The sequence below is a fragment of the Tsuneonella sp. HG249 genome (genome assembly GCF_053819205.1).
Window position 1 is genome coordinate 1,884,534 of the sequence record NZ_JBSOQY010000001.1, and the last position, 114,791, is coordinate 1,999,324.

At 64.1% G+C, this 114,791-nt stretch carries 104 protein-coding genes and 3 tRNA genes (1 of these 107 only partly in view); 55 read left to right on the forward strand and 52 right to left on the reverse strand.

Annotated features, from left to right (window positions below):
- The 5 genes from mtgA to ACWPM1_RS09550 form a co-directional block, all read left to right on the forward strand.
- Positions 1–270: the 3' portion of a monofunctional biosynthetic peptidoglycan transglycosylase gene (gene mtgA, locus ACWPM1_RS09530; protein WP_455694595.1), read on the forward strand. Its footprint begins 399 nt before the window's first position; the window shows 270 of its 669 coding nt (coding positions 400–669); its start codon lies beyond the left edge, outside the window; it ends in the stop codon at positions 268–270.
- Positions 271–274: 4 nt separating this feature from the next.
- Positions 275–1,195, forward strand: coding sequence for a cation diffusion facilitator family transporter (locus tag ACWPM1_RS09535; RefSeq protein ID WP_455694596.1), 921 nt, complete (start codon positions 275–277; stop codon positions 1,193–1,195).
- A gap of 7 nt (positions 1,196–1,202) precedes the next feature.
- Positions 1,203–1,769: a sigma-70 family RNA polymerase sigma factor gene (locus ACWPM1_RS09540; protein WP_455694597.1), complete on the forward strand. Its 567-nt coding sequence runs from the start codon at positions 1,203–1,205 to the stop codon at positions 1,767–1,769.
- Positions 1,766–2,461, forward strand: coding sequence for an anti-sigma factor (locus tag ACWPM1_RS09545; protein ID WP_455694598.1), 696 nt, complete (start codon positions 1,766–1,768; stop codon positions 2,459–2,461). The genes ACWPM1_RS09540 and ACWPM1_RS09545 overlap by 4 nt, the downstream gene beginning before the upstream one ends.
- Before the next feature lie 94 nt (positions 2,462–2,555).
- Complete coding sequence (locus ACWPM1_RS09550; RefSeq protein ID WP_455694599.1) at positions 2,556–3,125, forward strand: fasciclin domain-containing protein; 570 nt, start codon at positions 2,556–2,558, stop codon at positions 3,123–3,125.
- A gap of 123 nt (positions 3,126–3,248) precedes the next feature.
- On the opposite strand, the gene ACWPM1_RS09555 is transcribed toward ACWPM1_RS09550, so the two are convergent.
- The 3 genes from ACWPM1_RS09555 to ACWPM1_RS09565 all read right to left on the reverse strand — a co-directional run bounded on the left by ACWPM1_RS09555 (position 3,249) and on the right by ACWPM1_RS09565 (position 5,603).
- Positions 3,249–3,500: a hypothetical protein gene (locus ACWPM1_RS09555; RefSeq protein ID WP_455694600.1), complete on the reverse strand. Its 252-nt coding sequence runs from the start codon at positions 3,498–3,500 to the stop codon at positions 3,249–3,251.
- A 3-nt stretch (positions 3,501–3,503) separates the two neighbouring features.
- Positions 3,504–4,769: an ATP-dependent Clp protease ATP-binding subunit ClpX gene (clpX, locus tag ACWPM1_RS09560; RefSeq protein WP_455694601.1), complete on the reverse strand. Its 1,266-nt coding sequence runs from the start codon at positions 4,767–4,769 to the stop codon at positions 3,504–3,506.
- Between the two features lie 129 nt (positions 4,770–4,898).
- Positions 4,899–5,603 carry an ATP-dependent Clp protease proteolytic subunit gene (locus tag ACWPM1_RS09565; protein ID WP_455694602.1) on the reverse strand — a complete coding sequence of 235 codons (705 nt, stop codon included), beginning with the start codon at positions 5,601–5,603 and terminating at the stop codon, positions 4,899–4,901.
- A gap of 135 nt (positions 5,604–5,738) precedes the next feature.
- Here ACWPM1_RS09565 and ACWPM1_RS09570 point away from each other — a divergent pair, with 135 nt between their 5' ends.
- Positions 5,739–7,241, forward strand: a complete 1,503-nt coding sequence (locus tag ACWPM1_RS09570) for an amidase (RefSeq protein WP_455694603.1) — start codon at positions 5,739–5,741, stop codon at positions 7,239–7,241.
- A gap of 4 nt (positions 7,242–7,245) precedes the next feature.
- Here the strand turns inward: ACWPM1_RS09570 and tig are convergent, their stop codons facing one another.
- Positions 7,246–8,805 carry a trigger factor gene (tig, locus tag ACWPM1_RS09575; protein WP_455694604.1) on the reverse strand — a complete coding sequence of 520 codons (1,560 nt, stop codon included), beginning with the start codon at positions 8,803–8,805 and terminating at the stop codon, positions 7,246–7,248.
- 62 nt (positions 8,806–8,867) lie between these two features.
- Positions 8,868–8,952: transfer RNA gene (locus ACWPM1_RS09580), tRNA-Leu, on the reverse strand.
- A 140-nt stretch (positions 8,953–9,092) separates the two neighbouring features.
- On the opposite strand from ACWPM1_RS09580, the gene ACWPM1_RS09585 reads away from it, so the two are divergent.
- From ACWPM1_RS09585 to ACWPM1_RS09595, 3 genes are read left to right on the forward strand one after another with little or no spacing between them, the layout of a single operon-like run.
- The gene (locus tag ACWPM1_RS09585) at positions 9,093–9,281 is read left to right on the forward strand and encodes a hypothetical protein (RefSeq protein ID WP_455694605.1); all 189 of its coding nucleotides are present in this window, start codon (positions 9,093–9,095) and stop codon (positions 9,279–9,281) included.
- Between the two features lie 5 nt (positions 9,282–9,286).
- Entirely contained in the window at positions 9,287–9,469 is a 183-nt protein-coding gene (locus tag ACWPM1_RS09590) for a hypothetical protein (protein ID WP_455694606.1), read from the forward strand.
- A gap of 40 nt (positions 9,470–9,509) precedes the next feature.
- Positions 9,510–9,788 (forward strand): DUF3297 family protein, encoded by a 279-nt coding sequence (locus ACWPM1_RS09595; protein WP_455694607.1) that lies wholly within the window; start codon positions 9,510–9,512, stop codon positions 9,786–9,788.
- A 2-nt stretch (positions 9,789–9,790) separates the two neighbouring features.
- Here ACWPM1_RS09595 and ACWPM1_RS09600 read toward each other — a convergent pair whose 3' ends face one another.
- The gene (locus tag ACWPM1_RS09600; protein ID WP_455694608.1) at positions 9,791–10,519 is read right to left on the reverse strand and encodes a CHAP domain-containing protein; all 729 of its coding nucleotides are present in this window, start codon (positions 10,517–10,519) and stop codon (positions 9,791–9,793) included.
- Between the two features lie 85 nt (positions 10,520–10,604).
- Between ACWPM1_RS09600 and der the strand changes: the two genes are divergently transcribed.
- The gene (gene der, locus ACWPM1_RS09605; RefSeq protein WP_455694609.1) at positions 10,605–11,987 is read left to right on the forward strand and encodes a ribosome biogenesis GTPase Der; all 1,383 of its coding nucleotides are present in this window, start codon (positions 10,605–10,607) and stop codon (positions 11,985–11,987) included.
- A gap of 7 nt (positions 11,988–11,994) precedes the next feature.
- On the opposite strand, the gene ACWPM1_RS09610 is transcribed toward der, so the two are convergent.
- The 5 genes from ACWPM1_RS09610 to ACWPM1_RS09630 all read right to left on the reverse strand — a co-directional run bounded on the left by ACWPM1_RS09610 (position 11,995) and on the right by ACWPM1_RS09630 (position 16,208).
- Positions 11,995–12,969: a sensor histidine kinase gene (locus tag ACWPM1_RS09610; protein WP_455694610.1), complete on the reverse strand. Its 975-nt coding sequence runs from the start codon at positions 12,967–12,969 to the stop codon at positions 11,995–11,997.
- Positions 12,970–13,050: 81 nt separating this feature from the next.
- Entirely contained in the window at positions 13,051–13,533 is a 483-nt protein-coding gene (gene bfr / locus ACWPM1_RS09615; protein ID WP_455694611.1) for a bacterioferritin, read from the reverse strand.
- A 63-nt stretch (positions 13,534–13,596) separates the two neighbouring features.
- Positions 13,597–13,785 (reverse strand): (2Fe-2S)-binding protein, encoded by a 189-nt coding sequence (locus tag ACWPM1_RS09620; protein WP_455694612.1) that lies wholly within the window; start codon positions 13,783–13,785, stop codon positions 13,597–13,599.
- Between the two features lie 55 nt (positions 13,786–13,840).
- The gene (locus tag ACWPM1_RS09625) at positions 13,841–15,055 is read right to left on the reverse strand and encodes a DUF418 domain-containing protein (protein WP_455694613.1); all 1,215 of its coding nucleotides are present in this window, start codon (positions 15,053–15,055) and stop codon (positions 13,841–13,843) included.
- 31 nt (positions 15,056–15,086) lie between these two features.
- Complete coding sequence (locus ACWPM1_RS09630) at positions 15,087–16,208, reverse strand: SPOR domain-containing protein (protein WP_455694614.1); 1,122 nt, start codon at positions 16,206–16,208, stop codon at positions 15,087–15,089.
- A 206-nt stretch (positions 16,209–16,414) separates the two neighbouring features.
- On the opposite strand from ACWPM1_RS09630, the gene ACWPM1_RS09635 reads away from it, so the two are divergent.
- Genes ACWPM1_RS09635 through ACWPM1_RS09645 form a run of 3 tightly spaced genes read left to right on the forward strand, consistent with a single transcriptional unit; the run spans position 16,415 to position 19,031 of the window.
- Positions 16,415–17,140 carry an AAA family ATPase gene (locus tag ACWPM1_RS09635; RefSeq protein ID WP_455695155.1) on the forward strand — a complete coding sequence of 242 codons (726 nt, stop codon included), beginning with the start codon at positions 16,415–16,417 and terminating at the stop codon, positions 17,138–17,140.
- Between the two features lie 24 nt (positions 17,141–17,164).
- The gene (locus ACWPM1_RS09640) at positions 17,165–17,641 is read left to right on the forward strand and encodes a hypothetical protein (protein ID WP_455694615.1); all 477 of its coding nucleotides are present in this window, start codon (positions 17,165–17,167) and stop codon (positions 17,639–17,641) included.
- A gap of 25 nt (positions 17,642–17,666) precedes the next feature.
- The gene (locus ACWPM1_RS09645; RefSeq protein WP_455694616.1) at positions 17,667–19,031 is read left to right on the forward strand and encodes an SPOR domain-containing protein; all 1,365 of its coding nucleotides are present in this window, start codon (positions 17,667–17,669) and stop codon (positions 19,029–19,031) included.
- Between the two features lie 73 nt (positions 19,032–19,104).
- Here the strand turns inward: ACWPM1_RS09645 and ACWPM1_RS09650 are convergent, their stop codons facing one another.
- From ACWPM1_RS09650 to ACWPM1_RS09665, 4 genes are all read right to left on the reverse strand, one after another.
- A complete protein-coding gene (locus ACWPM1_RS09650; RefSeq protein ID WP_455694617.1) occupies positions 19,105–19,932 on the reverse strand; it encodes a hypothetical protein in 828 nt (275 codons plus the stop codon).
- 76 nt (positions 19,933–20,008) lie between these two features.
- Positions 20,009–20,497, reverse strand: coding sequence for a VTT domain-containing protein (locus ACWPM1_RS09655; RefSeq protein ID WP_455694618.1), 489 nt, complete (start codon positions 20,495–20,497; stop codon positions 20,009–20,011).
- A gap of 57 nt (positions 20,498–20,554) precedes the next feature.
- Entirely contained in the window at positions 20,555–21,772 is a 1,218-nt protein-coding gene (locus ACWPM1_RS09660; protein WP_455694619.1) for a dihydroorotase, read from the reverse strand.
- Positions 21,769–22,794 carry an aspartate carbamoyltransferase catalytic subunit gene (locus tag ACWPM1_RS09665; RefSeq protein WP_455694620.1) on the reverse strand — a complete coding sequence of 342 codons (1,026 nt, stop codon included), beginning with the start codon at positions 22,792–22,794 and terminating at the stop codon, positions 21,769–21,771. The genes ACWPM1_RS09660 and ACWPM1_RS09665 overlap by 4 nt, the downstream gene beginning before the upstream one ends.
- A 109-nt stretch (positions 22,795–22,903) precedes the next feature.
- Here ACWPM1_RS09665 and sppA point away from each other — a divergent pair, with 109 nt between their 5' ends.
- Positions 22,904–24,781, forward strand: a complete 1,878-nt coding sequence (sppA, locus tag ACWPM1_RS09670; RefSeq protein WP_455695156.1) for a signal peptide peptidase SppA — start codon at positions 22,904–22,906, stop codon at positions 24,779–24,781.
- Between the two features lie 93 nt (positions 24,782–24,874).
- A tRNA-Val gene (locus ACWPM1_RS09675) sits at positions 24,875–24,949 on the forward strand.
- A gap of 100 nt (positions 24,950–25,049) precedes the next feature.
- On the opposite strand, the gene ACWPM1_RS09680 is transcribed toward ACWPM1_RS09675, so the two are convergent.
- From ACWPM1_RS09680 to ACWPM1_RS09740, 13 genes are all read right to left on the reverse strand, one after another.
- Positions 25,050–25,625: a hypothetical protein gene (locus tag ACWPM1_RS09680; RefSeq protein WP_455694621.1), complete on the reverse strand. Its 576-nt coding sequence runs from the start codon at positions 25,623–25,625 to the stop codon at positions 25,050–25,052.
- 40 nt (positions 25,626–25,665) lie between these two features.
- Positions 25,666–25,902: a hypothetical protein gene (locus ACWPM1_RS09685; protein WP_455694622.1), complete on the reverse strand. Its 237-nt coding sequence runs from the start codon at positions 25,900–25,902 to the stop codon at positions 25,666–25,668.
- 60 nt (positions 25,903–25,962) lie between these two features.
- On the reverse strand, positions 25,963–26,448 hold the full coding sequence (locus ACWPM1_RS09690) for a DUF4411 family protein (protein ID WP_455694623.1): 486 nt from the start codon (positions 26,446–26,448) through the stop codon (positions 25,963–25,965).
- Entirely contained in the window at positions 26,448–27,626 is a 1,179-nt protein-coding gene (locus ACWPM1_RS09695) for an XRE family transcriptional regulator (protein WP_455694624.1), read from the reverse strand. Before ACWPM1_RS09695 ends, ACWPM1_RS09690 begins: the two co-directional genes overlap by 1 nt.
- A gap of 184 nt (positions 27,627–27,810) precedes the next feature.
- A complete protein-coding gene (locus tag ACWPM1_RS09700; RefSeq protein ID WP_455694625.1) occupies positions 27,811–28,902 on the reverse strand; it encodes a phage major capsid protein in 1,092 nt (363 codons plus the stop codon).
- A gap of 29 nt (positions 28,903–28,931) precedes the next feature.
- The gene (locus ACWPM1_RS09705) at positions 28,932–29,576 is read right to left on the reverse strand and encodes an HK97 family phage prohead protease (protein WP_455694626.1); all 645 of its coding nucleotides are present in this window, start codon (positions 29,574–29,576) and stop codon (positions 28,932–28,934) included.
- 143 nt (positions 29,577–29,719) lie between these two features.
- Positions 29,720–29,974 (reverse strand): hypothetical protein, encoded by a 255-nt coding sequence (locus ACWPM1_RS09710; protein ID WP_455694627.1) that lies wholly within the window; start codon positions 29,972–29,974, stop codon positions 29,720–29,722.
- A gap of 18 nt (positions 29,975–29,992) precedes the next feature.
- Entirely contained in the window at positions 29,993–30,454 is a 462-nt protein-coding gene (locus ACWPM1_RS09715; protein ID WP_455694628.1) for a hypothetical protein, read from the reverse strand.
- A gap of 174 nt (positions 30,455–30,628) precedes the next feature.
- A complete protein-coding gene (locus ACWPM1_RS09720) occupies positions 30,629–30,904 on the reverse strand; it encodes a hypothetical protein (protein WP_455694629.1) in 276 nt (91 codons plus the stop codon).
- Positions 30,901–31,290, reverse strand: a complete 390-nt coding sequence (locus ACWPM1_RS09725; RefSeq protein ID WP_455694630.1) for a hypothetical protein — start codon at positions 31,288–31,290, stop codon at positions 30,901–30,903. Before ACWPM1_RS09725 ends, ACWPM1_RS09720 begins: the two co-directional genes overlap by 4 nt.
- Before the next feature lie 79 nt (positions 31,291–31,369).
- Positions 31,370–33,580: a DUF5906 domain-containing protein gene (locus ACWPM1_RS09730; RefSeq protein WP_455694631.1), complete on the reverse strand. Its 2,211-nt coding sequence runs from the start codon at positions 33,578–33,580 to the stop codon at positions 31,370–31,372.
- A 221-nt stretch (positions 33,581–33,801) separates the two neighbouring features.
- A complete protein-coding gene (locus ACWPM1_RS09735) occupies positions 33,802–34,116 on the reverse strand; it encodes a helix-turn-helix transcriptional regulator (RefSeq protein WP_455694632.1) in 315 nt (104 codons plus the stop codon).
- Positions 34,117–34,316: 200 nt separating this feature from the next.
- Positions 34,317–35,798, reverse strand: coding sequence for a tyrosine-type recombinase/integrase (locus ACWPM1_RS09740; protein WP_455694633.1), 1,482 nt, complete (start codon positions 35,796–35,798; stop codon positions 34,317–34,319).
- Between the two features lie 144 nt (positions 35,799–35,942).
- On the opposite strand from ACWPM1_RS09740, the gene ACWPM1_RS09745 reads away from it, so the two are divergent.
- From ACWPM1_RS09745 to ACWPM1_RS09795, 11 genes are all read left to right on the forward strand, one after another.
- Positions 35,943–36,016 (forward strand) — tRNA-Val (locus ACWPM1_RS09745).
- 22 nt (positions 36,017–36,038) lie between these two features.
- Entirely contained in the window at positions 36,039–36,599 is a 561-nt protein-coding gene (locus ACWPM1_RS09750; protein ID WP_455694634.1) for a hypothetical protein, read from the forward strand.
- 140 nt (positions 36,600–36,739) lie between these two features.
- Complete coding sequence (locus ACWPM1_RS09755; RefSeq protein WP_455694635.1) at positions 36,740–37,333, forward strand: helix-turn-helix transcriptional regulator; 594 nt, start codon at positions 36,740–36,742, stop codon at positions 37,331–37,333.
- Positions 37,334–37,508: 175 nt separating this feature from the next.
- Positions 37,509–37,943: a curli assembly protein CsgF gene (locus ACWPM1_RS09760; protein ID WP_455694636.1), complete on the forward strand. Its 435-nt coding sequence runs from the start codon at positions 37,509–37,511 to the stop codon at positions 37,941–37,943.
- Positions 37,944–37,951: 8 nt separating this feature from the next.
- Entirely contained in the window at positions 37,952–38,956 is a 1,005-nt protein-coding gene (locus tag ACWPM1_RS09765; RefSeq protein WP_455694637.1) for a CsgG/HfaB family protein, read from the forward strand.
- A 474-nt stretch (positions 38,957–39,430) separates the two neighbouring features.
- Entirely contained in the window at positions 39,431–41,482 is a 2,052-nt protein-coding gene (locus tag ACWPM1_RS09770; RefSeq protein WP_455694638.1) for a beta strand repeat-containing protein, read from the forward strand.
- Between the two features lie 56 nt (positions 41,483–41,538).
- Positions 41,539–43,797 (forward strand): beta strand repeat-containing protein, encoded by a 2,259-nt coding sequence (locus ACWPM1_RS09775; protein ID WP_455694639.1) that lies wholly within the window; start codon positions 41,539–41,541, stop codon positions 43,795–43,797.
- A 107-nt stretch (positions 43,798–43,904) separates the two neighbouring features.
- The gene (locus ACWPM1_RS09780) at positions 43,905–44,348 is read left to right on the forward strand and encodes a hypothetical protein (RefSeq protein ID WP_455694640.1); all 444 of its coding nucleotides are present in this window, start codon (positions 43,905–43,907) and stop codon (positions 44,346–44,348) included.
- Entirely contained in the window at positions 44,345–45,097 is a 753-nt protein-coding gene (locus ACWPM1_RS09785; protein ID WP_455694641.1) for a hypothetical protein, read from the forward strand. The genes ACWPM1_RS09780 and ACWPM1_RS09785 overlap by 4 nt, the downstream gene beginning before the upstream one ends.
- 44 nt (positions 45,098–45,141) lie before the next feature.
- Positions 45,142–45,831, forward strand: a complete 690-nt coding sequence (locus ACWPM1_RS09790) for a hypothetical protein (RefSeq protein WP_455694642.1) — start codon at positions 45,142–45,144, stop codon at positions 45,829–45,831.
- Entirely contained in the window at positions 45,828–46,292 is a 465-nt protein-coding gene (locus tag ACWPM1_RS09795; protein WP_455694643.1) for a helix-turn-helix domain-containing protein, read from the forward strand. Before ACWPM1_RS09790 ends, ACWPM1_RS09795 begins: the two co-directional genes overlap by 4 nt.
- A gap of 234 nt (positions 46,293–46,526) precedes the next feature.
- Here the strand turns inward: ACWPM1_RS09795 and ACWPM1_RS09800 are convergent, their stop codons facing one another.
- Entirely contained in the window at positions 46,527–46,667 is a 141-nt protein-coding gene (locus ACWPM1_RS09800; RefSeq protein WP_455694644.1) for a hypothetical protein, read from the reverse strand.
- A 124-nt stretch (positions 46,668–46,791) separates the two neighbouring features.
- Here ACWPM1_RS09800 and ACWPM1_RS09805 point away from each other — a divergent pair, with 124 nt between their 5' ends.
- Positions 46,792–47,394: a transglutaminase-like cysteine peptidase gene (locus ACWPM1_RS09805; RefSeq protein ID WP_455694645.1), complete on the forward strand. Its 603-nt coding sequence runs from the start codon at positions 46,792–46,794 to the stop codon at positions 47,392–47,394.
- 10 nt (positions 47,395–47,404) lie between these two features.
- Here ACWPM1_RS09805 and ACWPM1_RS09810 read toward each other — a convergent pair whose 3' ends face one another.
- Genes ACWPM1_RS09810 through ACWPM1_RS09835 form a run of 6 tightly spaced genes read right to left on the reverse strand, consistent with a single transcriptional unit; the run spans position 47,405 to position 63,006 of the window.
- The gene (locus ACWPM1_RS09810; protein ID WP_455694646.1) at positions 47,405–48,667 is read right to left on the reverse strand and encodes an HlyD family type I secretion periplasmic adaptor subunit; all 1,263 of its coding nucleotides are present in this window, start codon (positions 48,665–48,667) and stop codon (positions 47,405–47,407) included.
- Positions 48,664–49,716, reverse strand: a complete 1,053-nt coding sequence (locus tag ACWPM1_RS09815; RefSeq protein ID WP_455694647.1) for a cell wall hydrolase — start codon at positions 49,714–49,716, stop codon at positions 48,664–48,666. Before ACWPM1_RS09815 ends, ACWPM1_RS09810 begins: the two co-directional genes overlap by 4 nt.
- The gene (locus ACWPM1_RS09820; protein ID WP_455694648.1) at positions 49,713–51,842 is read right to left on the reverse strand and encodes an ABC transporter transmembrane domain-containing protein; all 2,130 of its coding nucleotides are present in this window, start codon (positions 51,840–51,842) and stop codon (positions 49,713–49,715) included. Before ACWPM1_RS09820 ends, ACWPM1_RS09815 begins: the two co-directional genes overlap by 4 nt.
- 38 nt (positions 51,843–51,880) lie before the next feature.
- Complete coding sequence (locus ACWPM1_RS09825; protein WP_455694649.1) at positions 51,881–53,275, reverse strand: TolC family protein; 1,395 nt, start codon at positions 53,273–53,275, stop codon at positions 51,881–51,883.
- A 17-nt stretch (positions 53,276–53,292) separates the two neighbouring features.
- Positions 53,293–53,988: an OmpA family protein gene (locus ACWPM1_RS09830; protein ID WP_455694650.1), complete on the reverse strand. Its 696-nt coding sequence runs from the start codon at positions 53,986–53,988 to the stop codon at positions 53,293–53,295.
- Between the two features lie 24 nt (positions 53,989–54,012).
- Positions 54,013–63,006 carry a beta strand repeat-containing protein gene (locus ACWPM1_RS09835; RefSeq protein ID WP_455694651.1) on the reverse strand — a complete coding sequence of 2,998 codons (8,994 nt, stop codon included), beginning with the start codon at positions 63,004–63,006 and terminating at the stop codon, positions 54,013–54,015.
- 711 nt (positions 63,007–63,717) lie between these two features.
- Between ACWPM1_RS09835 and ACWPM1_RS09840 the strand changes: the two genes are divergently transcribed.
- Complete coding sequence (locus tag ACWPM1_RS09840; protein WP_455694652.1) at positions 63,718–64,086, forward strand: hypothetical protein; 369 nt, start codon at positions 63,718–63,720, stop codon at positions 64,084–64,086.
- Between the two features lie 6 nt (positions 64,087–64,092).
- On the opposite strand, the gene ACWPM1_RS09845 is transcribed toward ACWPM1_RS09840, so the two are convergent.
- Entirely contained in the window at positions 64,093–65,298 is a 1,206-nt protein-coding gene (locus ACWPM1_RS09845; protein WP_455694653.1) for a sulfotransferase family protein, read from the reverse strand.
- 204 nt (positions 65,299–65,502) lie between these two features.
- On the opposite strand from ACWPM1_RS09845, the gene serS reads away from it, so the two are divergent.
- From serS to ACWPM1_RS09865, 4 genes are read left to right on the forward strand one after another with little or no spacing between them, the layout of a single operon-like run.
- Positions 65,503–66,777: a serine--tRNA ligase gene (gene serS / locus ACWPM1_RS09850; protein ID WP_455694654.1), complete on the forward strand. Its 1,275-nt coding sequence runs from the start codon at positions 65,503–65,505 to the stop codon at positions 66,775–66,777.
- Entirely contained in the window at positions 66,777–67,538 is a 762-nt protein-coding gene (surE, locus tag ACWPM1_RS09855; protein ID WP_455694655.1) for a 5'/3'-nucleotidase SurE, read from the forward strand. Before serS ends, surE begins: the two co-directional genes overlap by 1 nt.
- 2 nt (positions 67,539–67,540) lie before the next feature.
- Positions 67,541–68,311 (forward strand): peptidoglycan DD-metalloendopeptidase family protein, encoded by a 771-nt coding sequence (locus ACWPM1_RS09860; protein ID WP_455694656.1) that lies wholly within the window; start codon positions 67,541–67,543, stop codon positions 68,309–68,311.
- Complete coding sequence (locus ACWPM1_RS09865; protein WP_455694657.1) at positions 68,308–69,345, forward strand: potassium channel family protein; 1,038 nt, start codon at positions 68,308–68,310, stop codon at positions 69,343–69,345. Before ACWPM1_RS09860 ends, ACWPM1_RS09865 begins: the two co-directional genes overlap by 4 nt.
- On the opposite strand, the gene ACWPM1_RS09870 is transcribed toward ACWPM1_RS09865, so the two are convergent.
- Positions 69,342–69,752, reverse strand: a complete 411-nt coding sequence (locus ACWPM1_RS09870; RefSeq protein WP_455694658.1) for a DUF1761 domain-containing protein — start codon at positions 69,750–69,752, stop codon at positions 69,342–69,344. The genes ACWPM1_RS09865 and ACWPM1_RS09870 overlap by 4 nt on opposite strands.
- A gap of 74 nt (positions 69,753–69,826) precedes the next feature.
- Here ACWPM1_RS09870 and rimO point away from each other — a divergent pair, with 74 nt between their 5' ends.
- Entirely contained in the window at positions 69,827–71,200 is a 1,374-nt protein-coding gene (gene rimO / locus ACWPM1_RS09875) for a 30S ribosomal protein S12 methylthiotransferase RimO (RefSeq protein ID WP_455694659.1), read from the forward strand.
- On the opposite strand, the gene ACWPM1_RS09880 is transcribed toward rimO, so the two are convergent.
- The 5 genes from ACWPM1_RS09880 to hemC form a co-directional block, all read right to left on the reverse strand.
- Complete coding sequence (locus tag ACWPM1_RS09880; protein WP_455695157.1) at positions 71,197–72,087, reverse strand: iron-containing redox enzyme family protein; 891 nt, start codon at positions 72,085–72,087, stop codon at positions 71,197–71,199. The genes rimO and ACWPM1_RS09880 overlap by 4 nt on opposite strands.
- Positions 72,088–72,162: 75 nt before the next feature.
- Positions 72,163–72,750: an alpha-ketoglutarate-dependent dioxygenase AlkB gene (locus ACWPM1_RS09885; RefSeq protein WP_455694660.1), complete on the reverse strand. Its 588-nt coding sequence runs from the start codon at positions 72,748–72,750 to the stop codon at positions 72,163–72,165.
- 18 nt (positions 72,751–72,768) lie between these two features.
- Complete coding sequence (locus ACWPM1_RS09890) at positions 72,769–73,302, reverse strand: hypothetical protein (RefSeq protein ID WP_455694661.1); 534 nt, start codon at positions 73,300–73,302, stop codon at positions 72,769–72,771.
- Positions 73,303–73,708: 406 nt separating this feature from the next.
- Positions 73,709–74,386 carry a uroporphyrinogen-III synthase gene (locus tag ACWPM1_RS09895; protein ID WP_455694662.1) on the reverse strand — a complete coding sequence of 226 codons (678 nt, stop codon included), beginning with the start codon at positions 74,384–74,386 and terminating at the stop codon, positions 73,709–73,711.
- Positions 74,383–75,312, reverse strand: a complete 930-nt coding sequence (gene hemC, locus ACWPM1_RS09900) for a hydroxymethylbilane synthase (RefSeq protein ID WP_455694663.1) — start codon at positions 75,310–75,312, stop codon at positions 74,383–74,385. Before hemC ends, ACWPM1_RS09895 begins: the two co-directional genes overlap by 4 nt.
- 45 nt (positions 75,313–75,357) lie before the next feature.
- Here hemC and tsaD point away from each other — a divergent pair, with 45 nt between their 5' ends.
- The 15 genes from tsaD (at position 75,358) to ACWPM1_RS09975 (ending at position 93,325) form a co-directional block, all read left to right on the forward strand.
- Positions 75,358–76,395, forward strand: a complete 1,038-nt coding sequence (gene tsaD / locus ACWPM1_RS09905) for a tRNA (adenosine(37)-N6)-threonylcarbamoyltransferase complex transferase subunit TsaD (protein WP_455694664.1) — start codon at positions 75,358–75,360, stop codon at positions 76,393–76,395.
- Complete coding sequence (locus ACWPM1_RS09910; RefSeq protein ID WP_455694665.1) at positions 76,392–77,375, forward strand: NAD(P)H-dependent glycerol-3-phosphate dehydrogenase; 984 nt, start codon at positions 76,392–76,394, stop codon at positions 77,373–77,375. Before tsaD ends, ACWPM1_RS09910 begins: the two co-directional genes overlap by 4 nt.
- Positions 77,372–78,904 carry a lipopolysaccharide biosynthesis protein gene (locus ACWPM1_RS09915; RefSeq protein ID WP_455694666.1) on the forward strand — a complete coding sequence of 511 codons (1,533 nt, stop codon included), beginning with the start codon at positions 77,372–77,374 and terminating at the stop codon, positions 78,902–78,904. The genes ACWPM1_RS09910 and ACWPM1_RS09915 overlap by 4 nt, the downstream gene beginning before the upstream one ends.
- Complete coding sequence (locus ACWPM1_RS09920; RefSeq protein WP_455694667.1) at positions 78,901–79,419, forward strand: hypothetical protein; 519 nt, start codon at positions 78,901–78,903, stop codon at positions 79,417–79,419. Before ACWPM1_RS09915 ends, ACWPM1_RS09920 begins: the two co-directional genes overlap by 4 nt.
- A 65-nt stretch (positions 79,420–79,484) precedes the next feature.
- Positions 79,485–79,844 (forward strand): response regulator, encoded by a 360-nt coding sequence (locus ACWPM1_RS09925; protein ID WP_455694668.1) that lies wholly within the window; start codon positions 79,485–79,487, stop codon positions 79,842–79,844.
- Positions 79,845–79,892: 48 nt separating this feature from the next.
- Complete coding sequence (locus tag ACWPM1_RS09930) at positions 79,893–81,068, forward strand: acyl-CoA dehydrogenase (protein ID WP_455694669.1); 1,176 nt, start codon at positions 79,893–79,895, stop codon at positions 81,066–81,068.
- Positions 81,068–81,706, forward strand: a complete 639-nt coding sequence (gene maiA, locus ACWPM1_RS09935; protein WP_455694670.1) for a maleylacetoacetate isomerase — start codon at positions 81,068–81,070, stop codon at positions 81,704–81,706. The genes ACWPM1_RS09930 and maiA overlap by 1 nt, the downstream gene beginning before the upstream one ends.
- On the forward strand, positions 81,703–82,710 hold the full coding sequence (locus ACWPM1_RS09940; RefSeq protein WP_455694671.1) for a fumarylacetoacetate hydrolase family protein: 1,008 nt from the start codon (positions 81,703–81,705) through the stop codon (positions 82,708–82,710). The genes maiA and ACWPM1_RS09940 overlap by 4 nt, the downstream gene beginning before the upstream one ends.
- A gap of 59 nt (positions 82,711–82,769) precedes the next feature.
- A complete protein-coding gene (locus tag ACWPM1_RS09945) occupies positions 82,770–83,537 on the forward strand; it encodes an SDR family NAD(P)-dependent oxidoreductase (protein WP_455694672.1) in 768 nt (255 codons plus the stop codon).
- A gap of 82 nt (positions 83,538–83,619) precedes the next feature.
- Positions 83,620–84,927, forward strand: coding sequence for an acyl-CoA dehydrogenase family protein (locus ACWPM1_RS09950; RefSeq protein WP_455694673.1), 1,308 nt, complete (start codon positions 83,620–83,622; stop codon positions 84,925–84,927).
- Complete coding sequence (locus tag ACWPM1_RS09955; protein ID WP_455694674.1) at positions 84,924–86,411, forward strand: MFS transporter; 1,488 nt, start codon at positions 84,924–84,926, stop codon at positions 86,409–86,411. The genes ACWPM1_RS09950 and ACWPM1_RS09955 overlap by 4 nt, the downstream gene beginning before the upstream one ends.
- 13 nt (positions 86,412–86,424) lie before the next feature.
- Positions 86,425–87,633, forward strand: coding sequence for an acyl-CoA dehydrogenase family protein (locus tag ACWPM1_RS09960; protein ID WP_455694675.1), 1,209 nt, complete (start codon positions 86,425–86,427; stop codon positions 87,631–87,633).
- 13 nt (positions 87,634–87,646) lie between these two features.
- Positions 87,647–88,714 (forward strand): acyl-CoA dehydrogenase family protein, encoded by a 1,068-nt coding sequence (locus ACWPM1_RS09965; protein WP_455694676.1) that lies wholly within the window; start codon positions 87,647–87,649, stop codon positions 88,712–88,714.
- 140 nt (positions 88,715–88,854) lie between these two features.
- Entirely contained in the window at positions 88,855–90,024 is a 1,170-nt protein-coding gene (locus ACWPM1_RS09970) for an MFS transporter (protein WP_455694677.1), read from the forward strand.
- Between the two features lie 175 nt (positions 90,025–90,199).
- Positions 90,200–93,325, forward strand: a complete 3,126-nt coding sequence (locus ACWPM1_RS09975; RefSeq protein ID WP_455694678.1) for a TonB-dependent receptor domain-containing protein — start codon at positions 90,200–90,202, stop codon at positions 93,323–93,325.
- Positions 93,326–93,379: 54 nt separating this feature from the next.
- Here the strand turns inward: ACWPM1_RS09975 and ACWPM1_RS09980 are convergent, their stop codons facing one another.
- Positions 93,380–94,630: a TetR/AcrR family transcriptional regulator gene (locus ACWPM1_RS09980; protein ID WP_455694679.1), complete on the reverse strand. Its 1,251-nt coding sequence runs from the start codon at positions 94,628–94,630 to the stop codon at positions 93,380–93,382.
- Between the two features lie 11 nt (positions 94,631–94,641).
- Positions 94,642–96,405, reverse strand: coding sequence for a class I adenylate-forming enzyme family protein (locus tag ACWPM1_RS09985; protein WP_455694680.1), 1,764 nt, complete (start codon positions 96,403–96,405; stop codon positions 94,642–94,644).
- 173 nt (positions 96,406–96,578) lie between these two features.
- On the opposite strand from ACWPM1_RS09985, the gene ACWPM1_RS09990 reads away from it, so the two are divergent.
- From ACWPM1_RS09990 to ACWPM1_RS10015, 6 genes are all read left to right on the forward strand, one after another.
- The gene (locus tag ACWPM1_RS09990; RefSeq protein ID WP_455694681.1) at positions 96,579–97,817 is read left to right on the forward strand and encodes a serine hydrolase domain-containing protein; all 1,239 of its coding nucleotides are present in this window, start codon (positions 96,579–96,581) and stop codon (positions 97,815–97,817) included.
- Between the two features lie 11 nt (positions 97,818–97,828).
- Positions 97,829–99,868, forward strand: a complete 2,040-nt coding sequence (locus ACWPM1_RS09995; protein ID WP_455694682.1) for a 3-hydroxyacyl-CoA dehydrogenase NAD-binding domain-containing protein — start codon at positions 97,829–97,831, stop codon at positions 99,866–99,868.
- A 148-nt stretch (positions 99,869–100,016) separates the two neighbouring features.
- The gene (locus ACWPM1_RS10000; protein WP_455694683.1) at positions 100,017–101,528 is read left to right on the forward strand and encodes an acetyl-CoA acetyltransferase; all 1,512 of its coding nucleotides are present in this window, start codon (positions 100,017–100,019) and stop codon (positions 101,526–101,528) included.
- Between the two features lie 30 nt (positions 101,529–101,558).
- Positions 101,559–103,514: an acetate--CoA ligase gene (gene acs, locus ACWPM1_RS10005; protein WP_455694684.1), complete on the forward strand. Its 1,956-nt coding sequence runs from the start codon at positions 101,559–101,561 to the stop codon at positions 103,512–103,514.
- Positions 103,515–103,620: 106 nt separating this feature from the next.
- The gene (locus ACWPM1_RS10010) at positions 103,621–104,388 is read left to right on the forward strand and encodes a TylF/MycF/NovP-related O-methyltransferase (RefSeq protein WP_455694685.1); all 768 of its coding nucleotides are present in this window, start codon (positions 103,621–103,623) and stop codon (positions 104,386–104,388) included.
- Between the two features lie 168 nt (positions 104,389–104,556).
- The gene (locus ACWPM1_RS10015; RefSeq protein ID WP_455694686.1) at positions 104,557–105,201 is read left to right on the forward strand and encodes a hypothetical protein; all 645 of its coding nucleotides are present in this window, start codon (positions 104,557–104,559) and stop codon (positions 105,199–105,201) included.
- On the opposite strand, the gene ACWPM1_RS10020 is transcribed toward ACWPM1_RS10015, so the two are convergent.
- The 4 genes from ACWPM1_RS10020 to ACWPM1_RS10035 form a co-directional block, all read right to left on the reverse strand.
- Complete coding sequence (locus ACWPM1_RS10020) at positions 105,194–105,610, reverse strand: gamma-glutamylcyclotransferase family protein (protein ID WP_455694687.1); 417 nt, start codon at positions 105,608–105,610, stop codon at positions 105,194–105,196. The genes ACWPM1_RS10015 and ACWPM1_RS10020 overlap by 8 nt on opposite strands.
- Positions 105,611–105,727: 117 nt before the next feature.
- Positions 105,728–106,567 carry an alpha/beta hydrolase gene (locus tag ACWPM1_RS10025; RefSeq protein WP_455694688.1) on the reverse strand — a complete coding sequence of 280 codons (840 nt, stop codon included), beginning with the start codon at positions 106,565–106,567 and terminating at the stop codon, positions 105,728–105,730.
- Between the two features lie 14 nt (positions 106,568–106,581).
- Positions 106,582–107,805, reverse strand: a complete 1,224-nt coding sequence (gene kynU / locus ACWPM1_RS10030) for a kynureninase (protein WP_455694689.1) — start codon at positions 107,803–107,805, stop codon at positions 106,582–106,584.
- Complete coding sequence (locus ACWPM1_RS10035; RefSeq protein WP_455694690.1) at positions 107,805–109,355, reverse strand: acetolactate synthase large subunit; 1,551 nt, start codon at positions 109,353–109,355, stop codon at positions 107,805–107,807. The genes kynU and ACWPM1_RS10035 overlap by 1 nt, the downstream gene beginning before the upstream one ends.
- A 109-nt stretch (positions 109,356–109,464) precedes the next feature.
- Between ACWPM1_RS10035 and ACWPM1_RS10040 the strand changes: the two genes are divergently transcribed.
- Positions 109,465–110,565, forward strand: a complete 1,101-nt coding sequence (locus tag ACWPM1_RS10040; RefSeq protein WP_455694691.1) for a lactonase family protein — start codon at positions 109,465–109,467, stop codon at positions 110,563–110,565.
- On the opposite strand, the gene galK is transcribed toward ACWPM1_RS10040, so the two are convergent.
- The 4 genes from galK to ACWPM1_RS10060 are packed head-to-tail and all read right to left on the reverse strand — an operon-like array spanning position 110,534 to position 114,746.
- Entirely contained in the window at positions 110,534–111,625 is a 1,092-nt protein-coding gene (gene galK, locus ACWPM1_RS10045) for a galactokinase (protein ID WP_455694692.1), read from the reverse strand. The two genes, ACWPM1_RS10040 and galK, sit on opposite strands and share 32 nt — an antisense overlap.
- The gene (locus ACWPM1_RS10050; RefSeq protein WP_455694693.1) at positions 111,622–112,629 is read right to left on the reverse strand and encodes a UDP-glucose--hexose-1-phosphate uridylyltransferase; all 1,008 of its coding nucleotides are present in this window, start codon (positions 112,627–112,629) and stop codon (positions 111,622–111,624) included. The genes galK and ACWPM1_RS10050 overlap by 4 nt, the downstream gene beginning before the upstream one ends.
- 33 nt (positions 112,630–112,662) lie before the next feature.
- Positions 112,663–113,670: a glycoside hydrolase family 43 protein gene (locus tag ACWPM1_RS10055; RefSeq protein ID WP_455694694.1), complete on the reverse strand. Its 1,008-nt coding sequence runs from the start codon at positions 113,668–113,670 to the stop codon at positions 112,663–112,665.
- Complete coding sequence (locus ACWPM1_RS10060; RefSeq protein WP_455694695.1) at positions 113,667–114,746, reverse strand: aldose epimerase family protein; 1,080 nt, start codon at positions 114,744–114,746, stop codon at positions 113,667–113,669. The genes ACWPM1_RS10055 and ACWPM1_RS10060 overlap by 4 nt, the downstream gene beginning before the upstream one ends.
- Positions 114,747–114,791: the final 45 nt, after the last annotated feature.

Below are 114,791 nucleotides of genomic sequence, written 5' to 3' on the forward strand. Positions count from 1 at the left end.
GGCAAGCGGCGGATCATGGAGGTCTACCTCAACGTCGCCGAGACCGGCATCGGCACGTACGGCGCCGAGGAAGGGGCGCTGCGCTATTTCAGGCACTCCGCCGACCATCTCACCCGTTCCGAGGCTGCGCGCATGGCCGCCGCCCTCCCCCAGCCCAAGGAACGCCCGGTGGTGAGCCCCAGCGGCTTCACCCGTCGATACGGCAACACCATTGCCGCCAGAATTGGTGTAGTGCGCCGTGACGGGCTCGACGCCTGCGTTTACGAATAGCGGAATGAGCGGGGGGCATTCACACGAACATGCGCACGGCCACGCGCACGCGCCGGCAGGCCACGGCGCGGCGTTCGCGATCGGGGTCGTGCTCAACTTGGGGTTTGTGGCAATCGAAGCGGTCGCCGGGTTCCTCTCGGGCTCGATGGCGCTGCTTGCCGACGCCGGCCACAACCTGAGCGACGTCTTGAGCCTCGCGCTGGCCTGGGGCGCGAGTGTGCTCGCCAGACGCCCGGCTGGCGGGCGCTACACCTACGGATTCAAGAGCTCGACGATACTGGCCGCGCTCGCCAACGCCGGGTTGTTGCTGGTGGCGATCGGCGGGATCGCGTTCGAGACGCTGAATCGCATGGCCTCGCCGCCCGCGGTCGAGGGGCGCACGATGATGATCGTGGCCGGCATCGGCATTCTCATCAACACCGGCACCGCGCTTCTCTTCCTGCGGGGGCGCGAGCATGACCTCAACATTCGCGGGGCCTTTCTGCACATGACCGCGGACGCGCTGGTGAGCTTGGGCGTAGTGGTGGCGGGCGGGCTGATCCTCCTGACCGGCGAGCGGTGGATCGACCCGGCGACGAGCCTCGTCATCGTGCTGGTGATCGCCTGGGGCACCTGGGGCCTCCTCAAGGACAGCGTGAAGCTGAGCCTCAACGCGGTGCCCGGGCACATCGACGAAGCGGCCGTGCGCACCTATCTGCAGGGGCTCCCCGGCGTGGACGCCGTGCACGACCTGCACATCTGGCCTATGAGCACCACAGAGGCCGCGCTCACTGTCCATCTCGTCATGCCCGGCGGGCATCCCGGAGACACGTTCCTGCGCCAAATCGACCACGAACTCGGTCATCACCATGCGATCGGCCACGTTACGGTGCAGATCGAGACGACCGCGCGCGCCGCTTGCGTTCACGGCGGTTGCGACGGATAGAAACGCGGTGACCGATGACGACGCCCGCGCCCGGCTGACCGCCGCCATCGTCCGCCTGGGGTCCGGCGACAAATCCGCGCTCGAATATGTCTACCGGGCAACGTCGGCGAAGCTTTTCGGCATCTGCCTGCGTATCTTGGGCGACAGGAAGGAGGCCGAGGACGCATTGCAGGAGGTCTATCTCTCGCTCTATCGTCGGGCGGACCGGTTCGATCCCGCCCGCGCGAGCCCGATCAGCTGGATCGCCGTGTTTGCCCGCAACCGGGCAATCGACCGCCTGCGCCGCCTGAAGGCGCGCCCTGCCGAGCGCACGATAGACAGCGCGGCTATCGAGCACGCGGACGGCACTCCACTAGCAGACGAGCTTATGATCGACGTCGCGCGCGACGCACGAATCCACGCCTGTCTCGACGCGCTCGACGATGGCCAGCGGACCAGTATCCGCGCCGCATTCTTCGGCGGGCAGACTTACGCCGAGCTTGCGGAAAAGACCGGCACCGCGCTCGGCACGATGAAGAGCCGCATCCGCCGCGGGCTCGCCAGGCTCAAGACCTGTCTCGAGTCCGGCGAATGACGCCCGACGACCGTCTCGCCGCCGAGCTGGCGATCGGCCTCCTCGACGGCGAGGAACTCCTCGAGGCGCGCGGTCGCGCGGGTGCGGACCCTGCCTTCGCCACCCTGGTCGCGACGTGGGAGGCCCGGCTGGCCCCGCTGCTCGACGAAATACCCGCCTCGCCGCCCCCCCAAGGCTTGTGGCCGAAGATAGCCGCGGAGCTCGAGCGCGACACCGGAAGCGGCGATGTCGTCGCGCTGCGCCGCCGCCTGCGCTTCTGGCAGGGAGCCGCCACCGCGAGCGCCATAGCGGCCTGCGCGGCGCTTGCCGCGGTGGTCATGCTGCCGCAGATGCGTTCCGCACCCCAACCGGCAGCGGCCCCGCTGGTTGCCTCCATTCCGATCGGCGACACAGCCCTGCGCCTTGGCGTTACATACCTGCCCGAGCGCAAGGAGTTGCTGGTCTCGGCCAGCGGCCTGAGTTCCGACGGGGTGCACGATCACGAACTGTGGCTAGTCCCCGACCAGGGCGAACTGCGGTCGCTGGGAGTAGTCGTGCCCGGCCGCGAGCGGCGGGTGCGCCTCGACGCCGAAACCGCTCGCCTCATTCACGATGGCAGCGGCATGGTGCTGACGCGCGAGCCGCTCGGCGGCAAACCGCCCGCCGCCGGGGCCGGGCCGGTCGTGGCCGAAGGCGCTTTCCTCAAAGTCTGACTTTATTCACGGCGCCGTGCATCCGCCCGGCAGCTCGCTTCGTAACTCCCGCCGTGCAAGCCCCCCGCTTGCCCAGCCAAGGAGTTATCAGACGATGCCCTCACTCAAGCTGAAAGCCGCCGCAGTCGCTTCCGTTGCCGCAATGAGCGCTTTGGCCCTCGTTACCGGTGCCCCGGCGGCCGCGCATAACCATTCCGACAAGATGGCTACCAAGGGCCAGCCCAATCTCGTCGAGGCCGCTGTGGGTACCGGCGTGCACACCACGCTTGTGGCTGCGGTCAAGGCCGCGGACCTCGTGGACACGCTCTCGAGCCCGGGCCCCTTCACAGTCTTCGCACCGACCGATTCCGCGTTTGCCGCCCTTCCGGCCGGTACGGTCGAGGCGCTGCTCGAACCGGCCCAGAAGGACACGCTGACCAAGGTTCTCACCTATCACGTGGTCGCCGGCCGGGTGCCTGCCGCGCAGCTTGTCGCCGCAATCAAGAACGGTGGCGGCTCCTACTCGTTCGACACGGTCGCCGGCGAGAAGCTGACCGCTCGGCTCGACGGCTCTATCGTCGTGATCACCGACAAGGTTGGCCGCGCAACCCGCGTCACCCAGACCGACGTCAAGACCACAAATGGCGTGATCCATGTGACCGACGGGGTGTTCCTACCCGGCTGATGTTCCCCCGCTGCCTCCCCTATTGGCAGCGGCGCCTAGCCCCGCCCGGCTTAAATCCCTCACCCGGGCGGGGCCTTTGCGCAAATTGCAATGGCTAGGGCGAGGGTGAAGAAAGGCTGTCGCTTAGGCGTTCAACAGAACCGATCCCACCAGCGCCATCAATACGATCACAATCACGAGCAGGAACAGCATCGCGAAGATGAAGCAGTTGCCGAGAGCATCGTCGCTAAGCCAGGCTGTGGCAATATAGCCGACAACCGCGATCGCCAATCCCCCTCGGAGCCCGGCCGCCGTCCACGCAAGTGCAGTGGCGGCGGCAGTGGCCGAAGCGGAGATGGCAAACTTGCGGCGCCGCGACCAATCGCGCGGGCGCACGGATTAGGCCGCGGCTTCCTTGCCCTTCTTGGTTTCGACCACGCGAACCGGATCTTTGCGGCCTTCAACGACGTCCTTGTCGACTACGATCTCGGTCACCCCGTCCATGTCGGGAAGGTCGAACATCGTGTCGAGCAGGATGCCCTCAACGATCGAACGCAGGCCGCGAGCGCCCGTCTTGCGCTGAATCGCCCGTTCCGCGATCGAACGCAGCGCATCGACCGTGAAGGTCAGTTCCACGTCCTCGAGTTCAAACAGCTTGGCGTATTGCTTGGCCAGCGCGTTCTTGGGCTCGCTGAGGATTTGCACCAGCGCGTCGACATCAAGATCGTTGAGCGTGGCGATCACCGGCAGACGCCCGACGAATTCCGGGATCAAGCCGAACTTGAGCAGATCCTCCGGCTCGCACTTCTGGAGCAATTCGCCGACACGACGCTTGTCGGGATCGGCCACGTGCGCGCCAAAGCCAATCGAGCGCTTCTGCAGCCGGTCAGCGATGATCTTGTCCAGACCCGCGAACGCACCGCCGCAGATGAACAGAATATTGGTCGTGTCGACCTGGAGGAATTCCTGCTGTGGGTGCTTACGACCGCCCTGCGGGGGTACGCTGGCGGTGGTGCCTTCCATCAGCTTGAGCAGCGCCTGCTGCACACCTTCGCCCGACACGTCGCGGGTGATCGAGGGATTTTCCGCCTTGCGGGTGATCTTGTCGATCTCGTCGATGTAGACGATTCCGTGTTGCGCCTTCTCGACGTTGTAGTCGGATGCCTGCAACAGCTTGAGGATAATGTTCTCGACGTCCTCGCCGACATAACCGGCCTCGGTGAGCGTAGTCGCGTCCGCCATCGTGAACGGCACGTCGAACGTGCGGGCGAGAGTCTGCGCAAGCAGCGTCTTGCCCGAGCCGGTGGGCCCGACGAGGAGGATGTTGGACTTTGCCAGCTCGACATCGCCCGACTTGCCCGAGTGCTTGAGCCGCTTATAGTGGTTGTGCACCGCAACCGAGAGCACGCGCTTGGCGCGGTCCTGCCCGATTACGTAATCGTTGAGCGTGGTGAAGATATCCAGCGGCGTCGGAACGTCGCCTTCCTTGCGCCCGGCGATTCCGGCCTTGGTTTCTTCACGGATGATGTCGTTGCACAGCTCGACGCACTCGTCGCAGATGAACACCGTCGGTCCTGCGATGAGCTTGCGCACCTCGTGCTGGGACTTACCGCAGAAGCTGCAGTATAGGGTGCTCTTGCTGTCGGTTCCGCTCAACTTCGTCATTTCCTGGTATCCGATCCCAGCAGGGATTCGCCGACCCTAAGGCCGGAATCATTATAATCAATCCATAGCGCTTAGCGTTTCCGCCCTTGCGGCAAGCTGAAGCGGCAGGGTTGCCGAAATGCTACGATTCTATTCCGGCGCTCCGCCTGAACCCTCATCGTCGTTCGAGGTTTCCGATTCGGGCCGCGTTTCGAACACTTTATCGACGATGCCGAATTCCCGGGCCTCTTCAGCCTCGAGGAAGGTGTCGCGGTCCATCGCCTTCTCGATTTCTTCGAGGCTCTTGCCCGTATACTTGGCATAGAGATCGTTGAGCCGCGTGCGCATGCGTAGAATCTCACGCGCCTGGATTTCGATGTCGCTCGCCATCCCGCGCGCGCCGCCGGAGGGCTGGTGGACCATGATACGCGCATTGGGCAGCGCAATGCGCATGCCGGGCTCGCCTGCCGCCAGCAGGAAGCTGCCCATGGACGCGGCCTGCCCGACGCACACGGTCGAAACGCGCGGCTTGATATACTGCATGGTGTCGTGGATCGCCATGCCGGCCGTCACCACGCCGCCGGGCGAATTGATGTACATGCTGATGGGCTTCGACGGGTTCTCGCTCTCGAGGAAAAGCAGCTGGGCGACGATCAGCGAGGCCATGTTGTCCTCCACCTGATCGGTCACGAACACGATGCGCTCGCGCAGCAGGCGGCTGAAGATATCGAAGCTGCGTTCCCCGCGGCTGGTCTGTTCGACCACGACCGGCACGAGCGCGCCGGTGAACGGGTCACGGGTGAACTTGCCCTGGCTTCCGTAAGTCTCGCCGTAGCCACCCAACACATCGATCATGAAAATCCGGTCCTTCCGTCGCAGTACAAGGCCCTATGTCGCGAGTGCCCGGACGATGTTCAAGGGGATTAACCTTCCCGCTTGGGGACGGCCACAAGTGCTTGATTTCCGGAGCCCGCGTGGCAGGCTGCCACGATGAAGCCATTGCACTTGCTCGCCCTGCCCCTGGTCGTCTGCGGTTGCCCGGTCAACGCTAAGCCCACTCCCGCCACCGCAACTCCCGTTCAAGCGACCGAAGCCTACCTTCAACGGATCGAGCGACTCGACGATAGCGGGCCGGAAATTGACGCGGTCATCGCCTATGACAAGGATGCTGCCGCGAAGAGCCGGGCCTCCGCCCGGGTCGCTCCCCTCCAAGGTCGCGCCGTGCTGGTGAAAGACAATATCGAGACGCGCGAATGGCCCACGACCGCGGGAAGCCTGGCGCTGTCGAAAAACATGACGGGCAGAGACGCGCCGATGATAGCTCGGCTGCGCGAGGCCGGCGGCGTCATCCTCGGCAAGACCAACCTCAGCGAGTGGGCCAACATCCGCTCGAACGATTCGACGAGCGGCTGGAGTGCGGTCGGCGGCCTGACCAGGAACCCCCATGCCACGGATCGCAATCCCTGCGGGTCTTCCTCCGGTAGCGCCGCGGCCGTGGCCGCCGGGTTTGCCTGGGCGGCCATCGGTACGGAGACGAACGGCTCGATCACCTGTCCAGCCAGCGTCAACGGCGTGGTCGGTTTCAAGCCCACGGTAGGGCTGGTCAGCCGCACGAATATCGTGCCCATCAGCGGGACGCAGGATACCGCAGGTCCGATGGCGCGCAACGTCGCCGACGCCGCTCTGCTACTGGGCGCCATCGCCGGGAGCGACCCCGCGGACCCGGCAACCATCCAGGCCGATCGATTCAAGGTCGACTTCACCCGCGGACTGGACACCGCGTCGTTGAGCGGCGTCCGCGTCGGGGTATTGCGCAAGCAAGTCGGAAGCGATCCGAGAGTCACGGCACTATTCGAGAAGTCATTGCGCGACATGGAGCGGGCGGGCGCGGTCCTCGTGGATGTCGAATGGACCTGGCCGGATGGATTTTGGGATCGTTCGCTGCCGGTGCTCCTTTTCGAACTCCGGCGCGACCTGGATGCCTACCTCGGCACGCTCCCTGGGGAGGGATTGCCCAACACGCTGGCCGATGTCGCGGCGTTTAACCGCGCGCATGCCGACGAAGAGCTGCGCTGGTTCGACCAGGGACTGTTTGAGCAGGCGCTCAGGACGACCGACGAGGCAGCCTACGTCGAGGCACGAGATGCCAATCTCAAAGCGACCGGCGAGGACGGCATCGACCGGCTGCTCCGCGAAAACCGGGTCGCGATGCTGATCGCGCCCACGCGGGGCGTGGCCTGGACGACCGATCTCGTGAACGGCGACAGCGGGGGTCGCGGCGGCATTGGTGCCGGATCACTGGCGGCCATTGCCGGCTACCCTCACCTCACCGTCCCGATGGGCTCCGTCGAGGGCTTGCCGGTCGGCATCAGCTTCATGGGAGGAAAGTGGCAGGACCACGCGATCCTGCAGGCCGGTGCTGCCTACGAGCGAGCGCGCACGGCAACACTCCCGGAACCCACGTTCAAGCCGTGGGCACCGGAAGCGCGCTAAGCGATTACTTCTCGCTAGCGGCCGTCTTGGCCGGCGCCTTCTTGGTGGCCGGCTCCTTCCCGCCAGATGCCTCGGCCTTTTTCGCCGGTGCCTTCTTTGCTGCGGGCTTATCTTCCGCTGCGGCGGCATCCTTCTTGGGCGCCGTCTGCTTCGGGGCGGCTTCCTTGGCGGGAGCGTCCTTCTTCGATGCGTCCTTTTTGGACGCGGCCTTCTTCGCTGGCGCCGGCGCGGGGGCTTCCTCGGCTTCGATCGCCGACTGAAGTTCCTCGCGGGTCACCTCGCGCTCGGTCACTTCCGCCTTGTCGAACAGGAAGTCGACGACCTTGTCTTCGTAGAGCGGCGCGCGCAGCTGGGCGGCGGCCATGTCGTTGGTGCGGATCAGCTCCATGAACCGGTCGCGATCCTCCGGGCGATACTGCTGGGCGGCCTGCTGGACCAGCATCGACATTTCGGCCTGGGTCACGGCCACGCCGTTGGCCTGACCGATTTCCGACAGTAACAGGCCCAGGCGCACGCGGCGCTCCGCGATCTTGCGGTAATCGTCCTTCTCGGCCTCGATTTCCTTCATCGTTTCGGCCGGATTCTCGTCGTTCGCGGCTTCCTGCTGGAGCTGATTCCAGATCTGCTCAAACTCCGCGTCGACCATCGTCTGCGGAACCGCGAAATCGTGCCCCGAAGCAAGCGTGTCGAGCAGCTGGCGCTTCATGGCTGTGCGGGTGAGGCCGCCCAGCTCCTGTTCCAGCTGGCCCTTGAGCAGGCCGCGCAGCTGCTCGAGGCTTTCAAGACCCAGCGACTTGGCAAAATCCTCGTCGACGCTGGTCTCGTCCTCGATCTGCACCTTGTGCACATGGATTGCGAACTGCGCTTCCTTGCCGGCCAGTTCCTTCGCCGGATAGTCGGCGGGGAAGGTCACGGTGATGGTCTTGTCGTCGCCCGCTTTCACGCCGGCGAGCTGCTCTTCGAAGCCCGGGATGAAGCGCTTGGCGCCCAGTTGTAGCGGCGTCTCTTCCGCTTTGCCGCCTTCAAACTCGACGCCGTCGATCGAGCCGGTGAAGTCGATGATGATCTGGTCGCCATCGGCTGCCTTCTTCGCCTTGGGGGCGTCCTTCCAGCTCTTCTGCTGGCTGGCGATGTTCTTCACCGCCTCATCCACCTCGGCATCGCTCACCGGAACCGTGAGCCTCTCGAGCTTGAGGCCCTCAACTTTGGGCGCTGCGACTTCGGGAAGAATCTCGAGGTCAACCGTGAGCTTGGCGTCCTTCCCCTCGGCGTAATCGTCGTTGAGGGCGATGCGCGGCTGCATCGCCGGGCGCAGCTTCTTGTCTTTCATCAGCGAATCGACTGAAGCGCTGATCTGCTCGTTGACCACCTGGCCATGGATCGCCTCGCCGTGCATCTTCTTGACGAGGTTCGCCGGCACCTTGCCCGGGCGGAAACCAGGCATGCGCACCTGGGGCGCGATCTTCTTCACCTCGGCAGCGACGGCGGCGTCGATCTCCTTGGCGGTGATCGTCAGCGTATACGCGCGACGCAGGCCTTCGTTGGTGGTCTCTTCGATCTTCATGGGAGGTCAAAAGCCTTTGTAAAACATATCTCTCTTGATCGTTCGGCACGCGGTGCGGCGGTTGGTGCGGGCGAAGGGACTCGAACCCCCACATCTTGCGATACTGGTACCTAAAACCAGCGCGTCTACCAATTCCGCCACGCCCGCAAACTGAACGAAGCCGCACGCGCGGGATGGCCCGCCCGCGAACAGGGGTGCGCCGTTACAGCGAGGCGACCGAAAGGGCAAGCGGGGGAACACGAGCGGGTCGCGAACCGTTCTAGCGGCGACACGAAAGGATGCCCTTCATGGCCTCGACACCACAGCAGCCCGACCCGAACCCGGATACGATCAATCCGGCCGCTCCGCCGGAATCGCCTCCGATCATTCCGCCTGCCGAAGATCCGGTGCGCCAACCCGACGAGGTGAATCCAGTGACGCCGGACACGATCTCTCCGAGCCAGCAGCCGGTCGAGATGCCTCCGGCCCAGGATTGATTTCGATGAGCAGCGCCCGCCAAGACACCATTCCGCCAGCCAAGCTCGACGAAGATGGCAAAGTGGCGGACACGGGACCGGTACTCGATGTCGGCGGCAGTTCGATCGACGACGAGCGAAGAGGCACGGGCGAACCCGAAGAACCCTCGCGGGCCGCTCCCCCGGAGACGGAACTGCCGCCCGACTGAGCTTGCCGCTGGGGAGCGTGCGGTCTAAGGGCCCCGCCCCATGAGCGACGACAAGCCACAGACCCCGCCCGACCGCCTTTCGGTCAATCCGCGCAGCGACCATTTCGACCAGAGCGCTCTTGAGCGCGGCGTGGGCATCCGTTTCAAGGATCGAGTGCGGACGGACGTGGAGGAATACTGCGTCTCGGAGGGCTGGATTCGCGTCCAGGCCGGCAAGACGATGGACCGGAAGGGCCAGCCGCTTACGCTAAAGCTCAATGGTCCGGTCGAGGCGTGGTTCGAGGATCTCGGCGACGCGCCACCGGTCGCGAAGGCGTAAAACTAGCCGCCGTAGCGGGCCAGCGCCGCCTCGATCGCGTCGCGTGGCTTGGCCTCAGGCGGCGGTCCGGCCCGGCGAGGGGTTTGAACCTCCCGTCCCGGCCGCTTGGCAGCCACCGGTTCCCCAATCGAAGCGAACGCGCTTGCGAACGCCCTGGAATGGGCGGGTGAGGCTGCTCGGGCTGGGACCGGGTAGCTGGCAGTCGCCACCACGCTATTGCGGTCGAACGGAGCGTTCGTTTCGCGCTCGTTGTATATGAAGCCGGCCACCGGCCACGCGCTCGTGCCCAAATCTTGTAGTGGCGCATACCAGACGCGAACCTGGCTCCAGTCGTTCGCCGGGCTCACGTCGATCGCCTTTACCCCGCGCTCGATCTGCCCGCGCCGGCCGTCGATTGGCGACCAGTTTGCGTGGTCGAGCAGCACGGTCCGGCTGTCGATCACCCTGGAAACCGTGGCGACATGCCCTAGCACCATGGTGCCTGTCGGCCGGAAGGCCATCACCGCGCCTGGGCGAGGCTGCTGGCCCCGCTCGTAACGGCCCGCGGCCTGGTCCCACCAGGTCCGCGCGTCGCCGTAGATCTGTACGCCGGAACGTTCGCGCGCATAGGGCACGCATTGCAGGTAGGGCGCCAGTTCGCGGCCGCTCGAGAAGCCGTCGGCCGCATCGGCAAGCGCTGCGCCCGGGACGACGAACGCGACCATGGCTATGACTAACAGCAGACCCCTCATGCTCACACGGGTCGCAGAATAAGGTTAGCACGAGGTTACCGCTGCGCTTGCCAAGCAGCGCGGGAGCGGCCACCTGCGCGGCGCGATGAAACCCACCGTCATCATCATCGGTCGCCCCAATGTCGGCAAGTCGACGCTGTTCAATCGGCTGGTTGGCAAGAAGCTTGCCCTGGTCGACGACCAGCCCGGGGTGACGCGCGACCGCCGCTTCGGCGACGCCGCGATCGCCGGCCTCGAGTTCACGATCGTCGATACGGCCGGCTGGGAAGACGAGGACGAGGAAACCCTCCCCGGCCGGATGCGCAAGCAGACCGAAGTCAGCGTCGAAGGTGCCGACGCCGCGTTGTTCGTGATCGACGCCCGCGCCGGCCTGACTCCGCTCGACGAGGAAATCGCCCGCTGGCTGCGGACGCAGGAAATTCCCGTGGTGGCTGTCGCCAACAAGGCGGAAGGGCGCGCGGGCGATGCAGGGCTCTACGAGGCCTTCTCGCTCGGCTTCGGCGAACCCGTCGCATTGTCGGCCGAGCATGGCGAGGGGGTCGCCGACCTGTTCGACGCGCTTTATCCGATCATCGGCGCCTCGGAGGACGAACGCGAGGCGGCGGACCGCGCGGGCGAGCCGGCCGAGCCCGACGACATCGAACTGGGCCCGCTGAAGCTGGCGATCGTCGGTCGCCCCAACGCGGGCAAGTCGACGCTTATCAATCGGCTGCTCGGCGAAGACCGGCTGCTAACCGGTCCCGAGGCCGGCATCACCCGCGATTCGATCGCCGTCGATTGGCAATGGACCGACCCCGAAGGGCAAGTGCGCGACATACGGCTGATCGACACGGCCGGGATGCGCAAGCGCGCGTTGGTGGTCGAAAAGCTCGAGAAGATGTCGGTCGCCGACGCCAAGCACGCGATCGACTTTGCCGAAGTCGTTGTGCTTCTGCTCGACGCGACCCGAGGCCTGGAACACCAGGATCTCAAGATCGCCTCGATGGTGATCGAAGAGGGCCGCGCGCTGATGGTGGCGATAAACAAGTGGGACGTCGCCGAGGACGCGAGCAGCCTGTTCAACGGGATCAAGGCCGCGCTCGATGATGGCCTTTCGCAGGTTAAGGGCCTGTCGGTATTCGCCGTCAGTGCGAAGACCGGCAAGGGCCTCGACACGATGCTGAAGGCCGCCTTCGAGATCCGCGAAGCTTGGTCGAAGCGCGTGCCGACCGCCGCGCTCAACCGTTGGTTCGACGATGCCTTGGAGGCCAACCCCCCGCCTGCGCCGAAGGGCAAGCGGATCAAGCTGCGCTACATAACCCAGGCGGGAACCCGCCCGCCCCGCTTCGTCATCTTCGGTACTCGGCTCGACATGCTGCCTGCGAGCTACGAGCGGTATCTGGTGAACGATATCCGCCGGAAACTGGGCTTCGACGCCGTGCCGGTGCGCGTGGTGCTGAAAAGCCCGAAGAACCCGTTCGCCAAATAGCGACTGCTCAAGCGGCGGGGCAGCGCAACTTCAACGCGCACCGCACGCCATCCTCAGGATATTCGACCGCGAAGCTGGCGGCCGCGGAGCGCATCGACAGGATTCGCGAGCCCATTCCCTTGCGCCCAGGCGGTTTGACCGGGGGGCCGCCACGTTCGCACCAAAGCGCCGTGACCGAACCTTGCGCGGGTTGGCCCCACGACACCTCGACCCACCCTTCAGGGATGCTCAACGCACCATACTTGATGGCGTTGGTGGCCAGCTCGTGAAGCGCGAGCACGGCGGGAACGCAGCTGTCGCGATCCACCGCGCACGTGTCGCCTGAAAGACGAATGTCGTAGTCGGACATGAAGGGCCGCAGGGCTTCGAGCGCGAGGTCCGGCAGCCCGAACGCCGTGGGCCCTTCGGTGCCCAGCAAGTCGACTGCGCGACTGAGCGCGATGAGCCGTTCGGTGAACGCCTGGTGTGCTTTCTCCGGATCCGAATGGCGCACCGAGAGCGTCGAAAGCGACCCCACGAGCGCCAGGAGGTTCTTGAGCCGATGGCGCAGTTCCTGATTGAGGAGAGCTTCCCGCGCCGTGGCCCCTGCAGCCTGTGCAAAAACTCGTCGCAGGGCTTCGACAATCCCGAGAAGGACCACGCAGGTGAGCGCGAACATGCCGACGATGGCTAGCCCTTCCGGACTTTCGCCGAGCCGCGGAGCCGCTTCCATCAATACCATCCTCACGACAGCGGCGCTCAGGATGGCCGTCAACGCGCCATAGCGCCAGCCGAGGAACAGACCGGCAAGCACGATGGCCGGGAAGAAAGTGACGAAAGGGACGCCGTTCTCGCCTCGGTCGAGGCCGTAGCGGATGGCAGTCGGTATGATGACCGCGACGGCCGTCCAGGCAAGGCTTGCGGCGAGCGAATGCCGGGCGAGCATTGCTCGCCCGATCTGCTGCCCGATACGTTGCCACGAGAGGCCGTCAGATCCGCCCATCCCACCCCCTACCGGAGCGAGAATGCGCCTGTTTGCAGGTGCTTGTAAATTGGAATTGTTAGTGGCCGGGTGGCGGCCGAGTCACCCTTCGCCCGCCGGCTCGCTTTGCAACTGTACGTAGTTGGCGAGGCCCATCCGCTCGATCATGTCGAACTGGGTCTCCAGGAAATCGACGTGTTCCTCCTCGCTTTCGAGGATGCGTTCGAAGAGCTCGCGGCTGACGTAATCGCGCACGCTCTCGCAATGCTGGATGGCGTCCTTCAATAGCGGAATTGCTTCCATTTCGAGCGCGAGATCGGCCTTGAGGATCTCCTCGACCGTCTCGCCGACCTTGAGCTTATGGATCGCCTGGAAGTTGGGCAGACCGTCGAGAAACAGGACACGCTCCGACAAGGTGTCGGCGTGCTTCATCTCGTCGATGGACTCATGCCGCTCGTATTCGGCCAGCTTGCGGACGCCCCAATGGTGCAGCACCCGGTAGTGCAGCCAGTACTGGTTTATCGCAGTCAGCTCGTTGGTCAGCGCACGGTTGAGATAGTCGATGACTGTCGGGTCGCCCTTCATTCCCATTCTCCTGCCACCCTCGCGCAACCTATGCGCTGAGCGGCTGCATGGAGCAAGGTGAGTTCAAGCAGCGAAAGGAATGGCCGCCAGTTTGCGCTCTTCGAAGATGATATCTTCGGCTTCATCGAGGCAATGTCCGCAGTTTGGACGCTTGCCGAGCGCTTCATAGACGCCCTCGGCCCCGCCCGACGCACGCAACGCCGCGCGGCGTAGCTCGCATTCACGAATGGCATTGCAGACACAGACGTACATGCCTGATCTCCTCCAATAACCGCTAGCTAATGCGAACAAGTCGCAATAGCAAGGGCTATCTGAGGAATGGCATCCACTTTTGGTAGGTCAAGCTGCGCCAGAGCCATTCCAGCGGCCCGTACCTGAAGCGCTCCAACCACCAGCTCGACCACAGCAGCATCGCTGCCCACACGAGGACGACAATACCGTACAGCTCGAAGCGGTCGAGCTGTCCGAACAGTCGTAGGCCGGGCGGCTGGAATATCGCCAGCATTACGATGGAAGTGCCCAGGTAGTTCGAAAACGCCGCCCGCCCCGCCCCGACCACGCGGCTGGCGAATGCACCGTGCGATCGCGCGCCCCACTGCGCGAGCAGCGCGGCAAGGCCGAGGATAACGGGCAGCCGAAGGAGGACCTGGGGCCCCTCGACAGCGAACAGCGTGCTGGTGTAGGTCAGCCCGCTCCGGACCATCGCCAACCCTAGCGCGAAGGTCGTCAGGCTTCCGACAATCACTCCGGTCCATCCCCAGCGGCGCTGTCGAACTGGATCCGACCGGCCGTCGAAGAGACCCGCACGATACAGCGCCGCCCCCATCAGCATCAACGGTATCGTCTCGGCGGCTGAATAGGTAAAGCCTTCGAGCCAGTTCCAGCGGTGAGCGTCGAGCGCGTGGGCGACGTACTGGCCGTAAGTTCCCTCGGCAGCGATCGCGAGTTCGCGTATCGCGTCGTCGCGCATCGCCGCGGGCCCTTCGAGGTCGGCTCCCGAGCGCCAGTAGAGCCCATACGTGAGCGAATCCGCGAAAGCTCCCGCGACGTAGGCGACCAAGCCAGCCGTGAATTGCATGACCGGGTTCCAGCGCATGGCGAACAAGACCACGAAGCCGCACATAGCGTAAAGCGCGAGAATGTCGCCGCGCCACAGGAGGTAGAAGTGGCCAATCCCGAACAGCAGCAGCCATGCAAGGCGGTGGGCCTGCCGCCCCTCCCCCTCGCCTCGCATGGCTGAGCGGTCCGCGAAAAGGGCGAGTCCGGCGCCGAACAGCAGGGAGAATAGCCCTCGCATCTTGCCGTCGATGAGGACGAACTGCGCGGTCCACAGCCAGGGATCGGAGGGCTGCGGCGGCGTTGCGAAGCCGCCCGGCCAGGAATAGCCGAGGAACGGTTGGCCGAAGCCGATCACGTTAGCCGCCACGATGCCCATCACCGCGATGCCGCGGATGAAGTCGAGGCTGGTTATGCGATGCGCTTCGTCGCTGCCCAACGGCTTGGGATCGATGGGCTCGCTCACCCCCCGCTCCTAGAGCGCGGGGCGGGATGGCTCAACGAGTAACGAGACAGCTCTGCCCGGCCGACTTGAGTGAACGGCATGCCGCCTGCGCCGCACTCTGGCTGGGCCACCCGACGGCGAGGAGGCGAGTGATGCGGCCTGCCGCAATCGTCTGCTTCTCCTTGCCGGCCAGCGGCGACTTGGCCGAAGCGAGGGCCCAGGCTTTGTCCACATTACCGGGGACGGCGAATGCGCCGAGTTGAATCTTCCACGGCCCACTCGACGATGCGATAGGGACTGCCGGTTGCGCAGTTGGCGCTGTGACGGCGTCAGCCAAGGTGGTCGCCGGCCGAGTGCCTGGCCGATCCGCGCCTGCCGTCGCAGGGCGGCCCATTCCGCTGGCGCGCATGGCCTCGGCAACCGCGGCTTCCGCTTCGACTATCGAGGGGTCCACGGCAATATTGGCGATGGGCTCGGGCGCGCGGACCGTCGCAAGAATCGGCGTGCTGTCGACCCGCGCAAGCGGCGGAACTGGCCCGACGGGCGGCGAACCGAGATCGATCGCAGCCAGCCGCACCGATCGGCTAGCGTCCGCGTTGGCCCTGAGCTCGGCGGCCAGCAGTTGGGCCTGCTCGCGCTCCGCGAGCGGCACGAAGCCGTCCATCTGCTTTAGCGCAGGTCCGGCCTGTGGCAGTCCAGCGCCGTTCGCGAGGGTCAGCAAGGCGTAGGCGCGCGGCCAATCTTTGGCCGCGAGGTCACCGTTGAAATGGGCGATGCCGAGCAGGTACTGGGCTCGCGGATCACCCCGCCCTGCGGCGTCGATGACATACGGCATCGCCTGCGCGCGGCGGCCGCTCTGGAACATCAGGATACCGTAGTTGTCCGCAGCCTTGAGGTGCCCGAGCGCGGCCGCGCTTTGATAAAGCGTTTCCGCCCGCGCGAGGTCGGTCGCCACCCCGCGACCCAGGCGATAGGCCTGCGCGAGGTTGAACAGCGCATCGGGGTCCCCTCTGTCCGCCGGCTCGCGCCATTCGGCCACGGCCTGGGAGAAATCGCCCTTGCTCCACGCATCGACCCCTGCCTTCACGTCGGCTTGCGCGGCGCTCGCCAGCCCCACAACGCCGCTTAACGCGACGGCGCAGAACAACCCGGTCTTCCAAACTCTGATCGGCATGCGCATCCCCTATCGCGCGGCATCCATGAGAAGGGATATAGTGAATCGGCCGTTAGCAAAGGGTTTCTTTTGCTGCATTTTCTGCGGCTCGGCCGGGTTCCGACCGGGCGCAACGTTAACCCAATATTAGGGTCATCCTGCGAAGCCGTTCACCGGAAGGTGCATGGGTGCGCCTTGGCACAGGCAATCTAACGGGGGATCCAGCCTTGCGGGTTTTGGCATTGGCTTCGCAGAAGGGCGGTTCGGGCAAGACCACTCTTTCGGGACACCTGGCAGTGCAGGCGCAGCGCGCCGGCGCGGGCCCGGTCGTCCTCATCGACATCGATCCGCAGGGTTCGCTTGCCGACTGGTGGAACGAGCGTGAGGCGGAATATCCCGCCTTCGCGCAGACCACCGTCGCCCGGCTGGCCAGCGACCTCCAGGTCCTGCGCCAGCAGGGCTTCAAACTGGCCGTAATCGACACACCGCCGGCAATCACCATGGCCATCCAATCGGTCATCGGGGTCGCGGAGTTGATCGTCGTCCCGACTCGACCGTCTCCGCACGATCTGCGCGCTGTCGGCGCGACGGTCGATTTGTGCGAGCGGGCGGGCAAGCCGCTGATCTTCGTTGTGAACGCGGCGACGCCCAAGGCCAAGATCACGTCGGAAGCAGCCGTCGCGCTCAGCCAGCACGGTACTGTCGCGCCGATCACGCTTCACCACCGCACCGATTTTGCCGCTTCGATGATCGACGGCCGGACGGTGATGGAAGTTGACCCCGAAGGCCGCTCTGCCGCCGAAATGGCCGCGCTGTGGAACTACATCTCGGATCGCCTGGAAAAGAACTTTCGCCGCACCGTGTTCGCCGCTCCGAACGTCGCGCATCATCAGCAGGCGCCAGGCGCCGCCTATCGCCCGCAAGGCGGCTTCGGCCGCCGGGTCGCACAGTAAAGCGGACGAAAGGGGCCTATCGCAGTGGCCGAAACTTCCTTCGCCTCGCTGAGCCCGACGCTCCTCGCCCGCAAGGGCGGTGCCAAGCCGGCGATGCGCCCGCAGCACGCTGCATTAGCGGCCATGCCCGCCCCGGCCGACAACCCCGAGCAGCTCGAGGATCTCGGCTGGAATGACATGGGCGATCAGTCCGAAACGCAGCAAACGGCCGAGATTCATCAACTGACGCCAGCCTCGCGCTCGGCTCCAGTGACGGAGCCCGCGGTATTGCGCCAGCGCGAGGTGATCAACGAACGCATCGCGCCTTCGGCAAAAGCTCGGGTCAAAGGCGATCGCGCTGCTTTCACGTTGCGGCTCGATGCCGACCGCCACCTCAAGCTCCGCCTCGCCTGTACCGTCCACGACATGAGCGCGCAGGCGCTCGTTACGCAGGCGCTCGATGCGCTGCTGGGCGACATGCCCGAACTCGATGTGCTCGCCGCACAGGTCAAACGGCGCTGAGAAGAATATCCAGGGGGAAATGACCATGAGCCGCTCCACCCGCACGCTGACGCTTGCCGCAGGTACCGCACTCGCCTCGCTCGCACTCGCAGGCTGCGCGACCAAGGCCGCGCCTCGCGCCGAGCTTTCGGCCAGCAATGCCGAAGTCGCGCTCAAGAAGGGCAAGGTCACGAGCGCCATCGCTCACGCCGAGGCCGCCGTGCTCGCCGATCCGCGCAACCCCGCCTACCGCACCATGCTGGGCGCCGCCTACATGGAGGCCGGACGGTTCCTTTCGGCCCGCACGAGCTTCGACGACGCGTTGGAGCTCGGTGACGAGAGCGCGCGGACCGCGCTCGGCTTCGCGCTGGCGGCGATCGCCACCGGCGACCAGGGAGCCGCGCTCGAAGTGCTCGAGGACTGGCGCGACGAAATCCCGGCCGCCGATCTCGGACTTGCGCTGGCGCTTGCCGGCGAGACCGAGCAAGCCGTCCATGTCCTTTCCAACGCGGTCCGCGGCGGCGACAACACGCCTAAGGCCCGTCAGAACTTGGCCTACGCGCTCGCGCTCAACGGAAGCTGGGCCGGCGCAAGGATCATGGCCGCAGAGGACGTGCCCGCCGACCAGCTCGACGCCCGCATGGCCCAATGGGCCGAATTGGCGCAAACCGAGCAAGGCGGGACGCGTGTTGCGGCGCTTCTCGGCACCAGCGTGGTCGCCGACGGCGGGCAGCCTGCCCAGCTCGCGCTGGCCAATCATCCCACGGTCGAGCAGCTGGCAGCGCAAGCTGCCGAGACGTCGTTTGTCGCTGGCGACCTGGCCGCGGCGGAGCTTCCGCCCGTTGCCGGCGGCGAGCTGCCGGCGCAGTCGCAAGCGTTCACCGAGACTTCGCCCACGGAATTCGCCGCCGCCGCCCCGCGCCCGGCCGCCGAGCAGGACTTCCAGGCTGCTTTCGCCGAGCGGACGCCGGCCGCGGCGACTCCGGGCCAGATGATCGCCGCCGCGGTCGATTTCGTATCCCAGCCCGTTGTTCAACAGACTCCAGCTCGGGTGACTTCCGCCACACAAGCTCCGCTGCGTGTGGCCCCGAAGGTCGAGCGCGCCTTTGCTGCCGCTTCGGGTAACCACCTCGTGCAGCTCGGATCGTTCTCGTCCGACGCCGGGGCCCGGCGCGCATGGGCGATCTACGCCAAGCGATTCCCGCAGCTTTCGGCATACGACATGGTCATCACCAGGGCGGTGGTGCGCGGCAAGACCTATTACCGGGTTTCCGCCGGCGGCCTCGCCCGTACTGCAGCCTCCTCGGTATGCTCCTCTGTTCGCAACCAGGGGCAGGCGTGTTTCGCATGGACGCAAGCCCGTCCGATGCCAGGGGCAGTCAACCCCGACGTGCGGATGGCGAGCCGCTAAACCAGCTTCTCGAGCGTCGAGCGAAGGCCTCTTCCACGCGCACAGCGTGGGAGAGGCCTTTTTCTTCCTGGGATCAGCCGCCGCCGTAGAGCAGGCCCGGCGCGAAGGCGTGCCACCAGGGCGCGTCCCACAGCAGGTTGAGCGCGACCCCCGTCGGCACCATGAACGCGGCCCAGATCCAATACGCGCGATGGATCGACCGGTGGCGGTAGAGGTCCCACACGAACAGCGGCGCGATGCAGAGGAGAGGCCACAGGTCCACCGTCAGCGGTGATTGCGGCATTGTGTGCGGAAGGAACTGCATTCGGTCGAGCGCCGCCGGAAGCGGGACCGTCGTCGCGAGGATCATCAGGCGCTTGTGCAATTCGCTGTCCGTCCGTCGGGCGCGCACGGCGATATAGACCAGCGCCAGGAAGCAAACCGCGATACGCAGCTGGATGAGTGCGATGTTGGTCATCACGTGGAGGTAGCCCGCCACATTTTCCTGCACCGCGGCGGGCGCTCCTTGCCCGAATTCCACCCAGACGCGCAGGTTTGTCGGGACCAGCACGATACCCGTTATCACGAGCGCGGGAGCGAGCGCCATTCCGGCCACTCCGAGTTGCATATGCATGCTCTTACGGCCGGTCGCCATGAGCGTCGTCTGCGCCAGCAAGAGCATCATCCAGGAGCCCATCAAGACCGCGTGGACGTGCATGGCCGGAGGAAGCCCCGGCCTCTCGCCGCGGTCGACGGCCGCAAGTTTCTCCATCGAATCCGGCACGAAGCCGACAAGCACAACTATGACCAGAAAGACGGCCATGAACACGTAGATCCACCGGTCAATCGCCCGCGTCAGCGCGCCGTCGGCCGCGGACGATGAAGCAATCGTAGTTTCGGAATTTGGTGCGGCTGTCGCCATCGCAAGTCTCCTCCCTTGCGCGCGCGACCCTCCGCCTGAAACAATACCGCCAATCAGCGCGTGGGAGAAGAAGGTATCACAGGGCCGCGCCTGCGGTAGCCGACAGTGCGACCGCCGGAAGCACCCCTATGAACGTCGCCAGTGCATAGCGCCGGATTCCGACCGAGGCGAGCGCGCACACGGCAGTTACCGCGAGGTGCGGGAGTCCCGCCAGGCGCAGCATGATCAGCGACAGGATGCCACCTCTGCTGGCGAGCGCGTCGAGCCGCGCCATCTGGCCGCCGTAGCGGTCCCTCAGTGTCGCCTGCGAGCCCCGCTTAAGCAGCCGGTAGAGCACGAGCGAGCCGATCATCACGCCGCCGCCGACGGCGGCCATGCCGAGAGTCCACCCCAGCAGCGCTCCAGACGAAAACGACAATGGCAACAGCGTGCCCGGCACGCCGGAAGCATAGACGGACGCGGTGATAGCAAAGAAGATCAGCGCCACCCACCCTTCGCCGAAGGGGGCGGCAAGCAACGCTTCGATGTACTCGAGCGGTAACCGGTCGATCAGCCAGCCTTCCATTCCGCACAAGCGCGCGAACCGGTGCTCGCGTTCCGGGGATGCCCGCAGCTCGCCGCTCTAGACGGGCGTCCCGCCCTTGATCAACCCAGTAACGCGACCCTGTGTCGGCTGCCGATCGAACGGTGTGTTCCCCGCGGTCGCGGCCATCTTCGCGCTATCGATCACCCATGGCCGCTCGACATCGATCAAGGCGACGTCCGCTTGCATGCCCGAGGCGAGCAACCCGGCATCGACTCCCAGGATGCGCGACGGCGCGCCCGCCAGCAATTCGAACGCCCGCGGCAAGTCGATGACCGCGTCGCGAACGAGGGTAAGCGTCATCGCGAGGAGCGTTTCCGCACCCGCCATGCCCGGCGCGGCATCCGCAAAGGGGAGCCGTTTGTCCTCCGGTCCGCGCGGGTCGTGACCACTGGCGATCACATCGATCGTGCCGTCGGCAAGAGCCTCGCGCACCGCTTGCCGGTCATCCTCACAGCGCAGCGGTGGAGACAGGCGCGCAAAGGTGCGGAAGTCCGTCGTGGCGAGGTCGGACAACATGAAGTGCGCGGGCGTCACTCCGGCGGTGACAGCCGCGCGGCTCTTTTTGGCCGCCCGCACCAGTTCGAGCGATGTTCGAGTGGTCACCTGGCGCAGATGGAGCCGGGCCCCAGCCATTTCAGCCAGGGCTATATCGCGCGCCACCGCAAGTGCCTCTGCCTCAGCGGGAGCGGCGGGCAAGCCAAGCCGCGTCGCCATCTCCCCAGCAGTCGCAGCCGCTCCTCTTGTGAGACCACCATCTTCGGCGTGGCTAACGACCACGAGGTCGAGCATGGCCGCGTATTGCAGAAGGCGCAGCATTACCCCGGAATCCGCGATCCACTGGCGTCCGGTCGCCACCCCCCGGGCCCCGGCCTCCCGCATCAGCGCGATCTCCGCAAGCCGTTCGCCCGCCAGACCCACGGTCGCCGCAGCGAGAGGATGGACCCACAGGTCGGGCTTGCCGCTCTTGGCAATGAAATTGACCCGCGCCGGATAGTCGAGCGGCGGGTTCTGGTCCGGCATCAACGCGGCCCGCGTGATCCCTCCGAAACGAAATGCGGGCTTGTCGACCGCGAACACGCCGAGGTCGACCAGCCCCGGTGCGACGAGGAGGCCCTTCGCCTCGACTACTCGATCTCCGTCCCGCGGACCCTCGAAGCCAGCGACCCGCCCTTGGGCGAGGCGCAAGGGCACTTCGCGCACCCCTTCCGGCGTGACCACTTTACCGCCGACGATAGTGAGCGGCTGCGGGTTCACGCCACCTCCCCCCAGCCCGCGACCCCGCGCCGCCGACGCGTCAACACGTCGAGACAGGCCATCCGGATGGCAACGCCCATCTCCACCTGGGCGGTGATGATCGAGCGGTCGATGGCGTCTGCGACGTCGCTGTCGATTTCGACCCCACGGTTCATCGGCCCCGGGTGCATGACGATGGCATTGGGCGCCGCCCGGGCCAGCCGCGCAGCGGTGAGGCCGTACAAATGATGGTATTCCCGCGCGCTCGGCACGAACTGACCGCTCATGCGCTCGTTCTGCAAGCGCAGCATCATTGCAACATCGGCTCCATCAAGCGCTTCACCGAAGTCCATGAAGCGCCTGATTCCCATCGCTTCGATGGCTTCCGGCATCAGTGCGGGCGGCGCGCAGACCCGCACGCTTGCGCCTAGCGCCTGCAGGCACAGTATATTGGACCGGGCGACGCGGCTGTGCAGCACGTCGCCGCAAATCGTCACCGTCAGCCCGGTGAAATCGTCCGCAGGCATGCCCCGCACTCGCAGGGCATTGCGCAGCGCGAGGGCATCCAGCAACGCCTGCGTAGGATGCTCGTGCTGCCCGTCCCCCGCGTTGAGAACCGGGCAGTCGACTTTGTCGGCGATCAGCGCGGTCGCTCCGCTCGAACCGTGGCGGATCACGATCGCGTCTGGCCGCATGGCGTTGAGGGTGATCGCGGTGTCGATCAGAGTCTCGCCCTTCTTCACGCTGCTCTGTGCGGCATGCATGTTGACGACATCCGCCCCCAGGCGCTTACCTGCGATTTCGAAGCTCAGCAGTGTGCGCGTCGAGTTTTCGAAGAAGGCGTTGATGATGGTAAGCCCGGCAAGCTCGTCGCTGTGCTTGGCGGCCTGACGGTTCATCGCCACCCACTGTTCCGCCTCATCGAGCAGGAAGAGAATCTCGTGCCGCTCGAGCTTTGAGATGGCAAGCAGGTCGCGGTGCGGGAACGCGCGCGCGCCAGCGGGATAGCGCCCCGCCGCGCCTGATTTTTCCGCCGATGTCATTGAAGCGATGCCCTTGGTCGAACCCCATGGACCGGTCAAGCGCATTCGGGTGGCAATGCCCGCCGCCCTTCCCTATCTGACCGGCAGCTTCGACGGGGTTTCAACAAGTATGTCTTTCGCCCGCAAGGTTTGGCACCTGATGGTAGCAGTCAAGGACGGCCTCAGCCTCGTGTTCCTGCTGCTGTTCTTCTTCGCTGTTTACGCGGTGCTCACCGCCAGGCCGAGTCCGGCCGCGGTGCGCGAGGGCGCGCTGCTGCTCAAGCTCGAAGGATCGATCGTCGAGGAGAGGAGCGAAATCGATTTCCTAAGTCTTCTGATGTCGTCGGAAGCGCCGGTCCGAGAGTTCGACGTCCAGGAACTAGTTCACGCGATCGACGAAGCAGCGAAGGACGATCGGATCAAGGCGGTGGTAGTCGACCTCACGGGATTCCTGGGCGGCGGACAGGTCCATATCGGCGAGGTGGGCGCAGCGCTGGATCGGGTCCGTGCAGCCAAGAAGCCGGTGCTGACCTGGGCCATCGCCTACACGGATGACGGGGTGATGCTGGCTAGCCATGCGAGCGAGGTATGGGTCGACCCTCTAGGGGGAGCTATGGTCCTCGGGCCCGGCGGCAACCACCTCTACTTCGGCGACCTCCTGCGAAAGCTCGACGTTAACGCCCGGGTATACAAGGTCGGCACCTACAAGAGCGCCGTGGAGCCCTACACTCTCAACGAAATGTCGGACCCGGCCCGCGAAAACTACACGCAGCTCTACGGCGCATTGTGGGCGGAATGGCAGGCACATGTGGCCAAGGCTCGGCCGAAGGTCCGCATTGCTGAAGCAACTCGTGACCCCGCGGCATGGTTGGCCCGGGCGAACGGGGACGCAGCGACTGCCGCGAAGAACGCCGGGCTGGTCGACCGGCTGGGCGACAAGGTGGCATTCGGCAAGCGCGTCGCCGCGCTTGCCGGGGACGACCCGTGGAGCGACGCCCCGGGCGCCTTTGCGATGACCGAGCTCGAGCCCTGGCTGGCCGACAACCCGTTCGACGATGACGGCGATGTGGTCGGGGTGGTCACAATCGCCGGCGAGATAGTCGACGGTGACGCGGGACCCGGCACCGCTGGCGGCGAACGTATCGCAAAGTTGCTCGACGATGCGCTGGACGACGATCTGAAGGGCCTCGTCGTACGAGTGGATTCGCCCGGGGGCTCTGTTCTGGCCAGCGAGGAAATTCGCCGCGCGATCCTGCGTCACAAGGCAAAGGGCATTCCCGTTGCCGTGTCGATGGGGAACGTCGCCGCCAGCGGAGGATATTGGGTCTCTACGCCCGCACAACGCATCTTCGCCGAGCCGGAGACCATCACAGGCTCCATCGGCATCTTCGCGGTCATACCGACGTTCGAGCGGGCTGCAGCCAAGTGGGGCGTCAACGCCGACGGGGTGAAGACCACTCCGCTGTCGGGCGAACCCGACCTCATCGGCGGCTTTTCGCCCGAAGCAGACGCGCTCATCCAGGGGTATGTCGAGAACGGCTATGCCGACTTCATTCGCCGGGTTGCTCAGTCACGGAAACTTACCCCTGCGCGCGTCGATCAGATTGCCCAGGGGCGGGTGTGGGACGGCGGCACGGCGCGTCAGATCGGGCTGGTCGACCAATACGGCGGGCTTGACGATGCCCTCGCTTGGGTCGCGGCACAGGCGAAACTGGAAAAGGACAAATGGCACCCGCGGTTCCTCGGGGACGAGGGGCGCAGTTCCGAAACGCTCCTGCGCCGATTGCTGATAGGCGAGAGCGCGCAGCGGGAGGACAGCTCGGACGTGGTGAGCGTGTTCGCTGCCCGGCGACACGATACGTTTGCCCAGCTGACGGCCGATCTGGATCGGCTGACGAGCGCTCAGGGGATGCAGGCTTACTGTCTGGAATGTGCGCCAGTCATGCACGGATCGGCGAGGCGCCCGATCGAATCCTGGGTTGCCAAACTGCTCGCTTTAGTGAGCTGATACGGCCTCTGCGCGCTTGCCAAGCGTCGGGCGGGCTGGCAAAGGCGCGCCGCTGTCCCCGTGCCCCGAACCTTGCTTGGGAGCCGCCAGGACGGGCGCGTAGCTCAGCGGTAGAGCACACCCTTCACACGGGTGGGGTCACAGGTTCAATCCCTGTCGCGCCCACCATCTTTTTCAACGACTTAAGTTTAAAGATGGTCTCCCCTGATGGGGTGAAAATCCTCTCAGGGGTCTTTGGAGGGGTCTTCTGCAACTTTGCGAGTGCACCTTAGTCGAAGTTTCTGTGCGGCTGCAGCGAATGCACACGGTAACTCACAGGCACAAGGCAGTCGCGGTCTTTCCCAGCGATCCTCCCAAGCACCGCTGTGCTCGGACGCTTTCGAGGGCTCGGCCCAGACCACAAATGGGCAATTCCGATGAGCCGTCTTGGAGCACTTAAACCTGGTAGAATTTTTCGACGGTAGAGCTTGGGATGCCGCGCCATCTCCGCGAGTGTTCGCGGTATGCTCAAGTTGAAGCAGATTGATTCCCCGGGCTCTAAGATGTGCGGGAAAACCGGTAATCCATCGGCTGGATCAAACTCGGCCAACCGCCTGTCCGGGAAAATCCAACCTATCTCCCAGCCGATTGCGACGATCTTGGCCGAAACCGAGCCAACGTTCGCAAGGTGGAACGCAATGCTCTCATAATCATCGTCATCAAAATCTCGTTCGTAATCTATCGCCATGTAGAGTTTGGGCCGCGAAGCTGCGCGAGCCAGATTCAATGACACGACGACTGCGGCAACCGTAGCTATCGCACCTGCCGCCTGTGCAATTGCCCCGAAAGCGGTCCAAAACTCCATCTGCCAGAACTGGCTCGTCTCGCCGAGGAGCGCAAATGATTTAGTCGTCTGGAAACAGTGGCAACGTCCCCAGGCCGACCTCATACGGACGCGGCTCACGGGTGATGTCGTATGGCCTCAAAGCCTCCACCACGCGGGCGGTAAGCGTTTCTATGGCCACGTGCCGGTCGAGCTTCCCGGTTGTCGAGAACACGTTGCGGACGGCGTAGTTGGGCGCGGTCTTGAGGGCGATGTTGATCGCGCTTTCGAGTTCGCTGTTGTCGGGCCGAATCATCATCCAGCGGTCGTGGAACAAAAAAGGAACACTTGGCAAGAGGGAGCGCGCGAATGTCGCTCTCTAACCGAACGTCCAACCCTCGTGCTTCATCATCTGAATCAAGTTGCAGCACTCCAAACTCTCCAGTTTGCAGACATGCGGTATCTTTGGCGACTTGTCAGAGCCGCCATCCTCCTCTGTGAGGACGCACGCGGAGCTGCCGAGGGCTAGGGCCTGTGCAATGACGAAAGGGTCACCGCCCGATTTTCCTGTCCTTGTGTCAACAAGTCGCGGGTAAGTGGCCATGATCGAGACGACGGCATCCTGCACATCCTCATCAATCTCTCGGAACAGAAGGTGCTTGCGTTCCTTGGCCCACGCAAAAACCTCATCGTCTTTTTTTTCGAGTTCGTGATAGACCTCAATACTTGCGACAAGCCGACCGCTGTCGCTGAGGTCATCTAACTTCGCCCACCATCCAGGGAATTGCTCAGGTGGATAGGCGCGTCGCCAAGCGTGCAACAGCGAGCTCGTGTCGATGGAATAGACCCTGCTCGCTGACGCCATTACCGCGCCAACCTATCTTCAATGCCTGACAGGTGCCGGACCTTCACACCCAGGAAGCCCGAGACATCTGCGAGTGTCAGCCGCCTTGAATGATACTGTGACAACAGTAATCGGATGAGCGGGCGGCCCACTGCCGCCACCGTCTCATTCGGCATATTTCGGGGGATTGGCTTCTTGTTCTCTGTCTGGCGCTTTCGCGCCTGAGCCGCCGCATATTCTTGCAGGTACTGGGCACGCTTCTGCCGGTAGAATGAATCCGTAGTTCGGTCGAGCGTCAGGAGGCGGCGAACGACAGCCTCGCGCGAGACACTGAAAGTCTTCGCCAAGGCGTCAATCTCGTCGTCTGACCACTCACGGCGGCCCAAGGGGGCATTCCCGATAGTCGGCTGTGAGAGGAATTGCAGCTTTGGCATTAATGCTGCTGCGGCAACCTGATTGCAGAAAACCTCTACTCGCTGGTCCGACACTTGCCTGCGACCATCATCCAAGTCCGATACGCCGCTCTGATGCAGCATTAGATGGGCCAATTCGTGAAGCAGGCTGAAAAGGCGGCGACCCATCGCATCCTTTTGGTTCACCGCGATCAGAGGCATTTTTGGCGCCCATTGGGCGAAGCCAGACGCTTCCTTACTCTCAACGCGCGTCGTCTGAAAAACCAGAACGCCCATCGCTTCGATGCGGGACCGCCAAGCTATGAATGCCGCGCGCGTGTCGCGCCACTTGGACTGCGTTTCGAAGGTGACAGACAACGCATCACGTATCTGCCGTCCTACTTCTTCCACAGGAACATCGAGCGTCGTGTTTAGTGTGAAGGCAGGGAAATCGCCGTCACCCTCGTCTTCGGATAAGTCTAACGCTAATTCGCGGCGTTGCTGAGCGAGGCGAATCTCGAGCGCGAGCTCCGGCGAAAATGTTCTGGACCCGCCTTCTGGCAATCTGCGGAAATCATGCATTGCTAGGAAAGTCAGAGGGCGCTCGGGCAGATAGAGCACAGCCAATGGCCGCTTGTAGACTGTTGAAAGCTTGCGGAGCTGAGAGACTGAGGGTTGATCGTCGCCAGCTTCCCACGCCGCCAATGCCGCTTCGTCGATGCCCAGCTTCGCAGCAGCAGCAGTCAACGTGTAAGATGCGGAAGTCCGCGCCCATTGAAGAACGTCCGGATTAATGGTCGCCTTCACGCGCTTAGCCACGTGACCCATACCTCAAGAAAGTGATTGCTCGCCCACCCATGCGGGCTGTTTGCCCGAACAAGCTTCCATGGGAAAGTGCGAACCGGCAGCAGGTAACAAGGAGAAAACCCTGCTGCCGGTTCTGAGAACGGCGGACGCTGGGGGATCGGCAGCATCCGCCGGTTGTCACTGGTTAGGCGACGTTGCCGAAGTCGCCGTACACAAGTGCCAGCGGTTGTTTCACTGCAAGCGCGATGCGCTCCTCGGCCAGAATCGCGACCATGTTCCGAACAAAATAGTCCGAGTGCTCCGATGCTACCTCAACACGCGGGGTCCAACGGTCATACAAGGTCGCAGCGCGGGCGAAGTTGCCCACGAGGAACTTGTCGATCGTCATGGCCTGCGTGGCGACTACCGGCAGCCCGAACAGGCGCGGCTCCACCTGGGCAGCGGGGTCGCCAAGCAGGTACTTGCCGTCGGCGTCCTTGAGCAGCCGCATACGCATCCAGTCGGAAGGGTGGATGACAATGCCGTCGGCCGGTTCATCCGCCAGCGCATTTTGAAGAATGCCGAGCGCAATGGTGTCCAGCATCGTCTCCGTGCCGGCAGGGTCGAACGGAGCCGAATAGGTCGTCGCGTTGGCGATCAGCCCATCAAGGTTCTCGCCCGAGCCGTCGCCCGTGAGCAGCTGCGTCTCCTCGATCAAGGCGAGCCCGTAGAGCAGCTCACCATCAATGGTGTCACGCAACTGCGGGGCGTCCTCCAAGATCTGACGCGAGGCCGGAATCCAGTGCGCGATGACCTTGGGCGTCACCGTCTCCATCGTGAAGCCATAGGCGCTTTCCGGCTTTGCAGCGGCTTCCGCCACCGTGCTCGCGTTGTTGGTTCGGGCTGTCTGCCTCGGGAATTCTACGGAACCCGAAGAGATCGTCACAACAGGCAACAGGTCGCGCACCTGCATCCGGCGACGCGGCATGCCGCTGATGCCGTCGCGGTAGGCAGCGTTGCCCAGCGGACCGCCAGAAGTCGAGCCGGTGGTGATAGTGGTCTTCACCTCGACGCCGAACGCGGCGCGGCGACCGTGGGAAGATGCCTGCGAAACGGCTTCCAGCTGCGCCATGTTCTTGACGAACTGCGCGCCCCAGCTTTCGCCGCCCTCGTCGCCATACGAGCTTCCGCCTTCAGCAACACGCTGCGCCAGCTCGTCAGTGAGGGTCTTGGCTACGTTGGCCGCGTCCAGCGCCTTCTTTACGTCGGCGTTGAGTTTGTCGAACTGGGCTTCCACGGCATTCGTGAAGTCCTTCGTAAGTGCGTTCATGATGCTACTCCAATGGCCGCAATGCGCGCGGCAGATGCGTTGAGAATGGCGACGGCTTCGGCCTCAGCTTCTTCGTCGTCGGTTTGCTTGTGATTGAGGCGCCAAAGGGCGAACGAGCCCTCCCTCGCCCAGCGCCCGGACAAGCCCAGCTCGCGGAGCCCTCGCTCAAGGTCCGCTGGACTTTCCAAGGTCTTCACCGCTGTCACCCGCGCGCGGTCGTGCATCGGCACCGTGACTAGGCTGCCCTCGTAGAGTTCGGCCTCGGTGATGATGCGTTCGCCGGTCTTCTGGTCGAGGTCGCCGCGCACCGGCTTCCAGCCGATGCTGAGGCCCGTCAGTGCGCCGTCCTTGGCCAGCGCGTGGGCTTCCTGCGCGTCGCGCGTGGACAGGGTGAGCGAGCCTTTGACGTAAAGCCCTTCGGACCGCTCCTGCCATTCCTTCCACGCTCCGATGGGGCGCTTCATGTCGTGATGCAGCAGCATGGGCAGCGGCACGGTGCGCTTCGCCAGCGACTTACGGAGGCACCCTGGCATGAGCTTGTCGCCGCCGTGATCGACGTCGCCGAAGCCCGCCAACAAGCCCTCGATGTGGCCGCTTGCGTCCAGCTGCTTAATCTCAAACGGAGAACCCGCGTATTCCATGCGCACCTCGTCGGATGGCGAGCGATCTTGCTCGGCGTTCAGCGATTACAGCGGCACTTCGCGGCTTGAGGCGTGACACTCCACGCGCTCGAACAGCCTCCTTATGCGCCATCTACAATCGCTGCAAAAGTGTTTTAAATCCGTCAGTTAGGATTTCGCATCTGATCCTGCACCTCGCGGGCGATTGCGGCCTGCCGCTCGAACCAGGGGGCAACTTGGTCAGCGCCGGATTGATACGAAATGATCTTCGAAATCGCGCAGAACAGGCCCGTGAGAATGACCGCTGCGGGCACTGGTCCCAGCAACTTCAACTCTTGCAGGACGGCCTGCTCAACCTGCTCGGCGAGCCGCAGTTGCGCGTCAGTGGGGATGCACTCCTGCCAATTATCCTTGTTCATGTTTTGTTCCTTCCATGGTTACGCGAGAAGATCGTCGTGATTGTCGAGTTCGGCGGCGCGGTTGTGGTCGCGCTGCCTTGCGGCTTCCTTGCTTCCGCCTGCCTTGGCGCGGCTGGTCAGGCCGAGCGTTCGGCGTAGCGCGAGCACCTGGCCATGCAGTTGGGCCACTACCCGGTTGCGTGCATTGGGTCCGAACGTGCCGTTAGGCTTTACGGTCAGCGGTCCCTCCACACTCAACAGGCGTTGCTGCTCTTCGAGGCTCGCCATGGTGCGAGCGAGGAAAGCGGCGATTTCCAGCGCATGGGGCGAGAGTGACCAATCGGCCTTTGCGTATTCCGACACTATCGAGAACCAGTACGGATAGTCGTTGTCTGCGAGCGGCACGTGCGCCGGGGGAGCGACCTCGATATTCGCTCCGGCAAAAATGCGGTGCAGGTTGGCGACGCTGTCGGTGCGAGCGCGGCGCGGCTTATTCGTCATCGCAGCCTCCTTGTTGGGAACTGAGGGTTAGCGTTGTTTTCATGTTCCACGGCGGTTCCTCGGGCTGAAAAGTCGTCAAGTTTTGACTGCGCCCCCCACCCTCGCTTGTGGTGCAGGATGGGCAGCGGTGGTGCAGGAGCGCCAAGCGGCGGCTCGGCTAGGGTAAGGGTGCGCTCAGGCATCGGCTGCGCTCCCTGCGCTTTGCTTCCGGAACGGGTAGAACCGGCTCGCCCAATCGCGTCGGAAGCGGTCAGTGACGAGGTGCGGAGCCACGCGGTCGATGCGCTCCAGTTCGGCGGCGCTCACCGTGACCTCAGCCATAGTCGCGGGCTCATGGCCCATGAGTGGGCCTTGCGTGGGCGGGTAGATTTCCAGCTGCCACTCGCCGTCGGGTAAAGCCTTGGCGCGCATATGGCCGATGCTGGGATAGTCAGTGCCGTTGATAATCATGCTGGCTGCTCCTGTTGAAGTAGGCGTTGCGGGGTGAGGAATAAGCAGTCGTCCCATCGCTCTTGCGGGCGCGGGTCCAATGGCGCGGTGCAAACCACGCGCAGTTCGGAATCATGCCAGCGCCAGCGTTCTTGCGGGAATGGATGCAGCCCGACTTCCGATGCCAGGCGCTGGCGTGCCGTCGTTGTCAGGTTGTGTCCGGCAGCCTTGAGGGCGGCGTGTAGTTCGTCGTCATCTATCGCGACGGGCAGGCCGATGAGCGCGGCGCACTCGTTGGCGGCGGCGGCGATGCGGTGCAGGAATGCGGCTTCGGGCGCTTCATGGGTCCACCCTCCACCCTTCAACGGGGAACCGAATTCGGTTTCGGGAAGAATTAATTCCTCCATATCCTTTCCAACCTTTCTCGAATTATGTCCGCGATTAATTGTATTGGGGGGTCGTTTGGAGGGTGGAGGGTGGAACCGGTCACAGGGCATCGAACTTGTCCCTGATCGTTTGGACATCCCACAGATGCCTCTCAGCGAGGTCAGCCCACTTCTCGTCGGCCGCAGGGACGAAGTTGGCGATGGCGGTGATCTTGCGATAGCCAGAGGCAGCCCGCCGCTGGACCCGCCCATCCCCTTTGCGGACGTTCAACCCTTCGTCCTCGAACACTTCGAGCATGGCGCGCTCGCTCATCTTCTTTTCAGAGAAAGACAGGTGCTCTTGCGCCCCGAACCAATGCTTCACCGCCGCGATGGGGACGATCACCCGCACAGGCACCTTTGGGCCGCCTTCGGCATCAGTTTCCGCCGCGAGGCCTTTCAGGTACTCCGCGAAGTCGACGAGCAACCGCCGTCCGTCGCTCAGGCTGGACTCAACAAGCGCCCTTTTAGCCGATGACCTGGGAGCCTCATCTTCCGGTGCAACTCCACCATGCTTCTCGGCGAAGGCGAAAGCCCAGTAGTGAATAGCGGCTAACCCGCCACCCGCGAGCCATGCGTAAAACTGTCGCCAATAGACCTTGGGCTGCTTAACTTCCGTCACCTCAGGCACGAACCAGCGCCGGTCGGTCCCGGCCATGAACATCGGCACGCGCGAGTTGGACGAACCGACAAAGTGCGCCCGATTTTCCAGTTCGTATTCTGGCCGGAACTTCTCGTTCACCGTCACCGTCGCGTCTGTCATCAACGGCTTGAGAGTGTCGTAGGCCTTCGCTCCAAGGTGTCCGACATACATTTCCGCGAGGACGACGAGCCGCGTGTTCGCCAGCCACGAATTGAACCCGCTCGTCACCGCGCGATGAACGTCCGGATGGGAGACGTTGTTGGCTCCCACCAAGGGTGCAAGTATGTGATCGGTGAACGTCGATTTACCTACGCCTTGCGCGGGTGAGCAAAGCAGCAGCCCGTAAGCCATCCGGATATCGGGACGGGCAATCAGCGTCGCCGCCCACCGCATCACTTCCAACCGATCCTGCTTGTCGGGAAGCATCTGCCGCATGAAGCGATAGAAGGGGGCGATATTGCCCCTCCGCTTCTCAATTCGCGTGGGCACATGGGTGTTGAACTTGCGCTCGCCTTCCACAACCACGACGCCGCTCGGCAACTCTGGCAAGTAGCAAAGGCTATCCACCTTCACACTCGCCTTCCGGTGCAGCAGGTCGGCAGTATTCTTGACGTCGCTCACGGGCCGAATGGCGCTGTTGAACTGATCGGGGTTCAACAGGGTAGTCGGTCGCCGCCGGTGGATGAAGGAACCGGTCGAAATGACGTAGATCCAATCGGCGCTGAACTCTCGCCGCGCTTCGAACGCTGGGGCACCGCGCCGGTTTTCTTGTGTCAGTTTCCGCGTTGCCCACGTTGCTGGGTGGCAGCAGTCCGCTAGGCGAGGCCCAACATATCTCCGGCTCTCGCCCTTCCCTTTGAACAGATCGTCGGGGAAGTCGTCAGCCAGATCGAAGCCCGGATGGAACCGACCGTCGAAAAATAGCGCGTCCATTGGCAGATTGACCGCACGAGAGATGGGTGTGACCACATCCTTGCCGTCAGCGTCGTTGTCGCAGATCAAGGTGATGCGGGTGACGCCCGCCTTCCGCAGCGCGTCCCAATCGGTTTCTGTCGGCCTGCCTGCCCCTCCCAGCCAGCCAAGATGGGCGGCGCCAGCGCTTTTCAGTTCCACTCCCCACGGATGCCGGCTCAGGGCTACGGGATCGTCGAGGAGGGCGCGGACGGCGTTAGCTGCCTTTGCCCCTTCGTGCAGGAACACCTCGGTATATTCTGAGCCACTGCCGAGCTGTTCAAGGCCGTTCAGCGGAAGCTTCTCGTCCGGCTCCATTAGCCGCCAAGTCGCGTCGCTCCAGTAGGACCAAGGCAGGTAATCCTTGCCTCTGTCCGCGCGATCAACCCGCTCCTGAACGAACAGAATGTGCTCGCGCTGCCGGTCCCAGCAGATGTAGACGTTTGAGGGCTCTGCCTTCGACCACGGAATATCGCTCACGTTCCTTGGCGGGTGCCTGCCTGTCCATAGGAATGGCTGGCTGGCTGGAAGTTCGATGTGGGCGAAGGCTTGCTTGATTCCCTCAACCTCGATCTCATTGGGAAGGTCCGCTTCGCCACGGACTAGCTTGACCTCACCCTCTCTGGTGAAGAGCAAGCGGGCCAGTTCGCGTGGGTACTTTCCGCCTGAGCGGATCACCGCCGAACGGAAGTTGATAGCTTCCGCGCCGATGCGGCTCAGGTAGGCCCTGACCGCTGGAATCTCCCCCAGGTCGGCGACAGTCCCCCCTTTCTTTCCGCCCCATTCGGAGCGAAACTCAGCCTTGCCGTCCGTTCCTTCGGTATGGTCCCCGGTCCCCGCCCCATCCCCCGGGGCGGGGCCACCCCCTGCCCACGGCGCGTCACCGTCGCAGCGGTCGGTCATTCGGCTGGCTCCACTTCCTGCGGAGCCTTGCAGCTATCGATGTAACCCTCGATATCCTTGAGCCGGAAGCCAGTGACTTTCGGGCTGAGGGTGACGCGCGGGGGGAAGCCGGGCAGCCTTTCATGTTCATGTTCGCGGAGGGTTTTTTTGGTCATCCCCATCATGATCGCCGCCTCGTCGAGGCGGATGAGGGTGTGCCCGGAGATGGACTTCACAGTCTCTCGGGCAATCTCGAGGTTCCGGAGGTGCTCTTTCTTGCGAGCTTCCCACGCGTGAAGTTCTTCACCGGTGCGATGTTTACGAGCAGGCATTGGCAACGTCCTTCTGCCTGAGGCTTCAGCCTCAAGTTGTCAGAAACGGCCATCTGTCATGGGCGCTTGCGCGCTTGCCCTTCGGCGGCAGACGAACGGGGGAGCCCCATTCCGATTGTCTGTGGCGGTCGGTTTTGTTCGGTCGCCCTTACGACGACTTCGAACCCTTATGAATCAACTTTTTCGAAACTCAAAATGCTTTAATTCGCGACCTTCACCATGCGCACAACGTTGTCCTGCGCCTCAGCCTCGCCTACGATCACCATGAGCTTGCGCGCCCACCACTCCATCAACTCGCGTTTGCGCAGCCGGTAGCGCCGCTGAAGGTCTCCGTGGTCATACGCCGCCGTGACACCAGCTGTGATTTCATGATTCACTACCGCTTGCAGAACGTCGAGCGGCGCTGACCACACAATCTCACCTTCCGCGTTTTCGTCGCCGTCGCGGCAGCGCGTGATGAAAGTGTGCCGCAAGTCGTGGATGCGCCATGCCGTAATTTCGACATCGGCAATCTTGTCCCGCGCAGCCCGCTTGCCCTGTCGCGTCTGGCACGTGACCGCCCCGCCCGCTCGCAACGCCCGCCACTCATCGGCGGTGACGCCTGCCAGGTTGCCGCGCACAATCAGGTCCAGCTTGGCCTTGAGCTTGTTCCAACCGCTGATCGACGTCACGCCTGTGTCGCTCGGAAAGACAAAGTCCGTAGCCAATGGCCCGCTGGGCCGCTCGTCAGGCCTCGCGAGAGCATTGCAGCGATCAAGGGCATCCCGGAGGATTTCCAGCGCAGGTTCGGTCAACGCGACCTCATGTGTGCCCTTGCGGTTCTTCACCCGCTCGGCAGGCAACACGATTAGCTTTCGGTCAAAGTCCACCTCGCCCCAAGTCAGTCCGGCAATCTCGTTCTTGCGCTGGCCCGTCAGTAGCAGGAGCCGAACGACCGAGCCGAATGGCCAACCCTGTTGCCCCGCCGCGCCCCAGATTGCCCGCAATTCCTCATCGGTCAGCGCGCGGGTGATCTTCTTCGGCGGCTGGCGGTTGGTCATGCCGGTAGTCGGGAGCGCCCCATGAAACAGCCCGCGCGACAGTGCGAACTTGAAGACGCCGCGAATGGCCTTGAGCGTTTCGTCCACCGGCCCACCGGCCTTGTCCAGTTGGGTGAGCAAACGCGCCACCATGGGCGTCGTGATGTCGGAAAGCGGGTGATCGCCGAGCGTTGGCAAGACCCGCTGCTCAAGCAACCGCTCGCGCGCCGTGGCGGTAGTCGCGGTCACAGCCCGCTTGCGCCCGCCGACCAGCTGCCCAGCCCTCATCGCCGCAATGTAGCTCTCTGCGACGGCGCGGAAGGTGCCTGCCTGCTGGTCAGATGAGGCTCGATCGGCAGCCGCCTTTTCCTCTGCCAGCCGCGCCTCCGGGTCGATGCCGTCAGCGGCCAGCGCCATGTAGGCTCTCGCCTTCTCGCGCGCTGAGGCGACGTCCATCGCAGGCCAGCGGCCGACAACTGACTTCCGGCGGCGAGTGCGATTGCCGCCCTCTTCCGGCAGGCGATAGATCACTGCCCAAGACTTGGCCCCATTGGAGGTAATCCAGAGGAATAGCCCAGGCTCACTGTCCGATACTTCTGTGCGCCCGCTTTGTGGGCGGCGGTATCGTTCAACGGCGGCTTCCGAGAGGTGTGTCTTGGCCATGGCGAACTCCAAAAGGGGTCTTTTGGGGGTCTTTTGGAGGGTTCTTCATCGAACTCCTCCGGTCCCCTGCGTTCGCTCCTTCTCCCTCGGAAAGTGAAATTCGCAAAGTATTTTCGTGTGTTACTGCGAGCAAAGTTCTCCAGCGTTCGCGTACGTTCGCTGACAGGCTACCCTTCACACGGGTGGGGTCACAGGTTCAATCCCTGTCGCGCCCACCATCTTCTCGATGCCGCGGGGAAGATGGTCGAACGTCCGCAATTCATCCGGGCCGCGCCTTCCGCCTTCGCCACCGCCATGCGTGGAAACCGAGCCTGCTGGAAACATGATGATTCTCGAAATGATCATCACGAGGCTCACCGCCGTGGCACCGATCAGGAGAGGCGTGTTCAAGTCCTCGTCGTTCTCGAAGTCCATGATGTGCAGCGACCACAGGAAATCGAACACCCGCCAAAGCGTCGATCGCCTGGCCGTCAGCACGCCGGTATCCTGCGCAACATAAAGCGCGCGGTTCGCGTCGTCGTCGAATTCAACCCGCCATGCCGGCAGGGCGGCCCGGTGTTCGGTGTATTCCCCGGACAGCAAGTGTGCGAGGTACCGCAGGCCCATCACGGATATAGGATTGGGATTTTGAGCGGCAACATCGACGGACGGCCGCTTTCCCCTCGCACGCCAACCCCCAAGGAGCGGCGCGACCGGGACGTTAGCGCCGTCGCCATAGTGCGCGAGCGTTCAGGGCACCACCCATTTCGATCCCATCAAGCGCATGAGCGCTTGCGCTGCACGAAAGTTGCGAATTATTAGGTTCAATCTGGCGCGAATTCATCAGGTTAGTTATCCCGAAAGTCGATTTTCTCCAATTCCGCAGCGACCTCATGCGTTAACTCCATTCCCGCTTTCGTTGCCAAAACCATGGTTCCATGGCTCGACGAATGGGGGTTCGCATGGCCGCTTTGAAGTTCCGCGAGGTCGCGGCAACTGACTTCAATCCGTGTTTTGAGCAGATGTTGGGCGTCATCGATGCCCGGCCACGAGTCGTCGTGGACCGCGAACGGAGAGTGCTTTGGGAGAGCCCTGACGCGGCTCGGCTCCTGCAGTCGCCCTCGCCACTCCACATATCGGGTGGTGTACTCGGAACAGACCATGCCTCGAGTACGTCGACACTCGCCGAATTTCTCGAAGACGCGTCCACTGCATGCGACAGCCTCCTCATCCGCAGTCGGACGCAGCGCCATTGGGCCATGATCCTGGCGTGGACTCCGAAAGGCCTGAGCAACACGGTCTGCGTGCTCGCGAACCTATCAATCCCTTACAAGAGCGTGAAGGAAAGCGGACTCGCCCGGGCACTGCAGTTGACCGCTGCGGAGGCGCGCGTGCTGGATGAATTCTCGCTTATGCGCTGTCCGCGTGAGATAGCCGACAACCTCAATATCTCGCTGAGCACCGTCCGCACGCACCTCAAGCAAATACACTCGAAGTCCGGCGTGGCGTCAGCCGTTCAGCTAACGCAACTGGTACGGGGATATTGTGCGTGTTGAGTTCTGTCCTGAAAAGGGACGCAGGCGGTAACGGCATGAGAAGATTTACGTTTCTCCCCAGTATGGGGGATGCGAATCAGGTTTCGAAGACGTAGCACACCGTTAACTTTCGGAAAGCCAACCGGCTAACCGCGGGGGTCGAACTGAGGGACCGAGGTCCACTCCGGGGGTGTCTATGAACAAGGCCGCAGCGCGAGCCATGCAGGTTTGCGCGCTTATTTCCTGTTGTTTGGCGACGAACGTCGTAGCGCAGGACATTACCTATCAGCCGATCGATCCGACGTTCGGCGGTAACCCATTCAACTCCGCGCACCTTCTCGGGGTCGCCAACGCTCAGAACGACTACAAAGACCCGAAGGCGACCACCAACAGCTCGCAGGCCGACATTTTCGCCCGCCAGCTTCAGTCACGCCTTCTGTCGGCGCTGTCCTCGCAGATCGTCGACGCCATCTTCGGTGACGACCCGCAGGAAAGCGGCACGATCAGCTTCGGCGGCCAGACCATTTCGTTCGTCCGCAGCCTGACCGAGGTCACGCTGACCATCACCGATAACGACACCGGCGAAGTGACGACCATCGTCATTCCCACGTTCATCGACGTACAACCGTAGGGTCGGCAATGCAGTTCAAGTCACTTCTTGCTGGCATTTCCGCGCTCGCGCTTTCGGCGTGCACAACGGTGACCGAGCACGGGAACACGGCGTTCCCCGAAACGACGTCCAAGGCGTACATCCCCGACCGCACGCAAACGCAAACGCTGCTGTCGAAGCTGCCAGCGGCGGATCGGCCCGTTGCGGTGGCGGTTTACGGATTTTCGGATCAGACCGGGCAGTTCAAGCCGACCGAAGCGGGCCAGACGCTGTCGCGCGCGGTGAGCCAGGGCGGCGCGTCCATCCTGGTCAAGGCCTTGCAGGATGCCGGCAATCGGCAGTGGTTCACCATTGTCGAACGCGAAGCCCTGAAGAACCTGCTCAACGAACGCCAGATCATCCGCGAAATGCGCGAGCGTTATCTGGGTGAAAAGGACCTCAACCCGCAGGCCCTCCCCGCTCTGCTGTTCGCTGGCGTCATTCTCGAAGGCGGCGTCGTTGGCTACGACACCAACACCGTCACCGGGGGCGCGGGCGCCGCGTTCCTCGGCATCGGCGGGCGGACCGAGTATCGTCAGGACACGGTCACCGTTTACCTGCGGGCGGTTTCGGTGCGCACCGGGGAAGTGCTGACCACGGTGACCGCATCCAAGACCATCGCGAGCCAGTCGCTAGGGGCGAACGCCTTCCGCTTCATCGCCTTTAAAGAACTCTTGCAGGCCGAAGCGGGGTATACGACCAACGAGCCTGACCAGGTCGCCCTGCAGCAAGCGATCGAGAAAGCGGTCTACTCCATGGTCCTCGAGGGCGTGGAACTCGATCTCTGGAAATTCTCCGATCCCCAGGCCGGCGCTGAGTTGCTCGCGCGCTACCGCGAAGAACGCGACGGGAAGATCGACGCCGACCGTATGGCGGAAGCGCTGCGCAATGCGCCGCCGATCACGCCGCAACGTACCGTGCGCACCGCTTCGGCGGAGAGCGAGGAAGAACAAACCGCTCTCGGCCATCGGGCCGGGGTGCGGGTAAACAATTGATCGCCGCACGCTAGCGGCGCTCGATGGCGCGGACGGAGCCGGACCGTCCGATGCTACAATATCTCCGGTGGGGCCTGGAGCGGTTGCAGCCGCTTTTCAGGGTCGGTGAAGAAAAGGCGCGCCGAGGTTGCAGCCCCGACGCGCCCGATTTGACGAAGTTGCGTGTACAACCGTGTCAGCCCTGCGCCTTGGCGCAAGACCGGCACGGTTATGAACTCTCCGACTGGAGTTTGACAACCGTGTTCAAGGATCAACACCCGAGCCTACACCGGGTTCCTGCGCTCGCAGGATTAAAGATCAGTGAATCCAAGCTCCTGTCCGGAAAGCGGGCTGAAGCGGCGCATCCATCGCCGCGGCAGTCCGAACGACACAACGAGGCCCGGCAAAGGGTCCACGCTTCAGCATTCAGCGAAATCCTTCGCCGGGTGCCGGGCCGCACATCACGGACCAACTTTCCTTTCAGGAGCTTTTGAAATGAAGAATATTTTCCTGACCTCGGTGTCGGCGGCCGCGCTGCTGATCGCCGGGCCGGCACTCGGGCAGAGCAATGACTCGGCCATCAATCAGACTGGCAACACCAATCAGGCGACTGTCACTCAGCCTGGCTCGAATAACGATTCTGACATCGACCAGATCGGCAATGGAAGCCTGGCGGTCGTGAACCAGGCGGGATCCGGCAACACTTCGGACATCGATCAGGTTGCTGGCAATCGCGCGAAGGTCAACCAGCTGGGCACCAGCGGCGAATCAAAGATCAACCAGACCGGCAATGAGAACAGCGTAGAAGACCATTCTTCGCCTGCTGGCTATCCTGCTGCAGGAGTGAATGGCGAGCCGACCGGGGCGGGCGTTCGCCAGCGTGCCGGCAGCCTCGACGCGTATTCGAACATCGTCCAGGCCGGCACGGGATCGTGGGCTGAAGTCGACCAAGGCGGCATAAACAACCGCTCGGACATCCAGCAGGGCAATGCCAACAAGCGCAGTGGAGACCGCACATATGTCGAGCAGACTGGCGATGACAACCAGTCGAACGTGCGCCAATCGCTGGACGACAAGGGTTACTCGGTTAACTTGAGTTTCGCGGGCGACCCCACTGGTAACAACGCCATCGTGACTCAGTCGGGCAGCCGTAACGTTTCGAACTTGACGCAGAACGCCGTCAACGGCGACAACGACACCACTCCAAATGGCCTTGCAGTCGTTTATCAGACGAGCGACGACAACAAGTCGGACATCACACAGAGTTCGGACTCAACCGCACTTGTCACCCAAGGCGGCGGCAACACCCTCGGCGAATTCGGCGGTCGTGCTAACAATGTGTCGAGCATTGATCAGACGGTCGGTTCAGATGGCGCGAGCGCTACGGTGCTGCAGAACGGCGAGCTTAACCTCTCGGATATCGACCAGGCTGCGGACGCCACCGCCAATGTAACGCAGAACGGAATCTACAACACTTCGACGGTCTCGCAGAACGCCGCCGCGGTGGGTGCCACAGCCACGATTAAGCAGGGCGGCGACTATGGAGATAACGTTTCCGAAGTTTCGCAAAGTGCAGCCAACACTCTTGCCGAAGTGACCCAGACGGGTCAGCCGTCGGTCGGGCCCGCCTTTACCAATACTTCTGGCGTCAACCAGTCGGGTGCGAACAGCAAGGCGATCGTGACGCAGAACGGTGCGAACAACGGTTCGACCGTGGCGCAGAGCGGCGCTGACAGCGACGTTACTGTTGGTCAGGATGGTACCTTCTTGACCTCGCGGGTTTTGCAGTCGGGCCTCAGCAACGAAGGCGATATTCTGCAGACCGGCACCGGAAACGTGAGCGACCTGAAGCAGGCGGGCGACAACAACGCCGCCATCCTGACGCAGAGCGGCACCAGCAACGACCTATTTGTTGAACAGCGCCTCGGTGCCAACCTCAACACTGTCGACGTCACGCAGAGCGGCACCGGCAACGCCGCCCGCGCCGTTCAGGTGGGAGAGCGTATCCGTCCGACCACCGCCGAAAACAATACGATCAAGCTCAACCAGTCAGGCTCGAACAACTTCTCCGGCACCTCCCAGGAGGGTTCGGGCAACCTGGCTGACATCAAGGTAAGCGGTGCGGGCGTGAGCGTTGCGGGTCGTCAGACCACTGGCGCTGGCTACCGCGACAACGAGCCGCCTGAGACCGACGTGTGGCAGGTCAGCGACAACAACAAGGCCTACATCGATCAGGCTTCGGACGCGTCGCGCGTGACCATCTACCAAGGCTTGGAGCAGACATCGGCTGGGTACAACTTGGCTCTCGGCACCAACAACTACGCCAAGGTGACCCAGACTGCGGACGCCGACGGCTCACGTGCCGACGTGATCCAGGGTGGTTCGAATCACATCGCGAACGTCACTCAGAGCGGTGCGGATAACAACAGCTACCTGAACCAGATGGGCACCGGCAATACAGCCACGGTCTCGCAGCTGTCGGACGGCAACTTGTCGACGATCAGCCAGAGCGGCACGGGTAACACCGCGACCGTCACCCAGAACTAAGAACTTAGGCCGGCACCTCCGGGTGCCGGCTTTTTCTCTTTCCGATAGGATTTCTCATGAAAAAGATTCTTCTCACCTCAGCCTCGGCGATGGCCTTGCTTGCTACGCCGGCGATAGCTCAGAACAACACCTCAAGCGTCAATCAGGGCGGCCAGGGCAACACTGCCACGATCAGCCAGACCGGCACCAACGGCAAGTCGACTGTCGATCAGTCCAACGCTTACGTTGCCAGCGCGATCGTCAACCAGAAGGGTGACGGCGCGGAATCCGAAATCACCCAGACCGCCAACAGCAACCATGCTGTGGTGAACCAGGATGGCGACAGCTATTCCAAGATCACTCAGAGCGGCATCTGGAACAACGGCGCCTCGGTTATCCAGAAGGGCGACGGCAACTCGTCGATCATCGGGCAGACCGGTTACCAGAACGAGGTCTCGACGCCTTCGCCTGCTCCAAACGCTGGTGTTATCCAGACCGGTGCGGACAACAAGTCGGAGATCTCGCAGAGCGGCAACCAGCAGCTGGGCAATGTCTTCCAGACCGGCGACCGCAACACGAGCGACCTGACACAAGGCGGCGTCAACAACGATGCTTTCGTCACGCAGCTCGGCAACGACAACAACTCGGATGTCGATCAGAGCGGCGAGAACAGCTCGGTGACTGTCAACCAGAACGGTGACGACAGTCGTTCGGCCGTAGTCCAGGCCGCCGATGGCGCCACTGTGATCGTCGACCAGACGCGCTCGCAGAGCCAGTTCCCGAGCCTCCGCACGGGCGGTTCGAGCAACAACTCGGACATCACCCAGACCGCGTCGGCTGACGGTGCGTTCGCCAAGCTGACCCAGGTTGGCGAGCTCAACAACTCGGCGATCACGCAGTCGGGCGACGCTGATGCCACGGTGAAGCAGACCGGCATCTACAACGATTCGACTGTTACCCAGACTGCGGGCGGTGCGAAGGCGACTGTGACCCAGCTTGGCGTTCCGTCGACCGGCGCTCCGGGGGTAGCCCAAGGGGACAACCTGTCGAACGTGACACAGAACGGCGCGTCAACCGCGTTCGTCACGCAGACCGCCGACAACCCGACCAACGGCGCTCCGTCGAACAACTCGACCGTGCTGCAGAACAGCTCAGGCGCTTTGGCGACCGTTGACCAGACCGGTGACAACAACACGGCCTCGACCAGCCAGCTCGCTGGCAGCGATGGTGCGTCGTCGGACATCGACCAGCTCGGCGATGACAACCAGGCGACTGTCACGCAGACTGCCGATGCAGACTCGATCGTCGATCAGAATGGCACGGGCAACCTGGCCACTGTCGATCAAAGCGGCACCGGGGCGTTCTCGACGTTGCGTCAGGACGGTACGAGCAATATCGCGTCGGTCGATCAGCGCGACGATGCTACCAGCAACCTCGAGCAGGGTAACTTCGCCCCTTCGAGCAGCAACAACAACGCCACGGTGAAGCAGCTGGCCGGCTCGGCAGGGTCGATCAGCGACATCAACCAGAACGGCACGAGCAATATGGCCAAGGTGACGCAAAGCGGTGCGAACAGCGACAGCTTCACCTACCAGTATAACGACAAGAACGACGCCACCGTTGTGCAATCAGGTGCAAAGTCGGTCAACGTGCTGATCCAGTATGAAGGCAATGTTCCGGTCACTACGGGTCCCAAGAACGAAGCGTTCGTGACCCAGACCGGCGCTGATACCTACAGCTACCTGGCGCAGGGCGGTAAGGGCAACGTCGCCAACGTTACCCTCTCGGGCAATGGCGATGCCAACCCGCGTCGCGCGAGCAGCGGTGAATACACCGGTTTCCCCGACCCGGCGACGGGCGTCGCTGCCGAAAGCGAGATCTGGCAGGAAGGCCTGAGCAACAAGGCAACCGTCGAGCAGATTTCCGACAGCTCAAATGCCCGCATCTATCAGGGCACCGGTGTTCGTCAGGGCTACACCGCCCTTGGTGGCACCAACAACACCGCCACGATCCGTCAGTTTGCCGGCTCGAACAACTCGCGCGCCGACATCTATCAGGATCAAAGCGACAACGACGCGACAACCCTGCAGTCGGCCGCCAACAGCACAGCGATCGTCTATCAAGATGGCATCGACAACCTTTCGGATATCGATCAGCAGTCGGGCAGCGGCCACACGGCAACCGTCACGCAGCTCTCAGCGAGCAACGAGTCGTTTGTAATCCAGAATGGCACTGGCAACACCGCGACTGTCAGCCAGTACTCGGCCGACAACTATTCGTCCGTGAACCAGGCCGGCATCGGCAATACTGCCACAGTCACGCAGGGGACGAACTAAGCGTAACGGCGGGGCGATCGCAAGGTTGCCCCGCCACGCCATTCTGGCTCGTGAGGTTCGCGAGGCGGACTAGGCTTTCAACCAATTAAGAGAGTAGGACAGGATCGATGAGCACCCGCATTCTCGGATACCTCCCGTTCCTCGCCGTGGCGCTCGGCGCTCCGGCGGCTGTGCAGGGAGCGTCCGCCTCCTGCCCTTATTCAAGCGGAGATCGGGCCATGACCGGGCAGGCAGATAACGGACGCACGACGATCATTCGGACCGGCGACGGCAGCACCGCGTCCGTGACCCGAACCGATCCCGACGGCGTTGTCGCAATCGGGCAGCATGGCAAGGATCACGCCGCGGTCGCCGTCCAGCAGGGTCTGGGCGGAAGTCTCTCGATCGAGCAGAGCGGCGCCTCCGCGCACGCCGACGTCGTCCAGGGCGGCGAATGCAACGCCACCCACCTGCATCAAGCTGGCGAAGGCAACCGTGCCGTCGTCAGCCAATCGGGCAACGGCAACCGGGTCGTCGTCCGCCAGGGCCCGGCGCAGGGAGAGCCCAAGTGAAGCGTTCAACCTACCTTCGCGCGATCGCGCCCCTTGGCTCGATCCTGGCAGCGCTGGCGCTGGCTCCCGCCGCGCACGCCGATACCGCCAAAGAAACTCCCGGCGCGCCCTGCACGTCCGGCGGCGGCCAGGGCACCGGGAACCCTTGCAACGGCAACAACGGCAACCCCAGCCCCGAAGGCAACGCCGGGGAAAAGGTGAAGTACGACCCGAAGCCGGAGCCATTCGCCATCGTGCGGGGCTCCGGGCGCGGCGCATTCATCGACCAGGTCGGAGACGCGAACCGCGCGACCATCAACCAAGGCCGCAACACGCAGTACGCGCGCATCGCTCAGACCGGAGATCGCAACACCGCCAGTGCAAATCAGAGCGGCAGCGGGGCGCACTATGCGGCCATCGACCAGCGCGGCAGTGGCAACTCGGCCCGGCTCGACCAGTCGGGCGCGGGGACGCAAGTCGCCTATTTGACGCAGGACGGCATTGCCAACGCCATGACCGTTACGCAGAATGGCGGCCTGGCGACGTCCGGCGTGCAAGCCATGCAGCTTGGGGACCGCAACACCATGCAGCTCACACAGAATGGCGAGAACAACATGGCCCGGCTCACTCAAGACGGCTCGGACAGCTCCATGACCGCGGTGCAGAACGGCCACAACCAACTGACCTGGACCCAGACCGGTTCGGGCTTGTCCAACCTGCAAATCACGCAGCCGGCCGGACAGGCCCTACTCGTCACGCAAACGCGGTGAACTGCCCGGTCGCCAGACTTGGGTTTGCCCTGGCTGCTCTGGCCGTGTCACCCGTCGTCGCGCAGGACCGTAGCGACCGGGTGCGGCTCGACGATTTCGCGCTGCCCGCCCCCGAACAACCACTCCGCGTAGACCAAGTGCCGGGAAGCGGGTCCGCCGCCATGCCACAGCAGTCGGTCGACCGCACGCTGGGAACGGCGGTCCGTTCGGAACCGTCCGGCGCGATGCCAAGCCAGGTTTCCACCGCAGACAGCGCCGCGCCGATGCGGCAACTCGTCGACACGGCGCAATCGCGCACGGCGCTGACCGGTGCAGTCTCCAATGCCAAGGACAGCCAGCCCGGTGGCGTTCAACGCATCGGCGGCGCCGACCGCTGCGATCCGCAACTTGCCCGGCGTGTCTACCTCGAGTGCCTGCGCATTCTCGAATTGCGGGCGGACGAGTTCGATGCCCCCCAACCCGCCACCTTGAGCCCGGAGCAGCGGTTGCTCGCCGAACAACGCGAGATGCGCGACACGCAGCCGGGATCATTCACCATGCTGCGCGCCAAGATCGCGGGCGGCGAGCAACCGGACGCCGACCTCGAGAGCTATCAGGAGCTGGCATCGATCTACCTTTCCGGGACGGATCAGCCGGCGGAGCCGACCCCCACCGAGCCTGACGAGGGCAGCGGTCTGGCGGACATCCTGCAACGGCTGGGCATTCCCAACGTCATTGTTCCCCCGACGGAGTGATCGCAGTCGCGATCGGCCCAGCCATGGATGCAGCAATCAACGATACGAGCAGCCCGCCGCGCACGCTGGGCGATCGCATCTACCAAGCGCGCCAGGGTGCCGGGATGAGCCTCAACGATCTTGCGAGACAGGTCGGGGTTTCCAAGGTGACGGTTTGGTCGTGGGAGAATGATCGGTCGCGCCCGAGGTCCGATAAGCTCGAGACCATCGCGCGCTCACTGGGCATTTCGCCGTCGGTGCTCCATTTCGAGAAGCCCGCACGGCGGTCCGATGTGACCTATGTCGTTGCCGACTGCCGCCGACGCATCGCGAAAGCGGCCGGAATCAGCGAGCACGATGTGGCAATTGTGGTCTCCTATGGGCGACCCGTCGATCCGGAGCGACCGCCCTCGGTGACAGATGCTACTGAGAGATTTGCACCTTCTCTTTCGGCCGTTGCGGGGTTTCCGCGTTCCGGCTGATTGCTTGCGCGAAGATACGATCGAGCTAGGCGGACCTTCAGCCGCATATCTTCGATCCATGCACGGCCGTTCCGCGGGCCGGTTACCGGGCCATTAACCACGTTTTGGAAGCTCGTCCTTACCGCTCACCCTTAATCGGGGTGGCATGGTCAGAGATCATATCCGCCGTATCCCCGTTCGCCACGCACTGGCGGGGCTTGCAGCATTGGCGGTGGGAAGCATCGCAATGCCAGCTTACGCGGCGACCGCGACCGATCCCGGACGCTCTTCGATCTCGCCAGCGTCCGGCTGCACGATGCCCGCGTTGCCGCTCTCTCCCGCTGCTGCGGCGCCCAGCCTCGCGCTCGCGAAGGCCGGTGCGATTCTCGGGGGCATGCCGAGCGCGCTCGACGCGATCCGGGCGCAACAGGCAGCACCCCTGTCCCAATCGCCGACGCTCCTCGCCGCCGGTCAACGGCCGATATTGCCGCTTACGCCCGGACTCGGGCCAATTGCGCCGATGACAGTCCCTTGTGAGGCCGCCTTCGCGGCCACGCGCACGGCGAGTGGACCGGGGATGCTGGCGCCCTTCGACATCCCGACTCAAGATCCGGAAGACTTTCTCTCGAGCAAGCGCATTCGCATCGGCCGCACCACCTTCGACAAGGACTGGATTCGCGTTCGTGGCGAGAAGCTGTCGGCGGGCACCGCGCGCCGGCATGTCGGTGCCCTGCCCGCTTCACGCGAGCAGTCGCTGGCCACCGTCAACCGCTGGGTCAACCACCGCATCCGGTATGCTGAGGACCGCGACCAGTACGGCGTCAGCGACTTTTGGGCCGGTGCGAGGAAGACCCTGAAAGCCGGAAAAGGCGACTGCGAAGATATCGCGCTGGTCAAGATGCAGATGCTCGCGGCTGCCGGCTTCTCGCGCGACGACATGATCCTAACGATCGCGCGCGATCTGGTGCGGAATGCCGATCACGCTGTGCTGATCGTGAAAACCGACGCCGGATACCGGCTCCTCGACAACGCGACCGACGAGGTGCTCGATGCGGCACCGAGCCACGACTACCGTCCGATCCTGAGCTTCGGTAACCAGGTCAGCTGGCTGCACGGGGTCTAAGCCCCGGCCTTCAGCGCTCCGTCAGCGCCATGTCGAAGGCCTTCTCAATCGGTTTCAGCAAGTAAGTCAGAATGCTCCGGCTTCCGGTGATTATCTCCACGTCGCAAATCATCCCGGGGACGATGGGCAGCCGCTGCCCGCCCTTGTTGATGTACGAACGATCGGTTTCGATCAGCACGGTGTAATAGGCCTGCCGCTCCACTTCGTCGAAAATACTGTCAGCGGATACCTGCTGCACCTTGCCCCGCAGCCCGCCGAAGATCGAGAAGTCGTAAGCCGTGACCTTGACGTTGGCCGTGTCGCCGACCTTGATGAAAGCGATATCGCTTGGCGCGATCCGCGCTTCGACGAGCAGCTTGTCGCCCACCGGAATGACTTGCATGATCTTCTCGCCCGCGTTGACGAAGCCGCCTACGGTCGTGATCTGGACGTCGTTGACGATCCCGTCGCTCGGCGCGCGCAGCGCGTTGCGTTCCTGCCGCGCAGCAGCGCCGCGGATGGTCTGCTCATTGACCGCGATCTTGGTTTGCAGTTCGCTGCGCTCGCTTAGAGCCTGCTGGCGGAAATCGAGGCGCGCGGAGCTGAGGTCTGCCTGGGCCTGGCTGATCCCCGCCGAAGCACGGGCCGCGGCTTGTCGCGCGGCCGAGAGCCGGCCTTGCACATCCACCAGATCGCGCTGAGCCGATAAAAGTTCGGTCTGGGGAACGATGCCCTTGGCCGCCAGCGGCGCGAGCATGTTGACCTGTTGTCGGGCAAGACGAACGCTGTCCTCCAGCGAAGCCGCGGTCGCTTGCGCTTCGCCTAAGTCGCGGCGCCGCTGCTCGACGGCAGCGGCCAACGCGCTTTGTTGGGACTGAGCGGTCGCCACGCGCGCCCGCTGCAGTTGACGCTCCTCGGCGCACTCATCTCCCTCACAGCCCAGCCCGCCCCCCGTCGCTTCGCCCTGGAGCCGATCGGCCCGAATGGCCAGGCGCTCGGTCTCTGCGCGCAATTGCCCCAACTCCGATGACGATTGCGCGTCATCCAGTCGCACGAGCAACTGACCCTTCCGCACCGTCTGGCCGCCGCGGACGAGTATCTCCTTGATGACTGCCGGCTCTGCAGGCTGAACCAGCTGGGCCTTGCTCGATGGGATGACCTTGCCCATCCCGCGCGTCACCTGATCGACTTGGGCGAACGCCGCCCAGACCAGCAGCAAAAGAAGCCCCAGCGCTGAAACGGCGATTAGGCGACGGCTCGCGTCCCAGTTCTCGTACCGCTCGCGAAACGTCACGAAACAGGCTCCTGCGTCGGAGCGGCCTCCTTTTGGCCCGCGGTTGTCTGGCTCGACAGCGCGCGCTTGTATGTGCTGCTAAGTTCGACCGGATCTGGGATCGACAGCCGCCAGGCGGTGGTGGTGTCGAGCCGGCCGCCGACATCGCTCGCCGCATGGCGATCCTTTTCGTCGGGCGTTACGGTAAGGCCTGGGACGAAAGTCGCGATCGGATCGACCTCGATTTCCTCGGTTAGCTTGGCGTCGAGCGCCGCCCGCAGGCGGCCGAGATCGAGTGAAGGTATCCGTTCCACGCCCGTCCAGCGGTCGCCGAAGGCCGCTTCACTGCCCACCCGGCCGGGGAGGCGGTAGAAGATATGGCGCCCGATTTGCGTAAGCTTGCCGAGCGTGAAGGCCCAGCGCGGCACGACGTAATCCGCGTGATAGTTGGTCGCTGTGCCTACCGAGGGCTCGGTGGCGCCGGCGAGAGCTTCAGCTGCGATACGGCGGGACTCGTTCCACTGGCGCGCCATCGGCGCGCGAAGCAGCGATCCGTCGCAGGTGAAGCTGAACTGGCACACGCGCGCGTTGGAGCCTTCGTAGACTACCCCGCAGACGGAGTTCGGATAAGCCGGGTGTCGCAGGCGGTTCAAGACAACCTGCGCAACCCCCCGTTTCCCGGCTTCGGGCTCGTTCGCGGCTTCGTAATAGATCGCCTGCGTCATGCACTTCAGCGCCGTGGCATAAGCGTCGGTGCTCGTGCCGATGGCGGTGAACCGGCTCAGCTTTCCGACCGGGAGCGCGCTCAAGGGGATGAGCGCATTGCGCTCCACCGCGCTGTCGCCGGTCACCACAATCGGCTGATCCATTCCGGTCGACATGGTCGAGATCTGGCGGCGCATCATGTCGCTGACCGGCACGGCGGCGTTTGCCGACTGCTCCGGGGGGATGAACGACGAGGCACCAAGCGCGCCCGCGACAATCGCGAGCAGCAAAGCGGCCTTCGGCCACGGCGCACGTCTGCTCAGGTGGAGCTGTGCGCCGTCGGTGCTGAGTGCCAAAGTGTTCATGCTGTCCGTCCTGCCACGCCCGATCGCGCGATAACTTCCTGGATCGGGCCGTCGGCAACAACGCGGCCGTTGTCGAGTACGATAAGGCGGTCGCATATCGAAAAAAGGGCCGGCCGGTGGGTCGAGATGACCAAGGTCTGGCCTTCTGTAAGGGACTGGGACAATCGCTCGACGAATAGTTGCTCGGTTTGCGCGTCCATCGCCCCGGTCGGCTCATCGAGAAACAGCAGCTCGCACGGGCTGACAAGTGCGCGGGCGAGCGCCAGGAACGAGCGCTGCCCGCCCGACAATGCTCGCCCGCTTTCGCCTACCGCGCGATCGAAGCCCCCCGCGTCGCGCGACAGGAACTGGTCGGCGCCCGTCGCCCGCAAGGCGGCAACGAGGTGCTCATCGCCCACATCCCGATTGCCAAGAGCCAGGTTCTCCTTGACCGATCCCGAGAAGATCGCGGCGTCCTGGCCCACATAGCGGAAAGCTTCGCGCAATTGCTGTGGGCGGTACTGCCGGCTGTCGACTCCATCGACAAGCAATGCACCATCGCTGGGAACATAGAGCCCGCAGAGTACGCGGCCCAGGGTCGACTTACCGGACGCGACCCGGCCTACGACCGCGACACGCTCGCCGGGCGCGATGGAGAAGTCGATCCCGTCCAGCGCCGACTGTGATGCGTCCGGATACCGGAACGAGAGGTTTTCCAGGCGCAAGGCCGGGCGATTGATCTTGCCCAGCACCAAGGTGCCGCTCCGGCGTCGCTCGTCCTCGCCGTCGAACAGTCGTTCGATGCTCGCAAGCGTCTCGTTCGCCTGGCGCCCACGGGTTAAGAGAAACGCAATTTGCCCGGCCGGCGCGAGCGAACGCGAAGCCAGCATGACCACGGCGATGATGGCCCCCATGGTGATCGCGCCGGAAGCGAAGAGATAGTACCCCCCGATAACGAGCGCCACGGTCGAAACCTGCTGGAACACCTGTGCGAGGCTAATCGCGAGTGAATTGATGTCGCGGAGCTTCTGTTGCGAATGGGATCCGAGCTCGGCCAAACGCCGCCAGCGACCGATCATGCCGCCTTCGCCGCCAACGCTCTTTAGCGTCTCGATTCCGGTGAGGGATTCGACGAGGAGGGTCTGCTGCAGTCCGATGTCGGCCTGCGCGTCCTGCGCCGCTTCGACCACGCGCCGCTGAAGGACCCACCCCGCGACCGCCATGGCCGCGATGATCACCAGCGGAACCAGGGCCAGCCAACCGGCTATGATCGCGATCACGCCGACAAACACGAAGAGGAAGAATACGTCGACGACCAGCACGACTGTGGTCGACGCGAAGAAGTCGCGCACCGTGGCGTATTCGGTCACCCGCGCGGCCAGCGAACCGGTGTGCCCGCGGCGGCTATCGAGCGGCGTCGCGAGCAATCGCGAGAATATCTTCTGCGAAAGCTTGAGGTCGAGACGCTGGGATACCTCGTCGATGACGGCCGTCCGCGCGCGACGGAGTAGGAACTCGAGCGTGAAGGCAATGATGACGCCGATTGCCAGCACCCAAAGCGTCGCTTGCGCGCGATTGGGGATGACCCGGTCGTAGACGTTCATCGAAAACAGGGGCAGCGCGACCGCGACGAGATTGATCACCACGGAGGCTACAAACACCGGCATGAACGCCGGAAATTCCTTGCGCAGTTCACCCCAGAACCAGTGCCCGCGTCCCTTGGCGTGCCACGGCGCTTCGTCCGCACGCTGCTTGTCCGGGTCGCCGTATACTGAGATGAACCGGGTGACCGGCGCGGACTTCAATGTCGAGTACCGCTCCCAGCTTTCGCCCGCAAATGGGCGCCAGACGAGGATATCCCGTTCGCGCCGGTCGAGCGCTAGGGCGAACTCGCCGGGCGCGAATTCGATCAGCGCCGGATAGTCCGACAGCTGAGCTGGCAAGCGCCTGCGGACACGCGGTTCGAAGCCGATGTCCGCTATTTCTAGGGCGGCCTCGGCCTGGTGCCCGGGCAAACGCCCTTCCCCGTCCCGCGGCAGATAGGCCAAACGCGCAAGATCGAGCGAGGGGCCGAGCCGTCGCGACAGCTCGACGACGCACTCCACCAGAGGGTCGGCTACCGCCCCCTCGATCAATTCAGCACCCATCTTCATCTTTCATTTCCGCGCGACCGGTCCACCCCTTTTTAGGGATAGACGCGGCGTTGCAGCTCTGCCGGTGGCGGCGGCCCGAAGTCGAACCGCTCGCGTTCGGCCATCCCGGCGCCAGCGCCGGGAGCAATTTGAAGCGCGTCCAGCAAGCTGTTGACCGCAGCCAGCGTCTGATACTGTGCGAACAACTGTGAGAAGCGCGACGTTTCGAGCCGAACCTGCGTATTGTAGCGCGTATTCTGGGCATCGAGAACGTCGAGCAGCGAACGGCGGCCGACATTGAACTGGCTGCGGTACGAAAGCAGCAGGTCATCGCTGACTTGGCTCTGCCGCTCTACCTTGCTGACGATATCGCTCTGGCTGTACATCGTCGTCCACGCTGTGCGCACGTCGGCTTCCGCCTCACGCTGCAACTCGTGAAGACGATAGCGGCCCTGGCTCGCACGGCGTACCATTTCCTGCACCTTGGCGCGATTGATGCCGCCATCGAACACGTTCCAGCGCAAGACTGCCCGCGCCTGGACGTCGTTGGTCTCGCCCCGGAAGCCGTCGATGTCGTCCCCATATCGGCCGCGAACTTCGAGCCCGATAGTGGGATAGAGGTCGCCTTCGGCAGACTTTACCTGCGCCGTGGCGGCGTCCACGTCGGCCATCGCCTCGCGCACGCGGGGGTGACGGGTGCGAGCGAGGCCTACTGCCTGCTCAAGGCTAGGCGGCAAAGCAGCCCCGAGATTCGGCGGCACTACCACTTGCGTGATGTCGAGGCCGGTCAGTCGCTGCAACTGGATCATCGCATCCTGGAGATCCTGCTGCGATTCCGTCTGCCGTACGAGAGCCGACTGCAGGCGTTCCTCTGCCTGCTGACGGTCGGCGATGCTGATCGAACCCTGTTCGACGCCTTTGCCGAGATCGTTGACGAGCATCTGGTGGAACGTCGCATTGTCGGCCGAAGCCGCAGCGACGCGCTGCTGGAGCAACACGTCGAAGTACTGCCGAGCGATCTGCAGCGCAATGAACTCTGACCGTTCGACAACTCTCAGGGAAGCCCCGTCGACACGCGCAGCCTGCCGCAGCAGTTCGCCACGGCGACGCCCGAAGTCGATCACCGTCCAGTCGATCACACCGCCGACCTCGAGTGGGTAAAGCTCCTCGTCGGCAATGTTGAGCGTGCGGCGAGTCTGGTTCTCCAGCCGGCGGATGCCGGCAGAAGCTTCCAGATCGACCCGAGGCGCGTAAAGCCCCTGGGCTTGGCGACGCTCCGCCTGGATCGCCTCCGTGTTCATCTGTGCCTGAATGATCTCAGGGTTGGCCTTCATCGCAACCGCGACGGCTTCCTGAAGCGAGACCGGACCGGGATCCTGCGCGATCACCGCCGTAGCGGTAGACGCCATCAGGATCGCCGTTGCGATCGATTTAGTGAACTTGCCCATAGTAACCCCTCGAACTGTTACCGAACGCCGATTTCGACCCGGCGGTTTTGCGGATTGCGAACCCCATCTTCGGTCGGGACGCGCGGCTGTTCTTCGCCTCTTGCCCCGGTAGTGATGGCCGAAGAGGGGATGCCCATCGACGACATCAGAGCCGCTACGGCTTGTGCCCGGCGTTCCGACAGACCTACGTTGTAAGCATCGGAACCGGCGCGATCCGCATGGCCGATGACGTCGAATGCGGTCCAGCCGCAGGCAGCGGCGTTACGTGAAACGAACTCGACCGTCTGGTTGGCGTCCGCCGGCAGTGTTGCGACATCGAATTCGAAGAAAACGATCCCCGGCAGGCGCTGACTGCATACCTCGGAGGGCGGCGCGGGAGCGACCGCGACCGGCATCGGCGCCGGGACACGGTTCATGAACCGTGCCGCCATTTCGCACTTGCCGATGCTGACCTCGTCGCGGGTACCCGACTTTAGGTAGCCTAGGGCGATGCCACACTGGGTCTTCGCCTCGTTGGCCCACATATAGCGGGAATCGTTCGCCGAAACGATCGCGGGATCGACCGACATCGCCAGGCCCGCGTCGTAGCGTTGCTGGATTTCGGTCCGTAGAGACCCAAGGTCGAGCCCCGCAAGCGAGCTATCCTGCGCATGCGCCGGTAGCGCCCACGCCGCAGCGACTAGTGCCGCCGTTGAAACAAGCCTTTTCGTCATAGTCTACCCACCCCTCGAAGTGTTTCAGGCCTGTGCAACCAACAGCGCGTGTGCGTCGTCGGCGACATCAGGCATCGCCGTAAGGCGCGTTGCCAAGGCGCTTCCGGCAAGATCTTGCGTCAGCAGATTGAAGCCGCCGTTGTCTGCGATCGCGGCGAGTGACGGTCCGTCGGCATTGGGCGCAAAGTGGTCGACCACCGCATGGACCAATGCTTCGCCGCTGAAGTCGGACAGCGCAGCGCTGATCGCCGCGACATCGACCGCCGGCATCTCCGCACCAGCGAGCTGCGGGCCCTGCATCGACAGCAGCGCTTGCATCATTCCTTCGTCGCCGAACGAACCGAACAGGCTCACCCCGGCAACGCTGTCGCGCGGACCGGCATCGAGCATTTCGAACCGGTTGGCCGCATGCTCTGCGTCTTGGTAGAATTCATCGGCGATCAGGCGAGCCGAGACAGTCTCGCCGCGGAAGTGCGCGGTCGTTTCGACCCGCTCGATGGTCGCCCCTTCAGCCGAGGCGAGCAAGTCGTTGCCCGCCTCGGACCGGGTTGAGGAAACCACTTCCCACTCGTCAACGGCGATGCGATTCGTTTCGACCTGCGGCAATTCGCGATCGTGCGTTTCCTGAGCGGCAAGCGGCATTGTCGTTCCGGCCGCTGCGAGCATCGCGCCAGCTACCGCGGTCGTGGTGACTAGCTCGGCTGTACGTTGGGCAGCACGGGCTTCGGTTGCAAAGGCCGCGTCTGCCGCGATCCCGGTCGAACCGTCCGCGCGGGTATACACGGTCGATCCCGACACGCTTACCTGCCCATTTGCAGCGGAGTAAGCCTGGCCGTCGGAGACGAGGGATAGCGACACGATGCCAATTTCAGTTAGCGAGGTGAACTCACCCGCGTCAGATACCCCGTCACTGTCGGCATCCTGCCACGCGCCGAACTTGGCGAAATCGGCATCGTTTGAGTCGAGCGTGGCGCCGTAGCGAGCTGCCAACGCAGCCAGGTCAGTCGTATCGCTCGAACCGAACACGAACTCGGATGGGCCGTCGACCAGACCATTACCGTTGGCATCGTGCACTAGGATAGCATCGTCCGGAGCCACCCAAGCGGTGGCCGAAGGGCCGCTCCCGTAATCATAAGCGACACCGGCATCAGTTCCGAGGAACTCCACCCCGTCGCCGTCCATGTCGAAAGCGACCGGCATCACGCTGGCCGGGAAAGTCACCGACGCCGGGGTTGTCACTGTGTCCCCATCTGCATCCGTCGCCGTTACGCTGAAGTTCAGCGTCAGCGGTTGCGGAGTGGTGCTGGTGAGCTTGAGCCCGATGTTGACGATCTTGGTAACGTCGTTGTCGTCGGTGATGTCGCCGTTGGCAAAGGCGTTTGGCGTCAGGTCGATCAGGCCCCCGCCCGCGCCTACGGCGCCGTTGAGGTCGTAGGCGGTGCCATTGGTCCCCTCGGTCGACACGACATACTGCACGCCGGCGATAACGTAGGGTACCGGGTCGCCTGCGAGACGATAGTCGTTCGCCTCGACGACCAGCACCCCGTCGTAGCCGACGAAGTTAAAGGTGTAGCCGGCGGGCGAACCCGTCGCCGCGGTAAAGAAGTCGCCGTGGTCTGCCTGGAAGGTCCGATAGATGATCGCACCCGGATTCGCAGGGTCAACCAACTTGAGGACAATCATGCCGTCTTCGTCGTTGCCGAAATTGTCGATCTGAATGAAGATTGCGTCGGCGAAGGCGCGTGCTTGCTCAGGCGTACTGTCGCCGCCTGGATCGGCAACGTAGAAGTCCAAGTTGAGGACGTCGTTCTGCTGGATCGTGTCACTGTTCACGCCGTTGGCGCTGCCGCTGACCGAGACATAGCCAGGGCTGCCCAGGAACGGGCTATTGGCGTTGTCGGCGTAGGACAGATTGTTGTGATCGCCGTAGAACTGGACGAAGAAGCCCGGGGCGAGCTGCGAAACCGCGAATTCGGCTTGGGCACCCTGATCGTCCGCAGGACTTTCAGCCTGATACGGCGTGATCGTGGTGGCCTGGGCCGTCTGAACGGTCTGGGTGTAGCCAACCGAATTGTTGAGCACGACCGTGTACTGGCCGGTCGTGGTGTTGAGCGTCAGCGTTCCGCCATTGGACGCGGTCGCAACCGCAGGACCGGAGTCGCTGTCGTAGGTGAACGTGAACGCATAGGTGACGACGTTCGGTGTGTTGGTCGTCGACGGCAATTGTGCGGCGCTGGTGACCGTGATGTTTTGTAAACCGGCACCGGTTCCGACGGTGCCGCCGGTCAAAGCGGCGTTCACGAAGGTGTCGAGGTTGGTGCCGACGGGTTGATTGTCGGCCCCTACTTGAAGCGACAACGTGCCAACGGCCGTCTTGCTCGTCGCAATGAGGCCCGTTTGCAGCGTCAGTGTCGGCATGTCGTCATCGAACAGAATCGACAGGCTGCCAGGCAGCGTTGACAGCTGCCCATCCGCGTCGCGCATCTGGTACGGGACGTTGATGTCGATGTCGCCGTTCTCGAGCCCGGCGTTAGCATGCAGCACGTTGTCCGCCAGCGTGACCGTGTAGGCGCCCGTGGCTGGGTTGGTGATCGTTACCGTAAACAGGACGCCGCGAGGTCCGGTCGCCGTCAGGGTCAGCCCGCCCCCGGTGACGGCGGTGCCGCCAACCGAGTAAGTGACCATTTCCTGGCCAACCATCTGGGTGGTGCCCGCAAGCGCGGAAGCGAAGAAGAAAGTGGACGTGCCATCGCCGGCGGTGCCGCCGAGCGTGCCCTTGAACACTGCCTCGGTACTCGCCTGATCGGCATCCGCCGTCCGTCCGACAGGGTTGTTGGCGTCGATGTCGCCATTGGCCAAGAGACCGGTGATACCGCCAGCAAGGCCTTCGTCATCGACGGTCGCCTGTGCAGTTCCAGCGATCGGCGCCACATTCCCGATCGAGATAGTCAGCGTGGCGGTATCGAAGTCGCCGTCGTTGTCCGCCAACGTATAGGTGAAGACGTCGTTCTGCCCGCCCCCCAAGCCCGGCGTGCGTGCGTAGCTGTAGGTGCCGTCGGCGCTTATCGTGAGCACGCCGTAGGCGCCCTGCACCGCGGTCGAACCCGCAGCGGCGACCGGAGTGGCCGCCGCGTTGCCCGTTACCGAGGTAATGGAAGCGCCATCGGCCCCGAGGTAGTCGTTCGCCAGCAGGTTGCCCGTCTCGGGCCCGTTGGTGCCAGCAGCGACAGTATCGGTGTCAAGCACCGCGTCGACGCCATCGTCGCGGAAGGTAATGTTGCCGCCGATCGCCGCAGTTCCGGTGGCGGTGTCGCCGTCGAAGTCCTTGAGGGTGATCGATGCGGTGATCAGGCTCGTACCGCCGGCAGCGCCAGTGGAGGTCAGGACCAGGGCGTCATCATAAGCGGCCGGAGTATTTCCATCGATAGTGTGCTCGATAGCAATCCTCTGCTGGACCGTGAGGTTGCCGTCGGTACCAATGGTCAGCGTGAAGGCTACCTGGGTCGCCAGCGCAGCGTCGGTATAGCGCCCCTCGATCACCGAGGCCGAAACCTGGTGAAGAGTGATGGCAAACCCGCCGGTCGCAGTGGTGAACGGGGTTGTCCCGCCGCCGTTGATGGTGATCCCGTAAGTGGTGCCCGCCGCGGCCGTGTTTCCGAACGGACCGTCAGCCCCGAATGCCGAGGTGGCGGTGATGACGGCATTGGCCGAGGTCGCCGAGATGGGTGCGGGGAAGTTCTCTCCGGCCGCTGTTTCATCGATCGAGACCGACCCGCCGGCGGCGACGTTGGTGAGGACCGGGCCATCGTCGGCAAAGCGCAGGTTGTCGCCTATGTCGACCGTCTCGCTGTTGCTCGCCACGTCGCCATCACCGTCGGTGAGGGTCGAGCTTGCGGTGAGCGTGATCAGGCCGTCAGCGAGCTTCGCCGTTTGATCTTCAAACGGGGTAGCGGAAGGTGGAGCCTCGGCCGCGTGGTCGATTTGCTGGTACTGGGTGAGCGTGACGGTGCCATCGGCATCCACACTAACGCTGAACACAGCGGTTCCATTGATCGCGTTGGGATTGGTTACCGCGGTCGAACCAACGATCGTACCATCAGCCAGCTTGTAGAGGTTGATAGCCACCCCGTGGCTCGAGAGGCCCGAAACCGAATTCGTCACATTGAGCACATAGCTCAATGTAGGCGTCGCCCCGCCATCGGCGCCCTTGTCGAAGTCCAGGCCGAATACGCCGGCGAATCCGGCGGTGACTGCCCCAACCGTGGCAACGGCAGTGTCCTGATCTGTCGGATTGCCATCGGTTTGCGCATCCTGCGTAGTCAGCAGAATGGCGGCGTCGGCACCCTTCGTGACGTCGAGCGACGGCACATCGTCGCGCACCGTGACAGTGAACGTACCGGTGGTCTTGTCGCCGTCGCGATCCGTGACTTCGATGGTCACCCCGCTAAGAGTGTCGATGTCTTCCGATCCGGTGACCGCGTGCTTTACCGGTTGCGACAACGTGGTCGAGTAAGTGTAGCTGACTTCGCTTGCACCCGGTCCAGCCGTAGCACTGGTAAGCGTAATCCGAATGATCTCAGCGCCTGCTGCGCTGCCCGCGCGGCCGACCAGCGCGCCGCCTTCGAGAGCGAACACAACGTTCTGGTTGTCGAGCGTCACCAGCTGGCCGTCGAGCGCACCGGTGTCGACCAGTACTCCAGATCCAGCGAGCACAAGCGGCACGTCAGCCTTAAAGTCGAATACTGCAACGCCCGAGCTATCGGTCAGGTTCTCCCCGCCGTCGATCTCCGCCGGTGATCCCTGGAGCGGAGCAGCGTCCACATTGGCATTCGGCAGACCATCCTCATCCACCGCCAGGTTCGTCGAGGTCTTGAACGACGGGGTCGAATCCGAAAGCAGGTTGAGAGTAACGGTTGCGGTCGAGGTGTCACCGTCGCCGTCCGTGATGGTATAGGTGAAGCTATCTGCACCATCCGCGCCCGTATTGGGCATGTAAGTGAAGGTACCGTTGGCGTTATAGACAACGGTGCCCTTAGTGGGGCCAGTGGCCAATGCCACGGCAGTCGCCAGGGCCACCCCATCTGCGCCCGCAGTGTCGTTCGCGAAGACGTCGATCACCAACGGCGTCTGCTCGGCGACATCGAAAGTCCCGTCGGCGCGCGCGGTTGGTACGTCGTCGACCACCACCACATCGAGAGTGTCGTTCGCGGTGGAACCATCTGAGTCGGTGACGGATACCTGGAAGCTGTCGGTCAACTCGGCATCCAGCGCGCCGGTATGAGCCAGCGTGTTATCGTTCAACGTATACTCGTAATTCACAACCGCCGATACGACCTCGCCGTTGACGATGGTCGGCGTGACAGAGGTGATCGTGAGCGTGCCGTAAGCGGCATTCGATGTCGTCGCCGGCAAAGAAGATGCGCCCGGGCCGAACACGGTGACGCCGTCGATAACGATGGTCGCAATCCCATCGACGCCGTTCACCGTGAAGCTTCCAGATTGAGTCAAAGCTGCCGCGCTCGGCGAAGAGCCGTCGGCAAGATCGTTTTCGAAGACTCTCTCCTCACCCCCACCGACGTTCAGGCCGGTGATGGTGATGCCATCGTCATCGCCGTTTATGGTGATCGTCAGAGTGGCCTGGCTTGGATCGCCGTCGCCATCGGCCAGAGTATAAGTAAAGGTCTCCGTCAGGCTATCGTTCGAGTCGAGGCCTTGGACGATCGGGTTTGCGTTGTTGAGCGCGTAGGTGTAGCTGCCGTCGGCGTTGAGGGTCAGGGTGCCATAAGCGCCCGCCGTTCCACCGCCAAGCGTGCCGGGAACCGCTGCTCCGCCGCCGGCCGGATTGAACTCGATAGTGCTAACGTTCGCATTGTCGGCGCCGCGGACGTCCGCAACGCCATCTGTCGCATTCGCATCCGGGCCAACGAGAACGTCCTGCCCGCTAATGACATTGCCGGTCGCAGTCAGCGGACCGTCCTCCTTGACGCTGTCGGCATCCGCAATGGCGGTGGGAACATCGTCCACGATGTCGATGCGCAATGTGCCGGCCGTGTTATCGCCGTCCTGATCGACGACTAGGACGGCGAAGCTGTCGAAGGTCGTGTCACCGTCGGTGTTGGTTGTGAGTTCGTAGCGATAGCCGATCACACCAGGCGCGATGCTGGTGATCTCGAGCGTGCCAAAATCACCGCTGATGGTCTGGCCCACCGCGGTGATCTGGGTCCCGTCGATGGTGACCACTGCCGGTCCGTCGGGCGCCGCGAAAGAGAACGTACCGTTGGCGAATTCTCCGTCGGTCGCAGCGTTGGAGCCAGTTGAGAGGCCTTCCTCGAGAACCTGGGTCGATCCGGGCGTACCCGCAATCGGGAGGTCGAGAGTCGTGCCGCTGTCGGCGATCGTGATCACCAAGTTCGCGGTGGCCGTGTCCAAGTCACCGTCGCGAACAGTGTAACTGAAGCTGTCGGTGACACCGCCCGGCGTGCCCGGATCGCGAGTGTAGCTAAAGGTGCCATCAGCAGCGATCGTCAGCGTGCCATACTGGCCGTCGATCGTGGAGCCCGCGGCTCCGCTGGTGACGCCCGAGTATCCGGTGACAACGATGCCGTCGGCTCCCGGGGTGTCGTTCGCGATTACGCTGCCCGTAATCGGATCGTACTGGCCGGCGGCGAGCGCCCCCGCATCGTCGCTGGCGGATGGTGCGTCGTCCGCGATAGCTATAACGAGGGTCGCGGACGCGGTATCGCCGTCGCTGTCGGTGACAAAGAGGTTGAAAGTGTCGCTGTCCGGATCGGCCAGCGTGTTGTCGTTTAGCGTGTAGCTGTAACTATAAGCCCCGCCCGCAACCGAAACAGTGAGAACGCCCTTGGCGGTCGTTACCGTGCCGCCATTCGTCACATTGACGCCATCAATCACCAGGCTTGCGAGCGTATCGTTGCCGGTGGTGACGGCGATGGTCCCCACCGCCGTCTCGTCAGTGCTTGCAGCGTTCGAGCCAGTGGGTTCGCCTGGACGGGCGCCCAGTGCCGCTTCGTCCACAGTACTGTCGCCCGCCACGCCAAGGGTGGGGGTCGAATCGGCAAGCAGAACGATCGTGGCGGTGGCGCGGCTGACGTCTCCGTCGCCGTCCGTAATGGTGTAATCGAAAGAGACCGTACCGGTCTCGCCCGGTCCCGGCGTGTACGTTACAGTGCCGTTCGCGTTGTTGGTCAACGTGCCCGCACCCGTCAGCGTGTCCGCAACTACAGTCACAGTGGATGCCTGCACCGTGTCGGCGCCTTGCGTATCGTTTGCGAGGAGATTGACCGTGACCGGCGCGTTCTCGGCCGATTGGGCCGCGCTGTCATTCACAGCCGTCGGGCTGTCGTCGCGGATTGCGATTGTGAACGTACCGGGGGCGGTGTCGCCGTCGACGTCAGTGACGACGATGTTGAATGAAACGCTCGTGTTGTCGCCAGCGGTGTTGTCAGCGAGCGTGAAGCTGTAGGTAAATACACCGGTTGCGGGATTGAAAGTCAGGACCGTCAGCGTCCCGACGCCGGGTACCGTAACGGTCGCACCTGGCACGGCGGCAACGCCGTTGATTGCCGCGCTGAGGGGGCCGTCCCCACCCGCGAACGTCACGGTACCGCTAGTGGTTTCCGTGGGTGCAAGTGCATCGGTTCCTGGCGCCTCGCTGGCGCGGGAAGGCAGGCCAGCTTCAAATACTAGCGTTCCCGCAGCGAAGTCGCTGGCGGGCGGAACCGAGGTTATGACAGGTGTCGCGTCGGCGATGGCGATCGTCAGAGTCGCGGTCGATGCGGAACCATCGGAGTCGGTAAGGGTGTAGGTGAATACGTCGCTCACGCCGCCGGAGGTCCCGGCCGCCCGAGTAAAGCTGTAGCTACCGTCGGCCTTGATCAACAGCGTGCCGTACTGACCTGCAACCTGGAGGTTGCCGCTGGCGTCGAAAGTGGTGTCGGCGTTTGCCGCGACGTTGTTGCTGGCAATTCGGGTGAGCGAAGCGTTGTCGGCACCAAGAGTGTCGACACCGGCCGCACCGCTGGTGGTTCCTGCGCCGGTGATCACATTGCCGGTCTGGGCATTAAATGAGCTCTCAGGCACCGAATCGGTGTCGTTGCGCGCGGTCGGCCCGTCGTCGGTAACGTTAACAGTCAAAGTGCCGATGGCGACATCACCATCGGTATCCGTCACGGTTACAGTGAACTGGTCCGCCAGTGTCGCGCCGGCGAGATTGTCGGCCAGCGAATACGTGAACCCCACCGCCCCTGTCGCCGGATCGTAGCTGGTAATCTGCAGCGTTCCGCGCGGGCTGGTAAAGGTCTGGCCGGCACCGGTGAAAGCGGTGCCGTTGATCGTCAGGGTAGCGATGCCATCAGGCGAATTGATCACGAACGTGCCGCTCGTGGTCTCGGTCGTGGCAGCCGAATTGGAGCCCGCAGGCTCGCCAGGTCGGGCCGGCAGTCCAGCCTCGGCGACAGTGGCGGTCGCGTTGGTCGCGCCAGCTGGCTGATCGGGGGTTATTACTGTGATGAGGGGATCGCGATCGATCAACCCGGGAATAATCTCCTGCTCCTCGGGCTCAGGGAAGCTAAGCTCGGTGTAAGGCAATAGGTCGCCCAGTCCATAGGCAGCCTGAAGAGGACCGACGGCAGAGGCGAAATTGCCGCCCGAGCTTTGCGGATTGCCGGCTGCCGGCTGCGGCTCGTTACCAATCAGGAGCGCGGCTAGGTTGAGCGGCGGAATGACGACGTCGCCGACCACGAGTTGCGGGACAACGATCGCGCCCTCGGGAATAATATAGCGGACCCCGTCCGCTCCAATCACCACCAGGTCGCGACCTTCGATACGAATGTCGCCGAGTTCGGTCCCGGCAGGAAGCACGACAACACCGCTGGCGTCCGGCATTAGGATTTGCGCCGCTCCGCGCCCTGCACCCGCGGCTGCAACGTTGCCCGCATCCTGCAAATTGGCCGAAATCTCTTCACCGAACTGCGTCGGTTCCTGGTCGTGCAAGTCCATCTTCTACCAACCTCGCAAAGCGGGTGCGTCGTAGACGCTGCAAGATTGGTGGCCGCCAGCGGCGGACCGGAACGCAAACGCGTCCGACCTACTCCTCCAATCCTGCGGCCCTTGGTTTTACGTCTCGTTGCGACGGCAGATTGCCCATTAGCCGCGACGAGTCGTTTCGTTAGCTAAAGCAGAACAGGATTCGGAGAACCTTTCAAGGAAATTAACCATGCCTCATTAGCTGGCGTTTATCTCTGCTTTCCAGAACGTTGAGGGTTGCTTTCACGGAGAATCCAACTGTGGGACACAATCAGGAACAAAGATGATGGCCCATCAGCCCCCTTCGATGTTGGGACTTGCCTGCCGAGCGAAAAGCGCAGACTTTCGTCACATGGAGCTAGGCCATCCTTTTCGTTGCGCGCTTTCGCCCTTGGATCGGCCACGGTCAGCGAAGCGATGATTCGCCCAGCCATCTTGGCGTTGGGCATGTCCGGTGCCGCAGTCGTCGGCGTTGGGTCGTGGACCATTCAGGCTGAGCGGGTTCCGAAGCTAGTGCGGCTCAGCGCGTCTGCTCCCGCCCCCTCCACCCAAGCATCTTTCTATCCTGTGAGGTTCGCTCTGCCAGCCGCTCGCCCCGTGCAGCCAAGGGATTTCGAATTATCTCAACTTGCCCCTTCGTCCGACGCGACAACGGGATCAGTCGACGAGGGCGAAGACAGTCAAATGTCGGCCGCGCCCGGCTTCTCAGCGATCCCAAGATCCAATTCGGGCGTACTTGGCGTCATTTTCGACATCTCCACCTTCGGAAAGGGTGCGGGGGCGAGTGGCGACCGGGCGGTGCGCGTGCAGAAGCCGTTGATTCTGAGCGGCAGCCGCTTGGGGTCTGTCGAGCTAGCCTTGGGGCAAGGGTCGATCGTTTCGATCGATCGCCAGTCTCTGCAGACATTGGTCGCCGGGAAGGACGAAGAAGTGACCGCGGCGCTTGCGGGTTTCCAGGGCGAGCGCGTCACATTCGACGAGTTGCGCGACCGCGGCATCGGCATCCGCTATGACCCACTGGCCGATGCGGTGGTAATAGCTGGCAGCAGTTGACCGTTCTTAGACGCGCGAGCTGCGAAGCCGCGCGTCGCGCACCTGACCTTCCATCGGCACTTCGAAACGACGAGTATACCCTTCCAATCGCTCGAGAACTTGGCCTTCGGACAAGCCGAACTGGGCCAAGCTGTAGCGATGAGGCCGTCGCTTCAAAGCGCGGCTTCGCTCGATGTAGCGCTCCATACCTGGAACGGCGTTTTCCATATCGAGACCAAGGAAGCGATAGATCCGCGACATTGTCCCTCGCCAGTCGCGCTCCATATCTTCGTACTGAACGTCGATCATACGCTCGGAGGGAACGGCACGGCGAGAGTCCATCATCCGGTCGACCATCAGGGCCGTCTTTCGCAGCCACTTTCGCCCAATACCGGCTGCATCGGCATGATCCGAGTAGATGATCGTTTGGTTCCAGGCGAGCGAGGCGGCGCTTCCAACAACCTGACGGGGATCTCGGTGCGTGAAAATGAGGCGGGCGTCGGGGAAAACTTTGAGCAACGCGCGAAGGTCCAGCATGTGCTGTGGAGTCTTGAGGATCCACGGCCTAAGCGAGCTTTCGCGCTGCGACCACCCGATAAGACGCAGTAGATCGGCCATATGCCGATACGCCGGGGTTGCATCCTCGCCTTCGCACCAGCGCCCATAGCTGGGAACCGTCCACTGCGCGTCATGCTTCATTCCCCAAAAGCTGGCGACGAGCAGACCAAGCTCTTCCTCGGGCTCGAAGGGGCCTGTTGGGTGGATCGAAAGGGTGCGCGGGTTGGCGAGCCGCGCGACATTCATGATCCGGCCTGCCAGCTTGGGACGAAAGTCGGCCTTGTGGCCTGCTAATACCTGTTCGAAGTCCGGGCGTGGAACGGGACTAATCGTTTCAAAGGTCCGCAAGTGGGAGAACCGGCGGTCGGCCGCGAGAAGACGATGCAGACGGGTGGTTCCGGATCGCATCGGGCCCACGATCACCACAGGGTGCGGGATAGGGCGAGCCGATATCTCCGGATGACGCTTCAGCCACATCTGCGTCAGCAAACGGTCGCGCAAAACGTGCCTGAACTGGCCTGCGGCAGCTACCTCTCCCGCCGCGTTGAGCCGCGCTTCCTTACGCACTGACTCGAGCAAGACATCCAACGGACGCTCGAACCAGGGATCGCCGAAATCGTCGAGGCCAGTCTTCCGCGCCGCGACATCGAGCATGTGCTCCTTTTCAAGATTCACGGCCGGGAGTGCACCTATCCCCCGCCCTGCCCTGACCACTCCGTCTAGAATGTCGATGAAGCGCGTGCGCCGGGGCGGGTAAACCGTCTCTTGCTCCACGATTACCCCTTTTTCCCGGCGGTTGGCGCTCGGTCGTTCTACCCGTCGCGGCGCGGCTTGTTCCCGCATTGCCTGCAGGAGGTGCCTCAGGCATAGCCCGCGCCCATGCATGACATACGCGTGATCCGCGACAATCCGGAGGCGTTCGACGCCGCTCTCGCGCGGCGTGGATTCGCGCCGTCATCAGCGGACCTGCTAGCGCATGACGAGCGTCGCAGGACGGCGGCGACAAAGGCGCAGGACCTGCTCGCTCGCCGCAACGAAGCCTCAAAAGCGATCGGCGCGGCGATGGGCCGAGGGGACAAGGACGCAGCCGAAGCCCTCAAGGCTGAAGTGGCAGCGATCAAGGCCGCGCTTCCGGATATCGAGGAGGAGGAACGACAGGCGGCGGCGGCACAGGACGAACTGCTCGCTCGTCTTCCCAACCTGCCGGCTGACGACGTGCCCGATGGCGCGGACGAGCACAGCAACGTCGAAGTCGGCAGTTGGGGCGAGCAGCGCAATTTCGCGTTCGAGCCGAAAGAACACGCCGATTTCGGCCCTGCCCTTGGCCTGGATTTCGAAACCGGCGCGGCCATTGCGGGCGCGCGGTTCACCTTCCTCAAGGGGCAAATGGCGCGGCTACAGCGGGCGCTCGCTCAATTCATGCTCGACGTCCAGACCGGCGAGCACGGTTACGTCGAGTGTGCCACCCCGCTTCTCGTCCGCGAGGAAGCCATGTTTGGCACCGGCCAGCTTCCCAAATTCGCCGAAGATTCCTTTGCGACCACGGACGGACGCTGGCTGATCCCGACCAGCGAAGTCAGCCTAACCAACTCGGTCCGCGACCAGATACTCGCGCTCAGCGAACCGGTGCGGTTGACCGCGCTCACCCCTTGTTTCCGTTCCGAAGCTGGTTCGGCGGGCCGCGACACGCGCGGATACATTAGGCAGCACCAGTTCGATAAAGTTGAACTGGTCAGCATCTGCCGGCCGGAAGACAGTGAAGCCGAGCACACGCATATGCTGAAGAGCGCCCAGACGATACTCGAGCGCCTCGAGCTTCCCTATCGAACGATGTTGCTGTGCGTGGGCGACATGGGATTCGGCGCCCGAAAAACCCACGACCTCGAGGTCTGGCTGCCCGGACAGGGCGCTTATCGCGAAATCAGTTCGGTCAGTTGGTGCGGCGATTTCCAGGCGCGGCGAATGAACGCCCGCTACCGCGGCGAGAATGGCAGACCCGCTTTCGTCCATACGCTCAATGGTTCGGGTCTCGCCGTCGGCCGTACGCTGGTTGCCGTGCTGGAGAATTACCAGCAGGCAGACGGCTCTGTGCTGGTGCCTGAGGCTCTCAGGCCCTGGGCCGGCGGCCTCGAGCGGCTTGTCCCCGCTCCCTGATGCGCATTCTCCTCACGAACGATGATGGCGTCCATGCCCCAGGTCTTGTGGTCCTGGAGGAGATCGCCCGCGAGTTCACCGATGACATATGGATTTGCGCCCCCGCCGAGGAGCAGTCCGGGGCAGGCCACTCGCTAACGCTCAGCCGCCCTGTCCGATTACGCAAGCACGACGACCGCCGGTTCTCTGTGAGTGGAACACCGACCGATGCGGTCACCTTGGGCTTGCGCAAGGTAATGGACGGCCCTCCCGACGTGATCCTCTCAGGGGTTAATAGGGGCGCCAATCTCGCGGATGACGTAACCTATTCGGGTACCGTGTCCGCCGCGATCGAAGGCGCTCTGGCGGGCATTCGCGCGATTGCTCTCAGTCAGGTCTATGCCAGCGAGGGTATGGGCGACGAAGTGCCCTTCGACGCGGCCCGCGCCTGGGGGGCGAGAGTGCTCGCTCCGCTGCTCGACGTGCCGCTTCCCAAGCGTACGCTGGTCAACGTCAACTTCCCCGCCCTGCCAGCCGATAAAGTCAATGGAATCCGGGTGGTGCGACAGGGATTTCATGATTATTCGAGGGGCAGCGTCGTCGAGGGACGCGACCCGCGTGGCTATCCCTATTATTGGTTCGGGCTCGAGGCGATGGAGCACACCCTCGACCACGGGACCGACCTCGAAGCGATCGACGAGGGTTTCATTTCGGTGACGCCGCTGCAGTTGGACCTCACGCACCATGCCTCACTCGGCGCGATGGCCGAGCGATACATCTGACGATGCGGCGCGCCTCCCTTGCTCTTGCGGCGCTTGTGCTGACGACCGCCGCCGGCGACCCCAAAAAAGAGCTCGAGCATGTGGTCAGCGAAGGCGAAACGCTCGGCGGTGTCGCGAACCGATCAGGTGTTCCGGCCTCGGTTATCGCAGAGGCAAACGGGCTCCGAGAACCGTACAACCTGAAGAAGGGCGAAAAGCTCGTCATCCCGCGGCAACGGATGCACTCGGTCAGGAAAGGTGAAACGGGCAGCTCGATTTCACGCCGTTACGGAGTGCCGTTCGCCCAGATTGCGATTGCTAACGGCCTCGATAGCGCTGGAACGGTAAGGGTCGGACAGAAACTGATTATCCCGGCGGTGGTCAAGTCGCCGCCCACTCCCTCCAGTGCGCCGGCCGATCCGTATTTTCGCCGCCCGCACGACGGCGAAGTGCTGCTCAATCACCGAGTCCGCGCAGACGGAAAAGGACACGCCGGAATAGACGTCGCCGCTCAGCCGCTGGACATGGTGCGCGCTTCCGCAAGCGGGATTGTCACTTCTGTAGACGAGAGCGATCGAAGGTTCGGGCGTACGGTGACGGTCGATCACGGGAGGGGCTGGACCACTTTCTACGGCCATTTAGCCAAGGTGACGGTCGGACGCGGCGAACTGGTCAAGTCCGGTGAGCGCATCGGCCTCGCCGGAGATGCCGGCGGCGCCGAGCGCGCCGAGCTTCACTTCGAAATTCGCCGAGACGGCCGGCCAATCGACCCGATGAGTAAGCTGTCCCCATGAAGAAGCGCGGCAAACGCCCCGTCGTCGTCGAGCATCAGCCGATTCGGCGGGCGGTGCGGGTGCCGGTGTGGGCGGATCTTGGCATTCGCCTGGGCCTGGCGCTGGGTCTCGTCTTCGCCGTAGTCATTATCCATTGGCTCGACCGGGACGGGTTGGTCGACCACCACGATGGCGTGATCAGCTTCCTCGATGTCGTCTATTTCACGATGATTTCGATCACGACGACGGGGTTCGGCGACATTGCCCCTATCAGCGACAAGGCTCGCCTCATCGAAGCCGTGATCGTCACACCGATCCGGTTTGCAGTGCTGTTCATTTTCGTAGGCGCCGCCTACGATTTCGTAATCCGCAAAAGTTGGGAGAGGTGGCGCATGAAGCGCATCCAAGAACGTCTGACCAACCACATTGTGGTGCTCGGCTTCGGCATCTCGGGCTCGGAGGCAGTTCACGAGCTTATCGAGCGGGGCACGGAACCCAGTTGCATTGTCGTGATGGATGGCAGCGCCGAGCGCCTGGCCGAGGCTGAAGCACTTGGTTGCAATGTTATGGAAGCGGACGCCACGCGGGATGAAAGCCTGCTTGCGGTCCGTGTCGCCGAAGCGCAGACGGTACTGGTCTCGGCAGGGCGCGACGATAGTTCGATCCTGATTGTGCTGACCGTCCGTCATCTTGCGCCCAAGGTGCCTATAAGCGTGGTTGTCCGCGCCACCGACAACGAATTGCTCGCGCGACAGGCTGGAGCGGACAACGTCATAAACCCGGTGCGGTTCACCGGGCTTTTGCTGGCCGGGAGCGCGCAGGGCAGCCACGTGGCCGACTACATGGCCGACCTCGCTTCCGTTGGTGGGAAGGTCCAACTTGTCGAGCGTCCGGTCATGTCGGAGGAGATCGGGAACAGCATCGACAACCTCGCCAGCGGCGGGCGCGGCCTGCGGGTGTACCGCGGAGAAGAAGCGATGGGATATTGGGAGGCAGGCCCTTTAGAGGTAGGCGATGTAGTGGTCGAAGTTTTACCCACCGTTGCCGGGAGCTAGCCGAGAAGGAAGAAGACCAATCCCATCGCCAGATAGGCCGCCAGCCAGTATCCGGCATCGATCAGCGCGACACGCGTCGGCACGCGGATGTGGCTGAAGCTGACCCACAGCGCAGGGATCACAAAGGCGATGGCAAGCCCTCCGCTCATCATGAAGTAGAGCCAGGGCTTGGCGGCCAAGGTCTCTACGCCAACCCGGGCGAACATGTGGCCCAGCATCGTTGCAGTTATCAGAAGTAGTAACGCCGAGAGGGCGGCGATCCGTTCAGGCCGGGACCGGGTCATGACCCTGCCCGCCGCCACCTTTCGCGTCTTGGCCTTGCCGAACGCGGGTCCGAACCAAGCAAGCGCCAGCAGGCCCGCGGCGATTGCCGCCAAAACGACCGCGACCCAATTAACCGGCCCCACTAAGCCTCCCCCGCCTCGGTTGTGATGATGTGATGTAGCGCATTCAGCTTGGCTGGTGTAGGGGCGCGCGCTTCATGGCCACCATCACCTCCGAGATCCCCGACCAGAAGAAGGTCGGCATGGTCAGCCTCGGCTGTCCGAAGGCGCTCGTCGACAGCGAGCGCATTCTTACGCGTTTGCGCGCCGATGGCTATGCAATGAGTCCTGACTATGCCGGTGCCGACGTGGTGCTGGTCAACACTTGCGGGTTCCTCGACAGCGCGAAGGAGGAAAGCCTCGAAGCAATCGGCGAGGCCATCGCCGAGAACGGTCGCGTCATCGTGACCGGCTGCATGGGCGATGAGGCAGATGTAATCCGCGCCCGCTTTCCTCAGGTCTTGGCGGTGACCGGCGCGCATCAGTATGAAGCGGTTGTCGAAGCGGTCCACGACGCGGCCCCACCAAGCCAGGGGCCCTTCATCGATCTGATCCCGCAGCCCGACGTCAAGCTGACGCCACGGCACTACAGCTACTTGAAGATTTCCGAAGGCTGCAATCATTCCTGCGCCTTCTGCATTATCCCCCAATTGCGCGGGAAGCTCGCCAGCCGGCGGATCGACGCAGTCCTGCGCGAGGCGGAGAAGCTGGTCGCGGCCGGAACTCGGGAATTGCTGGTGATCAGCCAAGATACGAGTGCTTATGGTGTCGATACCCGTCACGAGCCGCGCATGTGGCACGGCCGCGAAGTTCGCGCGCATATGACGGATTTGGCCCGCGAGCTCGGGCAGTTGCGAACGCCGGAAGGCGAAACGCCCTGGGTCCGGCTCCACTATGTCTATCCCTACCCGCACGTCGATGCGGTCATCCCGCTCATGGCGGAAGGCGTGTTGACCCCGTACCTCGACATACCGTTTCAGCACGCGAGTCCCGCCGTATTGCGGGCGATGAAGCGTCCGGCCAACGAGGTACGGGTGCTCGAGCGGATCAAGACTTGGCGGACAATCGCGCCCGAACTCACCATTCGTTCAAGCTTCGTGGTCGGGTTTCCCGGTGAGACCGAGGACGACTTTCGTTACCTGCTTGATTGGCTCGAAGAAGCACAGCTCGACCGGGTGGGAGCCTTCCGGTTCGAGCCTGTTGCAGGTGCGCAAGCCAACAGTCTGCCCGATCAACTGCCCGAGCAAATCAAGGAAGAACGCTACGCGCGCCTGATGGAAGTGACCCAACGCATTAGTGCGGCCAAGCTATCAGCCAAAGTTGGCCGAATCCTCCCCGTCATCATCGACGAAGTCGGCGAACCTGACGAGGATGGCGACATCGGGGCGACTGCACGTAGCCAGTCGGACGCACCGGAGATCGATGGCCAGGTATTCCTTCGCGACATTCCCCCGGCCCTAAGGCCGGGCGACTTCGCCACCGCGCTGATCGAGGATGCGGACGCTCACGATCTGTACGGCGTGCTCGCCTAGAGAGCGAAGTGCTGGCGGTAGCGGTCAAAACAACGTTTCCCGGCGATCAGGCGAATTAGCGCCCCTTCTGCCATGGCCGTTGCGCGGCGTGGATCTTCCTCGACTGCGGGACGGATCGCCTCGCGATTCCAATCCTCGGAGTGCTTTACATCAAGCACGGCATGAAGGGCGAAATAGCGCCGTTCACGCTCCGAGAGGCCAATGCGCCGCAGACCCTTGGCAACGCAATCGGACCGGTAGGGCGCGGTGAGTTCGATCACCCCGAGCGCGCCCACGCTATGCCAGGCATACCGGCGCGCGCTTGCCATCGCGGTCATCGCATTGGCAAGCGCGAGACTTTCCCACGCAGTCCCTTCAATCGTCGGATCCAGCCGAAGGGTTTCGACAACGCCGTCGAGCATAGGCCCGTGCATGCCCTTTTCGTTGCCGCGCCCCATCTCATCCCAGTAGTTGCGCGCCAGCTCGAGCTTCGGACGGGTGGGCAACTTGACTTGGGTCAGCGCGACCAGATCGTCAAAACCAGCTTCGCCAGCCGCCTCCTGTTGGAGGTACCAACGAAGGTCATCCTTGCTGGCTTCTTCCGCAAGCCAGGGAAACAGTGGGTCGCCCTGTCCTGGGCCCGCGTCCATCAAGCGCTCAAACCAGGCGATGAAACCGTCGGGATCGGTTGGTGCTTTGGCAGCTTCGTCAGCGATCTCGTCGCGCAACTCCTCCACGAAGCCGCCTTCCAAACGAAGCATGGTCGCGTCCGCCGAGATACGGGCTTGCCAATGCTCGTCGGGAAAGGACGGCGCCAAGCGCTCCCGGTTCCACTCCGCGAGGCGGCGCTGAAACGTGTCGTTGAGGAACTGCGATCGTCGCTCGCGAGCCAGCGGAAGAGAAGCCATGAGAAAACCTTGAATGAGTGGAATGTGTTCTTCCAAGCGTCTGAGCCTCGATTCGGGTTCCTCAGTTCACATTCGTTAAACCTCCCGCAGAGTTCGGAGGGTGATCGACCGACGCGTCTCTGCCAGCGGAACAATCGAGTGCTCCCACTCCCACCGTACGGACCCGCTAAGCAGGTAAACCGACCGCGGTAGCAGCGGCAGAACAGCTCTTTGAAAGGCGCCCCCGTCGCACCGCCGGCGTAGCCGCATCTTCCCGAAAGCCCCAAGCGAAAGCCCGATCACTTCGCCATATTGCGGTCTGTCGCGGTGCCACCCAATTCCGGCCCCCGGGTCGTAGCGCGTCACCAAGGCCTGAACGAACTGGTTCGGATCCCGGCCGACCTGAGGCGCCAATATGTTGCAGAGGTCGCGAAGCCAAGCCGGCATCGGTGGAGCCGATTTCGGTCGGGCGCGCTGATAATCGTAAGCGGAGCCATAGTTCGCCGTAAGCCGCTTGCCCTCCCATTGCCCGAACTGGAAGGGTGACAAAGCCGTCTGGTCGACCCTCGCCTCCAATTCTCGCGCATGGTCGGTGGTAACCGCATCTCGGACGACTGCGAGACCTCCGATTTCGGGAAGATCATGCGGTTCGTAAGGATCGAACAGGGTAAGCTGGTCTGCCATACTTCCGATATGGGCAGCCTATCGGCTTACGGAACCCTCGGCCGGGCTCGGCTGTTCGACCACGTGCCCCGCCCCGTCTTTCAGAAGCCGGGGCTCCTGCACGGCGGCTGTCTCAATGAGATCGAGTGCGTTACGAGACGTCTGGAACCGGCGTGCGTCGGCCAGCCAAGAAGCCGCGTGTGTCGCGCCAGGCAATCGCCCGACTTCGCCGATCGCTTTGTCGATCCGCCCACTTTCCAGAAAAAGCCGCGCACGTTCGAGGCGCCTAGACGGTTGCGGGGAGGGCGTGGCTTCGCGGCGGATGATGAACAGGCTGGAGATTTCGTTCCCCAACCGGGCGAAGCCGGCCTGACTTGACGACGAAGCCAGCTGCGGGCCCAGCCCGTCAAGGCGGGCAAGCAGCACGTCCAATGTTACGGGATCGCGCGAGAATTCAATTATGGTCTTCACCGCGTTCGGCTGGGCATCGCCGAACCGCAGACGCAATTGGTCGCCCAGATAGCCCAAGTCGCTGCCCCGCTCGATCGCTCGACGGGCCGCGAATGCGATCAATAGCGCCTCCGCTCGGGCTATATTTCCGCTTGCTGCTTGAGCCTGCAGGTCGAGCCTGGCGATCCTCTGCTCGGCCGCTGCGAGGCGCTGATCCAGCCCGCCTTGCGTCTCTTCGACGCGTTCTACGGCAGCTACGCTAGCAGTTTCGGTCGCGTTGGGCGCAGGGGCTGGAACTGCGGGGAGAGCCTTGGCGGAATCGCGCGCTCGAGCGACAGCCGGGCTCTCGGCCACCGCAAAATAGCCTTTCCAAGACAGGTAGCCGATTACTCCGGCCCCGAGGAGGAACGAAGCGAACACGGCGAGCAGCACAGGCCTGAGCGACGGACCTGCACGGCCCCGAGACGGTTGTTCGTACATCAAGTTCCAGTCTGCGACCCCGGCTTTGGCCGGCACGACCCCACGCACGTCATTGGCACATGTCTCGCGCCAAGGCCAGAAGGGTGGCGTCGCAGACCTGGCTCGCGACCCGAACCGCCCGCCAGCCATCTCCGGCGGAGTTGGCAACCCGGGGGCCTAGCGCAGCCAGCGAAATGAGGTCCCGAGAGAGCGCCAGCCGGTCACATTGTGCGGCGAACTCACGGGCAGCCTCCGCCGAGTGAAGCAGTACGGTCGCACCGTTGCGAAGCGCCCTTCGGGCTTCGTCGTTCATCGATTGCGATATTGCGCGATAAACGATCCGCTCTTCGACGACGATGCCATCGGGCACCTCAAGCTGAACTCTCGTTTCAGCTGCCAGGCGCAGCAACCGGCTTGGCTTAGGAAGCAGAGCGATCAAGTCCTGAAGCCCGCCCTCACCGATGCGCCCGAGTTTGAACCCGGCATCACGTGCGGCCTCCGCCGTTCGCCTCCCGACGGCATGCACTGGCAAGCTCGAAAGCCCGGAGAGCTGGCGACCCCCACGGCGGAAAGCATTTGCGCTTCCGACCAACATCGCGTCGAAGTGCGCGGGATCCGGCGCCTGCCATGCGACAGGCTCAATGGTGAAGAGCGGCGCAACGATGACCTCGAGACCGGCCGCGCGTGCAGCTACCGCGGTATCGGTAGAGCCGGGCTCCGGCCGCAGGACGACCAGTGGCTGCTTCATTCCGCGCTGGCGAACAGGGCAGCGATCCCAGGTGTCGCTCGCGCCAGCAGGTCTGCCGCAAGACGCGCGGGTCCTTTCGCATCACCCGCGGCAACGGTGACCATACCTTCGACAATCTCGGCACCATCGGGGCTGTAAAGCGCACATGTGATCGCGAGACCCTCCCCTTTGTGGCGAGTCAGCACGGCAATCGGCGAATGACAACTTCCCCCGAGCGCGGCGAGCAAGGCGCGCTCCGCCAGCACCTGCGCCCGGCTTGGCCCGTGATCGATCGCTGCCAACCATTCGCACGCGCGCCGGTCGTCGGCGCGGCACTCTATGCCGATCGCTCCCTGCGAAGGCGCGGGCAGCCAATCGTCGGTCTCCAACGGGGTGCCGACACCGGTCTCTCCGAGGCGGTTGAGCCCCGCGGCCGCGAGCAAGGTCACATCGGCCTCGCCAGCCGCCAATTTGGCTATGCGGGTGGCTACATTTCCGCGGAAGGGGACGATCCTCACGTCCGGGCGCAAATGAAGCATTTGGGCAGCGCGGCGGGGCGCGCTGGTGCCCACCCGGGCGCCCTCGGGGATGGCGCGTATGCTGGCGGCGCCCAGCAACACGTCGCGGACATCCGCCCTCGGCAGGACAGCCGCGATGGCGATTTCCGCCGGACGAATGGTCTCGACATCCTTCAGCGAGTGGACAGCGATGTCGATCCGTCCGTCGGCGAGACAGGCGTCTAGTTCCTTGGTCCAGAGCGCCTTGCCACCGATTTCAGCGAGGGGGCGGTCCTGGATCTTGTCGCCACTCGCCAGCACGGGGACGAGTTCGACCGCTCTCTCCTCCCATCCATGCGCCGCGCATAACCGCGCGCGAGCTTCGCGCGCCTGCGCCATGGCAAGCGGCGAGCGGCGGGTTCCGAGGCGTAAGTGGGGAGTTGTGCTCATCGGGCGCGCTTGCCGTAGCCAAGCATTGCACTAAGGGAAAGGCACATGGGGTTGGTCCTCGGCATAGAATCGAGCTGCGACGAAACCGCGGCCGCGCTCGTGGCGGACGACCGCACGATCGTCGGCCAGAGAATCGCCAGCCAGGACGAAGCGCATGCCCCCTTTGGCGGGGTGGTGCCGGAGATTGCCGCCCGCGCACACGCAGAACGTCTCGCGCCGATGATCGAAGCGGTCCTCGATGACGCCGGAATAGCGCTCGGCGATCTCGATGCGGTGGCGGCAACCGCCGGCCCGGGACTGATCGGGGGCGTGATGGTCGGCCTGGTCAGCGCCAAGGCTCTGGCGATGGCGGCGGACGTTCCGCTATTTGCGATCAATCATCTCGAAGGCCACGCGCTCAGTCCGCGGCTGGCCGACCCTTCTCTCGAATTTCCCTACGCGCTCCTGCTCGTCTCGGGAGGGCATTGCCAAATACTACGCGTCGAGGGGGTCGGCCGTTACACCCGGGTCGCCACCACTATCGACGATGCCCTGGGCGAAGCGTTCGACAAGACGGCCAAGATTCTCGGCCTCGGGTTTCCCGGTGGCCCGGCGGTCGAAAAGCTCGCTTGCGAGGGAAACCCGGCCGCCGTCCCCTTGCCCCGCCCGCTGTTGGGTAGCGGCGAGCCGCATTTCAGCTTCGCCGGGCTCAAGAGCGCAGTGTTGCGAGCGAAACAGAGCGGGCGTCATGCCGACGTCGACATCGCGGCTAGCTTCCAGCAAGCCGCCATCGACTGCTTGATTGACCGCATTCGTCAGGCCCTCAGCGCCATGAGGCCCGTGCAAACGCTGGTCGTCGCCGGAGGGGTGGGGGCGAACTCCGCCGTGCGAGGCGCCTTGGAACAGCTCGCCGCGATACATGATCTGCGATTCTCCGCCCCGCCCGGGTCGCTATGCACGGATAACGCCGCCATGATCGCCTGGGCTGGACAAGAGCGTCTCGCGCGGGGCCTGTCTTCGGACCCGCTAGACATCGCCGCGCGGCCGCGCTGGCCGCTCGATCCAGCGGCCGAACCCGTCCGCGGCGCCGGATACAAGGCTTGAGCATCGGCGTTCTCGGTGCGGGCGCGTGGGGCACGGCCCTGGCGCAGATGCTCGCGGGTGACGGGCGCGGCGTGCTGCTGTGGGCGCGAGAACCTGAGTTGGTGGACGAAATCAACTCGGCCCATACGAACAGACCGTTCCTGCCTTCCGTGGTGCTCTCGCCGACGGTTCGAGCTACGGGTGAGCTAGACGACATGGCGGCGCTGGACGTCCTTTTGGTCGTTACACCGGCGCAGCACATGGCCGCAGTGCTCGGCGCCATGACAACCCATCCCCGCGACCTCGTGCTGTGCTCCAAGGGGATCGAGGCGGGTACGGGGCGGCCGATGCATCACGTCGCGCGTGACGCTGCCCCCGGAAGCGACATTGCAGTTTTGTCTGGGCCTACGTTCGCTCATGAAGTCGCCGCCGGATTGCCCACCGCGGTTACCCTGGCCTGCGGCGGCGGAGCAAGTCAGTGGGAGCGGCTACACCCCGCCATCGCAAGGCCGACTTTTCGGCCATATTATTCGGAAGATGTCGTCGGCGCCGAGGTGGGTGGCGCGGTAAAGAACGTCCTCGCGATCGCCTGCGGGGTGGTCGAAGGGCTGAAGCTCGGCCAAAACGCCAGGGCGGCGCTGATCGCGCGTGGCTATGCTGAGATGCTGCGCTTCGGCGAAGCACTCGGAGCCGAACGGGACACGCTGGCCGGCCTGTGCGGGCTAGGCGACCTCGTGCTGACGTGTTCGTCGACCGCGAGCCGCAACTTCAGCCTCGGCAAGGCGCTCGGCGAAGGCGGGGATCCGGTGGCGCTAATGGCGGATCGCCGCACGGTCGCCGAAGGGGCGCATACCGCGCCGGTGCTGACCGAGCTCGCCGCCAGACACGGTGTTGGCATGCCGATCGTTGCGGCGGTCTATCGCCTGCTCCAGGGAGCCCCGGCGCGCGCGATCGTGGCCGAACTACTGGCCCGCCCCCTTACGACGGAAATCGTCGAGTGAGCGTGCGGGCGACCCAGCCTGAAAATCCGCAGGAAGATATTGCCGCTCTCGCCAAGGGCGGGCGGACAAACTTCTTCGGGTTCCTCCTGCGCCTCGCTGCGCGACTGCCGTTTCTCTTTATCGCCGGTCGGCTTTACGGCCCCGAGGCGCTCGGCCGCTTCGCTTCCGCCCTCGTGGTAGTGGAACTGACGGCGATGATCTGCTCGATGGGCGAAAAGCGAGGCCTTGCCCAGCGCATATCAGAGGCACCCGATGTCCGGCCGGCCAATCTCGTCTTCGATGGAATACTGATCGCCTCGGCCGCCTCGGTCATCGCGGGCGGGTTTTTCTGGCTTGTGCCGGCGCCGATGTTTCCGAGCGGCCAATACACAGAGCTCGATCGCCTGATCGTGCTGGCGATACCGGGCTACGCCCTCACCGAGATAGTCCTTGCGGCGCAGGCCTACCGTTTCGACGTAGGCGCCACGGTACGTGCGCGAGCGGTCGTCGAGCCGTGGACCATCTCAATTCTGGCGGGCGGGCTGTGGTTCGTGATCCCGGACTCGGGGCTGTCGATGGCCTACCTGGCGTCGATCTATGCAGGGCTCCTTACGGCCCTCTGGCCCTTCCTGAGGACGTACGGCCTGCCGAAGGAATGGCGGCCACGCCCCCGGGCGATGGCCCGGCTGACTTGGCGCGCGCTACCGCTTGCCACCGCAGATGCGATCGAATGGGGCACCCGGCGGCTGGACATCTTCATTCTCGGCCTGTTCGCGGCGCCAGCCGCTGTCGGAGTTTACTACGTCGCACAGCAGGTCGCTTCGCTACCTCAGAAGTTGAAAACGAGCTTCGAACCGATTCTGGGCCCGGTGATCACGCGCAATCTCAAGGAGAAGAACCATGCCGCGATCGCCCGACAGGTATGTCAGGTCGGTTTCTGGATCGTCGCGGCGCAGGCGGGCATCGGGCTGGCCTTGGGAATTCCAGCCGAGGGGGTCATGGGCCTCATGGGGCCGAACTTTGTCGGCGGCACGGGAGCCCTTGCGTTTCTACTGGCCGCCGAAGTTGTCGCGGCCACCGCGGTCGTGTCCGAAGCGGCGCTCATCTACGTCGCGCGGATGAAGAACCTGCTCATTTCCGTGGCCATGATCGCGCTCCAGGCGGCCTTGACCGTGGGCGCCATGATGCTGGTCGAGCGCTTCGACTTGCCTGAAACGTGGAAGGCGGCCGGGGCTGCGGCAGCGCTGATGCTGGCGCTGGGAACCGCCTCCCTGGTCAAGTCGCGGCTACTTTCACACATCCTGAAGGAACCGATCAACAACTGGCGCTGGGCGCTCGTTTGGGCTGCCGCACCCGCAGTCATCATCGGCGCGATTGTGGTGCGCCTGCCCGAATGGGTCGAACTGGTGTTCGGTATTCCGGCCATCTTAGGCGCGTACGGCTTGGTCATCTGGAAGTATGGCTTCGGCCCCGAAGACCGTGTTCTGTTCCGCCGCAATCTCGAACATCCGGCCGATGAGGCCGCCCTGCCCGAGGAAGCTCGCTCATGAACGAATTCGTCACCGCCAACTGGCCGCTCCTCGTTATCGGCTCGCTCTTGGCGCTCGTCGTGCTGTGGTGGGTCGTCCTGGCCACGCGGCGCACCCGCGTCGCGGTCGATCGCCGCGATACGCTCGACGAGGGAGCCGATCGCGCAGCACGCAACCAGGCGCTGATCGATGCGGCACCGGCGGCTACCCGAAAGCCGCCGATGGTGTCGGAGGCCATCGGAGCAGCCGGGGTGGCCGTCGCCACTGCGGCTGAGGAAGCGCAAATCCGGACCATGCAGGCCGACGATCTCACCCGGATCAAGGGCTTGGGACCGAAACTCGCCACGACTTTGCAAGATATCGGCGTGCGCAGTTTCGCGCAGATCGCGGCGTGGGACGATACGGAGATCGACCGGATCGACGCGCAATTGGGCAGGTTTCAGGGTCGCATCCGCCGCGACGCCTGGGTCGAGCAAGCCCGTCTCCTGGCAGCGGGCGACCAGGCAGCGTTCGAGGCCAAGTTTGGCGCTCAATGAGGGGAACCAAACGGCCGCTGCACCATTTAGGCGGGAACCGAATTCCACTCACTCCGGAGCCATCGATGTCTTTGCAATGCGTTCTCGTCGCTGAAGACGAGATGATCATCGGCGTTGATCTGTGCGACACGGTTGAGGAAGCCGGGTTCGAAGTTTCAGGCCCGTTCGACACCGCAAGCTCCGCGATCGACGCGCTCGAACGGCGGAGGCCGGATCTGGCAATCCTTGATGTGCGTCTCGACGACGGCGAGGTGTACCCATTGGCCGATGCCCTGATCGCGGCGAATGTACCGGTGATCTTTCACTCCGGAGAAGTAAGTCCGAGCGAGGTTAGCGGGCGCTATCCCGAAGCCCATGCGCTTTCGAAGCCCTGTCCGCCTAATCGCATCATCGAGACGATGCGCGAGGCTCTCGCCGCCGCTTGATCTGACGCGCGCTTGCATCGGGCGAGCGCGCCTGCCATCGCGGCGAAGATGACTCCTTTCGACTGGCAGGACCCTTTCGCACTCGACGCCCAGCTGAGCGAAGACGAGCGGATGATCCGCGACGCCGCGCACGCGTTTGCCCAATCAGAGCTACAGCCGCGGGTGATCGACGCCTTCGCGAACGAGCTCGACGCACCGGAGCTATTTCCGCTCATGGGTCGCGCCGGCCTACTCGGTGCGACCGTCCCCGAGGAATACGGCGGCGCCGGTGCGAGCTACGTCGCATACGGCCTCATCGCCCGGGAGATCGAGCGGGTGGACTCCGGCTATCGCTCTATGGCGAGCGTGCAGTCGAGCCTCGTGATGTATCCCATACTCGCCTACGGTTCGGAGGAGCAGAAGCGCCAATATCTGCCCGGGCTTGCCAACGGCGATCTCATTGGATGCTTCGGGCTGACAGAACCTGACGCAGGCTCTGACCCCGGAGCGATGCGCACTTACGCGAAGAAGGATGGCGACAGCTACTCGCTGTCGGGCGCGAAAACCTGGATCTCGAACGCGCCATTCGCCGACGTGTTTGTCGTCTGGGCCAAGAGCGAAGCGCACGGTGGCGCGATCCGGGGGTTCGTGCTTGAAAAGGGCATGGATGGCCTTTCGGCGCCGAAGATCGAGAACAAGCTGTCGCTGCGCGCATCCACCACAGGCATGATCTTGATGGACGAGGTCAAGCTCCCCGCCAACGCACTGCTTCCGGAGGTGTCAGGGCTCAAGGGACCGTTCGGCTGCCTAAACCGCGCGCGCTACGGCATTTCTTGGGGGGCGATGGGCGCGGCGGAATTCTGTTTCCACGCCGCGCGTCAGTATGGGCTCGACCGCCAGCAGTTCGGCGTGCCGCTGGCCTCGAAACAGCTTTATCAACTCAAGCTCGCCGACTTGATGACGGATATCGCGCTCGGGCTGCAGGCAAGCCTGCGGGTCGGGCGGCTGATGGACGAGCACAACTTCGCGCCCGAGATGATCTCGATCGTCAAGCGCAACAATGTGGGCAAGGCATTGGATATCGCCCGCAAGGCTCGCGACATGCACGGCGGCAACGGTATTAGCGGCGAATACCAGGTGATCCGCCACATGGTGAACCTCGAGACGGTCAACACCTACGAGGGCACGCACGACGTGCACGCGCTAATCCTCGGTCGTGCGGTGACCGGGATCCCAGCGTTTTGATGAAGCTCCATGCCTACTTCCGCAGCTCGACCAGCTACCGGCTGCGGATCGCGCTGAACCTCAAGGGCCTCGACTACGCGATCGAGCCCGTGAACATCGTCAAGGGCGAGCAGAAGGACGCTAAGTTCCTGTCCCACAACCCTTTTGCCGGGGTGCCGCTGCTCCAGGCGGACGGGCGGGACCGGGCCCAGTCGATGGCGATCCTGGAGTGGCTCGACGAGGCCTATCCCGATCGCCCGCTTTTGCCGCGCGATGTCGAGGACCGCTTCACCGCGCGCGAGCTCGCCTATGCAATTGCCACGGATATTCATGCGGTTAATAACCTGTCGGTGATGCAATACCTCAAGAACGAGCTGGGTCAGGAGCAGGCCGCCATCGACACCTGGTACCGGCACTGGCTGGCCAAGACGCTGGTCCCGGTGGAGGCCCGGCTAGCCCAGTTGGGTGTCAATGAAGCGCTTCATGACCGGCCCGGACTGTTTGAATCGGTACTGATACCGCAAATTTACAACGCTCGACGTTTCGCGCTCGACACCAGCGCAATGCCCAACATCGAGCGGATCGAGGCCGCCTGCCTCGCCCTCCCCGCGTTCGAGCGCGCCCACCCAGACAACCAGCCGGACACTCCGCCGACATGAAACTCGCATCACTCAAGCATGGGCGCGACGGCAAGCTCGTCGTCGTTTCGAAGGACATCACCCGCTACTCGTCGGCCGAGCACATCGCGCCGACGATGCAGTATGCGCTCGACAACTGGGACGAGGTCGCGCCCGCGCTCGACGCGCTCTATCGCGACGTCGAGCACTGGACCGTGCCGTGCGGCCGGTTCCACGAGCACGATGCGGCGAGCCCCCTGCCCCGCGCCTACCAGTGGGCCGACGGCTCGGCCTATCTCAACCACGTCGAGCTGGTCCGCCAGGCACGCGGCGCGAAGGTGCCCGAGAGCTTCTACCACGACCCGCTGATGTACCAGGGCGGCAGCGACGGTTTCCTCGCCCCGCGCGACCCCATCCCGCTCAAGGACCCAGCATGGGGCTGCGACATGGAAGGCGAGATCGCCTGCATCGTCGACGACGTGCCGATGGGCGTCAGCCGCGAGGAAGCGGCCCGGCACATCAAGCTGCTGATGCTGGTCAACGACGTATCCCTGCGCGGCCTGATCCCGGGCGAGCTCGAAAAGGGCTTCGGTTTCTTCCAGTCCAAGCCCGCGAGCGCGTTCAGCCCGGTCGCGGTCACCCCCGACGAGCTTGAGGACGCCTGGCAGAACGGCGTGATCGACCTCCCCCTGATGGTCGACTACAACGGCCAGCCGTTCGGACGCGCCAATGCCGCGCAGGAGGCGACTTTCAGCCTTGCCGATCTCGTCGCCCACGCCGCCAAGACCCGCAGCCTGGGTGCCGGCTCGATCATCGGCTCGGGGACGGTCAGCAACAAGGGCGCCGACGGCGGCCCGGGCAAGCCGGTGAGCGAAGGCGGCGCGGGCTATTCGTGCATCGCCGAGATCCGCATGATCGAAACGATCGCGGGCGGACAACCCACAACACCGTTCATGAAGCCGGGCGATGTGGTCTCGGTCGAGATGCGCGACGCGCACGGGCACTCGATTTTCGGCAAGATCGAACAGGAAATCGTCGCCGCTTAAGCGGGCTTGCGCCCGCTCGCTTTCGAAATCATGGTATCTCCCAACCAAGGGAGAGAAAAATGAACGATCCGTTCGACCTCAACGGCAAGGTAGCCGTCGTTACCGGCTCGTCGCGCGGCATTGGCCGGGCTATCGCCGAGCGGCTCGCCCAGCGCGGTGCGCGGGTAGTGATCTCGAGCCGCAAGCAGGAGGCCTGCGAAGAGGTTGCCGCTGCCATCAACGCGGAATGGGGCGAAGGCCGCGCGCTGGCGATTGCGGCGAGCATATCTTCGAAAGAAGCCCTGCAGGACCTGGTCAGCCGCACGGTTGAAACCCTCGGCCCGATCGACATTCTGATCTGCAACGCAGCGTCGAACCCCCACTACGGCTCGCTCGACACCATCGACGATGCGATGTTCCGCAAGACGCTCGACAACAACATTCTATCCAACCACTGGCTGGTGCAGATGGTTCTGCCTGGCATGCGCGCGAAACAGGACGGCGTTATCGTGGTGGTGAGCTCGATCGGCGGGTTGCGTGGGTCGCGCGAATTGGGCGCCTATACCATTACCAAAGCGGCCGACATCCAGCTGGTGCGCAACTACGCGGTCGAAAACGGACAGCATGGCATCCGCGTCAACGGCATCGCCCCTGGCCTCGTGAAGACAGATTTCGCTCGCGCGCTATACGAGAACCCGGCCGCGGCCCAGGCGGCGGTCGCCCGGACCCCGATGGGGCGATTGGGCGAGCCGGACGACATCGCCGGGCTGGCTGTGTTTCTCGCCTCGCCGGCTGCGAGCTGGCTCACCGGTCAGACCATTGTCGTCGATGGCGGCTCCACCGTCTGATTTCAGGCGCTTGCCCGTTTTCCAGAAAGCGGTATGCTCGATTCGTGGAGCCGCGATAAAGCGGCCTGCGGGAGATCGATGAATGGCTTGGGATTTCGAAACCGATCCCGAATTTCAAGCGAAGCTCGACTGGATGGAAAGCTTCGTCGCCGAGAAGGTCGAGCCGCTCGGCTATCTCGGCATCCACCCGTACGACGTGAAGAACGAGCGCCGCAACGCGCTCGTCCGGCCGCTCCAGCAGGAGGTGAAGGACCAGGGTTTGTGGGCCTGTCACCTCGGGCCCGAGCTCGGCGGCCAGGGATACGGCCAGGTCAAGCTAGGGCTGATGAACGAGATCATCGGCGGTGCGACGTTCGCCCCGATCGTGTTCGGGTGTCAGGCCCCCGATACCGGCAATGCCGAGATCATCGCCCACTACGGCACCCCCGAGCAGAAGGAACAATACCTCCAGCCGCTGCTCGACAACAAGATTGTCAGCGCCTTCTCGATGACCGAGCCGCAGGGCGGCTCCGACCCGACCAATTTCGTCACCCGCGCCGAGCAGGACGGCAATCACTGGAAGATCAACGGCGAGAAGTGGTTTTCGACCAACGGCAAGTGGGCGGAATTCCTGATCGTCATGGCGGTGACCGACCCTGACGCACTGCGCCACGAGCGGATGAGCATGTTCATCGTCCCGATCGACACGCCCGGGGTCGAGATCGTCCGCAACGTCGGCGTCTACGGCCAGGCCGACGGCAGCGAGAGCTACGTCCGCTATACCGACGTGCGCGTGCCCGCCGATCACCTCCTGGGGGAGCGTGGCGGCGCCTTCGCGATCTCGCAAACCCGCCTCGGGGGCGGCCGCGTCCACCATGCGATGCGCACCGTCGGCAATTGCAAGAAGCTGCTCGACAAGATGAGCCGCCGCGCGGTCAGCCGCACCACTCGCAATGGCACACTTGCCGACTACCAGGGCGTGCAGTTCGACATCGCCGACAGCTACATCGAACTCGAGCAGTTCAAGCTGTTCGTGCTCAAGACCGCGTGGATGATCGACAAGTACCAGGATTACCGCCGCGTGCGGAAGGACATCGCCGCGATCAAGGCGCTCATGCCCAAAGTCTACGCCGACATCGCCAAGCGCTGCATCCATATCCACGGCTCGCTCGGCGTATCCAACGAGATGCCGTTCGTCGGCGGCCTTATCGCCGCGATGGTGATGGGCATCGCCGACGGCCCGACCGAGGTGCACAAAGTCACCGTCGCCAAGCAGCATCTCAAGCAATACCGTGACGTGAAGGATCCGGTGTTCCCGGATTACTCGACGCTCAATCGGCGGGCGCTGGCGATGGAGCTCTATCCCGATCCCGTCGGCGAAATCGCCGATGCCGCGGAGATGGCCCTTTGACCGTCGCCGCTGACGCGCCGCCCCTGCGCCGGAGCACGCGGATCGCCTACGGTTTCGGGTCGATCGCCGACGGCATCAAGAGCGCGGCCTTCTCGACCTACCTGTTGCTCTATTTCAACCAGGTCCTGGGGGTGCAGGCGTCGATCGTCTCCACTGCGATCGCACTGACGCTCCTGGTCGACGCGGTGGTCGACCCGCTGATCGGTCGCGTGTCCGACCTCACGCGTTCGCGGCTCGGCCGGCGGCATCCCTACATCTACGGCGCGGCCGCGCCCGCGGCGATATTCTTCGGCCTGACGTGGTTTCCGCCGCAAGGCCTGTCGGACTTTGCGATGGGCGTCTGGATCTTCGGCTTCTGCGCGATGGCGCGCATGTTCATGTCGACATACCAGGTGACGGCCAACGCGCTCGGCAGCGAACTGACGCAGGATTATGCCGAGCGGAGCCGCATCTACGGGCTGCGTTATTGGTTCGCCTACGCCGGGACCTTTGCCTTCACCGCCTTCGCGCTGAAGTTCTTCTTCGTCGCCACCCCCGAGTATCCCAAGGGCCAGCTCAACCCGGCAGGCTACGTGCCGTTCGCGCTAACCGGCGCGGCTCTGGTGTTCATCAGCATCCTCGTGTGCGGCTGGGGCACCCGCTCGCGCATTCCCTACATTCGCCAGGCGGAGAACCGGCCCGCGTCACCCGGGCTTATGTCGCACCTCAAGGAGATGGGGACCGCGTTCAAGAACCGCGCGTTCCTGACGGTGTTCGGCTTTGCCATCCTGAAGTGGACGGCGATCGGCCTCTACGGCGCGACCTCGCTCTATTTCGGCACGTACGTCTACGAACTCAGCTCGGGCGAACTCGCGCTGCTCACGCTCGACGGGTTCGTGGCGGTGTGCATCGCGCTGCCGCTGGCCCCGGTGGTGACGCGCTGGTGGGGCAAGCGCAATTCGGCGCTGTGGCTGGCATTAGGCGGCGTCATGCTCGGCACCTCACCGCTGTGGCTCACTTATTTCCGACTGTTCTTCGAGCCCGGGCACCCGTTGCTCCTGCCGACCTTGCTGGTAATCGGCGCGGTTTACGGGGCGATGGTGGCGATCAGCTTGATGATGACCGCCTCGATGCTCGCCGACGTCGTGGAGGACGACGCGGTAAGCTCCGGCACGCACAACGCGGGGATTTTCTTCTCTGCGTCGAGCTTCGCGGCGCAGTGCGCGTCGGGGCTCGGGATTCTTGCCGCCGGCATCGTGCTCGAAACGTCGCGTTTCCCCGCCGGCATCGATCCCGCCAAGGTCACCACCGCGATGACCGACAGCCTGATCGCGCACTACGTGCCGATGGTGCTGGGCCTGTGGGCGCTCGGCGGTTTGATCATCTGGTTCTATCCCATCACTGAGGCAAAACACCTTGCCAACGTGGAGCGCTTGCGCGCACGAGAAGCCGAAGCAAGAAACCGCGACATACAGAACGCGCCGCTCGGCGCGCCCGCCCGATAGCAGGAGAGAAGCGATGGCGACCCTGGCCGAACCGAAAGCCGATACCGACGAGGCATTCCGCGAGGAAGTGCGCGCGTTCCTCGCGAAGAACTTCCCGCCCGAGCTGAAAGGCAAGGGTAACGCGCTGGCGACCGTCGAGGGGCCGACCCAGGAAAGCGCCGCCGAGAAGGCCTGGCGCGAAGCGATGGGCGAGCGCGGCTGGGGCGTGCCAACGTGGCCGAAGGAATACGGCGGCGGCGGCCTGAGCAAGAAGCAGGCCCGCATCCTCCAGGAAGAGATGGCCAAGGCCGGCGCCTACAACCCGATCGGCGGTATGGGCGTGATGATGTTCGGCCCCACCCTGCTCGAATACGGCAGCGAGGAGCAGAAGCGCGAGCACATCCCCGCCATCGCGCGCGGCGAAATCCGCTGGTGCCAGGGCTACTCCGAGCCAAACGCCGGCTCCGACCTCGCCAACCTGCAGACCTTCGCCGAGGACAAGGGCGATCACTACCTCGTTAATGGCCAGAAGACCTGGACCAGCGGCGGCCAGTGGGCCGACAAGTGTTTCGCCATCGTCCGTACCGACAAGAGCGACAAGCACCATGGGATCAGCTTCATGCTGATCGACATGAAGGACCCCGGCGTCGAAGTCCGCCCGATCCAGATGATCAGCGGGATGAGCCCGTTCTGCGAGACTTTCTTCACCGACGTGAAAGTGCCGAAGGAAAACTTGGTCGGGAAAGAAGGCCAGGGGTGGACGATCGGCAAGCGCCTGCTCCAGCACGAGCGGACCAACCTCTCGGGCGGCGGCTCGATGGCCCGCCTGATGGGTGCGGCGCTGTCGGACGTGGCCAAGAAGTACTTGGAGACGGACGAGAACGGCGCGATTGCCGACAAGGTCCTGCGCGACAAGATCGCCGACTTCGAGATCCGCTGGCAGAGTTTCCTGCTCACCGCGCGCCGCGCGGTCGAGGAGAGCAAGGCGGCGGGCGGCGTTTCCGAGATCAGCTCGGTGCTCAAGAAGCTCGGCACCAAGCTCGGCCAGGAACGGCAGGAGATGCTGATCGAGATCATGGGGCTGCAGGGACTCGGCTGGGAAGGCGAAGGCTTTTCCGAGAGCGAGCTCGCCGGCGTGCGCGGTTGGCTCTTCGGCAAGGCGACGACGATCTACGGCGGCTCGACCGAAATCCAGAACAACATCATCGCCAAGCGCGTGCTCGGCATGTTGGACCACCAGTAAGGAGCGCGCAGATATGGCTATCTTGAACGAAGAACAGGAAATGCTGCGCGACATGGCGCGCAACTGGACGACCAACGAAAGCCCGGTCGCCGCCTTCCGCAAGGTGCGCAATGAAAAGCCCGCCGAGGGCTATTCGGCGGACGCCTGGAATACCATGGCCGAGATGGGCTGGGCCGGGATCGTCATTCCGGAAGCGCATGGCGGCAGCGACTTCGGCTGGATGAGCGCCGGGCTGGTCGCGGAGGAACTGGGCAAGACGCTGACGGCGAGCCCGTTCGTCGCCACCACGCTGGCGGCGGGCGCGATCGTGCTCGGCGGCAGCGAGGAGCAGAAAGCCAAGTGGCTGCCCAGGCTCGCCAGCGGCGAAGTCGTCGGCACACTGGCGGTCGACGAAGGCCCGCGCCACACCGGCAGCTATTCGGCCAAGGTCGAGGGCGGCAAGCTCTCCGGCGCCAAGGCATTTGTGCACGAAGCGCACGGCGCAACACTGTTCGTGGTCGCGGCGGCGGACGGACTCTACCTCGTCGAGAAGGGCGATGGCGTGTCGCTGTCGGACCGCAAGCTGACCGATCAGCGCAGCCATGCCGAGGTGACTTTCACCGGCGCCGCCGCGGACAAGCTGGCGAGTGGCAAAGACGACCTCGTCGACCAGGTGCTCGACCGCGCGCGCATCCTCACCGCGGCCGAAATGCTCGGGATGGCGCAGCAGGTGTTCGACGTCACGCTCGATTACCTGAAGCAGCGCGTGCAATTCAATCAGGTGCTGGCGAGCTTTCAGGCGCTGCAGCACCGCATGGCCGACCTGTTCGGCGATCTCGCGATGATGCGCAGCGCGGTCGAAGGCGGGCTCGAGGCGCTCGACGGCGGCTTCGGCATTCCGCGCGCAGCGGCGGTCGCCAAGGCGGAGGCCAACCGCGTGCTCCACACCATGAGCCGCGAGGGCGTTCAGCTCCACGGCGGCATCGGCATGACAGACGAATACGACATCGGCTTCTACCTCAAGCGTGCCCGCGTGCTCGAAGCGAGCTGGGGCTCGACAAGCTACCTCAAGAACCGCTTCGCGGCGCTCGCCGGATACTGACGCCGCCGCCCGACGAGTTCGACGATCTCGGCCCCGCCCTGAGCGACGGGGCCAACGATCGCTTTGCCGAACATGCGCGCTTCGTCGAAGACAACCTGAAGCGAAACTACACGGCGACATTCATCCACGGCGTGCTGGGGATGACCGGATTCCGGTTGATCTACGCGCCGACGATCATCCCGGCATACATGCTCGCGATCACCGGCAGTCCGGCGGCCGTCGGGCTTGGTGTCGCCCTGCTCCAACTCGGAGCCACGATCTCCCCGATCCTCTCGGGCGCACGGATCGAGCACCGCAGCCACATCCTGCCCTATTCGATCAAGGTGGGATCGCTGATGCGGGTGGCAATACTGGGCCTTGCGCTGGCCGCCTGGTTCCTCACCGGCCAAATCCTGATCGCGGTAACGCTCGGCTTGTTCGCCTTTCTCGGATTCTTCAACGGCGCGCAGCGCGTCGCCTTTCAAATGCTGATGGCCAAGGTGATCCCGATCGCCCGGCGGGGCCGGCTGCAAGGCTATCGCAACATGGCGGGCGGGCTGATCGCAGCGGTGCTGGCCTATGTCGCCGGACAATGGTTCATCGAGGACCAATGGCTTGGCAACGGCTACGCGACGACGTTCCTGCTCGCGTTTGTACTTACCAGCATGGGTCTGTTTGCGCTCCAGGCGATGATCCGCGAGCCTCCCGCGCCGGCATCCCGCCCGGTGATCTCGCTGCGAGAACGGGTTCGCCAATTTCCTCAATTGCTCGAAAACCGCGATTTCGCGCGGTTTATCGGCGCCCAGGCACTGGCGACAGCGGTGCGCATCGGCGGACCGTTCTGGACCGTGTACGCGGGCCAGCGGCTGGGCCTCAGTGGGGCGCTGATCGGTGGGCTCAGCCTTGCGTTCCTTGGCGCCGATACTCTGTCCAACCTCGCGTGGGGGCCAATGGGCGACCGGTGGGGCTTTCGCCTGGTGTTCATGCTCGCCATAGCCAGCGCCATCGCAGGGATTGGACTGCTGGTATTCGCCGGCTCGAGCCCGGCGGCATTCTATGTGGCTTTCGTATTGCTGGGAGCCGGCGCTTCTGGATGGATGCTGGCCGCTACCACGATGGTGCTCGAGTTCGGCGCGCACGAGGACATCCCGATGCGGCTGGCGTTCGTGACCACCGCAGAGGGCGCGGTAGCTGCCATAGGCCCTGTGTTCGCGGGGCTGCTGGTGGCGGTAGCGGGGTTCGGCCCGCTCTTCGCGCTGGTGCTCGCCGCGCTGGTCGCGGCTCTCATGCTGATGAAATTCGGGGTACGCGAGCCGAGGCAGGCACGGTGAAGGCCTGACGAGAACGCGGTTTGGCGTTGCCGTAAGCTTACAGTGCAGTAACATTCGGTGAATTACCCTGCGAGATTACCGATTGTTGCTTGACACCGGGGCCCAGTCGTAATTGAATTTCGAGAAACGGGTATCCGCGACAAGTGGGTAGACACGTTGCTTAAGGAGAGGATCAATGAGCACAGCCAACCTACGCCATTCGTGTGCCTTTTTCGCGCTGGCCGCCGGAACATTTGCGGCGCCCGCATGGGCGCAGGTCGGCCAACCTGATGATGCCACGGCGGAGGCCGAAGACGCGGCGCCGGAGCGGCAGATCGTGGTCACCGGCTCACTGATCCGCGGCTCGAGCGAGAGCGCCCCGGTGCCGATCGATGTGATCAGCTCGGATGAACTGGCCAAGCAGGGCAGCCCGAGCGTGCTCGACCTGGTCAAGAACCTGCCGACTTCGAACGGCGTCATCGGCGACGCCAACCAGTTCGATGCCCGCGCTCAAGGCTCCGAAGGCATTGCATCGGTCAACCTGCGCGGCCTCGGCCCGCAGCGCACGCTGGTACTCTTTAACGGCAAGCGAATGGCCTTGACCGGCGGCTCTATTGTCGACGTGAACATGATCCCCGGCGCCGCAATCGGGCGGATCGAAGTGCTCAAGGACGGAGCGGCGGCCACCTACGGCTCGGACGCCATCGGTGGCGTGGTCAACTTCATCACCAAGGAAAACCAGGATGGCTTCCTTGCCTCGGGCGACTATCGCTACATCCCTGGTTCAAAGGGTGATTATGGTGGCGCGCTGAGCTTCGGCAAAGAGGTCGAAGGTTTTCGCTTTTTCGTGTCGGGCGGCTACCAGCGGCGCTCGGAACTCCGCACGACCGATCGCGAATTCACCGTCCAGCCGTACGCTAACAATCCGAACGGCGGCTATACCGGCGGCGGCAACCCTGGCAACTTCGACTTCAATGGCCTCGCGGCGTTCACCGACCCGGTGAGCGGCCGAGCATTCGGCGCGGTCAACTTCATTCGCGATCTCGGCTGCGAATCGCTCGGCGGTTTCCGCAGCGTGGCCGGCTCGTTCACCCCGGGCGCCGCGGGCAACACTCCGACCGATCGTTGCTTCACCAACTACGGTCAGTTCGATAATCTAGTCGAGCCCGAGGAACGCTTTCAGTTCTTCATGGACACCGAGATCGACCTCAGCGACAGCCTGGTCTTCCGGGTCAATGGCCTGTGGGGCCACTCGGAAACGCGGATAACCACCTCGCCGAGCTATCTGCCGACGCTACCGCCGTCGACCAACGCCGCCGGTCCTTCGCTCTTTGCACTGCCCGGCTTCTTCGTGATCCCGACGTATGCACCCGCGCTTCGCGATTACTGCCGGGTCTACGGCGCGGCGACCGCTGGATGTTCGGTCGATGCGACCGGCGCGCCGACGCAGCCGGCGGTGGGCTTTCCGGTATTGTTCCGCCCGGCCCTGCTGGGCGGCAACCCGTCGTTCTTCGACGACAACGACCGCGGATCGGCGTTCAGCCCGCGCACCTCCGACCAGGTGTTCCTGTCGGGTGAGCTGCAGTTCGAACTGTCGCCCACGCTAGATCTCACGAGTTCGCTGACTTACAGTCAATACGATCGCACCATCAGCGGAACCGACACGCTTGGCGATCTGCTGCAGAATGCGCTCGCCGGCTTCGGCGGGCCGAACTGCGCGTTCGCCACGCCACAGTCCCGCGCCGGACTTACGGCCGCGCAGCTCGCGGCGGCCGCCGGGACCAACGGCTGCACGTTTTTCAACCCATTCTCCACCGCGGTCGCGGTCAACGCGGTCACCGGCCAGACCAATCCGAACTACGCCGGCAGCCGCCCGACCAACGGGCTTTCGACCACCCCCGGCGCGGGCCTCATCAATGATGTGGCGACAATCGACACGTTCTTCCGCGACGACATCGAGTCGCGCACGATCACCAACCTGTGGGTGGCCGATCTGGTGCTCTCAGGCCAATCGGGCCTGACCCTCCCCGGCGGCGAGCTGGGCTTCGCGATCGGCGGCCAATACCGCAAGAACTCATACTCGATCGCCTACTCGCCGGTTAACAACCTGGCGATCTTTCCCTGCCCCGGCTCACCCCTCAACCCGGCGGCGACCTGCAGCCCGCAGACGGGCGCGCTCGGCTTCCTTGGCACGAACCTCGACCGGGGGGTCAAAGGCGACGTATGGGCGGCGTTCACCGAGCTGCAGCTGCCGATTACCGATGCGCTCCAGGCGCAGCTGTCGGCGCGCTTCGAGGACTATGGCGGAAACGTTGGGTCCACCTTCGACTATCAAGCGCGCGCCAAGTTCCAGCTGACCGACTGGCTGGCGCTACGCGGCGGGGTCGGCACGACCTTCCGCGGCCCGCCGCCGCAAACGCTGTTCGGCAACGTCACCTCGCTGCAGGTCATCGGCACCTCGTTCCGGGCAGTCGACATTACCGGCAATCCAAACCTCACGCCCGAAAGCGCCACCACCTACAGCGGCGGGGTGATCCTCGACACCGGCCCGTTCCGGGCCAGCGTCGATTACTTCCGCTACGACTTCAGCGGTCCGATCGAAACCGAGCCGGTGTCGGGAATCGTCACCGCGCTGTTCGGGGCGAGCGGGGCGGCGAACTGCAACAATCCCGCGTTCGCTGCGCTACAGGCGCGTTTCACCTTCACTGCGGCGGGATGCGGGATCGGCAACGTGACGCGGCTGCGCACCAACATCGTCAACGGGGCCAAGGTGTCTACCTCGGGCATCGACTTCACGGCATCGTATCGGACCGGTTTCGGGGAGGACTTCAATCTCGAAGCAGGCCTCAATGGCACCTACGTCATCGAATACCAGGTCGAAGACGTCTCTGTGGAGGGTGTCCTCGTGCAGCCGGCTTTCGACGCGGTCGGCAAGCTCAATTTCCAGACCACGGCCTATCCGCTGCCGCAATGGAAGGGCTTCGCCTATCTGCAAGGCGAAACCGGTCCGCATTCACTGCGCCTGCAGTACAACTACATCGACGGTTACACCGACCAGCGCACGACCATCTTCGCCGGGGCGGCGAACACGGGCTCGCTTGCGGGCGCCGAGGTGCCGGGCGGCAAGGAAATCGGTACGTTCGACACGTTCGATGCCACCTATCGCCTCAACCTGGAGTCGATCGGCAGCACCCTGTCGATCTCCGCGCTGAATATCTTCGACAAGGATCCGCCGTTTGCGCGGCTAGACTTCAACTACGATCCGTTCACTGCGAGCCCGCTGGGTTTCACTCTGAAGGTGGCGATCTCGCAGCGCTTCTGATTAGCGGATCAGCAAGGAGATGCCCCCGAGCGATCGGGGGCCTTTTCTTATGGCTCAGGAGATTTCAGGCGGGTCGTTGAACACACCCGCCGCGAAGGTCCAGGCGTAGAGCCGTACCGCCGCCGCCGGATCGGGCTGGCGCGCCGCCCAGGCGCGTGCCTCGTAGGCACCGTTCAGCGCCGGCATGATCAGTTGGCTGGCCACCATGGGGTCGACCGCCCGCACCGAGCCTTCGGCGATCCCGTCCGAAAGCATCCCGGCGAAGCGATTGGCGAGCCTGTTCGAGCGGATCACGACACTGCCGCGCTCGTCGCTAGGCAACGCCTGCAGCGCGGTGGTGCGCAACAGCGGCATGGGATCGCGGAACTGCAGGTCGATCAGCTCACCAAGGGCGCTGGCGATCTGGCCCCACCCGTTCGCCTTGGTCACCCCCGCCGCGAGCTGCACCGCCGAAAGCCGGTCGTAGCTCTTCTGGAAGCACTCGAAGACGAGGTCGTCCTTCGCATTATGGTGATGGTAGAAACTGCCCTTGGTCACTCCCAGCGCCGAGGCAATACGGTTGACCGATGCGCCGCGATAACCGCGTTGGTTGATCATCACCGTGGCGGAGCGAAGGAAGGCGTCAGCGGTCTCGCTCTCGCCATCGCTGCTCCGCCAGGAAGAATTCTGGAGCGGCAGCGGCGCCCATTCGCCTGGTCGAGCGGCGAGGCCGTACGCAAGCACGTCGAACATCCGGGCCTCCAGCCGCCCGAAATCGCGCGTGGAGTAGCGCAGCGACCACACCGGCCACCAATACATCGCCTCGAGCAGGATGTGCGCGCGTGCGGTGTCGAGCGCGCGTTGAGCGCCACCGCGGTCGTCTCCGAAAATGCGACGCACGTGACCGACCACTCGCCCGTACTGCTCCAGCAAGGGCGCCTGCGCTTCCTCGTCGAGCGTGCGGATCTCGCTGAGTGCGGTGATCAAACCCTTTTCGCCCGCGCGAATCCGGCGACGCAGCGCGACATGGCTGGCAATAAAGGCCCGCAGGCGTTCAGGTGGCGTCGGCTTCGACGCCGCCTCGCGCGCCGCATCCTCCAGCCAGTCCAGCGTGGCTGAATATACCGCGACCACGAGCTTGTCCTTGCGGTCGAAGTAGTAAGTAATGCTGGTGGCGTTGAGGCCGACCAACCGGGCAAGTTCGGCGAAGGTTGTACCTTTGACCCCAAGCTCGTTGATCAGCGCGGATGCGGCATGGATTACGTCCTCCCGCCGCCGCCCGAACCTCTCGGTCTCGCCCACTTCCGCTGTCTTTTCTCCCTGCATGCCGTAGCGTCCTAGAGCGCAGCAGCCGTTGGTTCAAATAGCGCCTTGAGGTCTTTCTTCAGGATTTTGCCGTTGGCGTTTCGCGGCAAGGTTTCCTCGCTGAACAGGATGCGCACAGGCACCTTGAATTTGGCAAGCCGCTCGGCGAGGAACGCCTGCAGCTCGGCCTCGGTCGCGCTGGTGCCAGGCGCGAGGTGAACTACCGCCGCCGGTTCTTCGCCCAGTTGCTGGTGCGGGATGCCGATCAGCGCGGCGTCGGTGACGGCCGGATGATCATAGAGCACGTTTTCAACCTCGGACGAGTAGATGTTCTCGCCCCCGCGCAGGATCATGTCCTTGGCGCGGTCGACGATGTAGCAGCAGCCTTCATTGTCGAGTTTGGCGAGGTCGCCGGTGCGCACCCAGCCGTCGATGAAGGTCTCCGCAGTGGCCTCGGGCCTGTTCCAGTAGCCCTTCACAACCATCGGCCCCCGCGCATAGAGCTCGCCGACTTCGCCGACCGGCATTTCCTCGGTGCCGTCCTCGTTCATGATCTTGAGGTCGGCGACCGCCACCGGGGGGCCGCAACTCGTGGGATTGTTGAGGTAGTCCTCGCTCGAGATGCCGGTAACCGTGGCCATCGTCTCGGTCATGCCCCAGCCGTTGCCGGGGAGCGCGCCGAACACCTCGCGGATCTTGCGCACCAGTTCGGGGGCGCTAGGCGCGCCACCATAAGCGATCGCCTCGAGGCTGGAGAGGTCGTACTTGTCGCGATCGGGGTGCTCGATCAGCTGCCAGGCGATCGTCGGCACGCCGCCGGTCGCATTGACCTTCTCGCGCTCGATGATCTCGAACGCTTTCACCGGCTCCCATCGGCGCATGAAGATCATCGTGTTGCCGGCCGCGATGGTGCCCATCAGCCCGGCCGAGCAGGCGGTGACGTGGAACAACGGGATCACCGTCAGCATCGTCTTGTGGACCGGCTGCGGCGGCTCGTCCCCGCGGCGCATGGCGGCAACGCTCGCGCCGTAGCCGCTGGAGAAGATGTTGGTGACGAGGTTACGGTGCGTGCCCAGCGCGCCCTTCGGGTGGCCGGTGGTACCGCTGGTGTAGAAGATCGTCGCGTCGTCGTCGGCGGCGATCGTCTCTTCGGGAATCTCGGCGTCGGGCAGCTCCGACCAGGTCGGCGGCGCACCGATCACGTCTTCGAGACGCTCGGCCGGCGGGGCAAGCTCACCGGCCGCGCGCGTGACGAGCACATGCTCGAGTGCGGGAATATCAGTGAGATGCGGCCGGATCCGCTCCCACCGCTCGTCATCGCAGATCAGCAGCTTGGTTCCGGAGTCAGCCAGCCCGTACGAGAGCTCGTGCCCCGTCCACCACGCGTTGAGCGGCACGCAGATGGCGCCGATGGTGACGCAGGCGAAAAAGGCGACCGGCCATTCGGGCAAGTTGCGCATGGCCAATGCCACCCGGTCACCCTTCGCGATGCCCCGCGCGCGCAGCTCCTGGGCCAGCCTGGCCACCGCGCGGTGCAACGCGGCGTAAGTGACCCGCTCGTCCTCGTAGATGAAAGCGGTACGCTCGCCGTGCATGCGCGCCAGCAGCATCAGCGCGCGCAAGTTTTCCGGCGCGTTCTTCCACACCCGGGTGGGTACCCCGCGAATATCGATCGTTTCCATTTCGAACCGCTCACCCGGGGCGGTGAGTTTCTCGCGGATTTTCGCACGGCTCATCGCCGGCCAGCCGGCGGGCGCCGTCCAGCCGATCGCTTCGGCCAGGCTCGTGTCAGACATCATTTCCCTCGCTTGGTAGTCTTTTCGAATGCGAGACTAAGCCATCGGCGCGCCTGCGCAAGCGCCGTTTCGGTAGAAAGGTATGCCAAATCGAGCAACTGACCGGTTGCCGTTCCCGGAAAGCGGGGTATGGCTTGGCGCCTGACCAACAGCGAAGACCGGGAGAGAATCGCATGCTGGATACCACCAAGGCTTCCACGCTCGGTTTCGACGCCGAGAGGCTCGCGCTTATCGAGCCGTTCCTGCGCACTGCATATGTCGACAAGGGCAAGCTGCCGATGGTTCAGCTCCTCGTCGCGCGCGATGGCGAGCCGGTCTACAGGATGCAGGCCGGGAAGATGGGCGAAGGCCGCGAGGACGTGCGCGAGGATGCGCTGTTCCGCATCGCCAGCATGACCAAGCCGATCACCTCCATTGCGTTCATGCAGCTCGTCGAGCAGTGCAAGGTCGCGCTCGAGGACCCGGTGACCAAGGTGTTCCCGGAGTTCGCCAACCTCTCGGTCTATGCCGGTGGCGGCGGCAGCGGCGCGCCGTTCGTGCCCGGTGCCAAAGCGGGGCCGATGCGCTTCGTCGATCTGATGACCCACATGTCAGGGCTCACTTACGGTTTCCAGCAGCGCACCAACGTTGACGCCGCTTACCGGGATGCCAGTTTCGATTTCGCTCGGGCGCACCTCGACAGCGACGAATACATCGCCAAGCTATCCAAGATCCCGCTCGAATTCTCGCCCGGCGACCGGTGGAATTACTCGGTCTCCACCGACGTGCTCGGCGTCGCGGTCGAGCGCATCAGCGGGATGCGGCTGGGCGATTACTTCGAGCAGCACATCTTCGCGCCGCTCGGGATGACCGACACCCGCTTTGGGGTCGCCGAGGGCCAGCTTGGCCGGCTGGTCGATGCTTACCAGTATATGCCGGGCCAGCCGGCCAAGCAGATCGATGCCGGCAAGACGAGCAGACTGGGCATGCCGGGCAAGTTCGACAGCGGCGGCGGCGGCCTGATCGGTACGCTGGCGGATTACCACCGCTTCACCGCGATGCTGGTCAACAGAGGCGAGCTTGGCGGGGCACGCATCGTCAGTCCGAAGACGCTCGACCTGATGACCGCCAATCACCTCCCGGGCGGGCAGGATCTCACCCAGCTCAGCCAGAGCCTGTTTTCCGAAAGCAACAACGCCGGGGTCGGCTTCGGGCTCGGCTTCGCCTGCGTCATCGACCCGGCCAAGACCTTGATGCCGGCGAGCAAGGGTGAATTCTACTGGGGCGGCGCCTACTCGACCGCGTTCTTCGTCGACCCGCTCGAAGGCGTGACGATGGTGTTCATGACACAGGTCTACCCGTCGAGCGCCTATCCGGTGCGCCGCCAATTGAAGACCCTGATCTATTCCGCGCTGACCGACAGCCGCGCCTGAGGAGCCAACCGATGTCCGATCCGATTTCCTCCCACCGCGATGGCGACGTGCTGGTCGTGGTGTCGAACAATCCCCCGGTGAACGCGCTGGGCCAAGCGGTGCGCGCCGGGCTCAAGCGCGAGATCGACGCGGGACTCGCCGACGATGGGGTGAAGGCGGTCGTCATTCGCTGCGACGGGCGGACTTTCTTCGCCGGCGCAGACATCACCGAATTCGGCAAGCCGCCGCAAGGGCCCAGCCTGCCCGAGACGCTCGATGCGATGGAAGCGAGCGAGAAGCCGGTCGTGGCGGCGATCCACGGCACCGCACTGGGGGGCGGGTGCGAAGTCGCGCTCGCCTGCCACTACCGCGTCGCTGTGCCCAGCGCGAAGATGGGGCTCCCTGAGGTCAAGCTCGGGCTGATCCCGGGTGCCGCGGGCACGCAGCGCCTGCCGCGCCTCGTCGGTGCCGAGGCGGCGCTTCCACTGGTAGTCGGGGGCGATCCGATCCCCGCTAAGAAAGCGCAAGCGATCGGGCTGGTCGACGCGATCGTCGGCGAGGACAGCCTCGAGTCCGATGCCGTCGCCTTCGCGCGCAGCAAGGTCGGTCAGCCGGTGCCGCGCGCCTCGGAAGGAACGAAGAACCAGGACGGCGTGCGCGACCCCGACATCTTCGACAAGTTCCGCGCCAGCCAGGCGCGCAAGATTCGCGGGTTCGACGCACCCAACGCCGCGATCGAGGCGGTCAAGGCCGCCGGCGAGCTGCCCTATGCCGAGGGCGTCAAGCGCGAGCGCGAGCTGTTCATGAAGCTGATGACCGGCACGCAGAGCGCCGCGATGCGCCACTACTTCTTCGCCGAGCGCGCCGCGAACAAGATCGACGACGTGCCCGCCGACACCCCGCTGATCCCGATCAACAAGGTCGGCATCATCGGTGCCGGCACGATGGGCGGCGGGATCGGGATGAACTTTCTCTCCGCCGGCATCCCAGTGACGATCCTCGAGATGCAGCAGGACGCGCTCGATCGCGGCACCGGGACGATCCGCAAGAACTACGAGAACACCGCCAAGCGCGGCCGCATGACCGACGAGGCGGTCGAGAAGGCGATGGGGCTCTTGAAGCCCACGCTCGACTATGGCGAACTTGCAGACTGCGATCTCGTGATCGAGGCGGTCTACGAGAACATGGACGTCAAGAAACAGGTGTTCGCCAAGCTCGACGAGGTGGTGAAGCGGGGTGCGATCCTCGCCTCGAACACCAGCTATCTCAACGTCGACGAGATCGCGTCCGCGACCAAGCGGCCGGGATACGTCCTCGGCCTGCACTTCTTCTCGCCCGCCAACGTGATGACGCTGCTGGAGATCGTCCGCGGGCGTGAAACCCGCGGCGACGTCCTCGCCACCTGCATGAAGCTCGCCAAGACCATCGGCAAGGTCGCCGCCGTCTCGGGCGTGTGCCCCGGCTTCATCGGCAACCGCATGCTCTCGCCGCGTCAGCAGCAGGCCCAGGCGCTGCTGATGGAAGGCGCGAACTACTGGGAGATCGACGACGTCCTGCTCGAATTCGGCTTCCCGATGGGTCCGTTCCAGATGGGCGACCTCGCCGGCACCGACATCGGCTGGCATCGCGACCCCAGCAAGATCGAAACGATCCGGGACGCGCTCTGCGCCAAGGGGCGCTTCGGCCAGAAGGCGGGCAAGGGCTATTACGACTACGACGAGGCGCGCAACCGCACGCCATCCGAGGAAACCAAGGCGATCATCGCCGAGTTCGCCGCCAGGGAAGGCAAGCCGCAGCGCGAAATCTCCAAGGACGAAATCCGCGAGCGGCTGCTCTACCCGATGGTCAACGAGGGCGCGAAAATCCTCGACGAGAAGATGGCCCAGCGCGCCAGCGACATCGATGTGGTGTGGATCAACGGCTACGGCTGGCCGCTCTACACCGGCGGGCCGATGTTCTGGGCCGACACCATCGGTCTCAAGACCGTCGTCCAAGGGCTTGAAAAGCATGGCCTTCCGGTGAGCGATTACTTGCGCCGCAAGGCCGACGCGGGCGAGAAGTTCAACCGCTGAGCAGGCGCTTTCCTACACGGTCCCGCCTGTGCCATTCAGCGGGCATGACCGGGTTTGTGGCTCCTGCCGTTCGTGTATCTGCTGACCCATTCGGGCAGGCGATTATTTTGCGTCCGAACAGTGTGCCAACTGTGCCAAGTCCTACACGATGATCGGCGCGACTCCGGTCATTGTCGGCGTCGGACAGTGCGTCGAGCGAATCGGCGAGCCCGCCTACGAAGGCCAGAGCGCGGCCGACCTCGCCGCGTGGGCGGCCGAGCGGGCGCTGGATGACGCTGCCGCGAGAGCCGACTTGCGGCCGCTGATCGAGGTGGTCAGCGCCATCCGCACGTTTGAGGATTCCGGCGCGGCGCCCGCGCCCTTCGGCAAGCCGGACAAGTTCCCGCTGGCAGTCGCACGACGGCTTGGCGTGGCGCCCAAGCTCGCGATCCTCGAAGCGGTTGGCGGCCAGTCGCCAGTGACCGCGCTGGTCGAAATGGCCGAGCGCATCGCCCGCGGCGAGATCGCTGCGGGGATTGTGTTCGGGGCCGAGGCGATCTCCTCCGCCCGCCACCTTTCCAGTCAAGGCGAGGACCGCGACTGGGCGGAGCATGACGAGGGCGATATCGAGGATCGCGGTTCGGCGCGAATGCTGACCAAGCATGGCATTGTCCACGGTATCGTCAGCGCGCCGATCGCGTATGCGCTGCTGGAAAACGCCCGCCGCGCGCGACTCAGGATGAGCCGCGAAGACTACCACCAGGCGATGGGCGAACTATTCGCGCCATTTAGCGCGGTGGCGGCGGCCAACCCTTATTCGAGCGGGGCGAGCGAGCCGTTGTCGGCCGCGGAGATCGCCACGATCACCCCGAAAAACCGGATGATTGCCGATCCCTTCCTCCTCAAGGTCGTCGCGCGCGACCAAGTCAACATGGGCGCCGCCCTGGTCGTAATGTCCGCCGCCGCCGCGCGCGAGGCGGGGGTGCCAGAGGACAAGTGGATCTACCTCCACGGGGCGGCGCAGGCGGCCGAGCCCGATATCCTCGAACGCGCCGATCCCGGCGCATATCCCGCTGCCGAAGCGGCGCTGGATGCCGCCTTGAGTACCGCCGGCAAGGGCATCGAGGAGGTCGAGGTGCTCGACTTCTACTCATGCTTTCCCATCGCGGTGTTCTCGACCGCGATCGACCACCTCGGCCTGTCGCCCGATGATCCGCGCGGTCTGACCGTCACCGGCGGCCTTCCGTACTTTGGTGGTGCCGGTAACGGGTATTCGAGCCACGCAATCGCCAGCACGGTTGAGCGGCTCCGGGATCGACCCGGCGCCTTCGGGCTAGTCGGCGCGAACGGCGGGTTCCAGAGCAAGTACGCCGCGCTCGTCTTGTCGACCACGCCCGCCCCGTTTCGTGGCTGGAGTGAAGCGGTGCAGAACCGCCCCGCCCCGCCCGAACTCGCCGGCCTTGTCGAAGGCGGGGGGACCATCGAGACCTACACTGTCGTCCATGGACGCGAGGGGCCAACCTACGCGGTCGTCATCGGCAGTCTCACCGACGGGCGGCGCTTCATCGCCCGCAGCGACGAGCCGGCCACTCTCGCTGCGATGGAGGCGGAGGACCCGCTGGGGCGCCAAGTCGCGCTATCGAACGACGGAGAACGCAACGCGTTCACACTCGCGGCGTGATTGGCTAGCTTGCAGCCAGAGGAGAGCAAGATGCCCGACGCCGCCGTGCAACACGACCACGAATGGGTGCGCCGTCCGGCCTCCGCCGCCGAGGGCACCAACTGTACTGCCGAGCAATACGAGGCGATGTACCGCCGCAGCATCGAAGACAGCGATGGGTTCTGGCTCGAGCAGGCCCAGCGGCTGGACTGGGTGGAGGAGCCGACCAAAGCGGGCGACTGGAGCTTCGATCCGGTCGCAATCGATTGGTTCGCCGACGGCAAGCTCAACCTGTGCCACAACGCTGTCGACCGGCACGTCGCCGCTGGCCACGGCGAGCGGATCGCGCTGATCTTCGAGCCCGACGATCCGGCGGGCGAGGTCCGGCGCATCACCTACGCCGAACTCCAGCGCAACGTAATATCCGTCGCCAACACTCTGAAAAAAATGGGCGTTCGCAAGGGCGACCGGGTCACCATCTACATGCCGATGGTGCCCGAGGGCGCCATCGCGATGCTCGCCTGCGCGCGGATCGGCGCGGTGCATTCGGTGATCTTCGGCGGCTTCAGCCCCGAGGCGATCGCCGGGCGGATCGAGGATTGCGCGAGCGACTGGGTGGTCTGCGCCGACGAAGGGCGCCGCGGCGGCAAGGCCGTGCCGCTCAAGAACAATGTCGATGAAGCGCTTCAAAAGGTGCCGAGCAAGGGCGTTCTAGTGTTCAGACACACCGGAAACTCGGTGAACATGACCGAAGGCCGCGATCACTGGTATCACGAGTTGTCGCAAGGGGTGCCCGCAGAGTGCCAATGTGAGCCGATGAACGCGGAGGACCCGCTGTTCATCCTCTACACCAGCGGCTCCACGGGCAAGCCCAAGGGCCTGCTCCACACCACCGGCGGCTATGCGGTGTGGACCGAGACCACCTTCCGCTACACGTTCGATTACCGGCCCGGCGAGGTGTTCTGGTGCACCGCCGACATCGGCTGGGTCACCGGGCACAGCTACGTCGTCTACGGACCGCTGCAGAACGGCGCGACCGCGCTGATGTTCGAAGGGGTGCCCAATTGGCCAGATCACGACCGCTTCTGGGCCACCGTCGCCAAGCACCGCGTCAACATCTTCTACACCGCCCCCACCGCGATCCGCGCGCTGATGCGCGAGGGCAAGGCGCCGGTCGAGCGGCACGACCTCTCCTCGCTGCGCCTGCTCGGCACCGTGGGCGAGCCGATCAACCCCGAAGCCTGGCGCTGGTACTCCGACACTGTCGGCAAAGGCGCGCTGCCGGTAATCGATACCTGGTGGCAGACGGAGACCGGCGGGGTGATGATCACCACCCTCCCCGGCGCGCACGACATGAAGCCGGGCAGCGCGGGCAAACCGTTCTTTGGGGTCTGCCCGCAGCTCGTCGACGGCGACGGGGAAGTGCTCGAGGGCGCGGCGAGCGGAAACTTGTGCCTCACCCGCTCCTGGCCCGGCCAAGCGCGCACCGTCTACGGCGATCACGACCGCTTCGTGCAGACCTACTTCGTCACCTACCGCGGCAAGTACTTCACCGGCGACGGCTGCCGCCGCGATGACGACGGCTACTACTGGATCACCGGCCGGGTGGACGACGTCATCAACGTCAGCGGCCACCGGATGGGCACCGCCGAGGTCGAAAGCGCGCTGGTGCTGCACGACAAGGTCGCCGAGGCGGCGGTGGTCGGCTACCCGCACGACATCAAGGGACAGGGCATCTACTGCTACGTCACCCTCAACGCGGGCGAGGAATCGAGCGACGCACTGACGGCCGAACTGCGGCAACAGGTGCGCAAGGAAATCGGCCCGATCGCTAGCCCCGACCATCTCCACTTCACCCCCGCGCTCCCCAAGACCCGCAGCGGCAAGATCATGCGCCGCATCCTCCGCAAGATCGCAGAGAATGAGCTCGGCGCGATGGGCGATACCTCGACGCTGGCAGACCCCAGCGTCGTGGAGACGCTGATCGAGGGGCGGCTTAACCGGTGAATCGAAGTAAGAGGGACCATGCTAGGGCCCTGGATGCGGTTTTGGTGGCGACTTGCCTATTGTCAGTTGATGCCGCACCTAGGCGCCCGCGTGCAGGAAGCAACGGATGACGAATAGCGCCTCGAACCAGCGATCCAAATACGGTGTCGCCAAGCGGTTGATGTCGATGGTGACCGGCTCACGCGAAGCACTTGCCGGCCTTTATATGCGGCTTCCTACTGCGATCTCGGCTCCGATATATGACGCAGCCCGAAGCGTCGTCTTTCGGGACAACAGGCATAGAATGGCCGTTTTCGAGGTAGCGTTCGGGAACGTGGCGCGTTCGGAAAACGTGGGCGACTATCTCGAGTTCGGTGTAGCCCGCGGAACATCGATGATTAGCGCCATGAAGACCGCGCGCAACTATCGGGCCTTCGAAAGCATGCGGTTTCATGCGTTCGATTCTTTCGAGGGGCTGCCCGGCAGCGAAGGGGACTTCACAAAGGGCGACATGTCATACGGGGAGCAGGTGTTCACGCGATTCCTGCTTAAAGCCGGCGTACCCTTGGAAAGGGTAACAATTAACAAGGGTTTCTTTGACCAAGCCTTGGAGCCGCACATCGCTGCCAAGTTGGGGATCAATCCCGGACGTGCACATGTCGTCCATATCGATTGCGATCTCTACCTTTCGACTGTGCCCGTGCTGAGGTTTCTCGCTCCTTTGCTAGGGGTCGGTTCCGTGATAATTTTCGACGACTGGTTCAGCTTCGAAAGCGAGCCCTGTCCGTGGAATCACGGAGAACAGCGGGCTTTTCGCGAATGGAAAGAAAGGGCTCGATTCGAGCCGCTGGCCATCACCTATCCCTGGAATGCCGCTTGGAAGCTCGTGCGATGAACTGATGGTTGGCCGTTTCCTTTGCGATAGCGGGTATGCCGGAACCGTAATCCGAAACTCAACGCGAGAGCCGTCCCGGGGGTAGCGGCAAGTTGGCTTCGGCATTCTTTCGGCAAGCTTGCTGCCCAGTTCAGGGCCACGACACGCCTGGTATGCCATGCCTGGGGCATGATACGAAAAACACTTGCCATTGTCGCTGGATGGGCTGCTGCACTTGCGACCCCGGTCATCGCGATGCCTCCGGCCGACTCATGGGAAATAGGCCCTTGGGTTCGTGGTCGTAACTATTCGGTGGGCATGCCCGCCACGCCAAGTGCAGCGCCCGGCGGCGGCGTTTCGTTCGTATTTCCGCTGCAGGGGCGCGGCCAGATCGATGCAATGACCACCGCAACGGCTCCAATTGCCGGAGCTCGCCGCATCACCTTACGGTACCGCGTCGAGGTTGCCCGGGGGACTCGGTTCATCGCGCACGAAACGCCTGGCGAGGCCGCGACGGTCTCGCTGTATTTGCAGCGATCGGGCGATAATTGGAGTGGCAAGGGACGTTTCCAGTCCTATCGTTGGTACACGCCAGTTCATGCGGTTATGCCGCTATCGCCGGGCGAGCACACCATCACGGTTAGTCTCGATGAGGTGTGGACCAATGTGTATAGCCAACCCAACAGCAACGCCGAGCAACGCGAGCCATTTGCGGCTACCTTGCAAAACACCGCGACCATCGGATTGGCGTTCGGCTCCGTCTCAAGGCGTAGTCACGGTGTTTACGCGACGGGGCCAGCGCGGTTCACGCTCCTCGATCTAGACATCAGGTGACAGGAGTGGGCGTCTCCCTGGGCTTGCGGTCAGACCGATCGGATGTCTCGGCCGTCGGTGCTCCGACGTAGACGAACGCGCGGCGCCCGGAGCCAAGTATCTCCTCGACCCTGGCGTAGACATCAACTTCGTAAGCATCGGCCTTGGCCAAATCCTCCTCTGTGACTTCAAAGGCGTACCCTTTGATCGCGTTCGCGCCGGCGGAACTCCGTCGGGCGATCAAATGGACGTCCAGCCCGCTGAGATCGATGACGCCGGCATCACTGACGTGCAACGGAGCAAGGATATAACCCATCAGGGTATCCTCGACTCCTTCGATCAGCCGGCCGAAAGTTCCGAGTTGGACTTCCGGCTGCTGAAGGGTTCCATATGAGAAAAGGATGGGCAACAGCGGTCGTATAAAGGGCATGCCGCTGCCATCGCAAGCATGCCGCGGCCTGAGCCGTGTGATAGTGGATACTGGGCTGCCCAGATAGGTTGGAACTTCGGCGCTCAGCGTTCGCAGTTACTCTCAGAATCTTCGACTCTATGCGGCCCGATGTGCGTCAAGCCAGTGAATCAGGTCGTCGATGACCTCGTCCTTCTCGGGCTCGTTGTAAATCTCGTGGAACAGGCCCGGGTAAGTAATCACCGTCTTGTCACTGGCGCCGATCGCGTCGATGGTCGGGCGGACCCCGGCGAGCGGGACTAGCGCATCGGCCTCGCCGTGCTGGATCAACACCGGCACTTTCATGTGCGGTGCGCCCTTAAGATAAGCAGGCAGCGCGGAAAAAAGTTCGTGTGCGGTGCGCGCCGGCACTTTGCCGACCGTCACCAGAGGATCCGTAGCGTAAGCCGCCACCACCGCGGGATCGCGGCTCACCGCCTCTGGTGGAAGCGCCACCGTGCCCATTCCTGGCGCGATGGCGGAAAAGAGCCGCATGGCGAGAAGCTGGGCCTTAGGAACGCTGCCGCCGATCAGCGGGCCGGATAGGATCAGCCCGGAAAGGTCTTCCGGCCAGCGCAGCGCGTAGCCGAAGGCAACGTTACCGCCCATCGAGTGGCCAAGCAGCTTGATGGGCTGCCCGCCGTGCCGCGCGCGGACATCGCCGACGAAGCGGCGGAAGTCGTCGATCACCCAGGCCATGCGATCGACCAGCGCGCGCTTGCCGCCCGAGCGACCGTGCCCGCGGTGGTCGAGCGCGTAGAGCGCGAAGCCCAGTGGGACCAATCGCTCGACGAGGTTGCCGTAGCGCCCGCCATGCTCGGCATATCCATGGGCGATCGCGATCGCATCGCGCGCCTCGCCCTTGGGAAGCCAGGCCTGTGCCTGGAGGGCCACGCCGCCGTGCCCGGTCAGCGTCCATTCGAGGGTCGGTGGCGTCATGCCGCCAGCCTAACCTAGGTGACCGCCGCGCGCACCCGGAATTCGGCGCGGTCCCAAGCCCGCGCCGCCATCACCTCCGCAAGCGTTTCGACCGCGGCGGCGACGTCGGCGTAGCTCGTGTAAAGCGGCGTCAACCCGAAGCGGAGCACGTCTGGCGAGCGGAAATCTCCGACCACTCCGCGCGCGATCAACGCCTGTACGATGGGATAGGCTTCCGGGTGCGAGTACGAGATCTGGCTGCCCCGCTCGGCCGGGTCAGCAGGGCTCGCGAGGACAAAGCCGTGCTCGCGGCAGAGCCGCTCCATTCGCTCGACGAACAGTTGTCCCAGCGCAATCGACTTGGCGCGCACTGCGGCCATGTCGGCTTCGAGGAACAGGTCCACGCCCACCTCCAGCGCAGCCAGCCCGAGTATCGGCGGCGTCCCGACCAGGAAGCGCTTGATCCCGTCGGCCGGCGTGTAGGCCTCCTCGAAATCGAACGGGCGTGCGTGACCAAACCAGCCGGCCAGCGCGGGTTGCGCTGCCGACTGGTGCCGCTTGGCGACGAAGATGTACCCCGGCGCGCCGGGACCGCCGTTGAGGAACTTGTACCCGCATCCTACCGCGAAATCGGCGCTCGCACCCGTGAGATCGACCGGGATCGCCGCCGCACTGTGGCTGAGGTCCCAGATCACCAGCGCGCCCTTCGCGTGCGCGGCCGCCGTGGTTGCCGCCATGTCGCGAATCCGGCCCGTGCGGTAATGGACCTGGGTCAGCAGGACGACCGCGGTATCGGCACCGATCGCGGTCTCGATTTTGCCAGGTTCAACCAGTTGTGCGGTGACCTGCCGGCCGGTCAGCGCCTCCAGCCCCTGCATCATGTAAACGTCAGTCGGGAAATTGCCGCGCTCCGACAGGATCGTACTGCGCCCAGGGTTGACCGACAGCGCTGCGCACAATGCCTTGAACACGTTCACCGAAGTGGAATCGCAAGCGACCACTTCGCCCGGTCCCGCGCCGATTAACGAGGCGATCTTGTCGCCTACCCGCTGCGGTGTATCGACCCAGCCCGCGTTGTTCCACGCGCCGATTAGTCCCTCACCCCACTCACGCGTCACGACCTCGGCGAGTCGCGATGGCGCCTCCTTGGGTAGGCAGCCGAGCGAGTTGCCGTCGAGGTAGATCACCCCCTCGGGCAGCATGAACCGCTTGCGAAATCCGCGCAGTGGATCGGCGGCGTCAAGCTCTGTCGGTTCCATCAGTAGAGCTTGACCTCGATCAGCCGCGGCCCCGCCTCGCCATTGGCATCGAGCAGCGCCTTGGCAAGACCCTCGGCGGTCTCGACCTGCACCCCGGGCACGCCCATCGCCTTGCCCATCGAGAGCCAGTCGATCGTCGGCCGGTCGATGTCGATCATCGTCAGCGCCGCCTCACTAGGCAGGTCGCCGGCGCCCATGTTGGCGTATTCGGCCTTGAGGATGTTGTAGGTGTTGTTGGCAAACACCACGGTAGTCACCGGAAGCTGCTCGCGCGCCTGCGTCCACAGCGCCTGGATGGTGTACATCGCGCTGCCGTCACCGACGAGGCAGATGGTCCGCCGATCGGGGCACGCGAGCGCCGCGCCGGTGGCGACCGGGGGCGAATAGCCGATCGAGCCGCCGAGATTGTTGATCATGTCGTGCGGCCGCGCGCCCAATGTGTAGCTCATCGACTCGCGCCCGCTGGTGAGGCTCTCGTCGACGACGATCGCGTTCTCAGGAATGCCGGCACACAGTGCGTGGGCGATGCTGATGGGGTCGAGCTTGCCGCTCTGCACTGCCGCCTCGGTCCGCTCCTGGAACCGGGCCTGCGCGTTGCGGAGGCCGAGCGCATCGACGAGCATCTCCAGCGCGAGCGTGCTGTCCTCGTCCGGCTCGCTCAGCGTATGCACCTGAGTGCCGGGTGCCTTGAGCAGGCTCGGTTGCCCTGGGTAGCTGAAGAACGCGACCGGTTCCTTGGTTTCGAGCAGGATCAGGTGCTTCACCGGCGCAAGGAACTTGAGCGCGGGCGCCACCGAATAGGGAATGCGCTCGAGCGGCACCCGACCCGCGCCGCGCTCTATGCGATTGGTGAAGAATTGGCTGGCGAGGCGGCAACCGGTGCCCGCGGCGACCTTCCCGGCCAGCTCGAGCGGCTCGATCCGGCAGGCCTTGTTGGCAAGGATCAGCATTGCCGGTTCGCCGGTGCGGAGTACCTTGGCAACCTGTTCGACCCGCGCCAGTTCAGGTGCCTTGCGGGCGATCGCCAGCGGCGGCGGGGCGACCGCCTCCCCAGCATCCTGCCATGCGGTATCGCCCGGCAGGATCAGCGTCGCGATGCGCCCCGGGTGCTCGCGCGCTTTGGCAATCGCCGCAGCCGTATCTGCCGAGATCGTCTGCGCGCTATCGGCGCGGCGGACCCAGTGACTTAGGGGGCGCGCGAGGCCCTCGATGTCAGATGTAAGCGGCGCATCGTACTTGAGGTGCGCGGTGGCGTGTTCGCCTACCACGTTGACCATGCCGCTCGATGCGCGTCGCGCGTTGTGGATGTTGGCGAGCCCGTTGGCGAGGCCTGGGCCGAGGTGCAGAAGGGTCGCCGCCGGCTTATCTGCCATGCGGAAGTAGCCGTCCGCCGCCCCGGTGCACACGCCTTCGAACAGGCACAATACACCGCGCATGCGGGGGTCGCCCAGCGCGGCGAGGAAGTGCATTTCCGAGGTGCCGGGGTTCGCGAAGCACACGTCGACACCATGGCCGACCAGAGTTGAGACCAGACTCTGCGCACCGTTCATTATCCAGCCTCTCCACACCAATGCTGTCGCCGCGAATAGCGCGTCCGGCGCGTTTGCCAACGGGTACCATTGATCGGAAACCCGATAGCGCCTTGCGCGCTATGGGAGCATGCTCCCGTCATCGAACCAGCCGCTGGCACTCGTCGGGACCTACACGGAGGCGGGCGGGCCCGGGTTGTGTCCGGTTTACCGAACCGGCGACGACGGCTTGCGGCTGGGCCATCCGTTGTCGCAGGCGCCCAACGCCTCATACGGCGTCTATTCGCACCGGTACGGCCTGCATTACCTCGTCGATGAAAGCGAAGAGGGCGCTGTCGGGGCCTACCGCTGGAACGGACGCGAGATGGAGCAGTTGGCCTCGATTGCCACGCGCGGGGCCGAGCCGTGTTACGTCTCGCTCGATCCGGCGGAGACCGCGCTGGCGGTCGCCAATTACGCCAGCGGTAGTTGCACGGTGCTCCGCCTCGACGAAGCGACGGGTTTGCCTGGCGGCGAAGTGATCGTCCGGCGGAACGCGGGCAGTGGGCCCGTCGGCGATCGACAGGAGGGCCCGCACGCGCATTGTGCCATATTCAGTCCATCCGGTGATTGGTTGTTCCAGACCGACCTCGGGACCGACGAAGTGCTGGCGTTTTCATGGCACTCGGATTCGGGAGAGTTAGGCGCTTCGTCGGTGGTCTATCGCGCCCCATCCGGTAGCGGCCCGCGGCACTTGTTGTTCAACCGCGACGGTTCGCTGGCCTACCTCGTCTGCGAGCTTGCAGCGTCGATTACGGTGCTGCGGGTCGAGGCCCCTCGCTTTATCGCGCATCAGACGCTGCCACTGCTGGCCGAGCATTTCACCGATGAGAACCTCGGCGGGCACCTCCAATTCGACCCCAGCAATAGACGCCTGATCGCCACCAATCGCGGTCACGACAGCCTTGCCTGGTTCGACATTCAGGACGACGGCACCCTTCGGCGTGGAGCGCTTGCCGGCAGCGGCGGCCGATCGCCCCGCCACTTTGGCTGGGCGGCAGAAGAATTGTTGGTCGTGAACGAGGAAAGCGGATCGATCCGGCGTCTTGCGGCGGAGGGCGACAATTGGACGCTGGCAGGTGGGCCCCTGCGTGTGCCTGGCGCTGCCTTCCTCATCACGGAAGGCCTGCGTGACCGCGGTTCGAATGGCTCCGTGAACCTTACGCAGTGTCCACCCCGAGTACCCCAATAACCGGCGCTTCTATCTCCGAAAGAATGCGGGTAGCCGTCTCGCGCTCCGCCACTACGACGATCGAACCACCGAAGCCGGCGCCCGTCATACGCGCGCCGCCCTTGGCGCCAAGCAGCGCCTGCAGTCGGTCTACGAGTCGGTCGACGCCCGGAACGCTCACCTCGAAGTTGTCGCGCAGCGACGCGTGACCCTCCCGCATGACATCGGTCAGTTCGCCTATATCGTTGGCGCGCAATGCGCCGACCAACCGACGGACTCGCGCGATCTCGTCGACCACGTGTCGCGCCCGGCGCTCAATGACCGGCGGCAGGTGAGCCTGCTCCACCATCTCGGGGGTCGCATCGCGCAGGCTGGCAACCCCCAGCAGCGAGGCGGCTTCCGCGCACTCGGACCGGCGCGCATTGTATTCGCCTTCGACCAAGCCGCGGGTAATCCCGGAATCGACTACGACCACCGCCCAGTCGCGGGGTATCTGGACGTGTACGTAGGACAGGTCGCGGCAATCGAGCATCATCGCCTCGCCGGACCGGCCGGCAGCGATCGCCATCTGGTCCATGATACCGCAAGATACGCCGGCGAACTCGTGCTCGCTCCGCTGCGCGGCAAGTGCCAGCGGGACGGCGTCCGCCAAGCCTCCGCTGACGGCCGCCAGGGCTCGCCCAACAGCGATGCACAGCGAGGCCGAGGACGACAGGCCACCGCCCCTCGGCATGTCCCCGGCGATCGCGAGACGGCAACCGGTGCCCAGCGCGAACGGCGCATTAGCGACCATGCCGCGACAATACGACCGCCAGTCCGTCTGCGGCGGGCGAGCGGGATGCGTGAGGGGAAAGCTGTCGGCCTCCCCCATGTCCTCGGCAAAGAGCTCGACCTCCTGTCCGGCCGCGAGCCCCCAAGCGACCGCAGTGCCCTGCGCGATCGGCATCGGCAGGACGAGACCGTCATTGTAATCGACGTGCTCGCCAATCAGATTCACCCGCCCGGACGCGAACGTCACGCCATCCGGCGCCGTTCCGTAGTGTGCGCGGAACGCCTGTTCGGCTCGTTCCATGGCCGTCATCGGATCATCTCCCGCAGCCGTTCGGCCGCCGCTTCCGCCGTGAGGTCGCGCTGCACTTCGGCGAGAAGCTCGAATCCGACCATGTGCTTGCGCACCTCTGCCGAGCGCAACAGCGGCGGATAGAAATGGGCGTGCAATCGCCAGTGCACGCTGTCCACGCCGAGGGAATGGGGCGCGCCGTGCCAGCCCATCGAGTAGGGAAACGGCGCATCGAACAGCCGGTCGCAGGCTTGCAGCAGCGTGCCAAGTATGCCGGCAAGCGCAGCGCGCGCCTCATCGCCGAGATCCTCGAGCCGACGCACGTCATGGCGAGCGATCACCAGCGTCTCGAACGGCCAAGCTGCCCAGAACGGCACTATCGCCAGCCAGTGATCGTTGGCGGCCACGACTCGTTCGCCACTTTCGAGCTCGGCATCTGCAACTTCGTCGAGCAACGGGCGCCCGCGGCCCGCAAAGTGCGTCCGCTGCTGCAGGTCCTCGCGCTCGACAAGCCCCGGGACAAAGCCGCTCGCCCACACCTGACCGTGCGGATGGGGCGACGACGCGCCCATCATCGCGCCACGGTTCTCGAAAATCTGCACGTGCGACCACGCGGAGCCAAGCTCCTCGGATAGGGCGCACCACTCGTCGACCACCGCGCTACGGGCGGGGTCGTCCATTGTGGCCAGCGACAGCGAATGATCGGGCGAAAAGCAAATTACGCGCGCCTCGCCAGCAATGCTCTCCGTCCGGAACAAGTCGTCGCTTGAGTTGGGCTCGGTCTGCTGCGGCAGTAGCGCCGGAAAGTCGTTGGGAAAGGTCCAGGTCCCGCGATAATCGGGGTTCACGGCACCGCCGGCACGGACGTTGCCGGGGCACAAGTGACATGCCGGGTCGTGTCGCGGCCGTTCGGGTTGCACGGCATCGGCCCGCTCGCCCTGCCAAGGCCGTTGCAGCCGGTGGGGCGAAACGAGCACCCATTCCCCCGATAAGCGGTTGTACCGACGGTGCGGCGCCCCGGTCATAAACTAGCCTGGTGCATAATCAGACGGTTGCCATCATTTACCTGGATCGATCTCGGGCCAGCCGTTCTTCCATACCAGCTTGTCGACCAGCATGATCCGCCGCGTGTTGATCTCGTCAGTGGGCTTGGCCATCGGCTTGTTCACATCGACCGCGTGATAGAGAATCCAGGTTCTCCCGCCGTCATCCTCGATCGTCGAGTTGTGTCCCGGGGCGACCCATCCGGGGCTGGCCTCGAGGATCACCCCACCCCGATCCGGCTTGATCTCGAACGGCCCAAGCGCGCTGCGCGAACGCGCCACCATGACAGCGTAGTGGGCTTTGGGCCCGCAGCAATTGTCGCCGGAGAAGAACAGATAGTACCAGCCGTCGCGGCGCACGACCCACGCGCCCTCAACCAGCCGCCGGTAATTGGCGGGGTCGTCCGTCTTGACCACGTCCACGAGCGCAACAGGGGTGCTTCCCTCAGCGAAAGACGTCCTGTCGGGCGCGAGTTCCTGCACCTTGATCGGCCCGAACCCCGACCCCCAGTAGAGCAGGGCCCGGCCCGTCGCGGGGTCGTCGAACGCCATCGGATCGATGTTCACGAAGCTTTCTCCGCATATCAGCGGGCGGCCCATATCTGTAAACGGGCCGCGCGGGGACGGCGCGCTCGCCACCGCCAGGCACAGGCCCCGCGAACTGTCGTCCAGCGCCGCGTCCGGCTTGGCCGAGTAATACATCAGGTAGCGGCCATCATGTTCGGATACGTCAGGTGCCCAGAAGTCCTGAGTCTTGGCAGCCCACGCGGGCTTTGCCGGCAAGGCATCCCCGAGATGCTCCCAGCTGACGAGATCTCGCGATCGGGCGACCTGGATGTTGATCATGCGCCCGCCGACTTCGCCTTGGGTGGCATACGCATAGTAGTAGCCGTCGGGCGCGCGGATCACCGCCGGGTCGGGAAAGTTCATGTCGAGCGCGACGATAGGGCCCGACGGCTCGGTGCTTGCGGTCGCGCAAGCCGCCAGCAGCGCGGCCAGCAACAGGCCCAACGACCGGATCATCCGCCGACCTCCTGCGCAGAGAACGTCCATCCGATGATGTTCCGGTAAATGCTTCCCGGATCGAGCCGGATGGACCCGAAGGCCGGCTGGTTCACCGTGTCCGGAAATGCCTGCGGTTCGAGCGCGATGAAGTCGCCCATCCTTACGAGTCGCCCGCCATGCCCCGCGACCGTTCCGTCGAAGAAGTTGCCGGAATAGAACTGCAAGCCCGGCTGGTTGGTATCGAGCACCATGCTGCGGCCCGATAGCGAATCATCGAGCCGGGCGATGGGCCGCGTATTCTCCGCCGGGCAATCTCCAAGCACCCAATTGTGGTCGAACCCCCGACCAGGCCTGAGATGCTCTTCGGATCCGTCGCGCACACGCTCGCCGATAATCGCGGGGCGACGGAAGTCGAACGCCGAGCCCTCGACCCGGCGGCGTTCGCCCGTCGGAATCAGCGTGGCATCGACCGGCAAATATGCTGCACTGTCGATGCTCAGCCGGTGCCCCATGGCTGAGCGGCCGCTATCGACACCGGCGAGGTTCCAGTAAGCATGATTGGACAGATTGACGATCGTCGGCGCGTCGGTCGTGGCCCGGTATTCGACACTGAGGCGATTGTCGTCGTCGAGGGCATAAGTCGCGGTGACTTCGAGTTTCCCGGGGAATCCCTGATCTGCGTCGGCGCTGGCGTGGGCGAAAGTCACCAAGCGCTCGCCTACGCTTTCGATGCGCCAGTTGGCCTTATCGAACCCACGGGCGCCCCCGTGCAAGGCATTCGTGCCATCGTTTGCGGCTATTGAGTACGCTTTCCCATCCAGCGAAAACCGGGCGCCAGCAATCCGGTTAGCGACGCGGCCAACGGTCGCCCCGGCGTATTGAGGGTGAGCGAGATAAGCCGCCAGGTTGTCGTGACCGTAAGTGACCTCGGCCATCGTCCCATCACGGTCAGGGACAATTACGGACTGGATCGCCGCGCCATACGAGAGCAGCCCAATCTTCATCTCGTTGGCATTCGACAGGGACACGGCCGTGACCACCTCTCCCGACGGCAAGTGCCCGAATTCATGCTGAGTTATTCCGGGCCGCGGCATCTGGGTGTTCACCTTGCTTGCAGGTGTGATTTATATGATTATATG

Coding starts and splice junctions, on each gene's coding strand:
- ACWPM1_RS09690 (WP_455694623.1), bottom strand. CDS start 26,448: ATGGCGTCAGCGAGCAGGGTCTATTCCATCGACACGAGCTCGCTGTTG.
- ACWPM1_RS09960 (WP_455694675.1), top strand. CDS start 86,425: ATGGCGACCCTGGCCGAACCGAAAGCCGATACCGACGAGGCATTCCGC.
- ACWPM1_RS09825 (WP_455694649.1), bottom strand. CDS start 53,275: ATGGGCAAGTTCACTAAATCGATCGCAACGGCGATCCTGATGGCGTCT.
- ACWPM1_RS09925 (WP_455694668.1), top strand. CDS start 79,485: ATGTCTTTGCAATGCGTTCTCGTCGCTGAAGACGAGATGATCATCGGC.
- ACWPM1_RS10025 (WP_455694688.1), bottom strand. CDS start 106,567: ATGACGCCACCGACCCTCGAATGGACGCTGACCGGGCACGGCGGCGTG.
- acs (WP_455694684.1), top strand. CDS start 101,559: ATGCCCGACGCCGCCGTGCAACACGACCACGAATGGGTGCGCCGTCCG.
- ACWPM1_RS09800 (WP_455694644.1), bottom strand. CDS start 46,667: ATGCCCCCGAGAATCGCACCGGCCTTCGCGAGCGCGAGGCTGGGCGCC.
- ACWPM1_RS09940 (WP_455694671.1), top strand. CDS start 81,703: ATGAAACTCGCATCACTCAAGCATGGGCGCGACGGCAAGCTCGTCGTC.
- ACWPM1_RS10010 (WP_455694685.1), top strand. CDS start 103,621: ATGACGAATAGCGCCTCGAACCAGCGATCCAAATACGGTGTCGCCAAG.
- ACWPM1_RS09765 (WP_455694637.1), top strand. CDS start 37,952: ATGCAGTTCAAGTCACTTCTTGCTGGCATTTCCGCGCTCGCGCTTTCG.
- ACWPM1_RS09770 (WP_455694638.1), top strand. CDS start 39,431: ATGAAGAATATTTTCCTGACCTCGGTGTCGGCGGCCGCGCTGCTGATC.
- ACWPM1_RS09715 (WP_455694628.1), bottom strand. CDS start 30,454: ATGACGAATAAGCCGCGCCGCGCTCGCACCGACAGCGTCGCCAACCTG.
- ACWPM1_RS09705 (WP_455694626.1), bottom strand. CDS start 29,576: ATGGAATACGCGGGTTCTCCGTTTGAGATTAAGCAGCTGGACGCAAGC.
- maiA (WP_455694670.1), top strand. CDS start 81,068: ATGAAGCTCCATGCCTACTTCCGCAGCTCGACCAGCTACCGGCTGCGG.
- ACWPM1_RS09655 (WP_455694618.1), bottom strand. CDS start 20,497: ATGGAAGGCTGGCTGATCGACCGGTTACCGCTCGAGTACATCGAAGCG.
- ACWPM1_RS09685 (WP_455694622.1), bottom strand. CDS start 25,902: ATGATGATTCGGCCCGACAACAGCGAACTCGAAAGCGCGATCAACATC.
- ACWPM1_RS09760 (WP_455694636.1), top strand. CDS start 37,509: ATGAACAAGGCCGCAGCGCGAGCCATGCAGGTTTGCGCGCTTATTTCC.
- ACWPM1_RS10015 (WP_455694686.1), top strand. CDS start 104,557: ATGATACGAAAAACACTTGCCATTGTCGCTGGATGGGCTGCTGCACTT.
- ACWPM1_RS09610 (WP_455694610.1), bottom strand. CDS start 12,969: ATGGGCGGATCTGACGGCCTCTCGTGGCAACGTATCGGGCAGCAGATC.
- ACWPM1_RS10055 (WP_455694694.1), bottom strand. CDS start 113,670: ATGATCCGGTCGTTGGGCCTGTTGCTGGCCGCGCTGCTGGCGGCTTGC.
- ACWPM1_RS09570 (WP_455694603.1), top strand. CDS start 5,739: ATGAAGCCATTGCACTTGCTCGCCCTGCCCCTGGTCGTCTGCGGTTGC.
- ACWPM1_RS09930 (WP_455694669.1), top strand. CDS start 79,893: ATGACTCCTTTCGACTGGCAGGACCCTTTCGCACTCGACGCCCAGCTG.
- ACWPM1_RS09735 (WP_455694632.1), bottom strand. CDS start 34,116: ATGCCTGCTCGTAAACATCGCACCGGTGAAGAACTTCACGCGTGGGAA.
- ACWPM1_RS09710 (WP_455694627.1), bottom strand. CDS start 29,974: ATGAACAAGGATAATTGGCAGGAGTGCATCCCCACTGACGCGCAACTG.
- ACWPM1_RS09965 (WP_455694676.1), top strand. CDS start 87,647: ATGGCTATCTTGAACGAAGAACAGGAAATGCTGCGCGACATGGCGCGC.
- galK (WP_455694692.1), bottom strand. CDS start 111,625: ATGACGGCCATGGAACGAGCCGAACAGGCGTTCCGCGCACACTACGGA.
- tig (WP_455694604.1), bottom strand. CDS start 8,805: ATGAAGATCGAAGAGACCACCAACGAAGGCCTGCGTCGCGCGTATACG.
- clpX (WP_455694601.1), bottom strand. CDS start 4,769: ATGACGAAGTTGAGCGGAACCGACAGCAAGAGCACCCTATACTGCAGC.
- ACWPM1_RS10050 (WP_455694693.1), bottom strand. CDS start 112,629: ATGACCGGGGCGCCGCACCGTCGGTACAACCGCTTATCGGGGGAATGG.
- ACWPM1_RS09750 (WP_455694634.1), top strand. CDS start 36,039: ATGGTCGAACGTCCGCAATTCATCCGGGCCGCGCCTTCCGCCTTCGCC.
- ACWPM1_RS09645 (WP_455694616.1), top strand. CDS start 17,667: ATGAGCCGCTCCACCCGCACGCTGACGCTTGCCGCAGGTACCGCACTC.
- ACWPM1_RS09950 (WP_455694673.1), top strand. CDS start 83,620: ATGGCTTGGGATTTCGAAACCGATCCCGAATTTCAAGCGAAGCTCGAC.
- ACWPM1_RS09885 (WP_455694660.1), bottom strand. CDS start 72,750: ATGGCAGACCAGCTTACCCTGTTCGATCCTTACGAACCGCATGATCTT.
- kynU (WP_455694689.1), bottom strand. CDS start 107,805: ATGGAACCGACAGAGCTTGACGCCGCCGATCCACTGCGCGGATTTCGC.
- ACWPM1_RS09970 (WP_455694677.1), top strand. CDS start 88,855: ATGACCGGATTCCGGTTGATCTACGCGCCGACGATCATCCCGGCATAC.
- der (WP_455694609.1), top strand. CDS start 10,605: ATGAAACCCACCGTCATCATCATCGGTCGCCCCAATGTCGGCAAGTCG.
- ACWPM1_RS09830 (WP_455694650.1), bottom strand. CDS start 53,988: ATGACGAAAAGGCTTGTTTCAACGGCGGCACTAGTCGCTGCGGCGTGG.
- ACWPM1_RS09805 (WP_455694645.1), top strand. CDS start 46,792: ATGACAGTCCCTTGTGAGGCCGCCTTCGCGGCCACGCGCACGGCGAGT.
- ACWPM1_RS09740 (WP_455694633.1), bottom strand. CDS start 35,798: ATGGCCAAGACACACCTCTCGGAAGCCGCCGTTGAACGATACCGCCGC.
- ACWPM1_RS09565 (WP_455694602.1), bottom strand. CDS start 5,603: ATGATCGATGTGTTGGGTGGCTACGGCGAGACTTACGGAAGCCAGGGC.
- ACWPM1_RS09755 (WP_455694635.1), top strand. CDS start 36,740: ATGGCCGCTTTGAAGTTCCGCGAGGTCGCGGCAACTGACTTCAATCCG.
- ACWPM1_RS09595 (WP_455694607.1), top strand. CDS start 9,510: ATGAGCGACGACAAGCCACAGACCCCGCCCGACCGCCTTTCGGTCAAT.
- ACWPM1_RS09985 (WP_455694680.1), bottom strand. CDS start 96,405: ATGTCTGACACGAGCCTGGCCGAAGCGATCGGCTGGACGGCGCCCGCC.
- ACWPM1_RS09585 (WP_455694605.1), top strand. CDS start 9,093: ATGGCCTCGACACCACAGCAGCCCGACCCGAACCCGGATACGATCAAT.
- ACWPM1_RS09990 (WP_455694681.1), top strand. CDS start 96,579: ATGCTGGATACCACCAAGGCTTCCACGCTCGGTTTCGACGCCGAGAGG.
- ACWPM1_RS09680 (WP_455694621.1), bottom strand. CDS start 25,625: ATGGAGTTTTGGACCGCTTTCGGGGCAATTGCACAGGCGGCAGGTGCG.
- ACWPM1_RS09820 (WP_455694648.1), bottom strand. CDS start 51,842: ATGGGTGCTGAATTGATCGAGGGGGCGGTAGCCGACCCTCTGGTGGAG.
- ACWPM1_RS09600 (WP_455694608.1), bottom strand. CDS start 10,519: ATGAGGGGTCTGCTGTTAGTCATAGCCATGGTCGCGTTCGTCGTCCCG.
- ACWPM1_RS10040 (WP_455694691.1), top strand. CDS start 109,465: ATGCTCCCGTCATCGAACCAGCCGCTGGCACTCGTCGGGACCTACACG.
- rimO (WP_455694659.1), top strand. CDS start 69,827: ATGGCCACCATCACCTCCGAGATCCCCGACCAGAAGAAGGTCGGCATG.
- ACWPM1_RS09650 (WP_455694617.1), bottom strand. CDS start 19,932: ATGGCGACAGCCGCACCAAATTCCGAAACTACGATTGCTTCATCGTCC.
- ACWPM1_RS09840 (WP_455694652.1), top strand. CDS start 63,718: ATGTCGGCCGCGCCCGGCTTCTCAGCGATCCCAAGATCCAATTCGGGC.
- surE (WP_455694655.1), top strand. CDS start 66,777: ATGCGCATTCTCCTCACGAACGATGATGGCGTCCATGCCCCAGGTCTT.
- ACWPM1_RS09975 (WP_455694678.1), top strand. CDS start 90,200: ATGAGCACAGCCAACCTACGCCATTCGTGTGCCTTTTTCGCGCTGGCC.
- ACWPM1_RS09815 (WP_455694647.1), bottom strand. CDS start 49,716: ATGAACACTTTGGCACTCAGCACCGACGGCGCACAGCTCCACCTGAGC.
- ACWPM1_RS09995 (WP_455694682.1), top strand. CDS start 97,829: ATGTCCGATCCGATTTCCTCCCACCGCGATGGCGACGTGCTGGTCGTG.
- ACWPM1_RS09725 (WP_455694630.1), bottom strand. CDS start 31,290: ATGGAGGAATTAATTCTTCCCGAAACCGAATTCGGTTCCCCGTTGAAG.
- bfr (WP_455694611.1), bottom strand. CDS start 13,533: ATGAAGGGCGACCCGACAGTCATCGACTATCTCAACCGTGCGCTGACC.
- ACWPM1_RS09780 (WP_455694640.1), top strand. CDS start 43,905: ATGAGCACCCGCATTCTCGGATACCTCCCGTTCCTCGCCGTGGCGCTC.
- ACWPM1_RS09880 (WP_455695157.1), bottom strand. CDS start 72,087: ATGGCTTCTCTTCCGCTGGCTCGCGAGCGACGATCGCAGTTCCTCAAC.
- ACWPM1_RS09835 (WP_455694651.1), bottom strand. CDS start 63,006: ATGGACTTGCACGACCAGGAACCGACGCAGTTCGGTGAAGAGATTTCG.
- tsaD (WP_455694664.1), top strand. CDS start 75,358: ATGGGGTTGGTCCTCGGCATAGAATCGAGCTGCGACGAAACCGCGGCC.
- ACWPM1_RS09535 (WP_455694596.1), top strand. CDS start 275: ATGAGCGGGGGGCATTCACACGAACATGCGCACGGCCACGCGCACGCG.
- ACWPM1_RS09620 (WP_455694612.1), bottom strand. CDS start 13,785: ATGTACGTCTGTGTCTGCAATGCCATTCGTGAATGCGAGCTACGCCGC.
- serS (WP_455694654.1), top strand. CDS start 65,503: ATGCATGACATACGCGTGATCCGCGACAATCCGGAGGCGTTCGACGCC.
- ACWPM1_RS09630 (WP_455694614.1), bottom strand. CDS start 16,208: ATGCCGATCAGAGTTTGGAAGACCGGGTTGTTCTGCGCCGTCGCGTTA.
- ACWPM1_RS09545 (WP_455694598.1), top strand. CDS start 1,766: ATGACGCCCGACGACCGTCTCGCCGCCGAGCTGGCGATCGGCCTCCTC.
- ACWPM1_RS09590 (WP_455694606.1), top strand. CDS start 9,287: ATGAGCAGCGCCCGCCAAGACACCATTCCGCCAGCCAAGCTCGACGAA.
- ACWPM1_RS09865 (WP_455694657.1), top strand. CDS start 68,308: ATGAAGAAGCGCGGCAAACGCCCCGTCGTCGTCGAGCATCAGCCGATT.
- ACWPM1_RS09945 (WP_455694672.1), top strand. CDS start 82,770: ATGAACGATCCGTTCGACCTCAACGGCAAGGTAGCCGTCGTTACCGGC.
- ACWPM1_RS10060 (WP_455694695.1), bottom strand. CDS start 114,746: ATGCCGCGGCCCGGAATAACTCAGCATGAATTCGGGCACTTGCCGTCG.
- hemC (WP_455694663.1), bottom strand. CDS start 75,312: ATGAGCACAACTCCCCACTTACGCCTCGGAACCCGCCGCTCGCCGCTT.
- ACWPM1_RS09895 (WP_455694662.1), bottom strand. CDS start 74,386: ATGAAGCAGCCACTGGTCGTCCTGCGGCCGGAGCCCGGCTCTACCGAT.
- ACWPM1_RS09665 (WP_455694620.1), bottom strand. CDS start 22,794: ATGACATCGGCGGAAAAATCAGGCGCGGCGGGGCGCTATCCCGCTGGC.
- ACWPM1_RS09980 (WP_455694679.1), bottom strand. CDS start 94,630: ATGCAGGGAGAAAAGACAGCGGAAGTGGGCGAGACCGAGAGGTTCGGG.
- ACWPM1_RS09775 (WP_455694639.1), top strand. CDS start 41,539: ATGAAAAAGATTCTTCTCACCTCAGCCTCGGCGATGGCCTTGCTTGCT.
- ACWPM1_RS09720 (WP_455694629.1), bottom strand. CDS start 30,904: ATGATTATCAACGGCACTGACTATCCCAGCATCGGCCATATGCGCGCC.
- ACWPM1_RS09920 (WP_455694667.1), top strand. CDS start 78,901: ATGAACGAATTCGTCACCGCCAACTGGCCGCTCCTCGTTATCGGCTCG.
- ACWPM1_RS10000 (WP_455694683.1), top strand. CDS start 100,017: ATGATCGGCGCGACTCCGGTCATTGTCGGCGTCGGACAGTGCGTCGAG.
- ACWPM1_RS09550 (WP_455694599.1), top strand. CDS start 2,556: ATGCCCTCACTCAAGCTGAAAGCCGCCGCAGTCGCTTCCGTTGCCGCA.
- sppA (WP_455695156.1), top strand. CDS start 22,904: ATGTCTTTCGCCCGCAAGGTTTGGCACCTGATGGTAGCAGTCAAGGAC.
- ACWPM1_RS10035 (WP_455694690.1), bottom strand. CDS start 109,355: ATGAACGGTGCGCAGAGTCTGGTCTCAACTCTGGTCGGCCATGGTGTC.
- ACWPM1_RS09860 (WP_455694656.1), top strand. CDS start 67,541: ATGCGGCGCGCCTCCCTTGCTCTTGCGGCGCTTGTGCTGACGACCGCC.
- ACWPM1_RS10020 (WP_455694687.1), bottom strand. CDS start 105,610: ATGCCCTTTATACGACCGCTGTTGCCCATCCTTTTCTCATATGGAACC.